Source organism: Thiothrix subterranea (genome assembly GCF_016772315.1).
GTDB classification, from domain to species: Bacteria; Pseudomonadota; Gammaproteobacteria; order Thiotrichales; family Thiotrichaceae; genus Thiothrix; species Thiothrix subterranea.
This window is the reverse complement of record NZ_CP053482.1, coordinates 287188-402016: the sequence shown is the minus strand read 5'-3', so window position 1 is coordinate 402016 and position 114829 is coordinate 287188. Positions and strand designations below refer to the sequence as shown.

Genomic DNA, 114829 nt, shown 5'->3' with positions numbered 1-114829 from the left:
GGCACTGCTGAAGCAGTCTACCCGCTACCCCTGACAACTTCCCCTGAACTTCCTAAAGGAAGCAAGGGAAGTACTTCCCCTAGCACTTCCCCGAACTTCCTAAAGGAAGCTGAGGGAAGCGCAACTTCCCCCCCTACTTCCCCTACCTCTTCCCCTGAGCTTCCTAAAGGAAGTGAATTCGATCAGTTCTATACGCTGTTCAAGGGGCATGTTCAGGCGGGTGGCAAGTTCTCAGAACCGGCGTGTTTTGATCTTCGGAAGGATAGCCAATTCTTCAGCCAATTGGGTAAAGTGAAAATGAACCCGATATGGAATGAGTGCCTTGATCGAATGGCAGAGGAGGGAATTCTAAAGCCTAACTCTGATTATATTGAAGGTAGCACTTACCCACGTTACAAGAGAGCGGCTTAATTAACCCAAACAGGGCAGGGGATTAAAACCCTCTGCCCATTTAAAACATTCATTCGAGATTTAAATCATGACCGCCATTTACAGAACCCCGCAAGTTCCACACACGAAAGTTTTTTACTGGTTATGCGGATATTGGACGTTTGACAAATCCGAAGCCGATTTGATTGATGACGGCTTAGAAAGCTCATCCCTGCATGGAACGGCATATTTCCCAAGTGGTGCGCCCCCTGAACTGATCGACGCTGAAATAAAGTTGTTGGTGCAGAACCAGCGCCCAGCGCGTGACGGTGTTATTACAAGGGCGATTAACAGGAGTTTTTGAAATGGAACACACAGACATTCCCCAAAACATGACCAGCTTTGAATACTCGGAACATCACCGGAAGATTCAAACCCGTTACGGCAACTCGAAAGCAGAACCCGCGCAACCCGCACCAACTGGCGCGATGGCTGACGCATTCGGCAAGATTCGGCGGAAAGATGAAAAATTAACGAATATAGCAAATTGTTATATTTAACGGTAAGTAATTGATTAGGATTGGCAACATGTAAATATAGCAAATTGTTATATTTTACAGTTACTTATTCAATCAATACACGTTGCAGCGAGTCGCAAATAAAGGCATATTCGATTTTTTATGACGATTCAGGAAAAAACTTGTGCAAAAAATCAATCTGGACAACTGGCAAACCAAAAAATTGAACGTGCGGGAAATGGCGGCACTGTACGGCGTGTCTATCGCGACTATCTGGCGTTGGACGGCGGCGGGGCGACTACCACAGCCGCAAAAGGTCGGGATCAATACGACCAGATGGGACGGGGCGGCAGTAGCGGCGGCTATGGAGTCGGCAGCATGAGGCGGGCAGGGCATGGGGGATTATCGCCCCCCGTAACGCGAAACCCCCACAAGCTGGCAGGCTTGCAGGGGCAAAAAGGAAAATCAAATAACTCCTCACTGGACAAGGAAAATTATAGCAGTTTGTTATATGTACGGGCAACAACAGGACACATAACATGTAAGGTGCAATCATGACCGCACGGGCAAAAAACCAATATCTAGGCTTTCCAGAGGTGCGCACGGCAGCGGCGGGGCAGTGGGAACAGATTCACCGGTCGTTAGGTATCCAGCTTGCCAGCACCTCACACCTTAAGCATACCCCTTGCCCTGCATGTGGTGGGCGTGACCGCTTCAGGATTGATGCAACCTATCAGAATACCGGGCGGTGGATTTGCAGCGGGGGCGGTGATTTGCAAAGCGGTGATGGCTTTTCATTGCTCGGTCATGCATACGGCTGGACACCATCAGAACAGCTTCAGGCGGTCGCTGAATGCCTAGGGCTTACCAATGCCAGCGACAGAGAGCGCGAAACCCTACGGCGCAAGGCTGAGGCACAAGCGGCGGCAATGCTGGCAGATGCGCGGCGCAAAGACGAACAAGCGCGGCGTGATGCAAACATACTGTCAGCACTCCAAGACCTTGAAGACCTGATTAAGCACCGGCAATACCTACAGCGGCAAGCACACCTCACAAGCAGTTTGCACCGCGTCACGATCAACCCATTAGAGGATGAACTTTCAGCGGCTTACACCCTGAACATGCTGATTCTCGAAATCTACGCATCACAAGGGAGCAACGACCAATGAGACAGTTTATTGCTATGGATGATTACCGCGCAAACCGCCAATCAGAAAGACCCGCGTATCAGTGGGCAACACCTGAGCCACTCACACAGCAAAGTCATGCAGCACCTTACCCGATGGATGCACTACCGGGCATTATCGGCGGCGCAATTCGTGAGGTAGTGGAAATCGTTAAATGCCCTGCTGCACTCGCTGCAAACTCTGCTTTGTCGGTACTGGCGACAGCTTGCCAAGGTGTTGCAAACATCAAACCAAACCCACGATTAAAGAAGCCGTCGCCCCTCAGTTTGATTATGGTCACGATTGGAGATCCCAACGAACGCAAAAGCGCGGCTGATGACTTCTTTTCTGAGGAGATCGGCGAATGGTGCGATACCAAAACGCAAGAGCTTGAACCCGACCTGAGAGCATACAAGGCTGAATTTGCAAGCTGGAACGCTCAAAAGCGCGGATTAGAGAAAGCCATTGAAAGCGCGGCATCCAAGGGCGACCCGGCAAGCCTGCAAAAGATGCAAGAGGCACAAGAAAAACTTGTATGGCTAGAGCAAAACGAACCCGCCAAGGTTTACACGCCAAAAATGACCACTAAGGACGCAACACCCGAAGGCATAGCTAAGCACTGCATGAATAAATGGCCTAGCTTGTGCAATATGGCGGCTGAAGCGGGCGCTGTGTTTGGCGGGCATGGTATGGCAAAGGATAAAGCTATGCGCAACTTTTCCCGCATTAATGAAATGTGGGAAGCTGGCAAGATCGAAGTAACCCGCAGTAACGAAGAGGATAGCTTTACCCTTACTGGTGCGCGGTTTTCAATGGGGCTTGCCATTCAACCCGATCTTATCCGGGAGTTTTTCGAGACGAACGGAAGGGGGGCGACGGGTTCGGGCTTCTTTGGACGTTGGCTATTGTCATTCCCTGAAACAACGCAAGGCACACGCATGGAAGACGTTGAAACGCTACTGACTGAATCCGAAACGCCAAACATTGAAAAATTCCGCAAGCAACTACATGAAATACTTGAACAGCAATACACTAACGGGAAAGGCGGTAAATTTGACAATTTGCCAACGCTTCAGTTATCGCGGGAAGCCCTAGAAATATGGGTAAAGTATCTTAATTCGGTGGAAAGTGCGTTAGGTGCTGGATGCGATTTTGAAGGGGAAGGGAAGATTGCGGGCAAGAACCCCAACAGCGCGGCGCGATTAGCTGGCTTGTTCCATTTGTTTAATGGTGGGCATGTTCTGGACGCAATCAGCGGCGAAACTATGAGGGCGGCTTGCAGGCTGGCAGGATGGCACTTGTACGAAGCGCGGCGCTTCTTTGGTGAAATCGCTTTACCCAAAGATGACATTGAAGCCGTAAAGCTGGATACGTGGCTAATTGCTGAATGCAAAGCGACTGGAAGCAATGCAGTAGGCAAAACCAGTGCAATGCAGCGCGTAACCCCTGCAAGTTTGCGCAAGGTCGACAAACTGAATAAGGCACTCGACACGCTGGAACGTGCAAACCGTATCCGCCAAACGAAAGAGGGCAAAATAGCTGTGATTGAAGTAAACCCGGCATTGCTGGAAGGCGGCAAATAATGGCACTGAGAGACTGGCTTAACCCCGATTACGACCCGCTCGCTACTGAAAAACCTGCTATTTGCTCAAAAAGTGAGCTAAAAATAGCAAGAATAGCAAGACTAGCACCAGAAATAGCAAACCCTGCTATTCTGCAAAGTATTGATTCTAAAGATGAATTATCTAGGAATAGCAAGAATAGCAGGAATAGCAATAGCAACGCGCCAGAACTGAAAAAGCAGGGTATGAAACGGCTGGAAGCGGCGGCGGCTGGCTTGCCTGTCACTGTCGAGGAACTGGCGGCTTTCTTTGGTGATGACCTGCAATCATTCGGCACTGGTGAGGTAAAGCAGGCAGGTATTGTGACGGCGGTTCGTTGGTTCGCTTTTCAACACCTTGGACGGGTACAGCCTCAAACTGAGGAGATACCGGCGGGAATGGTTCGCTGTACTGACTGCCTGCAAGATCGTTGCAAGCATAGGCAAGTTACCCCGTGGGGGAGGTGATTATGCAATCTTCACCCCAATGGCGATGGTGCAACGATTACACGGCACGGGTTCACCAGCTTGATGAATACCGGAAGCGATGAACCACCACCCAATGAATGAGCCGCACCTGATGCGGCTTTTTTGCGTCTGGATGGCAGGAAACCAACTGTACTAAATATTGAAACATTTAGTACAAAACAAGAATCCTTGTATCAGGGCGTGGAATGCGGGTTTATGCCGTGTCATAACTGTACTAAAACTTGTACTAAAATAGTGTTAGCTATCATCTAAGATATTTAGTACAATAGTTACAAGTTAAGTTACAGTTTTTACACACCATGCCACGGCATGACACAAACAGGGGATAACAGGATGAAAATCGGATATGCACGGGTAAGTTCGACAGGGCAGGACTACCAGACGCAACTGGACAAGCTCCAAGCGGCTGGATGTGAAAAGATATTCCATGAAAAGCAAAGCGGCAAAAGTGCAGATGATCGGGCGCAACTTCAGGCGGCGCTAGAATTTGCGCGTGATGGTGATATTTTCGTAATCACCAAGTTGGACAGGCTGGCACGTAGCATGAACGACCTGACAAGCATCACCAGCAAGCTACAGAAAAACGGTGTTGGCTTTGTTGTGACCGATCAGCAGATTGATACCACCACACCAACGGGTAAGTTACTGTTCAACATCCTAGGTTCATTGGCAGAGTTTGAGCGTGACCTTATAAACGCACGCTGTGACGAAGGACGCAAAGCAGCGAAAGCCAAGGGCGTACAGTTTGGGCGCAAACCCAAGATGACCGATGACCAGCTCGAAGGTATCCGGGCGGATGTGAAGGCCGGGATTCTTTCCATGCAGGCTATTGCCGATAAGTACCAGATAGCGCGTAACAGTGTTTACAGGCTGGCAGGGGCGAAAGAAGCCGCATAAGTACCAATAGACAAGGCCGGGCAAGTTCCCGGCTTTATCGTTTCTGCGATACTGCATAACACACGGTACTTGCCCGGTATGTCATATATTCACAATATTGCTAAGTTAATGTTTTAAATCATAAAAAAGCAATCAGTGCCTAAAATGGCGCATCCCCGTGAACACCATCGCCATCCCATGCTCATTTGCCGCCGCAATCACTTCTTCATCGCGCATGGAACCACCCGGTTGAATCACCGCTTTAATACCTGCGGCGGCAGCACTGTCGATACCATCGCGGAACGGGAAGAACGCATCCGATGCCATCACGGAACCCGGCACAACTAAACCTGCGTGTTCGGCTTTGATGGCGGCGATGCGTGCTGAATTGATACGGCTCATTTGACCCGCGCCCACACCAATCGTCATATTACCGCTGGCGTAGACAATCGCATTGGATTTAACGAATTTGGCAACCTTCCAAGCAAATTGCAGGTCGAGCAACTCGGCATCCGTTGGTTGGCGCGTAGACACGACTTTCAGCTCATCCAGCAACGCGATGTCAGCCGTTTGCACCAACAAGCCACCGTTAACCCGTTTGAAGTCGAGGCGATTGGGAACGTCACCGCTCCACATATCCACGGTCAACAAGCGCACGTTTTTCTTGGCAGCAACCACCGCAACAGCTTCAGGCGAAACCCCCGGTGCGATAATGACTTCCACAAACTGACGATCCACGATCACTTTTGCGGTTTCGCCGTCTAACGGTTGGTTGAATGCAATAATGCCGCCGAAGGCTGATTCAGGGTCAGTGCTGTAAGCGCGGTTGTAGGCTTCCAGCAAATTCGCGCCGATGGCAACGCCGCACGGGTTAGCGTGCTTGACGATAACGCAAGCCGGTGCGCCGTCGAATTGCTTGACGCATTCGAGTGCGGCATCGGTGTCGGCGATATTGTTGTAAGACAATTCCTTGCCTTGAATCTGGATGGCGGTAGCAATGCTGCCTTGTGGGGCGTTGTATTCGGCGTAAAACGCGCCCGCTTGGTGACTGTTTTCACCGTAACGGCAATCTTGCTTCTTCTCGACTTGCAGGCTGAAAGTGCGCGGGAACGTCGCGGGTGCGGCATGGCTGGCTTCGCCGACCCGTGCGCCGAAATAGTTGGCAATCATGCCGTCGTAACGTGCGGTGTGTTCAAACGCTTTAATCGCCAAATCAAAACGGGTAGCCGGGGTGATGCAGCCTGCGCTGGCTTCCATTTCCGCCTGAATACGTGCGTAATCGCCGGGTTCAGTCACGATAGTCACATGCGCGTGGTTTTTGGCACTGGCGCGAACCATCGTAGGGCCGCCGATGTCGATGTTTTCAACCGCGTCTTCAAAGCTGCAACCGGGCTTGGAAACGGTGGCTTCAAACGGGTAAAGGTTAACCACGATCAGGTCGATACGCCCGATATTGTGTTCTGCCATGACCGCATCATCTTGTCCGCGACGTGCCAAAATGCCGCCGTGAATTTTCGGGTGCAGGGTTTTCACGCGCCCATCCATCATTTCCGGGAAGCCGGTGTAGTCGGACACTTCGGTGACGGGTACGCCATTATCCGCCAGCAGCTTGGCAGTGCCGCCCGTGGACAGTAAATGTACGCCTTGGCTGTGCAGGAACTGGGCAAATTCCAGCACGCCGGATTTGTCGGAAACGCTCAGCAAAGCGCGGGTGACAGGCAAGTTAGAGGCAGTCGTCATCGTGTGTGAATCCTGAGGCGAAAAACACGGTATTCTATGCCGTGGGGTGGTTTGCTGCAATGCCGTATGTGTTGGTTAAATGATTGCCATTAAACGCAGCCCTAAGACAAACACCAGCGCGGCGGCTAAGCCGGTTATCGCACCTTTAATAAATAAGCTTTGAGAGCTTGCCGCGTATTTGACCACGCTTTTGTCCAGCTTGTCGATCTGGCGGTCACGTTGCGCAATAATCAAATCGCGTTGGTGCAGGGATTCGTCGCGGTGTTGTAGCTGTTGCTGATTTTCTGTCAGGGTATTTTCTAAATGTTGAATGCGTAAGGTGAGTTCTTGCAAGCGTTCATCGCGGCGGCGGATATGCGCTTCTTTCGCCACAATGGTTTGGTCACGGTCATGCAAGCTGGTGTCGCGTTTGTTGAGTTGCGCGTCGCGGGCTTGCAGTTGCGCATCGCGTTGTGACACGGTGACATCGCGTTCGTGCAGGCTGGTATCGCGTTTCGCAATGTCGGTATCACGCTGGTAAATTTGCTGATCACGGGCTTGCAACGCTTCCTCTTTGTGTTGCAGTTGCAGGTCACGCTGTTCGATTTGGGCATCGCGTTCGGCAACGGTAGCGTCACGCTCCGCCAGCGTTCCTTCGCGTTCGGAGAGGAATTCATCCCGATCTTGCACGGTTTGGTCGCGCAGTTGCAATTGCACATCACGTTCGGCAATGCTTTGGTCACGCAAATGCACTTCCAGTTGCAGGTTGCGAACTTGCTCATCCCGCGCGGCAATTTCGGTATCGCGAACTTGCAGGCTGCTGTCGCGCTCAGTGAGGAATTCACCCAAATTTTGAATGTGGCGGTCGCGCTCTTGCAGCGAAGTATCGCGTTGTTGAACGGTTTGATCGCGTTCCGTCAGTTGGAAATCGCGTTCGCGCACGCTGTCATCACGTTGCTGAATCGCGGCATTGCGTTCAGTTAGCAGCGAATCACGCGCATGAATGGTTTCATCGCGTTCCTGCATTTGCCCGTTGATTTGGGTAATGTGTGAATCGCGTTCCTTCAGGCTGTGATCGCGCTCGCCGATGGTGACATCGCGGCTTTGTACTTGCGAATCGCGCAATTGCAATTGCTTGTCGCGTTCGCGCAATTGCAAATCTTGCCCACTAATACGGGTGTCGCGCTCCCGCAGGGAAATATCACGTTCTTTGACGCGGCGGTCGCGTTCGGTAATTTGTACATCGCGCTCTTCGACCGTGCGATCACGGCTGGAGAGGCGCGTGTCGCGGTCGCGTAAATCTTCATCCGCTTTATTGATGCGCTCGTCACGCATCATCAGTTGGCGGTCGCGCTCATTGAGTTGGCTGTCGCGTTCCTGCAAATGGTCTTCGAGTTCGCGGATGGTTTGCAGAAAATCCAGCCCTTGCTGGTCACGGCTGCGGATGGCCTCTTCCCGCAAGCGCAATTCGTTGTCCCGTTCGGCAACGGTGCGGTCGCGTTCGCTTAGTTCGCGGTCACGTTGGCTGAGAGTGGTATCACGTTTTTCGACTTGCTGTTGCTGAATGCCAATGCGTTGATCGCGTTCTTGCAGCAGCGTGGCTTTTTCTTTGAGCAAAACTTCGCGGCTTTGGATTTGCTGATCACGGTCAGCAATGGTGCGATCCCGCGCTTGCAAATGCTGGTTCGCAAGGTCGATGTGTGAATCGCGAGCGGCTAATTGGCGATCCCGCTCTGAAATATGGTTATCGCGTTCGCTGAGGTGCTTGTCGCGTTCCTTGAGCATTTTTTCCTGCTCTAGGGTTTGGCGGGTGCGCTCTTGTAATAAGGCTTCGCGATCCAGCAATTGCTGATCTTTTTTACCTATGCTGTCATCGCGGCTTTGCAGCAGTTTGTCTTTGCTTTGAATCGCTTGGTCAATGCGCGAGAGTGAGCGGTCTTTGTCTTCCAGACTGCGGTCACGCATTTGGATTTGCAGTTCTTTTTCCTGCAACAGTTTTTCGTAATGCGCAAGGTTTTGTTCAAGGATACTCAGACGGCTGTCACGGTCACTCAGGATGGCGTCACGTTGTTGCACGGCACGGTCACGGTTGACGACACCTTCATCACGGCTACGCAGGGCTTTTTCTTTTTCTTCGAGTAATTGGTTTTGTTGGGTGAGCAGCTTTTCTTTTTCACCCAGCAAGCGTGCTAGGGTTTCCATGCGCTTATCGCGCTCATCAATCCGTGCGTCACGTACCCGAATATGCCCGTCTTTTTCCAGCAATAATCCCGCTATTTCGCGCAGGCGCTGATCCCGTTCCTGTAAACGCAGGGCTAATTCATCCACGCTGGTTTTCAAGGCTTGCTTATCATTAAGGGTCAGATAAACGTTTGAATCCAGCTTTTTAAAGATGTCGAGATCCTTTTCTTCCAATTTCATGATAATTCCTGAGCACTTCGGGGACACAACGACAGGAAATCCCTATCCTAGTTGCGAGATGAACAATGTTGAAATTGCTTAGATTCTGGCATAAATAATAATGTTTCGCTACGTTACTTTATTAGGTAACGGTGCCAGAGATGCATTTTTGCGGTGCGCCATTCGCGCCAGTGCAGGGCTGCGGGATTGGCAGGAAAATCGAGCCGCAATTCGCCGGTTTTGGCAGTGTCCAGTAATTTTATGTCACGCGCTTCGTAACGTTGGGTGACGCTGGGATGCGGGTGATTGAAACGGTTACGATAGCCACTGGTGACGATCCCAAGCGTGGGCGCAACCGCTTGTATAAACGCCGGGCTGGATGAAGTTTTGCTGCCGTGATGCGGTAACAGTAACACTTCTGCCTGTAAAGCAGTGCCCCGCTTGAGTAACCATTTTTCGGCGGGGCGTTCAATATCGGCGGTCAATAGCACGCTGTGAGCGGCATTTGCTATTTTCAATACACACGAGCGGTTGTTCTCTTTACCGTCTGGGAAATCCACAGTGGGGTGTAAAACGGTGAAGATTACGCCATCCCACTGCCATGAATGCCCCGCCGCGCATAAATTGGGGTGATGATCCGCGAGTATGTCGGTGCTACTCACCAGTAGATTCGTGACGGGCAGAGCGTTCAGCAATGCATTCGCGCCGCCGCTGTGATCGTTATCCGCATGAGACACGATTAAGGTATCGACTTGGCGAATGCCTTGCCCACGTAACCACGGCAACACCACTAATTCACCCGTATCAAAACTGTCCGACACTTTGGGGCCGGTATCGAATACCAAGGTATGGTTGGCGGTTTGCACCACACTTGCCAAGCCTTGCCCCACGTCCAGCGCGCTGAGGCGAAATGCTCCCGGCGCTATCTTGGGTGGCTGATACAAGATCAGCGGGAGCATTAGCAACCAACCCAGCCACCGCCCCGGTACACCACGCGGCAGCCACAACAGCATGAATCCTACCAGAGCTAATACTAGCCAGGGTAAGGGAATCAACGGCACGTAGACCGATGACAAGGGCAGGGCGGCGAGCCATTCCAATACCCACATCAGCCATTGCAACAATGCGGCGGCAACTGTCCAAATCCACGTGGCGGCGGTTTCCCACCAACTGGTAAAGACCATGCCCAGCAATACCAACGGCGTGACCACAAAAGTAACGATGGGAATGGCCAGCAAGTTTGCGATAGGCGAGCTGAGTGAAATCATCCCAAAAAAGCCTGCTGCCAGTGGCAGTGTTCCCAGCGACAACACCAACTGCATCCAGACGACGGATGCTTTCCCCAGCTTACGCTGCCGCATTCCCAAAAACGCCAGCAACGCCACCGTCAAAAACGATAACCAAAAGCCCACTGCCAAACTCGCCAAAGGGTCGAGCAGCAATACCAGCAAGAGCGCGATACTCATGGTGATACTGAACGGCACTTGCCGCCGCCATACCAAGCCCGCCATTACCACTAGCAACATAATCAGGGTGCGTTGTGTCGGAATATTGAACCCTGCCAGCAATGAATACGCCGTTGCTAACACTCCACCGGATAATCCCGCCGCCACCCGCAATGGCAACCACAAATATAAGCCCGGAAACAAACGCCAAATTCCCCACACCGGCAAAATACCCAAGCCTGCCACCATCGTAATGTGCAAGCCCGAAATCGCCAGTAAGTGAATCGTTCCGGTTTGGCGCAAGATTTCCCATTGTTGCTGCGGAATGCTGGCGGTATACGCAATCGCCAACCCCTGCACCAAGCCAGTCATGCCCGAATTGGGCAGTGCCGCTGCGATTTTTTCCTGCAATTGTTGGCGCAAATAATTCGGTTGCCACCACGCGGCGGCGGCTAAACGCTGGTTATTTGGCGATTCGCGCACGTAGCCGCTGCCACCGATGCGCTGTGAAAACAGCCATTGTTCGTAATCAAAGCCATTCGGATTCATGAAACCGTTGGGGCGTTTGCCACGAATCAGCAATTGCCAGCGCTCACCCGCTTGCAGTGTGGGTGCATCCTCCGCGTACCAGGCGACGCGCAAACGTCCTTGATAGGTGGCGGTATCGCTATCAAACAGAAAACTGCTGCCATCTGCCCGCCGTTCGGGTACATCGGCAATCGTGCCAGTGAGCAGAATATCTTCACCCTCCCACGCAGCGGGTAGCCAATCAGCCCTCACACCACCGGCCACCCACAATGCGTAAACACCGCCCAATAACACACCCGCCAACAGAATAGCAGTTTGTCGATGCCGATAATGCCATGCAGCACCAATCAAACCACCGCCACCCATGACACTTCCCCAAAATAGCGCATCGAACAGCGGTAGGCGCGGCAGTACCCATAACACGAGCGTGCCAATAAAAAAACTCACTGAAAAGGTGCGCATATTTCGCAAACCATGGATAATGAATGACCTTAATTGTTATTGCTGTTAAAACTTCATGCCGCGAAAATTGTTGCGTAAGCTATTTCCTAATCCTGACAAAATGAAAGATCATAAGCATCTCCAGTTTTTGGGGGATACGCTGCATTTGCCCTATTTGTGGCATTTAAATCGCCATAATGTTGCCTCAGCGTTTGCGATTGGGTTGTTTTGTATGTGGATTCCCATACCGTTTCAATCCATTATTGCCGCACTGTTAGCCGTTTTTTTCCGAGCAAATTTACCCTTAGCCGTGGTCTTGGTGTTTGTCACTAATCCCGTGACTATGCCCCCTATGTTGTATGGGGCTTATTTAGTGGGTGCTGCGATTGTGGGGCATCCGCCTGCGGGTTTCAACTTTGAACCCAGTCTTGATTGGTTAATGAATGGCTTAATTCTTATTTGGAAACCGTTCTTGTTGGGTATTTTTATCACGGCAGTATTGTCATCCATTGCCGGTTATTACGGTGTACACCTGCTCTGGCGTTTGCATTTATTGAAGCATTTGAAAGCGCGGCGCGAACGTAGAAAACGTCAAGCACCGCCACCCGATCAAGATTCAGCCGATTAAGCGTTGGCTAATACGCCATCGGTCAAGCGGTAAACCGTATCCATTTTTGCCGCCAATTGCAGGTCGTGGGTAACAACCACGAACGCCGTGCCTAACGCTTCATTCAAACTTTGCATTAAGTTAAACACATTGTCAGCGGTGTGTTGGTCGAGATTACCGGTTGGCTCATCGGCTAACACGGCTTTGGGGCGTGTCACCAAAGCGCGGGCAATGGCGGCACGTTGGCGTTCTCCGCCGGAAAGCTGGGCGGGTTTGTGGTCAAGGCGCTCTTGCAAGCCGACTTTTGCCAATATATCGCTGGCTTGAGCGCTGGCTTCCGCCACTTTCACCCCGCGAATCAGCAATGGCATGGCGACGTTTTCCAACGCGGTGAATTCGGGCAGTAAATGGTGAAATTGGTAGATAAAGCCCATCGACTCGTTACGCAACACGCCGCGTTCGGTGTCGGACAATTGATCCATGCGTTTGCCGAGGACTTCCACATGTCCGGTGGATGGCAAATCCAGACCGCCCATTAAGTGCAGCAAAGTGCTTTTGCCGCTGCCGGAACTGCCTAAAATAGCAACTTTTTCCCCTTCGTGAATCGCCAAATCCACCCCGCGCAATACCTGCACATCCAGCCGCCCTTCGGTAAAACGTTTGCCCAATTGTTGGCAAGAAATAATCACTTTACTCATAACGCAATGCCTCCGCAGGCTGGACTTTGGACGCACGCCAAGCAGGGTAAAGCGTCGCGAGAATGGACATAAACAAAGCACTCAAGGCAATCACCATCACATCGCCGGGATTGACCCGTGATTCGAGTTCGCTAATGAAATACACATCGGCGTTGATGAAATGGGTATCAAACAAACGTTCCAGAAACGGCACAATCACATCCAGATTGGTGGAGAGTAACACGCCTAACGCCACGCCAATCAAGGTGCCAAACACGCCAATTAAAGTGCCTTGCACCATGAAAATTTGCATAATCCGCCCGGATGACAGTCCCAAGGTGCGCAAAATAGCAATGTCGCCTTCCTTATCGGTAACGACCATCACCAAGGTAGACACCAAATTGAATGCCGCTACCGCAATAATCAGCAGCAAAATAATGAACATTACCGACTTTTGCGCTTGAATGGCTTTAAACTGGTTTTTATTTAAATTTGTCCAGTCATTCGCCCACATATCCGGCCATGCCTGCCCCATGCGCTGTAAAATTGTTTCGGCGGTTTTGGGGGCGAGGTACAAATCATCCAGCGTCATGCGTAAACCCGTCACCTCGGCATTCATCCCGAAGGTTTTTGCGGCGTCTTCAAGGTTTACGTAAGCCGTGGTGGTGTCAAATTGCTGCATATCCACTCGAAAGATTGCCACAATCGTGAAACGCTGCAATGCGGGCATTTCGCCGGTTTCCAGTGCATTTTCGCTAGGGCTGACGAGGGTTAGGGCATCGCCAACATCGACTTTTAGCTCTTTTGCCATGGTTGCGCCGATCGCAATGTTGAAACTGCCCGGTTGCAATTTCATCATGTCGCCTTTGTCTTTGACAACGTGCTGGAATACGGTGCTCACGTGTTGTTCCAGCTCCGGCACAATGCCTTGCAAGACAGCAGCGCGGGCTTCATCGCCCTGATTCAGCATCGCAGGCTTTTCGATAAACGGCGAAACCGCTTTCACGTGCGGGAAATCCAGCAGTTCTTTCTGCACGTTTTGCCAGTCGGATACGCCCAAATCGTGTTCGGATACCGTGACGTGCGCCAACATGCCCATAATGCGTTCGCGCATGGTTTGCTCGAAACCGTTCATCACCGAAAGGACGGTGATCAGCACCAGTACGCCAATCGCGATGCCTATCATCGACGCTAAGGAGATAAAAGAGATGAAATGCTTTTGCCGCTGCGAGCGGGTGTAACGCAAGCCGACAAACAGCTCCATGGGCTGGAACATTTTACTCATAGCGCAGTGACTCCGCCGGTTGGATTTGCGAGGCACGCCAAGCGGGATAAATCGTTGCCAACACCGAGGCAATCAGCGAGGCAACTCCGATCCAAATCACATTTTCCCAGCGCATATCGGAGGGGATTTCGCTGATGTAAAACACGTCAGATGAAAAGATTTTGAAGCCAAACGTATTTTCCAAAAACGGAATCACGGTATCAATATTGAGCGATAGCCACACGCCCAAGCCCACGCCAACCAGTGTGCCGAAGATGCCAATGATGCTGCCTTGAATCATAAAGATGCGCATAATGCGCTGACCAGACATGCCAAAAGTGCGTAGGATGGCAATATCCGATTCTTTATCATTCACCGCCATCATCAGCGAAGCGACCAGATTGAAGAGCGCCACGCATACCACCAAAAACAAAATCAAGGTCATCGCAATGCGTTCGGTTTTGACGGCACGGAAGAAACTGCCGTGTTCTTCGCTCCAATCCACGACCTCAAATTCCTTGCCTAACTGGGTTTGCAACTCATGCCCGATGGCGGGGGCGGCGAATAAATCATCCAGCTTCAGCCGTATGCCGCCGATATTGTCACCCAAGCGAAACAGCCGTGAGGCATCGCTGAGTTCCACAAAGCCGGTCATGCCGTCGTATTCGGGGTGTCCGATTTGGTAGATGCCGGTGACGGTAAAGCGTTTCAGGCGCGGTAAAATTCCCGCCGGGGTCACTTGCACTTGCGGCACAATGACCGTGACTTTATCGCCGGGCATGACGCCGAGTGCGGTCGCGACTTCGACACCTAAAACGATGCCGTAATCACGCGGGGCGAGGCTGTTGAAACTGCCTTCCAGCATTTTGAAATTGACATCACTGACTTGGCTTTGCAGTTTGGGATCAATGCCTTGCAGCACAATGCCACGCATGAGATTGCCATTGGTCAGCATGACTTGCTTTTGCACATAAGGAGCCGCACCAATGACGTGTTGCTGTGCCTTTAGTCCGTCAATTTTTGCCGTCCAATCCGCGAGTTGCCCATTTGTCCCCGAAACCGTGACATGGGAAACCACACCCAGTATCTTGTCCCTGAGTTCCTTTTCAAACCCGTTCATGATCGACAATACCGTGATCAGCACCATGACCCCCAGCAGGATGCCGAGCATCGAGGCAAACGAGATGAACGAGATGAAACGGTTACGCCGCTGTGAATGCGTGTAGCGCTGTCCGATAAATAATTCGAGTGGTGTAAACATGGGTGGCGATTGTACAGATGATGAGTGTCGTTTAATAGTGAAGTATCGGGAGATCAGACATGCGTTTGTCGAAATGGTTTAGTGCTGTGTTGCTGGCGATGGCTTTTTTCGCCAATACTGCGTTTGCGGACTATCCCAGCCGTGGCATGAGCATGAACGGTGTTAAGGCGCAATACGGCGAACCGCAGTCGGTACGTCAATCGGCTGATCCGGTCAAAAAGCGCTGGCCTCGGATTACGGTATGGCAATATGGCACGTTCTCGGTGTATTTCGAGCGGCATACGGTGTTGCATACGGTCGTCCATTGAGCGTGAAGCCTCAGGCGGGTTGAATCAGCAGTAATAACAGCCCTGCCAGCAAATAATACGCCGCAAACTGGATGGTGAGCGGCTTTTTGAATTCTTCGGGAATGTACTCATCCACAAACGGAAAAAAGTAGCGCACGCTACCGATAATCAGTGCCGTAACACCCGCCAACACTAGCATGAATCCAATCGCCGCCAGTAAACTCATCATGATCATTTTCCCTGTTAAATAGGTCTGGAATAGGTGTCTTATCGTGGATTAATGTTATCATTTTGCATAACTCATGATTGGATACGCGCTATGGAAACCGTTACAAATTCTGCCATTCGCCCGGCATTGCTGCAATCCCTGATCGACTACGCTGAGCATGGTATTACGATTGCGGAACGCGAAGGCAATGACACGATTTTGTTGTACGTTAATCGGGCGTTTGAACAAATGACAGGTTACAACGCGGAAGATTGCTTGTATCAGGATTGCCGTTTCTTGCAAAGCGACGACCGTGACCAAGCAGAGTTAAGTAGGATTCGGAGCGCTATTGAATCTGAACAGCCGGTCAGAGTGATCTTACGCAATTACCGCAAAGATGGCAGTTTGTTCTGGAACGATTTAAGCATCAGCCCATTTTTCGACGAGGAAGAGGGCGTGATGTATTACATCGGGGTGCAGAAAGATGTGACCGAGTTGGTCGCCTTGCAGACTGAGCTGGCAGACGTCAAGGCGCGTTTGGCGGCTTTGGGTGGATGATTGTGTTCATCCCAGAAAATTCAGGGGGGTGTGGTTATGCCCCGGCAACAAACTAGCCAGCGCATTATTACCCAAGTGCTTGCTGGCAACTTCCCCGAAAATATCGCGAAAATCGACCGAATGCGCCAAATAACGCCCTTTGTACAATTGGGTTTTGCTCAAGCCCGGCCATTGTCCGTATACACCGCTACGCACCCCACCACCAAGCGCGAACCAGCATCCCGCGTTGCCGTGGTCGGTACCTTGGCTACCATTTTCTTCCGCCGTCCGTCCGAATTCGGTCATGGTTAGAATCATCACATCCTGCATGGCAGTGCCTAAATCGGCATACAAGGCGGCGATGCCATCTGCGAAAATCTTTAGCATGTTGGCTTGATAGCCCGCTTGATTGCCTTGGGTTTGGTGCGTATCCCAACCACCGATATTCACGGTTGCCAATTCTAATCCGACACCCGCTTTGATCAATTGTGCGGCTTGGCGCAATTGTGTGCCGTAGCTATTGTTAGGGTAAATTGCGCCATTCGCAGGCTGATAGCCTTTCACATCAAGCTGTTGCACCAGCCCAAGGTCGGCGAACAAGGTACGCCCCGCATTTTGGATACGCACGCCATTATTGCCGCCTAGATGCGGGTTTTGCGCGTAAATCTTTTGTAAGCGGGCGGTCATGCGTGGTTCGGCGCTGGCGGTCATGTCCAAATCGAAGGCGGCGAGATCGTTGAATGACGAGACGGGTACTTTGCCACGCAAGGCTTGCGCAATCTCTGTGCCGAAGCTCACCCCGCGCATTCCGCTGCTATTGCTGGAAGCTTCTAAGTGGCGGTTCAGCCAGCCGTTGCTGGTTTTGCTGATGACACCGCTTTCGATAAATTGCTCGCTGTCGAAATGCGAGAGGCTGGCGTTGGGGTAATGGGTTGCCGGAAAGACCGCCACATTGCCTTGCTGATACAGCTTGTGTAACGCGCTCATCGCGGGGTGCAATCCAAAAAAGCCGTTTAAATCCAATGCACCACCCGTTTGTCCAGCGCGTGGAATCGCAATGGTGGGGCGCAGGCTGTAATACGCCGCATCCCCGTAAGGCACGGCGACATTCAAGCCATCACAGCCGCCGCGCTGGAAAATCACGATCAGGCTTTTCGCTGCTGCCGCTGCTTCTGCGGTGGCAATACCAGGCATTCCATTAGCGAACCACGCACTCCCCGCGACGGTGGATGAGAGCATGTACTTTAAAAAATCACGACGTTGCATAGTGTTTCCCCGCCTTATTGGTAGTTGAATTCCGGGTAACTCAAAACAGTGCCCACGGTTTCGCGAATACGCGCCTCGGCATTGCTGGCATTCGGATTGAAAGCACCTTCGGCATTCAGCACCTCCAGCGCGGTTTGCCATTCCAGTTCGGCGTAATAACCACCGATTGTCCAATTCAGCAAATCGCTGGCAATGCTTTCGGCGGTGACGGCCTGTTGCAGACTGAAAAGGGTGGCGGTATCCAGATAGGTTGCACCGCTGCGGGCATTGGCTAATAGGTTGACGAAGCGCACCCGTTCTTGCAACGCGGCTGAACTTACCCAGTCATCGCCGGTATCGGAGTAGCCCGTGGGTGAGCCGTATTGGTATAAATCCATGCCCATGCGTTTCACCGCTGCCGGTAAATCGGCGTAAGTGCCTTGGGCGTGGGTCGCGCGCACGCTGGCGGTGACAAATTCCAGCGGCGTTTTGACTTTGCTATTAATGTTCTCAGTCGCGTAAAACTCTGGCGAAGTCAGGATTACCCGCAATACCTGCGCGATTTGATCCGGTGCTGATGCTTGCGCCAAGAATGTGTCGACGCAACGTGCTTGCAGGCTATTAACGGGCTGATCGCTCACAAAATACGTGACCAGTTTGGAACACAGGTAATTAGCGGTAGCAGGGTGACGCGCCAGAATATCCAGCACCCGTTCGCCTTCATCCACACCGCCTGCGGGAATCGCATTGCTCCAGAACACTTTGGCAACGCTGTTGTGTTGCGCGGCATTGAAGAAGAAGCGGTCATTCTGCACTTGCCAGCCGGTGAACACTTCCGCCAGTGTATCGACTTCTTTCTGGGTGTAACCGCCATCCACGCCCACCGTATGCAGTTCCAGTATTTCACGCGCGTAGTTTTCGTTGGCATTGGCTTTGACGTTTTTCACGCTGTCGAGGTAATACAACATCGCTGGGCTTTTTGCGCTTGCACCGAGTAGGTTGCGGAAATTGCCCAAGGCATTGGCGCGAAACACGTCGTTTTCTGCCAATTCGTACAGCAATTTATTGCCGGTTTTGCGGAAATCGGTGTTGAAATGGTTATCCCAGAACCACGTCATGACCTCCTGTAACTGGCGGCGGCTACCGATCATGCGTTGCAGGGTGGCGGTTTGGAATTCCGCTAACGTGGCAGGGTTGGAATTTGCCATCCGTGCCGCAAACACGCTGTCATCCAGTGTGGTCGGGTTAAGTTGTTGTTCTAGGAACGCGGTCGTGCCTAATTGCGTGACTTCTTGCAACAACGCATCGGTAATACCAAACGTGGTGCGACTGATGAGTTGGCGGTTTTCTTCGTGTGCGCCTGCGACATTGAGCGCCAGCGTGTTGGTACTTTGTTTGCCGCTGGTGTCGGTAGCTATCAGGGTGATAGTAATTTTGCTGTCTTGGCTGAGAATGCCGTTGGGCAGAGCATAAGCCCAGTTACCGGCGGGTGTTGGCGTGAGATTTTTGGGTGTTACCAAGGTTTTGCCGTCATCTTGTGTAACCGAGAGTTGTACGGTGCTGACAGCGGTATCATCGGTGACATTGCCTTGCAGCAAGAAGCCGGTTTTTAATACCGTTTCATCGGCATGGTGCGAACTGATGGTAATGCTGGGGGCATTTTCATCGGCAAGCACTTGGTAGCTGCGGGTGATAGTGGTGGTATTGCCGGTCACATCAAATGCCGTAGCGGTGACGTTGAGGGGTCGTCCGATTTGCAGGGCATTGCTGTTAATCGGCAGTTTCCAGTTGCCCGTGACTTTATCCAAGGTTGCGGTTTGTGTGGAGGTGAGGCTGCCACTTGCGAGGTTAATGTCAATCTTATCCAGCGCTTTGTCATCGCTGGATTTTCCACTGAGTTCAAAGCCAAGATTGCCGACATTGTTTTTGCTGGGGGAGAGGATTTCAAGCGCGGGTGGTTTGAGATCCAATTCACCTTTGTCGGCGCGACCAACCGCAAATGTTACCGCGCCTGCGCTGGTGATAATACGGCTATACGGATACTGTTTGTTGGCAAACGGGTTGTAGGCTTTGAATACGTGGCGCGTGCCTTTGCGCAGGGTTTCTAGGTCGAAAATGGCTTGTCCGTTGGCATCGGTCGTGCCGTTTTTGAGCCATGTGAGCTTGCCGTCGGTGGAAATTTCATAAGCATCAATACGCTGATTGGGCATGATGGCATTGCCGTTATCGCGATCAACGAGGGTAACGGGGGTTGTACCCACTGGAAAGTCAACGCTATAGGTTTGGGCTGGGAACGGTGCGGTCATGATTCTGCCCGTGTTGTAAGGCGTGACACTCAGTACAAAATTCAAGCCTGCTTGTGACAGTAATTCGGAATCAATGACCGCAACGCCCTTGGCATTGGTTTTGGCAGAACTGCGCCAAATGTAAGGCCAAGTGATTGTATTGCCAGCTTGTATTTCTTGCAGCGTAACGTCTTTGTCGGCTAACGGGGCAGCGGTGATGGCATTGTAGAGTGTTACTGCCATGAGGCGTGTGCCGACCATGAAGGTATACGCGCCTGCTTTGTCGATAGTTTGGCTGCTCTTGTAACGCTTGGTCACGGGATGCGTGGCTTGCAGGAAAAACTTGCGACCTTTATCCAATCCTGGCAGGTCGATTTTAAGATTGCCTTGTGCGTCGGTAATGGCTTTGTTGAACCAAGTGGTCGTGCCGTCTGCCATGTTTTCACGGATATGCACATCCAGATTGGGTAGCAATGCGCCATCTGCTTGTGTGCCGTCTTTGACCGTGACTTGCAAACTGCCCACGCCGAATGCAAACGCGGTGCTGCTGGTGATGTCGTTGCTCCATGCGCCAAAGTTATTGAAGGCGGTTGCTTGCAGGCGGATTGTGCCGCCATTGCTTAATTCGGGTAGGTCAAAGCTGGTGCGTCCGTTGGCATCAGTGGTTTGGCGGGTGATATATTCCAGTTTGCCGTTTGCGACCACGCGGTATGCAGTGATTTGGATATTGGCTAATGTGTTGCCATTACTGAGGTCTTTGAGAGTGACGGGCAAGGGTTGGCTGCCCACGGTAAACGTATATTCGCCTGCTTGTTGCAGAGGTTGACTGGTTTTCCATGTTTGATTAAACGGGCTTTTCGCTTTGAGAACATAGGTGCGGTTGTCATTCTGTGCAAACAGGCTTAAGCGTAATAAACCTGTGGCATCGGTGGTGGCTTCGCTGCGCCATACTTCTTTGCCATCCGCCATTTTTTCGGCGATTGTTACTTTTTGATTCGCTAAGGGTTGGGCAGATGCTTGGGTGTTATCCATCACTTTGACCTGCGTTTCACCGAGCTTGAATTCCATAGCACCGGGTTGGCTTATGATGGGGCTGGCAGCACGGTAGGCGTTGTAGGGGGCGGTAAATAATTGTGCTTTGTCACCCTCCATCAGTTCGGGAAGGTCGAAACGCACTTGACCGTTGGCATCTGTGCTGGTTTCGGTGCGCCAAACACTCGTGCCGTCTGCTTTAATGCGGTAAGCCGTGACTTTTACCGATGGAATCACCGCGCCAGAAACAGCGTCTTTCAGGGTGGCTTGCAGCAAAGGCGTGCCAACTTGGAAGGTCTGTTGCTGCCCTGCTTGCAACGGTTGACTGACTTTGTAAGCGTTGTTGAAGGTGCTTTTGGCTTCGAGACGGAACTGACGGTTGGGCGGCAGATTCAGGCGTAATTGCCCTTTCGCATCCGTGGTAACACTGGCAAACCATGCCGTTTTACCGTCGCTTAATAATTCCCGAACTTGTACGCCGTAGTTGGCTAATGGGGGTAATGCGGCTTGAATGCCATCAACAAGGGTTGCAACCGTGTCACCCAGTGTAAAGTTTGTATTGCCTGCTTGGGTATACGTTTGTGTGGCGGTAAAGCCGTTGAATACTTTGGCGTTCAAAGTGACGGGGATACCTTGGCTGAGTGCTTCGAGTTCAAAGATTACCAGCCCGCTGCTGTTGGTTTTCAGATTGTCTAGCCAGATGGCTTTGCCGTTTTCTTGTTTGTAAGCCGTGACGCTGATGTCAGGTAGCGGCTGTTGGGTCAACGCATCCAATAGGGTGACGTTTAGCAGGGGGAAGCCGACCCGGAATGTCACTGCTCCGGCGGTGTCGATCACGGCACTTTGGCGGGCTTTGTTAGCACGCGAGCTTTTGGCTTGTAAAACATAGCGCTTACCTGCGCCTAAACCATCCAAGCTGAAAGCGACTTGCCCATTGGTATCGGTTTTGGCTTTGGTGCGCCAGACGTTGCTGCCGTCAGCTAACAATTCGCGCACATTGATTTCATAATTCGCTAAGGAAGCATCAGCATTGGTGCCATCGACAACTTGCACGGTGAGATTGGGGGCAACTGCTGCATGGGCAGCGGGCAGTAAACACGTCAGCAGCATCAGGAGTAGCAGTAATCCCCTGTGCAAGTAATGGCGGTTGGTCATGGCTTACCCTCGCGTTAGTAAGATGGCATGGTGTTGGGGGTTGATGCTGCTTTGGCATCGTCCGCTTGGCGCAGCGCGGTGTTTAAGCGTTCGATTTCTTGTTGTTGTTGCGCTAACTGCTCTTCTAAGTCGGTAAGGGTATTGGTGGTCGTGGCAACTTGCTTGGCATTGCTGTCTTGGGTCAGCGCATCCAATTGCTGGGTTTTTTCGGCAAGCTGTTGCTGGTTTTGCTGTAAGCGTTGTTCCGCATCGTTCAGCTTGGCTTGCAAAGCTTCTAATGCCAGTTGTTGTTGCTGGAGTTGTGCTGGTAATGGGTCAACGGCAGCGTTGTCTGCGACGGGTGGAACAGGCGGGCACTCATTCTCGCTGGTGCTGGGGGCGTTACAACCCGTTAAGCTCAGGCATAAACCCAGTGCTATCCATAGCCGATGTTTGCAAGTTTTCATTAGTTTTTTGTATGTGATTAGGATTTTCGCTATTAGAGCAAACTTGCAGCGTGATGGGAATAGCTTAAGCTGACATTCATTAATTTTTCTTATTGAATAACGTGTGCGCAAAAAAAAGCCCCGTTTCCGAGGCTTTTTTCTAAGTGTGGGTTTCTTAACCCATTGCCAACATCAGCTTATTCAAACGGTTAACAAAGCCCGCTGGGTCTTCCAACTGCCCGCCTTCTGCCAGAATCGCTTGATCGAGCAGGATGCTTGACCATTCACCAAAACGCTCGTCGTCGGTTTCGGCTTCCATGCGTTTCAGCAGCGGATGTGTTGGGTTGATTTCCAGCGCAGGCTTAGTGTCAGGCATTTCGTGACCGGCTTGTTTCATCAATTGCTGCATGTACAACGCCATATCGTGGTCGTTCAGCACGATGCACGATGGTGAAGTGGTCAAGCGGTGCGAAACGCGCACGTCGCCGACCTTTTCGCCCAATGCCGTTTTGATGTGCTCGACCATGTTCTTGGCTTCGGCTTCAACTTTTTCCTGCTCTTTCTTGTCTTCCTCGGTTTCGAGTTTGGACAGGTCGAGCTGACCTTTGGCGACGGATTGCAGTGATTTGCCTTCAAATTCCATCAAATGCTGTACCAACCATTCGTCTACGCGGTCAGACAACAGCAGCACTTCGATGCCTTTTTTGCGGAACACTTCCAGATGCGGGCTATTTTTTGCAGCAGTGTGGCTGTCAGCGGTGATGTAGTAGATTTTGTCCTGACCTTCCTTCATGCGAGCCATGTAGTCCGGCAAGGATACGGTTTGTTCAGCACTGTCATCCAGCGTGGAGGAGAAGCGCAGCAATTTGGCGATTTGTTCACGGTTGCTGAAGTCTTCGCCGGGGCCTTCTTTGAGAACTTTGCCGAACTCTTTCCAGAATTTCGTATATTTTTCTGGCTCGTTGGCAATCATGTTTTCCAGCAAACCAATGACTTTTTTCACCGAGGCATTTTTCATGTTCTCGATGATTTTATTGCCTTGCAGGATTTCACGCGACACGTTCAACGGCAGGTCGTTGGAATCCAGCACACCGCGCACGAAACGCAAATAGCGTGGCATCAGCTTGAACTCTTTGTCTTCCATGATGAAAACGCGCTGTACGTAGAGCTTCAAGCCGTGGGTGTTGTCGCGGTCGAACATGTCGAACGGGGCTTTGGAAGGCAGGTACAGCAAAGACGTGTATTCGTACTTACCTTCGACGCGGTTGTGTGACCATGCCAGCGCGTCTTCCCAGTCGTGCGAAACGTGTTTGTAGAATTCCTGGTATTCCTCATCCTTTACTTCGGATTTGGCGCGTGTCCACAACGCGTTGGCTTTGTTGACGGTTTCCCATTCATCCTTGATTTCACCCGCTTCGGTTTTACGCATGTTCACAGGCAGCGGGATGTGGTCAGAATACTGACGGATGATATTGCGCAAACGCCAGCCGTCAGCCAGCAGTTTTTCGTCTTCTTTGAGATGCAGGACGATTTCTGTACCGCGAGTGGCTTTTTCGACCTGTTCCAGTGAGTAGCCGGATTGCGCATCGGATTCCCAACGCACACCTTCAGAAGCGGCATCCCCAGCGCGGCGCGTGGTCAGCGTTACTTTGTCGGCAACGATGAAAGAGGCGTAGAAGCCTACCCCGAACTGCCCGATCATGTGCGAGTCTTTTTTCTCGTCGCCGGTCAGTTTGCTCAAGAATTCTTTCGTGCCGGATTTGGCAATCGTGCCGATATTGGTCACAACTTCATCGCGGTTCATACCGATGCCGTTGTCGCGCACAGTGATTGTGCCTGCTTGTGCGTCGAATTCGACTTCCACGCGCAATTCGCTGTCGTTCTCGTAGAGGCTGTCGTTGCCGATGGCTTCAAAACGCAGCTTGTCGCAGGCATCCGAACCGTTGGAAACCAATTCGCGCAGGAAAATTTCCTTGTTGGAATACAGCGAGTGAATCATCAGGTGTAACAGTTGATTCACTTCGGTTTGAAATTGCAGGTTTTCTTTGTTGCTTGTTGCTGTCATGGGGTATGCGTCCTCACATCTTGTACATTTCGATGTCGGCAAGATGGGGGATGGCAGGAGGATTTCAAGGGGTATTGATGATTTTTACGGTGTATCCGTCACGCCAGTACAAAAAAATCTTGCGTTTCATTTTAATAACGCTATACTTTGCACCCTTCAGCGACAGGCGTATAGCTCAGTTGGTTAGAGCACCACCTTGACATGGTGGGGGTCGTTGGTTCGAGTCCAATTACGCCTACCATTTTTGGTATACAACCACTATAACCACGTGACCCCTCGTATAGGCCACCACTGGAGCACAATATGCCTATTATTACTCTCCCCGATGCAAGTCAACGTTCTTACGATGCCCCTCTTTCTGTCCTTGCCGTTGCTGCCGATATTGGCGCAGGTCTGGCTAAAGCGACCCTCGCAGGCAAAGTAAACGATCAATTGGTTGATGCCAGCTATGTCATTGACCACGATGTTTCCCTGAGTATCATCACCGCGAAAGATGCCGAAGGCTTGGATATTATCCGCCATTCCGCCGCGCACTTGATGGCTCAAGCGGTCAAACAAGTATTCCCCGATGTACAAGTCACCATTGGCCCTACGGTCGAAAACGGCTTTTACTACGATTTTGCCTCCCCACGCCCGTTCACGCCCGAAGATTTGCAGGCGATTGATGCGCGGATGCAAGATTTAATCAAGCAAGACATCCCCGTTGAGCGCAGCACTCTGTCACGCGATGAAGCCGTGAGCTTCTTCCTGAACATGGGCGAAAAATACAAAGCGGAAATTATCGAAAGCATTCCCGCCGACCAAACGCTCTCCCTCTACCGTCAAGGCGATTTTATCGACCTTTGCCGTGGCCCCCATGTTCCTAGCACAGGCAAAATCCCCTCCGTCAAAGTGATGAAAGTGGCAGGTGCTTACTGGCGCGGCAATTCCAACAACGAAATGCTGCAACGCATTTACGGCACGGCGTGGGCAAACAAAAAAGAGCTGCAAGCCTACCTGACTATGTTGGAAGAGGCTGAAAAGCGTGATCACCGTAAACTCGGTCGCCAACTGGATTTGTTCCATTTCGACGAACAAGCCCCCGGAGCAGTCTTCTGGCATCCGAAAGGTTGGACAGTGTTCCAAGCCTTGATTGGCTACATGCGTCAGCGCCAGCAACGTGCCGGTTACGTTGAGGTGAATACCCCCGATGTCATGGATCGCAGTCTGTGGGAAACCTCCGGTCACTGGTTTAACTACCGTGACAATATGTTCACCACCACGACTGAAGATGAGCGCGTGTTTGCCCTGAAACCCATGAACTGCCCCGGTGGTATGTTGATGTTTTCACAGGGTTTGAAAAGCTACCGCGATTTACCATTGCGCATGGCGGAATTCGGTAAAGTACACCGCTACGAACCGTCCGGCGCATTACATGGCCTGATGCGTGTGCGTCACTTCACTCAGGACGATGCGCACATCTTCTGTACTGAAGACCAGATGGCGCAAGAGTGCAAAGACGTGGTGGCGTTGGTGCTCGACATTTACAAAGAATTTGGCTTTGAAAATGTTCACATCAAACTCTCGACTCGCCCAGAAAACCGCATCGGTTCGGATGAAAGCTGGGATATACTTGAACATGCCCTCGGCAATGCCCTCGATAGCATGAAATTGCCCTACACGCTGTTCCCCGGCGAAGGCGCATTTTACGGGCCGAAACTGGAATTTGTGTTGCGTGATGCCATCGGTCGTGATTGGCAGTGTGGTACATTGCAAGTGGACATGAGCTTACCAGAGCGCTTTGACCTGACTTACGTGGCGGAAGATAATACCCGCAAACGTCCGGTCATGCTGCATCGCGCATTGTTCGGTTCATTGGAACGTTTCACCGGCATTCTGATCGAGCATTATGAAGGGCGTTTCCCACTCTGGTTAGCACCAACGCAAGCTGTCGTGATGAATATCACGGACAAACAAGCCGATTTCGTGCAAGATGCCACCAAGCAATTGCTTGATGCGGGTATTCGCGCTGTATCAGACTTGAGAAATGAAAAAATTGGCTTTAAAATCCGTGAACACACGATGCAACGTGTCCCCTACCTGTTGGTAGTCGGAGACCGCGAAGTGGAAACACAATCTGTAGCCATGCGCACTCGTTCCGGTAAAGACTTAGGAACTTTCCCATTGGCGGAAGTTTTGCAACGTCTGAACGCGGAAATTGCTGCACGTCGCTTATCACTATCTGAGGATTAAACTTATCGCTCTCGAAAAAGAACACCGTATTAATGACGATATTAACGTTCCGAAAATTCGTCTGATTGATGCGGAAGGTGAAAATCAAGGTGTTGTCTCCCTGCGGGACGCGCTGGAAATGGCTTACGACGCCGAACTCGATCTGGTGGAAATCGTACCCAATGCGAAGCCGCCGGTTTGCCGCATTATGGATTACGGCAAATTCCGTTTCGATGAAAGCAAAAAAGCCGCGATAGCCCGCAAAAACCAGAAACAAGTGCAGGTCAAAGAAATCAAGATGCGTCCGGCAACGGATGAAGGCGATTACCAGATCAAACTGCGCAAACTGAAAGAGTTTCTGGAAGAGGGCGATAAGGTTAAAGTCACCCTGCGCTTTAAAGGCCGTGAAATGGCTCATAAAGAACTGGGGATGGATGTCCTCAAGCGCGTTGAGAAAGAACTGGAAGAAGTCGCCGTTGTGGAACAATTCCCACGTCTCGAAGGCCGCCAAATGGTCATGATGCTCGGCGCGAAAAAGAAACCGGCAGCTTAAACGCCGGAACACCATCCTGTTAAGGCAAGGCACTCTTGCAGGATGTTTTATCTACCTTATGAAAAGGAGACCAAGATGCCTAAGATGAAAAGTAGCCGTGCTGCGGCTAAACGTTTCAAGAAAAACGGCAGTGGCTTGTTTAAACGCAAGCAATCGCATCTGCGTCATATCTTGACCAAGAAATCCACCAAGCGTAAGCGTCATTTGCGTTCAGGCGACAACTTCGTTGTTGCAGCCGACCACGGCAATGTGCAAAAAATGCTGCCCTACGCATAATCAGGAGGATTTAAAACATGGCAAGAGTTAAACGTGGTGTAACGGCACATGCCCGTCACAAGAAAATCCTCAAGCTGGCTAAAGGTTACTACGGTGCCAGAAGCCGGGTCTACCGGGTTGCGCATCAAGCAGTTATCAAGGCTGGTCAATACGCATTCCGCGACCGCCGTCAGAAAAAACGCCAATTCCGCGCTTTGTGGATCGTGCGTATTAATGCCGGTGCACGTCTGTTCGGTCTGTCTTACAGCCGCATGATGAATGGTTTGAAGAAAGCTAACATTAGCCTTGACCGTAAGGTTCTGGCGGATTTGGCAGTCCACGACATCACGGCGTTCGGTGCAGTAGCAGAAAAGGCAAAAGCTGCCCTAGCTGCTTAAGCTGCATTAAGATGCGCTGAAAAATACCCGTATAACGGGTGAGCAAGGCGGGGGAAGGTTTTACCTCTCCCCGCCTTTTGCTTTTTACCGATAACCCCATACATTAAGGAAATCGTCGTGCAAAGTTTGCTGGAATTGATGGGCGAAGCCCACGAGCAGATTTCGCAAGCCGTCAGCCTCGCCGCGTTGGATCAGGTGCGTGTGCAGTATCTAGGCAAGACAGGTTTGTTGACCGAGCAACTCAAGCAATTGGGCAAGTTACCGCATGAAGCGCGTAAAACAGCGGGTGCGGAAATCAACACTGCCAAGCAATCCCTGACTCTGGCATTGGATGACCGCAAGCAAAGCCTGCAAGCGGAAGCCTTGAGTGCGCGTTTGCAAGCGGAAAAGGTGGATGTCACCTTGCCCGGTCGCCGCATGGATACGGGCAGTTTGCACCCTGTTACCCAGACTATTCAACGCATTAGCGAGATCTTCGCGCAGTTGGGTTTCAGTTTGGCAGAAGGCCCTGAGATTGAAGACGATTTTCACAATTTTACTGCCTTAAATATACCGGAGTCGCATCCGGCGCGTGCCATGCACGACACATTCTATATGGATAGCGGCTTGCTGCTGCGTACCCATACCTCATCCGTGCAAGTGCGTCACATGGAAAACAACCCGCCACCGTTGCGTATCATTTCGCCGGGTCGGGTATACCGTTGTGATTCGGACATGACCCACAGCCCAATGTTCCACCAAGTGGAAGGGTTGATGGTGGATGAAGATGTCACTTTCGCGGATTTGAAAGGCATTCTCGAAGCCTTCTTTAAAGCCTTTTTTGAAGTGGATGAATTGCCGACGCGCTTCCGCGCCACGTTCTTCCCGTTTACTGAGCCATCCGCCGAAACCGATATTCAGTGTGTGCATTGCGGTGGTGACGGTTGCCGCGTGTGCAAAGGCACTGGCTGGCTGGAAGTCATGGGCTGCGGCATGGTGCACCCGAACGTATTGAAAAACGTCGGGATCGACAGTGAAAAATACACCGGTTTCGCGTTTGGTTTCGGGGTCGAACGTTTGGCGATGTTACGCTATCAAATCAATGATTTGCGCGTGATGTTTGATAACGACGTGCGTTTCTTGAAACAGTTTAGCTAAGCGGAGTAACCTTATGAAAGTCAGTGAAAAATGGCTGCGTGAGTGGATTGATACCCCGCTGGCGCTGGATGCAATTGCGGACAAACTCACCATGTCGGGCTGCGAAGTGGAAGCGCGTGATGCAGTAGCCACCGCCTTCACCAGCATCGTGGTAGGGCACGTTGTCGAGCGTGAAAAACACCCTGATGCCGATAAACTCAGCGTCTGCAAAGTGGACAATGGGCGTGGTGAAATCCTGCAAATCGTTTGTGGTGCAAGCAATGTGCGTGCGGGCATCAAAGTGCCGTTGGCGTTGATCGGCGCGGTATTGCCATTACCCGATGGCGCAGATTTAAAGATCAAAAAAGGCAAGCTGCGCGGTGTGGAATCGTTCGGCATGTTGTGTTCATCGACCGAATTGGGGATGTCTGACAAATCTGACGGCTTGCTGGAGTTGCCGGAAGATGCGCCCGTGGGCATGGACATTCGCGAGTATTTGAAACTCGATGACGAAATAATTGAGCTGGCAATTACCGCAAACCGTGGCGATTGCATGAGCATGATCGGTGTGGCACGCGAAACTGCCTTGGTGATGGATGTGCCACTGAATGTGCCGGAAATCCCTGCGCAAACTGTTCAGCATACTGATACATTTCCGGTTGAATTATCAGCGACGGATGCTTGCCCGCGTTATGTCGGGCGGATCATTCGCAATATCAACCCGCAAGCCGCCACGCCGATTTGGATGCAGGAAAAATTGCGCCGTGCGGGTGTGCGCAGCATTTCTGCCACGGTTGACGTAACCAATTACGTGTTGCTGGAACTCGGTCAACCAATGCACGCCTTTGACCTCGACACGCTACACGGCGGTATTGTGGTACGTTACGCGAATGCAGGCGAAACCCTGAAGTTGTTGGATGGGCAAACCGCGACCTTGCGTAACGACACATTGGTGATTGCTGATGCAGCCCAGCCGGTAGCAATGGCGGGCATTATGGGCGGCGAACCCACGTCAGTGACGAATGCTACTCGCAATGTGTTTCTGGAAAGTGCGCATTTCCGCCCTGCCAAAATCATGGGTAAGGCGCGTAGCTACGGTTTGCAAACCGATTCTTCGGCGCGTTTCGAGCGTGGTGTTGATCCCGATATGCCGGTTAAGGCCATGGAACGTGCGACACAATTGATCGTGAGCATTTGCGGCGGCGAAGTCGGCACGTTGGTGGATACACTGGCGGATGCTGGCGTATTGCAACGCAAAACGATTTTGTTGCGTCCTGAACGTATCCGTCGTGTGTTAGGCGTGACGATGGATGCGGCGACAGTTGAAGGCGTATTGGCGCGTTTGAATTGCACTTTCACCAGCAGTGATGCGGGTTGGCAAGTGCGAGCGCCGTTGGCACGTTTCGACTTGAACATCGAAGAAGATTTGATCGAAGAGCTGGCGCGGGTGCGCGGTTATGATTCGATTCCGGCGGAATTGCGCCCGCGTGCGCCGCGTATTACCCAGCCGAGTGAAACAGCGGTTAGACGTGAAAATTTGCGTCACACACTCGTGGCGCGTGGGTATCAGGAAGCGGTCACATTCAGCTTTGTTGACCCGAAAATGGAGCACTTGCTTGCCCCTGGTGCGGATAATATTGCGCTGGCGAACCCAATTTCCGCCGATTTGGGTGTGATGCGTAGTACTTTGTGGTCGGGTTTATTGCGTGCTGTCACTTATAACGTGAATCGTCAACAAAACCGTGTACGTTTATTTGAAATTGGCCCCGCGTTTTCAAGCGGCGAAAATGGTAAGCCGCAGCAACAAACCATGTTATCGGGCGTGTTGACTGGGAATCTTTACCCAGAACAATGGGGACAAGTGAACCGTCCGGTCGATTTCTACGACCTAAAAGGGGATGTGGAGGCATTGTTGGAGCAAGTGACGGGTACGCGGTTTCATTTTGCACCGGTCGCTCACTCCGCGTTACACCCCGGTCAGTCTGCACAAATCATGACGGATACCGCAGTGGTGGGCTGGATGGGAATGTTGCACCCTAAAATTGAAGCACAGTTGGGTTTAGAACAGCCTGTTTATGTGTTTGAGTTGGATATGCAGTGGCTGATGCAGCGGGTATTACCGAAGTATCAAGCTATTTCTAAATTTCCAGCAATTCGACGTGACTTAGCGTTATTAGTCAGGGATGATGTACTAGCGGTTGCGCTGGAAAATGCCGTGGAAAAAGCAGCAATTCCGCAGTTAATATCGTATTATTTATTCGATGTCTACACAGGCAAAGGTATACCAGAAGGTCAGAAAAGTGTCGCTTTAAGCTTGATTGTACAAGACTTTTCGCGCACTCTTGAAGATGCGGAAATCAATCAGATCGTCGATACAGTGGTCACTTCACTTCGGGATGAAGTGGGTGCAGTGTTGCGTTAAACAGGGAGAAAGTGCATGACAATAACATTAACCAAAGCCGATATGGTTGAACACCTTTTTGAAGAGTTGGGCTTAAATAAGCGCGAAGCCAAGGATCTGGTGGAAATGTTTTTTGAGGAAATCCGCGATGCGTTGGAAACCGGCAAACACGTGAAATTGTCGGGCTTTGGCAATTTTATGTTGCGCGATAAAACCCAGCGTCCAGGACGTAACCCGAAAACAGGGGAAGAAATTCCGGTAACAGCACGCCGCGTGGTGACGTTCCGTCCGGGGCAAAAACTCAAGCAGCGGGTAGAGGAATATGGAAGCAGCGACGCCGCTTAGCAGTCAATTGCCGCCTATTCCCGGTAAACGCTATTTCACTATTGGTGAAGTGAGCGATTTGTGTGGTGTAAAAACGCACGTGTTGCGCTATTGGGAGGGCGAGTTCCCTTCGCTCAAACCGATGAAACGGCGCGGAAATCGCCGTTATTATCAGCGCGAAGATGTGTTGCTGATTCGCCAGATTCGCGGCTTATTGTATGAGCAAGGTTATACGATTAGCGGAGCGCGGCAGAAATTGCTGGATGATGTACATACGCCGCCGCCTGCTGCTTTGCCGTTGGAGTCGATTATGGTGAATGGTAACGACGTTGCGCCGCTGGTTGAGGAGTTGGAACGCATTTTGTTTGTCCTCAATCACTGATTTCAACTTGAGCTTACGCTGTGATTACGGTAAGCTCTGTCCCCTTCACGTCGGGGCGTAGCGCAGCCTGGTAGCGCACCACACTGGGGGTGTGGGGGTCGAAGGTTCGAATCCTTTCGTCCCGACCAATACATCATGAAAAAGCCCTTACAGATTGCCATTTGTAAGGGCTTTTTTTATGAATCAGTACCCGGTGATGGCGGCCCCAACAGGAATCGAACCTGTAGCTGCCCCTTAGGAGGGGGCCGTTTTATCCATTAAACTATGGGGCCAAACGATGAGAAGCGCATATTCTAGCTTAAATCTTGCGATTTGACAGTTTTTCCTGACCACGTATACGGCTCACTGCGAATAAAAGGCATGGGTATTTCTTGTTGGCGTAGCGCCTTATCAATCGCTAAGTTCAAATCGCTGATGACTCTGGCTTTTGTTTCAATATCCCGAATAAAGCAACGTAATTCAAAATTGAGTGCATTATCGCTAAATGATCGAAAGAATACGTTAATTTTCATATCACTACGATCTTTCAATACCAATGGGTGTGCATTGGCAGCCTCTTGTAATATTGCCATAACCTGTTCGGTGTCAACACCATAAGCCACATTGACGGGAATAATCACTCTGCCGAAATTGTCGTTCAGCATCATATTGGTGACTTGCCCAGAAATGATTTGCGAGTTCGGTACAATAATGTCAGAACGATCAAAGGTCTGGATGGTCGTGGAGCGAATGCTAATGTCGCGCACATAACCTTCCGCCGTGCCTACCGTGATCCAATCGCCGCGCCGGATCGGGCGTTCAAACAGCAAAATCAACCCAGATACGAAATTATTGACGATGTTTTGCAAGCCAAAACCGATCCCGACCGATAATGCCCCCGCAATAATCGCCAGATTTTCAAACTGAATACCCGCTACCGACAAGCCCATTAAAATCGCCAGCAAAATACCGGTATAGCCCGAAACGGTAGTAATCGCTTCACGTGCGCCCCGGCTCAAGGTGGTGCGGCGTAACCAACTTTCTGCCAGATTTTTCTTCATCACATGCGTGAGACTGACCAATAGCGCGACGATCAGCAAGCCGCCGATAATGCGCAAGGGTTCCAGCGTGAAGCCGCCAATCTTGATACCGCTGGCAAGTTGCGTCAGCAACAGGGTAAAGTTTTGCTCTGGCATCCCCCACAGCCGCAGTGACAAAATTAGCAATCCGCCAGAAACTACCAGCATATTCGCAAGGCGTAGCCACAACAAACCGGGCACGATTTGATTGCTGCGCAACCCCAGTTGTTGCCGCAAACGTTGTTGCCAAGGGGTGCGCCCGACATCCAGTCCATCAAAGATTTCTGCTGGAATTTTGAGTAGCAACCACGCCACCAGTAACAAAAATAGCGTGCCAAAGACGCCGGTAAACAAAAATACCGAAAAATTGCGGTAGCCCAGCCATAAACTGCTAACAGAAACCAGCAACGCACCCACTGCCAACCAATGCAGCCGCGTGTGTTGGATAAACAAAAAGTGATCAGACATGAGCCAAATGAGACGAGCAAGTGAAAAGCCAATCACTGTACCTAGCGCAACTCGTATTAATCCCACGAAATGGCTGGGGGCAGTGCTGGCTTGCGTAGCGGAATCTAGCAGTGGCGAATGAAAAATTGTGCCGATTAAAGTGGTAACGATCAGCAGTCGCGCCCAGAAATACAATTTGTGTCCTGTTTGCTGTGTCGCGGGGACAACGCCTTCAACCTGTCCGGCGGGGCGCAATAGCGAATGCATAATGCCGTAGCTGATGCCAAATAACAGCAACGCTTGCGTAAATTGCAAGATAAGAGGTACACCCGGCGGTGCAAAATAGAGCGACAATGCCGCTAAGCCTGCAAACAAGGTGTAAGGTAAAAAGCGTAACAGACTAATCCACACCGCTGCCAGCGTGGGGCTGGTGGCGTGAATCGGCGGTATTGTTTCACGGTATTGACGGCGTTTGTGAATACTCCAAAACAGCCCCGCAATCAACCCGGCGATACCGTAAGCGAGTGCGATCCACACATTGGTTTTGTTCAAGGGGAGGTTGGTTAATACACGCAATAAACCACTAATTTCAGTTTTCCATACGCCGGATTCCAGCAGTATCACTTCCAAGTGGTCGATTACGGAGTAACTGTAAGCAAATAGCTGATCTTTAAGTAAAATCTGTCGAGATTGGCGGGTATCCGTCAATAAGGTAGCCGCTCGCAGGCTGAGTAAGCGGCATTGGGATAAGGTTTTTTCAAGCTGCTGTTTTTGTTCTGTGAGTTCTTGGCGTTTGCGTTTGACGTCCGCGTCTTCGTCGGTATTGGCTTCACCCAAACTGTCCGTGGCTTGTTGGGTTTGGGTTTGTTGTTGTTCCTGTTGCGCGACACAGGTTTTGGCGACTTGTTCCAGACGTGCTGCCGTGGCGGTCAGGCTATCGAGCTTGTTGAGATCGAGCCGCTTTTGTTTCTCAAGTTGCTGGAATGTCGTTTCCGTGGTGTTGAGTTCAGCGCTGATTTCCTCCAACCGCTCGCTGGGGAATTCATTATCGGCGGCGTGCAGTGGCAATGCCAACCAAGTTAGCAGTATCAGGTAAAGCCAACGGCGCGGGAAAAGAATTTGAGTTGTTAGCATAATCAGTGTGGGGTAGCGGAGAGGGTAAAGTCGTCAAGATAGAGCAGCATATCACGTTTGGGTGCCCATTCTGCGCCTGTGCCGCCGAAGAATACGGCAAACAGGAAGCGTTCGATCTGGAGATTGCTGCTGTTGCGGAAGCGTAGGTCGCGTTTGTCTAGCACCTGTTTGCCATTGAGCCATGTGGTGATAATGCCATCGCGTTTGCCGGGGGTGTTGAGGCGTACCAAGGTTTTGATGTGATACCACTGACCGTTTTCCACGGGGGGCATATCCCATACGAAAAAGTCGCCGAAGTTTTTGGATTGGTCGGGGTGGTAGACGTATTGCCCCAGTTTGCCGTCTTTGTCCCACATCACGCGCACGCTCCAGCCGTCGTTGCCATTGGGTTTTACGCCGCCGACGCGGGGTTCAAAGCTGCCTATGCCGGGGAGTTTGCCGCCGCGCACGAAGTCGAAGTTTTCCGGGAATTTGACCCAGTACGAGTAATACAGGCTGTCGAGTTGTGCACCGATGTGCGGTTTCCAGTTGGCGCAGTCTTTTTCGTTGACGCAACCGGATGTGCCTTTGGGAATGTTGAGGCGTAAGGCTTGCCCTTGACCATTGCGGGCTTCTTGCTTGCCGACGATGCTGACATTGTTTAAGCCCATGCTCCAGCCGGGGCAGTTCCAGGCGCGGAAGTAGTCTTTTTCGGTGTAATGGCCGGGGGTGTTTTGGTCGAAGGTGATGCGTAGCGGTTTACCGGAGGTGAGAGGGGTGTTGCCGTCACAGAAGGCGTTGCTGTGGAAGGCTTTGTAGTAGAGGTTTTCCCCAGCTTTGGTCGCGGCGCGGGCGGGGATTTGCATACTGTTGAGGTATGCCCACACCGGGTGATTAGTGGGTGGGCTGGGGTTGCCGTTGTAGAGGACTAGCACTTTGTCCCACTGGTTGTCGTGAGGATTCCATTGCAGCTTGGCGGCAAGCTCGAAGGGTTGCGCGGCGTTGGTGGTGGGGATGGTGCGCACGTCTTGCGACGCTGCCAGCGTGGGGGGGGATAGCAGGATGGCAAGCAGCAGGGGGATGGTAATATATCTGTACATCTTATGCCGCTATGCTCAGGGTCACATGACGACCGGCTGCTTCCAGCATGTTGACCAGCCGGTCGATGGTGCAACGGTCAATTTTTCCGTGCAGTACATCGTTCAGGCGCGGGCGAGTTGTACCCAATACCTTGGCTGCTTCTGCTTGCGTCATGCTACTGGTGTTGTACCATTTCTTAATTTCGATCATTAGGGCTGAGCGCAGTTTGAGGTTAGCCCGTTGGATGGGGTCATCTTCCAAGGCATCCCAGACGCTGCTGAAACTTTGTACGATTAATTCACTCATTTTTTCTGTTCCTCTAGTGCCTGTTGGTATGCTCTACGACCTGCTTCAATATCACGCTGAGCGGTCTGCTGGGTTTTCTTCTGGAAAGCGTGCAGGATGTAAACTGCATCTTCAAACTTGGCAACGTAAAAAATTCGGTATTGTTCTTTCGGCAAGTCTGTTTTTATGCGGATTTCATAGACACCCGATCCGACTGTTGCCATCGGCTTCCAGTCGTCTGGCATTTCACCCTGTTGCACATTGTCGATGGCATGGCCTGCCAGCCGTTTGGCCTCCGGTGGAAACTGCCGGATGGTTTCCAGCGCGTTGCCGATAAATTTGGCTATTTTCAATGCAGTGTATCCAGCGTCGTTCTTATGCTTTTAAGTGTCCCAGATTTGATACAAAGAGGAAAGTGGTTTCTGGTGGGAAGCTGTCGGTGGGCATTCCTAACTTTCTTGCCTTAGCAAAACCCATCCATCTATGGTAGGATGCGCCCGCATAATTGTGACTCACACGGATGCGTATTTCCCCCTATGGCTCGATATATTTTCATCACTGGCGGCGTGGTTTCCTCTTTAGGGAAAGGCATTGCTGCCGCCTCTCTCGGTGCAATCCTTGAAGCGCGTGGCTTAAAAGTCACGATGCTCAAACTTGACCCCTACATCAACGTCGACCCCGGTACCATGAGTCCGTTCCAACACGGCGAAGTCTTCGTCACGGAAGATGGCGCAGAAACCGACCTCGATCTGGGGCATTACGAGCGTTTTGTCGGTTTCAAAGCCAGCAAGCTCAACAACTTTACCACCGGGCGCATTTACCAGACGGTCATCAGCAAGGAACGGCGCGGCGAATACCTCGGCGCAACCGTGCAAGTGATTCCGCACATTACCGACGAAATCAAACGTTGCGTGCGTGCGGGCGCGGGTGATGCCGACATTGCGATGGTCGAAATCGGCGGCACGGTTGGCGACATCGAAGCCATGCCCTTCATGGAAGCCATCCGCCAAATGGGTGTGGAAGAAGGGCGTAGCAATGCTTTGTTTATCCACTTAACCTTGTTGCCATATGTTGCCGCAGCGGGCGAATTAAAAACCAAGCCCACCCAGCACTCGGTCAAGGAATTGCGTTCCATCGGTATCCAGCCCGATATTTTGCTGTGCCGCAGCGAACGCCCGTTCCCCGAAAACGAGCGCAAAAAGATTTCTCTGTTCACCAATGTGGAAGAACGCGCTGTCATTTCGGCGGTAGATTTGGACAATATCTACAAAATCCCCCTGTGGCTGCACGCGCAAAAATTGGATCGCATCGTTGCCGAAAAATTCGGGTTAACCAATTTGCCGGAAGCTGATCTTTCCGACTGGAAAAATGTGGTCAGCTCGATGGAATTCCCCGAAGCGGAAATCACCGTGGCGATGGTCGGCAAATACGTCGATTTGACCGAATCGTACAAATCCTTGAACGAAGCGCTGACCCACGCGGGCATCCAAACACATACCAAGGTCAGGATTCACTACCTCGATTCCGAACGCCTCGAATCCGATGACGAACAAGCCTTTGAACTCTTAGGCAAAGTCGATGCGATTCTCGTCCCCGGCGGTTTCGGTAATCGCGGTGTCGAAGGCAAAATCCGTGCAGCCCAGTATGCGCGTGAAAACAACGTGCCTTACCTCGGCATTTGCTTGGGGATGCAGGTCGCGGTCATCGAATTCTCACGCCATTGCGCAGGCTTGGCAGGCGCACACAGCACCGAATTCGCGCCCGATTCGCCACATCCCGTCATCGGTTTGATTACCGAATGGCAAGCCGAAGACGGCACGATTGAAAAGCGTTCCCACGATTCCGATCTGGGCGGCACGATGCGCCTTGGTGGGCAGCCGTGCGTGTTGCAAGAAGGCTCATTGGCACGCACCACTTACGGCGCGGCGCAAATCGTCGAACGCCATCGCCACCGTTACGAATTCAACAACCATTACCGCGAAACGTTGGCAAAGCACGGGCTGATTTTGTCCGGCACGTCCATCGACGGCAATTTGATTGAAATGATCGAATTGCAAGATCACCCGTGGTTTTTGGCTTGCCAGTTCCACCCGGAATTTACCTCGCGTCCACGCCAAGGGCATCCGCTGTTTAGCGGCTTTGTCAGCGCGGCACGCCGTTATCACGAAACCAAAACGAGCAGCAAACGATCATGAAACTGTGCGGATTTGACGTAGGGCTGGATCAGCCATTTTTCCTGATTTCAGGCCCTTGTGCGATTGAAACCGAAAAGCTGGCACTGGAAACGGCGAGTAAGCTGAAGGACATGACCACCCGTTTGGGCATTCCGTTTATCTACAAATCGTCGTTCGACAAAGCTAACCGTTCGTCGCATAACAGCGCACGCGGCGTGGGCTTGGAAGCGGGTTTGCGGATTCTGGAGCGCGTCAAAACTGAGATTGGTGTGCCTGTGTTGACGGATGTGCACGAAGATACGCCGATGGATGAAGTCGCCAGCGTGGTGGATGTGTTGCAAACGCCAGCATTCTTGTGCCGCCAGACCAACTTCATCCAAATGGTGGCGCGTACTGGCAAGCCGGTGAACATTAAAAAAGGCCAGTTCCTCGCGCCGTGGGATATGGGTAACGTAGTCGAAAAAGCGCGTGCGACTGGCAATCAGCAGATTATGGTGTGCGAACGTGGTTACAGCTTCGGCTACAACAACCTTGTGTCGGATATGCGCAGTTTGGCGATTATGCGCGATACGCAATGCCCGGTGGTGTTTGATGCCACGCACTCGGTGCAATTACCGGGCGGGCAGGGCAGTTGTTCTGGCGGGCAACGCGAACACGTACCTGTGTTGGCGCGTGCGGCGGTAGCGGTCGGCATTGCTGGGCTATTCATGGAATCGCACCCCGACCCCGCCAATGCGCTGAGCGATGGCCCGAATTCATGGCCGATGGATCGCATGGAAGAATTACTGATCACGCTGGTCGAGTTGGATCGCGTCATCAAGGCACAAAAATTGCTAGAAAATACTTTGTAAGTTTAATTGGGAAATAGAGATTATGTCTGAAATTAAATCAGTAAGGGCGCGTGAAATCGTCGATTCCCGTGGCAACCCTACCGTGGAAGCCGATGTTATCCTCAGCAATGGCGTGATGGGGCGTGCGGCTGTGCCGTCCGGCGCATCCACAGGTTCGCGTGAAGCGATTGAATTGCGCGACGGTGGTGCACGTTACATGGGCAAAGGCGTGCAAACCGCCGTTGCCAACGTGAACGGCGAAATCGCCAAAGCCGTTGCGGGCATGGATGTCACCGATCAAGGCGGCATCGACCGCGCGATGATCGCGCTGGATGGCACTGAAAACAAAGCCCGTTTGGGTGCAAACGCGCTGCTGGCAGTGTCAATGGCAACCGCACACGCGGCAGCTAACGACCAAGGTTTGCCACTGTACCAATACCTCGGCAAGGCCGATTCCTACAAGCTGCCCGTGCCCATGATGAACATCATCAACGGTGGCGCACACGCGGACAATAGCGTGGACATGCAGGAATTCATGATTCTGCCCGTCGGCGCAACCAGCATGGAGGAAGCGGTACGTTACGGTGCAGAAGTGTTCCATAACCTCAAATCCGTGCTGAAAAAGCGTGGCATGAACACTGCCGTGGGCGACGAAGGCGGTTTTGCTCCTGACCTGTCCTCCAACGAACAGGCAATTGAAGTCATTCTGGAAGCGATTGATAAAGCCGGTTTCAAAGCAGGTCAAGACATCTGGCTGGGTCTGGACGTTGCCAGCTCCGAGTTCTACAAAAACGGTAAATACGATTTGGAATCCGAAGGCAAGCAGTTCAGCGCCGAAGAGTTCACCGCTTACCTCGAAAACTGGGTTAACCAATACCCGATTCTGACCATTGAAGATGCGATGGCGGAAGGCGATTGGGCTGGTTGGGCGCATTTCACCAATGTGCTGGGCAAGCGTGTGCAGATCGTTGGTGATGATTTGTTTGTGACCAATACCAAGATTCTGCAAGAAGGCATCGACAAGGGGATTGCGAACTCTATCCTGATCAAAGTTAATCAGATTGGTACGCTGACTGAAACCTTGGAAGCGATTGGTATGGCGCATAAAGCGGGTTATACGGCGGTGGTTTCACACCGTTCGGGCGAAACCGAAGACACCACGATTGCAGACATTGCCGTGGCGACTAATGCTTGCCAGATTAAGACGGGTTCATTGTCGCGTTCCGACCGAATTGCCAAGTACAACCAGTTGCTGCGTATTGCGGAGCAGTTGGGTAGCAAGGGTACTTATGCGGGAAAATCAGCGTTTAAACAGTTAGGCTAAGCTGCCACTAACTGGTCTGAACTGAAAAGCCCCCAGTCTAGCGATAGGCTGGGGGCTTTTTTATTAGGCTGGGCAATAAGAATTAATCTTTGCCTTTGCCGCTGCTTTTGTTGGAACAGCCCACCGTAGTGTCTGAATCACCTTTGCTGCCACCGTGACTGCTGCTTGAGCCGCCTTTACCACGACCGTCGGAAGAATCATCGTCCTTATCGCTTTTGCTGCCGCCGCTAATGTTGCCAGCCTCACCACTGCCCGCACAGCCTGAACTTTTACCACAGGCAGAATCGCCGCCTTTACTATCATCGCCTTTGCTGCCTTCCGTGCTACCACTGCTCAGGCTTTTGATCAGGTTTTCAAGAATGGCGAACAGACTGGAAAAATCCTTGCCTTCCAGTGCGTCTTGTCCAGAACCCTGCGCATTTTTATTAAAACTGTCGGTCGTTTTGGTATCCAATTTGCTACTGGAAAGATCTTGCGCCCCGGTATTTTTGAAGCTATTACTGTAATCGTTTGCCCCATACCCACTATTAATAGATGTCATGACTAATCTCCTTGTCACTATGCAATAGAAGTTGCTGCTAGGCAGCAACCTGTTTGGATGGTGTGTGAGCAGCGTTTCGCTTCCTGCCAGCAATGCTCCGCACCACGCATTTTTATAGTAATTAATAATTGGCAAAAGCTGGGGAGGTAAAATCTTAACGCGGCTGATTTGCTGATGAATGGTATGATTTGCGGATTCAAAGGAAAGTTTTTACGGGGGCGTTGATGTTTTTTGTCAGCGATTCGGTATCATCTGCTATCCTTTTGCGATGAATAGCTTTTACGATTGTTGACACTGCATTTATGAATATGACACGCATTTTATCTTGGATTCTCAGCTTATTGGCATTTGTTCTGTTTGTACGCTTGTGGGCAGGGCCTGCGAGTTACCCCGACATTGGACGTTTGGAACAAAAAATTGAGCAGCAAAACGCGGCGAATGATCAACAAGCTGAAATCAAGCGCAAGCTACAAATGGACGTGGTGGGTTTATCCAAAGACGACGACGCGGTGGAAGAACATGCCCGCAGCGAATTGGGCATGGTGCGTGAAGGCGAAACGTTTTATCAGGTGATTCTAAAGTCCGACCCAGAAGCCACTGCGCCGGTGCCACAAGTGAAGGTTGCGCCGCATGTCGAATAAGGTATGGGTAATTATTCCTGCTGCCGGAGTCGGGGCGCGGATGCAAGCCGATCGACCGAAACAATACCTGCCGCTGCTGGGTAAAACGGTGATTGAACACACCTTGGATTGTTTTCTAACCCATCCGGCGGTTACGGGGATTGTGGTGGCGGTGAGTAGGGGCGATCCGTTTTGGGCAGAACTCATGGCAACCACGCTTAACCAGTACCAGCAGTTGCACACCGCTCCCGGTGGGCGTGAACGCTCAGATTCGGTACGCAATGCCTTGAATTATTTGGTAGATACTTTGCAGATTGCGCCAGAAACAGGGGTGCTGGTACACGATGCGGCTCGCCCCTGCTTAAGCCGCGCTGATTTGGATAAGCTGTTAGCCATCGGCGGCAAGGAAGTGGCTGGCGCAATTCTCGCCACGCCGGTGCGTGATACCATGAAACGCGCTCAAGTCGATGCAACGCGAATTTCACACACCGAAGACCGTAATGGTTTATGGCACGCGCTTACCCCGCAAATGGCAAGCGTGGGGCTATTGCGCAGTGCGCTGGCTGATGCTTGGGCAAAGGGTGTGGCGGTAACGGATGAAGCCTCGGTGCTTGAACACGCTGGGCTGCATCCTGTACTAGTGGAAGGCGATGCCCGCAATCTGAAAATCACCCGCCCTGCTGATTTGGCCTTAGCGACTTTCTTTTTGAGTGACACGCCTTAGCCGGATTTATCCAGCAAATGAATCCAGTGCATCACCGGCAAATCACTGCCTTCCTGCAAATGCGTCTGGCAGCCAATATTGGCGGTCACAATCGCTTCGGGCGCGTTTGCGGTCAAGTTGGCTAATTTATTGCGGCGCAATTGCTGGGAAAGTTCCGGCTGCAAAATCGAGTACGTACCCGCTGAACCGCAACACAAGTGTTCGTCCGCCACGGGGACGAGTACATAGCCGCAGTCTGTGAGGATATTTTCCACCACACCGCGAATCTTTTGCCCGTGTTGCAAAGTGCAAGGCGGATGCCATGCAACTTTTGTGGCTTGAGTGGGTGCGAGTTGCTGGTAATTTTCTTTGGCAATGATTTCGGCAATGTCTTTGCACAAGTTGGAAATGCGTTCGGCTTTAATCCCGTATTCCGGGTCGTGACGCAGGTGGTGAGCGTATTCTTTCACCATCACGCCGCAACCGCTGGCGGTGGTAACAATCGCTTCGACACCGCCACCTTGCTTGGATAGGTAAGGCCACCATGCGTCGATATTGCGTTTCATGTATTCCAATGCATCGTCTGGCGCACCCAAGTGCTGGCTGACCGCGCCACAGCACCCGGCTTTGGGGGCAACCACTAAACTGATGCCGAGTTTGTCTAATACCCGTGCGGTTGCCGCATTGATGTCGGGGGAAAGCGCGGGTTGCACGCAGCCTTCCAGCACCAAAATCCAGCGATTATGGCGGGCTTTAGGCCAATCACCCGCCGGGCGTGGCGCGGTAATTTTGCTGGCGAGTTTTTCAGGCAACAGGGGTTTAAAAGTGCGCCCCAACGTTAAGCCCAAACTAAATAAGTTGGTTTTAGGCAAAAACGTGCGTAAACGTTTGCGCAAGGTGCTATCAGCGCGGTCACGCCCGACATGCTCTTCGGCGAGATGTCGCCCAATATCCAATAATTTGCCGTATTCGACTCCAGAAGGGCAGGTGGTTTCGCAACTGCGGCACAGCAAGCAACGGTCAAGGTGTTGCAGCGTTTTGCGCCCGCTGTCTGGGGTGTTTTCCAGATTGCCTTCCATCAGTTGTTTGATGAGGTAAATACGCCCGCGTGGGCCGTCGTTTTCATCGCCAAGCAATTGATACGTGGGGCAGGTGGCATTGCAAAAGCCGCAGTGTACGCAGCGGCGCAAAATGTCTTCGGCAACTTTGCCTGCCGAGGTGTGCCGCAGTGCGGAGAGTATCTGGGTTTGCATTACCAGTCCTTGTACATTCGACCAGGGTTGAAAATACCGTGCGGATCCATCGCCTGTTTCAAGCGTTGTTGCACATTGCGTAAATTATCAGGCAGTGGATGGAAGGGGTTAACCCCCGGCAAACTGCCGCGATACACCGTGGCGTGACCGCTGCCTTTGTGCGCAATATTGCGGATCAAATTGACCGGAATATTGGTGTAGACCCAACGCTGCGAGCCGCCCCATTCCACCAAGGAATTGCCTTCCAAGCGGCTGATAACGCTGGTGGCTGGCGGGAACGATAAGCGCCACAGTGGGCGGTCGTATTGCTGGAAAAATTCGTGGGTTTGGTTGCGCAAGGCTAACCAGAATTCGTCGGCATTATTGATGGCTTCGCCGCCAATTTTGCGGTGCGAGGCAAACACATGGCTGGGTACGCCACTCAGCCGCAAATACAGGCAACCGTCAAAATAACAGGTAGCGCTCAAGGGAAAAGTGGAACGGCGCATGGTGGTGGTTAACTCAAACGCTTCTTCGCTGGGCATTTCCAGCGCCAGTGTCAGTTCGGTAACGGGACGCGGCATGACTTTCAGCGAGACTTCCAGAATGACGCCAAGCGTCCCCATGGAGCCGGTAATCAGCCGCGAAATGTCGTAACCCGCGACGTTTTTCATGACTTGCCCGCCAAAGCTTGCCACTTTGCCGTAGCCGGTGATTAGCTTTACGCCGAGTACATGGTCACGCACCGAACCTGCCCAAGGGCGAGCGGGACCGGATAAACCGGCTGCAACCACACCACCGATGGTAGATTCGGGGCTGAAGCAGGGTGGTTCAAATGCCAGTTTCTGCCCATTAGCGGCAAGCAATGTTTCAATGTCTTGCAAGCGTGTCCCTGCACGGGCGGTGATGCACAACTCTGAGGGTTCGTAAGCAATCACGCCGGTGTGCGGAGAAACTTGCAAGGCGGTGCCTTGGGTTTCGTTGCCGTAGAAGGCTTTGCTGCCGCCACCGATGATGGTTAACGGTTGATTGGCAGCAATCCCTGCTACGACCTGTTCTTGCAATGTTGAGGTTATATCGTTATCAGCAGTCATATCAGGCCCGAATCAAAATCTTGGCAGTTCAGGGTGAGAAAGCTGTCCGTGATGGACGTGCATGGCACCCAGTTCTGCGCAACGGTGCAAGGTAGGGACAGCTTTTCCGGGGTTTAGTAGTTCGTCAGGGTCGAATGCACGTTTGACGGCATGGAAGACTTCGAGTTCGGCTTCGCCAAATTGCACACACATCGAGTCCAGCTTTTCATGCCCAACGCCATGTTCGCCCGTGATAGAACCACCGACTTTAACACATAATTCCAGAATATCGGCACCGAAACGTTCGGCTTTTTCTAATTCACCGGCGCGATTGGCATCGTACAGAATCAAAGGATGTAAATTACCGTCACCAGCGTGGAACACATTCGCAACCCCTAAGCCGTATTGCTGCGAATAGTCATTAATTTTGTTCAATACGTGCGCCAGATGTTTGCGGGGAATCGTGCCATCCATGCAGTAATAATCCGGGGAGATGCGCCCCACGGCGGGGAATGCGGCTTTGCGCCCTGCCCATAAACGCGCACGTTCGGCAGCGGTTTTGGCAATGTGAATCGTGCCAGCGCGGTGATTTTTGAGAATGGCACTGACGCGGGCGACTTGTTCGCTGACTTCATCTTCGGTGCCATCGAGTTCACACAGCAAAATGGCGTTCGCATCAATCGGGTAGCCTGCGTGGATGAAATCTTCGGCGGCACGCAGCGCGGGGTTATCCATCATCTCCAGCCCGGCGGGGATAATGCCTTTGCTGATAATCGCGGCGACTGCATCACCGGCATCGTTCACTGCCGCGAAATCTGCCATTAACACTTGCACCGTATCGGGTTTGACGGTGAGTTTCACCAATACTTCGACCACCACGCCCAACATGCCTTCCGAGCCGGTCAGCAATGCCAGTAAATCGTAGCCGGGGGTGTCTTGGCGGTCATTGCCGATGGTCATGAGTTCGCCGTCAATGGTGACGAGTTGAATTTCGAGAATATTGTGTACCGTCAAGCCGTATTTCAGGCAATGCACCCCGCCGGAATTTTCCGCCACATTTCCGCCAATCGAGCAGGCAATTTGTGACGAGGGGTCGGGGGCGTAAAACAGCCCTAAATGATCCACGGCTTGGCTGATCGCGAGGTTGCGTACCCCCGGTTGGACACGGGCGTGTAGATTGGCGGTGTCGATGTTCAGAATTTGTTTGAAACGCGCCAGACTCAACACAATGCCCTGTGCGTGAGGCAACGCCCCGCCGGAAAGCCCCGTACCTGCGCCACGTGCCACCACCGGCACTTTCAAGCGCGAACACGTTTTGAGGATCAATTGCACTTGTTCGGTGGTGGTAGGCAAGACCACAGCGAGGGGCAAACGCCGATAAGCGCTCATGCCGTCACACTCATAGGGGTGCAAATCCTCCTTCGCGGTGAGAATCGCATCCTCCGGCAAAATGTCTTTGAGTTGCTGGAGCAACGCTGAATAAGGGGCTGTAGCAGTGTTCACTGAAATAATCTGACCTTGGATAAGCTTATTGTGTGGATACTACTGTAGCGTATTTCCAACAGAAAATTAATATCCGCTGCTAGGAGTAGGAAACTTGCGCAAATAACCCACCGACATCCACCTGCGCCCGCAGTTTCGCCGCTAACAAATACAACCCACCCAGCTTGCGGTGCAAAAACAACGCATCCGCAGGCGGTGTATGCCAGTAATCCTGTTCCATGCTCAACGCCATGCCCGCATCGCGAATTCGGCTGGGCAGATTTGAGGTGCCAAAATCATACGCGCCTTGCCAACGTAACGGTTCGCAAGCTTGCACAAATAAATCCAGCACAGCCTCGCGTTGTTCGGGCTTGATGTATTCCTGAAAGAAACCGATTTGTGCCGCGCCCGCGTCCATCATGGCGCGATCTTGTTGCCCGGCACCTTGCATCACCTGCTGATAACCTTCCGCAATGTAAGCGGGGTATTCGCGGGTTGCGCCAAAATCCAGCAAAATCAATTGCTGGGTATCACGGTCGTAACGGTAATTGGCAAAGTTCGGGTCGGTTTGCACCAGCCGAAAATTGAAAATTTCGCGGAACAACAAACCCATGAGCAAACTCACCACGCGGTCACGTTCTTCCTGTGGCGCATTTACCAGCGATTCAATCGGCACGCCGCCAATGTGCGTCATTGCCAGAATATTCACAGTGGTGAAATCGTCATGCACGGCAGCAAGCGTGAATTCGGGGCTATCCGCCAACAGGGTTTGGTAACGCCGCATGTGCGCGGCTTCTTGCAAATAATCAGCTTCCTGATGCAATTGCTGCTTGGCTTCTTCCAACAGGTGTTTGTAGTCCACGCCTTTCGGAATCAAACCGGAGAGGCGCAATAAAGTCGCCACATTATCCACGTCACTGCTAATGCTTTCGCGCACGCCGGGGTATTGAATTTTTAGCGCCAAATGCCGCCCGTCTTTGGTGTGTGCCGAGTGCACTTGCCCGATGGACGCCGCCGCCAACGGTTGGAAGGAAAACTGTTGGAAGCGTGCATTCCAGCCTTTGCCCCAATTCTCATCCAGCACTTTTGCCAATTGGCTCAGGGGCATGGGTTTGGCCTCGGAACGCAGGCGCGAAAGGATTTCAGTAAGTTCGGCAGGCAATATATCGCCAGCATCCATCGACAACAATTGCCCGACTTTCATGGCAGCACCGCGCAACCGTGCCAGCTCGTCGGCAACGCGCTTGGCATTGGCGGGGGTTAGCAGCAAATCGCTGACTTTGGGGCGATTGCCTTGGGCGAGTTGCCGCGCTCCTTCGGCGATCATGCCGCCTGCAACTCCTGTGGCGAGTGAGCCGAGGCGTGCCATGCGTGCAAAGCGACCGGCGGGAACGCTGGCATTGTGTTTTTCGTCAATCGTGGTCATGGCAGTTTCATCAGTTCGAGGTGTTCGGGGTTGATGCACAAGCGATTACCGCAGGTTTGGCGCACCAGTGTTTTGGGCGGAATTTCGCCGAAAAAAGCAATGTAGCTGGCATCGTCAGCCCCGACGGTGCGCGGCATTCCATCGTCCTGAATCATAATGCGCCCGCGTCCGCTGTTGGAAATTTGCCCCTGCCATTCCCAGCATTGCGTGGCAGGGTCGACTTTGCTCAGGGATTTGAGTTGGGCTTGGAGTTTGGCTCGGTACATGCGAATTCCTTCAGGTTGAATGCTGTTGATGAAAGTGGTGGGCTTGCGCTCGAATCGCGTCACGCTCAGTGGCGGATAATTTACGCAAGTTGCTTACCATAAACCCCATGCGCGGGTGTGCGGCAAACCGCGCTTCGTACCGATCCAGAAAATCCCAAAACAGCGTAGTGAATGGGCAGGCATCTTGCCCTACCGATTTGGCAGGGTTGAAACGGCAATGCTGGCAGTAATTGCTCATTTTTTGGATGTATTTGCCGCTGGCAATGTACGGTTTGGACGCCATGCGCCCACCATCCGCGTATTGGCTCATGCCCAGCGTGTTGGGCAATTCCACCCATTCGACCGCATCGACGTAAACGGCGAGATACCATTCGTGTACTTTGATGGGTTTCACGCCGTAAAGCTGCGCAAATAGCCCCGTCACCATCAGGCGTTGGATGTGGTGCGCGTAACCGTGTTGCAAGGTTTGCCCAATACTCTCCCGCAGGCAATTCATCTCGGTATCGCCCGTCCAGTAAAACGCGGGCAAATTGCGTTGCGCATCGAGCGCGTTCCATTCGTACCAGTCGGGCATGTGCAGCCAATACAAACCGCGCACGTATTCGCGCCAGCCGAGAATTTGGCGGATGAAACCTTCAACGGCGGCTAAGGAGGCGCGGTGTTGCCAGTAACGTGCTTCGGCTTGGCGGATAACCTCCAGCGGATTCAGCAACTTGAGGTTGAGACTGCTGGCAAGCAAAGAATGGTTGAGGAAGGGCTGATTTTGCCACATGGCATCTTGAAAATCGCCGAATTGGGGCAGGGCTTGATCAAGAAAACGGGTAAGCGCTTGTTGCGCTTGTACGGGAGTGACCGGCCATTGCAGGCTATCCAGTGTGCCGGGGTGATCGGGAAAACGCGCATTCACTAGCCGAATGACTGCTTGCGTAATCGTGTCGGCGGCGAAGTTCGGGGGCGTAGGCACGGCAGTCGGGCCGGATTTGGGAAAGGATTTGCGGTTGTCGCTGTCGTAATTCCAGTTGCCACCGATGGGCTGCTTGCCGTCTTCGAGCAGAATATTGTAGCGTTTGCGCAATTCCCGATACCAATATTCCATGCGTAATTGCTTGCGTTCGCCTGCCCAGCGGCGGAATTCGCCGGGAGTGGAGAGGAAATGGGTGTCGCTGAGCAGTTTCAGCGGGGTGTTGTAGTGCTTGCAGGTGGCGACAATTTCCAGCAAGACGCGGTAATCGCCGGGGCGTACCAGCCACACTTCGGCGGGCGAAGTGGTTTGCAGGGTCAGTGCCAGTGCTTCGCCTAAACTGGTGGCGTGGTGCTGATCGAGTTGCTGGTAGTGCAAGGGGTATTGCTTGACGGTGAGTTCGGCCGCGAAATGGCGCATGGCAGCAAAAAACAGCGCAATGCGTTGCTTGTGTGACCAGACGTGCGTGGCTTCTTGGGCGACTTCCGCCATCCACAGGTAATCTTGTTGCGGGTCGAAGTCTTTGAACAGCGGTGAGGCGCGATCGAGTTGGTCGCCGAAAATCAGGCACAATTTACGCATGGGGTGCGCCCGTGTCGCGGCTGCGGCGGCAACGTTCGGAACAGTATTTCACCTCATCCCAGCATTTTTCCCATTTTTTGCGCCACGCGAAGGGGCGTTGGCAGACGGGGCAGGTTTTGTGGGGGAGGGTGGGTTTGTGGTGTGCCATGTACTGTGTTGAATCCTTAAACCGCAGTGTTACTGCTGATTATCAGTAATGTATAAGTCTGGTGCTATTATCGGGAGAGTTTACAAGGTATTTTTCAGATGAAGTTATACAAAACTGCTTTCAATGAGGCCGACTTGAGCCGCATCGTGGAAATGGCGTGGGAAGACCGCACGCCGTTTGAGGCGATTCATACGCTCTACGGTTTGAACGAAACGGCGGTGATTGATTTGATGCGCCAGCAGATGCAGCCATCCAGCTTTAGGATGTGGCGCAAACGCATGGCGGGGCGCACCACCAAACATTTGGGCAAGCGTGGTTTTCTGGTCGGGCGATTTGTCTGCCCATCGCAACGCACCCGTTAGGAATGAAATCGTGAAACAGAAAAATCCGAACCCGCAAGGCAAAGGGCTAGTGCCAGTATTAGCGGCGTTGGGCAATGCCAGCAGCGGTGTGCGCATTGTGCCGAAACACCTTGAACAAATGACGGCGGATTTGTTTACCTCGATGTTTGTGTTGGAAAGTCGCTTTAGCTTCAAGCCTGTGCGCGGGCGTAAGTATTGGTTGTATCGCTACGGTGAACGTTTTCAGCTTTCGCCGGTGTTCCCGCAGCAATGGAGTGTGCCAACATTTGATCAGGTGATTGGCTGCTGTGAATTGCATGATGATTTGGCGTGGACGTTGGAATTGAGTGCAGAAACCGCGCAAGACGCAGCATTTCTTGCCTACATTCGCACGCGGCGAGCAACGTTGGAGCAGGCGTTGCAGGCGAGTCCAACGCTGGAAGCGGCATTGCCGGTGTATGTGGCATCCCTGCCGTTTTATCAGCGCGTGTTTGCGTCGGCGTTGGCGAGTTCGTTGGGTAAGTCGATGCAATTGTCGGGCATTGCGCAGTTGAATTATCAGCAGGCGTTTAAAGCGTTGCCTGCGAGTTTTTGAGCATTTATTGCAGGCGTCTTTTGCCAGTGAGCGGCAACCGCCAGTACGCAAATACGCGATAACCACCTTCCATCAACGGAATCAAGAACGGCAAACGCTCGACCAAGCCAGCGATGCGTCGGTAGTAAGGGAGCTGTTTCCACACTTGAATGAAACCGCGTACACCTGTTTGCATTTGCTGATCTGCGCCGATGACGTGAATACGCTCCATTGCTTGCTTGTAGGTGATGCCTGCCGCTGCCAAGGCTTCGGGTTCTTGGGTGATGTCAACCCACTGAATATTGCCCGCTGTATCCAGCTTTTTCATGCCGTTGATTTCGAGGTTGCAGATGGGGCATTCACCGTCGTGGAAGCAGGTTACTTTTGATATTGTCATGTGCGGATTAACCTTTTGAATTACTAACGTTAAATATAAGTTTTTTCTAATATATTTCAAGAGACCTTAGTGTGATTCCGCTTTTTGCACTATGACTGCTGACAAGCTATGAATACACGGTTTGCACTGATAATGAGGAATTACGCATGATTACCCCTGATGACATTCTCGATTTTTGGTACAGCCCGCCGATGTCAGAACATTGGTTTACGTCCACGCCTGTCATTGATGCCGACATCCGCGAGCGTTTCGCCGCACTCTGGGAGCAGGCGGCGGCAGGTGAGTTAGATGCTTGGCAAGTAACGCCGGAAGGTTGCTTGGCTTTGTGTATCGTGTTGGATCAGTTCCCGCTGAATATGTTTCGGGGGGAAGTCCGCAGTTTTTCTACCGAACAGCAAGCGGTTGCCGTCAGCAAACAGGCGGTGCAACGTGGGTTTGATACAGTGTTGCCACTGGAACGCCGCAGTTTCCTCTACATGCCCTTGATGCACAGCGAACATTTAGCCGATCAAGATGAGTCGGTGCGCTTATTTGATGCTGCTGGTTTAGAAGCGAATGCGAAGTTTGCCCGCCATCACCGTGACATTGTGCGGCGGTTTGGGCGTTTTCCACACCGTAATGCGGTGTTAGGGCGAGAGAGTACGGCGGATGAATGGGCGTATTTGGCTTCCAAAGAAGCGTTTACGGGGTAGGGGAGTGGATCGTGATATGGCTGAGCATCTGCCAAAAATGCCGGTGGTTTTTATCGGTCACGGTGCGCCGACATTGGTGTTGAGTGACAACCGTTATACCCGTGCTTGGCGACAATTGGCGCAAAACTTGCCGCGTCCCAAAGCAATCGTGGTGGTTTCCGCGCATTGGCTGACGCACGCTAAAACGCTGGTAACGGCGATGTTGCAACCGCGCACTATTCACGACTTCGGGCGTATGGATGCTCGCTTGTTTCAGATGCAATACCCCGCGCCCGGTGCGCCAGCGCTGGCGGAACGGATTGTTCAGCAGGTTAACCATGCGCATATTGGGTTGGATGAGCGCTGGGGGCTGGATCATGGCGCATGGTGTCCGCTGTCCGTGATGTATCCACAGGCGGATATTCCGGTGATTCAGTTGAGCATGGATGCGACTCAGCCACCCGCCGCCCATTATGCTTTGGCGCAGCAACTGGCTTTTTTGCGTACTGAAGGGGTGTTGGTGCTATGTAGTGGTAATATTGTACATAATTTGCGGCGTATGGCTTTGCCGGAAGATCATGCTTTTGATTGGGCGCAACGCTTTGATCAGGCGGTGTGTGCTTGCATCAATAATGATAGGCATCAGCCGTTGCTGAATTATGCTGGGTTCGGGGAGGATGCGCAGCTTGCTGTTCCGACCATTGAGCATTATTTGCCGTTACTGTATGCGTTGGCGTTCAAAGATGCAGGGGAGCGCGTCAGTTATCCGGTCGAAGGCTTTGCTTACGGCTCGATTTCGATGCGTTCGGTGTTGATTGGGTGAAGCGTGCTGTTGTGATGGTCTTAAACCGCAAGATTCTTGATGCTTATCAGTACTGTACAACTTCGATGCTATTATCATTACACTTTATAAGGAGTTTTTCATGAAGTGTTATAAAAAATTATCTTTCGCGTGGTTGTTGGGTTTGATGCTGTGGTTATCCGGTTGCGTTGGAATTCCAGATGGCATAACGCCGGTGACAGGTTTTCAAGCTGACCGTTATTTGGGCAAATGGTATGAAGTGGCACGATTGGATCATTCTTTTGAGCGTGGCTTGGAACATGTAACGGCGGAATACAGCTTGCGTGAGGATGGTGATATTCGCGTCATTAATCGTGGTTACAACACGGCTAAGCAGAAACAGGAAGAGGCGGAAGGCCGTGCTAAATTTGTCGGTGCACAAGATGTTGGGCAATTGAAAGTATCGTTCTTTGGCCCGTTTTACGGCGGCTATAATATCGTGGAACTCGACCCAAATTACCAATACGCGCTGATTGCGGGCAATGATCGCGAGTATTTGTGGATTTTGTCGCGCACGCCGCAATTGGATGTAGCGGTGCAACAGCGCTTGGTGGATAAGGCGAAAAGCCTTGGTTTCGCCACCGACAAGCTGATTTTTGTGAAACAGTGATGCCAGCTAAATAGGAGAATCTCATGCAGCCCAAACGTGCTTTGCCGACAGTAATGTGGCGGTTAGGTTATGGCGGCTTAGTGCCGTTTTTTGCTTTGACCGTGGCGTTATTGCTAGGAATGGATGTGCCGCTGTTGGAAAGTGTGCGATTGGATTGGTGGCTGGCGGCGTATGCGGCGCTTATTTTGAGTTTCCTTGGTGCGGTGCATTGGGGCGTGGCGTTGGGAATGCAGGATACGCTGAATGAGAGCGAACTCGGTAAGTTGTTGCTGTTTAGCGTGGTGCCGAGTGTGTTGGCGTGGTTTGCGTTGTTGCTGCCGATTCAATGGGCGCTATTTGTATTGGCGGGTTTGGTGGTGTTTGCTTATGTGGTCGATGCATTGCTGTTATTCGATAAGTTATCATCGAGTTATGGCAAAATGCGTTTGCATTTGACGGTGATTGTCGCCTTGTTATTGGTGGCAGCGGGTGTGGCGGTGCAATAATTTCAAAATTCGTTGACAACACCCGTGAGGATCGCTATTATCGCGGCCTCTTGGCTACATAGCTCAGTTGGTTAGAGCACATCACTCATAATGATGGGGTCCCTAGTTCGAATCTAGGTGTAGCCACCAAGAAATTCAAAAGCCACGTCACGCAACGTGGCTTTTTTATGCCCGCCGCTTTTAGCCTGAAAAAATCAATACTCGCACACTTTTTGGGGTGTAATCCCCCATGCATTCGTATTATGATGCGAGTCTTTTCCTTCGCCCATGCGATTTACGGAGTGAACTGTGGAACTGACCGGTGCCGAGATATTCGTCGAGTGTCTTAAGGAAGAAGGGGTTGATACCATCTTTGGTTATCCTGGTGGAGCGGTGTTGTTTTTGTACGATGAATTGTACAAGCAACACGACAAAATCAACCACATTCTGGTAAGACACGAGCAAGGGGCTGTCCATGCAGCCGAAGGCTATGCCAAAGCAACTAACAGACCCGGAGTGGCGCTGGTAACATCCGGCCCCGGGGCAACCAATGCTGTGACCGGCATTGCGGATGCGTACATGGATTCTGTGCCGATGGTGGTGTTCACCGGGCAAGTGCCGCGCCATTTGATTGGCAACGATGCGTTTCAGGAAGTTGACATCGTGGGCATTACCCGCCCATGCGTCAAACACAACTTCTTGGTGACGGACGTTAAAGAATTGGCAACGACCATTAAGAAAGCCTTTTATATTGCCAGCACGGGTCGCCCCGGCCCGGTATTGGTGGATATTCCTAAGGACATTACCACGGCACGTTGTGAGTTCCATTACCCGAAAGAAATCACCATGCGTTCCTACAACCCCACGGTGAAAGGCAATAAGCGTCAAGTACGCCGTGCCATTGACCTGATGTTGGAAGCGAAAAAGCCAGTACTGTATACCGGCGGTGGCGTGGTGTTGTCGGGTGCGGCGCATCAATTGACCGAGTTGACCCGTGAGTTGGGCTTTCCGATTACCAATACCCTGATGGGTTTGGGCGGCTTTCCGTCAATGGATAAGCAATTCATCGGTATGCTGGGGATGCACGGTACGTATGAAGCCAATAACACTATGCACCATGCTGACTTGGTGATTGCGATTGGCGCACGTTTTGATGACCGTGTGACCGGCAATATCGAAAAATTCTGCCCTTATGCCAAAATTATCCACGTTGACATTGACCCCGCGTCGATTTCCAAAAATGTCAAAGTGGATGTGCCTATTGTTGGCGACGTTAAAAGCGTCATCATTGATATGCTGGAAGAATACCGTAGCCGTGCTGAGCGCCCCGATGCGGCGGCACTGGCTGATTGGTGGAAGCAAATTGCGGAATGGCGCGGTGCGGATTGCCTGAAATATAATCAGGATATGAATGCCGCGATCAAGGCACAGTTTGTAGTGCAAAAGTTCTGGGAAGCGACCAATGGCGATGCTTACGTGTGTTCTGACGTGGGTCAGCACCAAATGTGGGCAGCGCAATACTACCGCTTCAGCCAGCCGAACCGTTGGATCAACTCCGGTGGTTTAGGCACGATGGGCTTTGGGTTGCCCGCCGCAATGGGCGTGCAAATGGCGTTCCCTGAGGAAACCGTTGGCTGTATTACCGGCGATGGCAGTATCCAGATGTGCATTCAGGAACTGGCGACTTGCTTGCAATATCACTTGCCAATCAAGATCATTTCGTTGAACAACGGCTACCTCGGCATGGTGCGTCAGTGGCAGGAATTCTTCTACCAGAAGCGTTACGCGATGTCTTATATGGAGGCATTGCCCGATTTCGTGAAACTCGCGGAAGCTTATGGTCACGTCGGGATGCGTATTGAACAGGCAAGCGACGTGGAAGGTGCATTGAAAGAAGCGCTGGCGATGAAAGACCGTTTGGTCTTCATGGATTTCATCACCGAGCGTGAAAATAATGTATTCCCGATGGTGCCTGCCGGTGCAGGCCAAAACGAAATGATTCTGGTATAGGTGACAAAATGCGGCATGTAATTTCCATTTTGATGGAGAATGAAGCGGGCGCGTTGTCGCGTGTTGCCGGGTTATTCTCTGCGCGTGGCTACAATATTGAATCCCTGACGGTCGCACCGACCGATGACGCCACCTTGTCGCGCTTGACCGTGGTGACGCGCGGTAGCGAAGAAATCGTGGAACAAATCATTAAGCAACTCAACAAGTTGATTGATGTGGTTAAGGTCATGGATCTGGCGCAGTATGCGCACATTGAACGCGAGATAATGTTCGTCAAAGTCGCCGTGGATAAACACGTGGCGTGTGAAGCGGTCAAGCGCTTGTCGGATATTTTCCGGGGCAACATCATTGATGTCAGCGAAAAAACCTACACGATTGAGTTGACGGGCGACCGCAGTAAATTGGATGCGTTTGTGAATGCGTTGAAAGATTACCGCATTATTGAAGTGGTGCGCTCCGGCGGCATGGGCATTGCTCGTGGCGAAGCGTCCCTACACGTTTAATTGACTTATGATATTTTGGATTTAAGGTAAAAGGCTTTATGGCACTGAACATTTATTACGATAAAGACGCTGATCTTTCTATCATTCGCGGCAAGAAAGTCGCCATCATCGGTTACGGTTCACAGGGTCACGCCCATGCTTGCAACCTGAAAGATTCTGGCGTGGATGTCACCGTGGGTCTGCGTAGCAATTCCCCAACCGTGGCCAAAGCGCAAAACGCTGGTTTGAAAGTAGCGCCGGTTGCAGAAGCGGTTGCCGCTGCTGATATTATTATGATTCTGACCCCGGACGAGTTCCAAAGCCAGTTGTACCGCGACGAAATCCAGCCAAACCTGAAACAAGGTGCAACGCTGGCATTCGCGCACGGTTTTGCGATTCACTACAACCAAATCGTGCCGCGTGAAGATTTGGACGTCATAATGATTGCGCCAAAAGCACCGGGTCACACGGTTCGTAACGAATTCGTCAAAGGCGGCGGCATCCCTGACCTGATTGCTATCCAGCAAGATGCTTCCGGTCAAGCGAAAGCGGTTGCGCTGTCTTACGCTTCTGCTATCGGCGGCGGTCGCACGGGTATTATCGAAACCACGTTCAAAGACGAAACCGAAACTGACCTGTTCGGTGAACAAGCGGTATTGTGCGGTGGCGCGGTTGAACTGGTCAAAATGGGCTTTGAAACCCTGACTGAAGCGGGTTACGCGCCAGAAATGGCGTACTTCGAGTGCTTGCACGAACTGAAACTGATTGTTGACCTGATGTATGAAGGCGGCATTGCCAACATGAACTACTCCATCTCCAACAATGCGGAGTATGGCGAGTACGTGACCGGCCCGAAAGTTATCAATGAGCAATCGCGTGCAGCTATGCGCCAAGCGCTGAAAGACATCCAAAATGGCGAATACGCGAAAAACTTCATTCTGGAAGGCGCGTCTAACTACCCATCCATGACGGCTTACCGCCGCAACAACGCAGCGCACCCGATTGAACAAACCGGTGGCAAATTGCGTGCGATGATGCCGTGGATTCAGAAGATCGTGGACAAGTCGAAGAACTAAGGTTCAAGGCTATCGTTCCGCCAATCACTAGGGGTGAAAGTTCTTTCGCCCCTACAATTTCCCGCCTTGAGCTGCCCGATGCGTTACGGGGTTTAGCTGTCTTATTGATGTTGGTCTTCCACAGTGCGTATGACCTGAATCATTTCAATTTTCTCTCACTGGATTTATTACACAGCACCTTCTGGCCTGCTTTTCAGAAAGTTATTGTGACGCTGTTTGTGGGCGTTGCGGGTATCAGCTTGGCATTAGCGGCGCGACGAGGCTTGAATAAGCCGCGTTTTTGGCGACGTGAAGCGTTGTTGCTGGTAAGTGCTGGCTTGGTCAGTGCGGGCAGTTATTGGTTATTTCCCACGAGTTGGATATTTTTTGGGGTGTTGCACTTTATGGCGCTTGCCAGTGTGCTGGCATTGCCGTTTTTACGCTTGGGTGGTTGGAATATCGTGCTGGGTAGTGTGGCAGTGTTGCTGCCTTGGTGGATTCACGAGCCATTGTTCAATGCCGCCGGTTTGCAATGGGTGGGGCTAGGGACAGCCATTGCGAATACCAAAGATTACACGCCGTTTTTACCTTGGTTTGGCGTGATGCTATTTGGGGTTTATATCGGCAATAAGTTTGAGCGGTGTTCTTGGTGTGTACACCCGTTACCCCGCTGGCGCGGTTTAGCGGAAATCATGTGGTTGGGTAAGCACAGTTTGGTGGTTTACTTAGCACATCAGCCGTTATTGATGGCGTTTTTCTGGCTAGTTGCAACGTTTACTGGCGTAGCTGAAAAATGAACTCGCCACTTGGGGTCAATAATCCATGTTGCACCAGCCATTCAAAAGCATCCTCGGCATCTTCCTGAAACCAGCATTGTGCAGAGCCAAGACGGAACGTGTAACCCCAAGCATCCATGTCTTGCCACATGCGCTCCCGCCCGAAATCGGGAATGCAATCGGCTAACAGGATTTGCAGGTAGCAAACCGCGTCCTCTTCTGCATACTCGCCTCCGGCATCCGTGTGTAACACGGCGCGGCGGGCTTCATCCATGCAGATAATGTGACAACTTTCATGCAGGATGGAGTGCAGCGGGGTATCTTGCCGCACCAACACATCCAAGCCAATAATGCCCGCTTCGTCTTCGTGCCAATAGCTGCCGGGAATGGTGTCGTTATCCGCCACCTGTTTCAGGCGCAAGCCATAACGCGCTAGTAGGGCGGTGACAGTTTTCTTCCCGACATCGCCTAGCCGCAATACCGCATTCACAGCAGGTATTTTCCGCCTGATGCAATCAGAATCGTGAGTATCCCGATCAGTGTGTTAATGCCGACCAATACGCGAATTTGCGCTAACGCTTTGCCGCCATCCGCCCAGTTTTGGGCGGCAACTGCTTTGCGTAACTTTTGATAAGGCGCGAAATACACATGAAAGAAGATCAGCATCATTACCAGCCCTAGTCCATTCATGATGTGAACGAATACCGGCGCATTCGCAAAACCACCGAATGGTCCGAGGAGCATCCAGTAACCTGACCCTAGAATAACGATAATCGCTGCCCAAACCCACGGGAAAAAGCGCCCGAATACGCCATTCCATAAGGTGAGGCGTTGCGGTGGTTCCAGCACGATTGCGGCTACTGGACGCAATGCCATGTACGCGAAAAACATGCCACCTACCCAGATGACGACGGCGAGAACGTGTAAAGCGAGTGCAATGAACATGGTGTGTTTCCTGATTAGAGTTTTTTCAAAGCGCTTAGCCATTTACTCACGGCGGTGGGTTTGGCGCGTTGTACGTCTGCTTGGTAAACGTAACCGCCGTAATCTTCGCCATAACCGTTATTCAAATCAACACGATTCAACAATATGCCCGCCAGCGGTGCTTGGGCGCGGCGTAAACGGGTTAGCGCATTTTGCAGGATCGCCATGCGAGTATGCTCGGCACAAACGGTGAGTAACGTGGCAGAAGATTGCGAGGCGAGAATCAATGCATCAGCCAGCCCTAATACCGGTGGGCTATCCACAATGATTTGATCGAAATCTTGTTTGGCACTGTCGAGTAACACGCGCATGTGGGGTGAAGACAGCAATTCGGCAGGATCATCGGGCAAGCTTCCTGCCGTTAATAAATATAAGTTCGGGATGTCCGTGATTTGAATCAGGTCACGGCTGTTCAATGCCCCGGATAAATAGTTTGACAACCCATGCTTGGCGTGAATCCCTAGCGTTTTGTGCAGTGAAGGGTTGCGCATATCGGCATCTATCAGCAAGACGCGATTCCCCGCTGAAGCATAAGCGCAGGCTAAATTACTGGCAGTGGTGGTTTTGCCTTCATCGGGGCTGGCGCTGGTGATGACAATGACCGGAGTTTCAGCGCCTTGGTGCGTGAGACGTAAACTGGTGCGCAGCGAACGGAACGCTTCAGCAATCGCGGAACGTGGTTTGCTAATGGTGGCGGTTGCCAATTGGCGGCTGTTAATATCAGTGGTTTCTGCCATGACCGCGAGCACGGGGAGTTGGGTCGTGCGTTCCAGTTCATTAATATCTTTGACCGTATCATCCAAAAATTCGCGCATGAAGGCCGCTGACATGCCTAACAATAATCCCAATAGGCTACCAAACAGCAGATTGGTTGATAAATTCGGTTTGAATTTTCTCGACGGAACTTCTGCTTTATCAATGACTGCAATATTGTCGGTGAATAAACTTCCGGCAATACTGACTTCTCCTAAGCGCTTCTTCAGGGGTTTATAGCGTTCTTTTTGGTCGAAGAATTCTTGCTGGAGGGTACGATACGTGTTGATAATTTCATCTTGTGTTTGTTTGGTTGTATCTATTTCTGTAACCAAATCGGATTCTTCGCGTTTAAGCACATCTAATGCTTCGAGATTCAACTGACGTTTATCGTCCGTGAGAGTGGCATTTTGGCTTTCTTGATCCGTGCGTTGCTGGCGTATCCGGCTTAATTCATCATTACGCTGTTCCAGCGCCTTCAGTGTGGGAGTGGAAACGATGCCGTCTTGCTCGGATATATTGTGTTTACGCATGTGCGTCTGTAAGGCTTCTTCTGCCGTGTCCATCTGCGCTTTGAGAGCATCAACCGTTGCCTTTAGCTTTGAGGAAATAGCCGTCATACTATCCAAACGCCGTGTGCCATTGATTGTTTTGAATGTATCCACCACTGTATTAGCAATTTCAGCGGCTTGAACAGGGTCAGGCGAGACATAGCTAACCGCTACCAAGCGCGAGTTTTTGACAGGTTCGATGCTTAAATTGTCTAAGAATAAATCTTCAAGTGCCGCGTTTGGGTTATCCGTACTCGGCTGACTAAACTGTGCTTTGATTTGTCCAATGAGCGACGTGCTGGACAGTTTTTCTGCTAAGTTAAGATCTTTAATGACTTGCGTGGCTAAACCACGGCTGCGAATCAGTTCAAACTGTGTTTGGTAAAAGTCGCGGGTATCACGAATATCGTCAGAACCCAGCGTCGTGTCGAAGTCGACCACTTTGCTGGATTCACGTTCAATGTGTAAAGTGGCGGTAGCTCGGTATAACGGTTTGCTGAACAGAGTAAACAATAATGTTAATAGCAGGGTGATTGCTATAATTAATAGAATCATGCGCTTGCGCCGCACTAAGGTGCGCCCGAATTCACGTAAATTCAGTGTATCCGATTTCTTGAATACGTCAGGGGCATAAGCACGCTGAGTTTGGCTGGTTTGGTTATTGTACTGTTCGTTTCGCATGGTATGAATGGTCTGTCGGCCAAGTTGAAATATAGCGCCCGATTGTAGCAACTCTTAGGGGGTACGGTTAACAAAGTTGTTGAGCCAGCGCCGTGCGGGTGCTTCAAAAAACCAATAGGAGCATAAGGCACTAATGGTTAATAGCACGACAAATACGTAGAAGTGCAGTGCTCCGTGCGGATTTATTGCAGCAGGCATGAGTTTTTCATAGATGCCATGCAGCGGCTTTTGCAGAATATACAGTGAAAAACTGGCTTCACCGAGCAATACCAACCATTTATGCTGTAAACATTGGCTGATTTTGCCAGTATTGAGTGCCAGCAGCACAATGAATAGCAAAAATAACGGCGCAATCAGTCCATTAGTGTAGTCAAACGTAATCCCACTGGCATCAATCAGCGTTTGGCGGCTAATCAGCAAGCCGATAATCAGCACGGAAACCAATAGTAAGCCACTGATATTGATAAGCGGCGCACTGAAACGGTTGAGGCGACCTGTTCGCAGCCATGCACCAGCGCTAAAGCCAATCATGAATGTATTCAAGTGCATTAGCGGGTTATAAAAAATGAAATCATGTAACAGTCCACGTGGCGCATAGGCTTCTGTGTTGAGCAAGAGGCCATGCCCAAGCTGCGTTACTAGCCATAATATTCCGGCTGCTAGGGTGAGATTACTCAAAGGGTAGCGTTTCACCAACAGAATCAATAGCGGGAAACACAAGTAGAAAAAAGCTTCTACGGATAATGACCAGCCGGGCGTATTCAGGGTGATGGGGTAGCCCGGTATCCATGCCTGCAACATGCTGACACTCAGCGCGACCGTTAACGGTTCACTGCCCACCGTTTGGTATTTCGCCGCTATCATCAGCAATAGCGCTAATAAGTAAACGGGGTAAATTCGAGCGATTCGCGCCCACCAATAACGCCGCGTAGCAAAGGCTTGTTGCGGCTGCTCAGGTCGATAATACGCAATCGCCATAATGAAGCCGGAAAGCACGTAAAAGTAACTGACTGCAATCGGCCCCGCCGCCAATACCGGATTTACCCACGGCACATTTGCAGGAAACACCGTCATGCCATAGTGAAAGAACACCACCGTTAGTGCCGCGACATAACGGGTGAAGGTCAGTTGTTCGATTCTCACGAATGTGTGCGGGCGCTAATAAGCATTTTTATCGTGCAAGGTTTTGAAGGCAGTGACGAAAATGATTCTGAGATCCAGCGTCAAGCTCCAGCTACGAATGTATTCCATATCGAGTTCTACCCGCTTCTCCATTTTGAAAAGGGTATCGGTTTCGCCGCGCCAGCCGTTCACCTGCGCCCAGCCAGTGATGCCGGGTTTCATTAAATGGCGACGCATATAGCCGGGGATCAGTTGGCGGTACTCTTCATTGTGTGCAACCGCGTGAGGGCGTGGGCCAACAATTGACATGTGTCCTTGCAGTACATTGAAAAACTGTGGCAGTTCATCCAGTGAAGTTTTGCGCAGGAATGCACCAACGCGGGTAATGCGGCAATCGTTACGGGTGGCTTGTTTGATATGTTTGCCATTCTCGCAAACCGTCATGGTGCGAAATTTGAGTACCTGAAACGTTTCCCCGCGTAAACCGTGGCGGCTCTGCTTAAACAAAATCGGCCCCCGTGAAGACAGTTTGATTGCCAGCGCGATTCCCAGCATCAACGGAGAAACCAATAGTAAAATCAACATGCCTAAAAATAAATCTTCGAGACGCTTAACGAAGGCACGTTGCGCAGACAGCGGCGCGTCGTAAATGCGTAGAATGGGGGTTTCAGCAATTTCCATGTAACGGCTGTGTAGTAGGGTGTTGGTGAAGTCGTCGGGAATCAAACGGATTGGCGTGATGGTATCTGCCAGTTCATTGATTAACCGTTTCGATAATAAGGATTGTTCTGAGGAGGGCGCGAGGTAAATTTGATCCCATTCGCCTGTGCGAGCAGCTTCTTTCATGGCGTTTGCATCACCCAGTCGGGCATAGTGCCGAGGAAGTTCCAGCTCAGAGCCATCGTCTTCCAGATGGTAAAATCCCGCAATTTGAAATCCAGAGTGAGGTTGGCTTTCAATCATTTCGGCAAAGTGCAAACCTTGTTTGGTAATACCTGCAATCGCGATGCTATGATTGTTAAGACCGATACGTTTGAGTGAAGCTTGCAAGATGCGCAAGGCATAGCGGCTGCTGATTAATAGAACCGGAGTGACGAATAACCAGCTTATCAACACAAAGCGTGAATAGTCTTCAGAAGTTTTTACGACAAAAATAATAAAAATGAGGAACAAAAAGGTGACTAACCAGGTCACAATAAGGCGGATGACTTCATCGCGGAAGAAGGGTCGTCCGCTCCATGAGGTATAAATGTCGGTGAATCGACCAATGAGACCAAACAGCAGAGAAGCAGCCAAGCCGATAATCAGATAGCCTTGGATGTTGTAAGTACTGGAATGCAAAGAAGCTAGGAGCAAAATACCCAAAATAATCAGCGTATCTGTACTGCGATAGATCAGTTCAGCACTGATTTTGTTGTTTACCTTCAAATGTTCCATTCAACCGTTATCCTCTGACAATGGCTGCGCCAACAAGCCATTATGGAGTTTATTGTCAATAAGCAAACTTGTTCTAACCTCGCTGAAATGTGATGCAAAAAAACAACACGTCAACTTGTTGTGACAAGTATCATAATGTAATGACGATAAAGCATTATCTGTTTGTTATACAAATAAATAGTCCGCCAACGGGCAACTTTTTAAGACACTCGGTAGTTGCCAAAACTGTTTCCTAATATAGCCTATGTTTGGATTTTTGTCGTAAAAAAAATACAAACGGCACATTTTTTAGCGTGAAGATTGATCTTTTTCCCACGTATAGGTTTGCAAGTGGTGGTATTGCCGCGCAGCCCGCCAGCGAATGAAACTTGCAATTAACAGGTAGACCACAGTGGCTACGGCATCCCGACTCATCAGTTTGTCGAGTAAGATGCTGGAGTACGCTTTTTTATCGGTTTTCGTGCAAAGCTGAGCCGCCGCTAATTGCATGTTTCCCAGACGAGCGCGAGTTTTAATCTTGATCAAAGAACTCAGGTTTCGCGGGGCGTTAATAAATATTTGTGTGCCAGCAATATTGTGGCGTTCCTGCGCGTCAAATTGACAGCGTACAAAACCATCATCGTTAATAATGTCAGGAAATTGTTGAAAACGCTCACGCCCTGCCTGACTAATGACGTAACTACAGGTGGCCACCACCCCTTCACGAATATAGGGAAGTTGCAACCACAGCCGGTAATACTGCTGTACTACCCAAGAAGATTGCGAGGTATCAATCACTGGTTCGGGTGCTGCCAACAAAGGGCTACCGCTTGCCATTGCAGTAATAATTGTCTGAATCGCGTGGGGTGATAAGCGCGTATCGGCATCAATATAAAACACCGGCCAGCTCGTGACGTGTTTTTCGGCTTCATTTAATGCATTGACTTTGGACGGTTTAGCGATGTCGAGGCAGATGGCGTGCGGGTATTCATTGCGAACAATCTCAGCAGTATTATCCGTACAGCCATTGCAAGCCACAATCAGGGTATCCAAACCTGCTTGAGCGCTGAGACTATCCAAACAGTGGCGAATCACGCTGGCTTCATTGTGTGCGGGCACAATCACACTCGCCATCAACGATACCCCTGCAACCAGTCGGCACGGTTGGCAAATACGGTTTGCCATTCGCGTCGTTGTGCCGATTTCGGTTTGAAGAGGGTGTGTAGCAGGTATTTATTCAGCACATACCAATACAGTAGCGCTTTATAAACGGGGCGCTGCCAAGCCACGACATGGCGGTTAAACAATTCCACTTTGCCTTTGAGTAACTTGATTTGTTTGCCTGAAAAATGGCTGTGGCTGACACCACCGTGGTGAATAATTCGAGCATCCGGGGTCACAATGGGCTGATGGCCTAAGGCTTTAGCACGCAAACAATAATCGGCTTCTTCGGCATACATAAAGAAACTGGCATCCAAGCCGCCGAGTTTGTCCCACAATTCCCGTGTGGTGAGGAAGAAGCAACCGGACACAATATCCACATCCTTAATCGTATCGCGTTCCCAGCAACCGTAATTCGCATTATTGAATAAACAAGTTTTGCTAAACAGCTTGCTCAAGCCCACGGCGCTGTAAAACAGGTCGCGTGGATTCGGTTTGCTCCAGGCGTGTTGCGTGTTCAAACTCATGTCATTGTTGAGGGTAACGCCACTCCATATGCCGCTGTCAGGGTATTGTTTGGCGAAACGTAACAAGCGATCTACCGCCGCATTCACGATTACGGTATCCGGGTTCAGCAATAACAAATAGTTGCCGTGCGCCTGTGCCGCACCCAATTGCACACCACCGGCGAATCCCAGATTAGCACCCGATTCAATCAATAGGACTTGCGGGAAAAATTGCCGAATCATGCTCACCGAGTCGTCACTGGAGGCATTGTCAACCACAATGACTTCAATCCTGCTCAGTTGGGTTTCGCGAAACAGTGATTCCAATGCGCGGCGAATGTAACCGGACGTATTGTAAGAAACCAGAATAACGCTGATTTCTGCATTTGCCGTCATGCCAATCTCCCGTAAGCAATGGTTTGAATTCCCGAACGCACGACTTTTGCGGGATTACCCGCCACAATCGAATGCGCTGGCACGTCTTTGGTGACAACACTTCCTGCACCGACAATCACTTGATCACCGATGGTCACGCCGGGCAAAATTATAGCACCACAACCGATGAAACAGTTAGCCCCAATGCGCGTTTTCTGATCGAATTGTCCACCATGCCGTCGGGTTGCGTAATCGTGTGCCAAAATGATACTGTCAAACGCGATGTAAGTTTTTTCACCGATTTCAATGCAGCGTGGATTGGTCTTATCCAAGCGGGCTTTAAACGAAATTCGCACATCCGGCGCAATATTCATGCCGTAAAGCTTGCGGAAATAACCCGTGCGCAGCCACAGCAGGCTGTCACGAAACCACACCAGCCACATAAACATTCTTTGATTGATAAAACGCAGTCTCATGTCTTGTCGTTGCTTCTCAGTTTATTGGTAGAGGAATTATTGGTGGAATCGCTTGCTGATACCAATTCTTCTGCCTGACGGTTCCAGAAAGGATAATATTGCGCCCAGCCAATTGCGCCCAACATAAAAAAGAACAGCGGTTGTAATTTGCCGAAATAGTCCACGGTAAACCCAATCAAAATCAGCGACATGAATGACACTATCCATGCGGAGACCATCCAGCGGGATTGATCGTGATGGTGATGAACGAGATTCAAGGCATGGAATACCGCGTAAAAACAGGCGAGTAATAATAGGATTAAGGCAAACAAGCCGTGTTGCAGAATCAGCAATAACCAGAAACTGTCAATGCTATTCCCCATCCATTCCATCCAATAGGGGCGTGTCCAATCATGGTGCGCAATCCCCCAGATCAAATTCTCGCGGATGTCATCGGCGGTGTATTCCCATTGCAGGATACGGAAATAGCCGGTATTCGGGTTGAAGGTCAAATACGAAATTAAAATTCCAAAAAATCCCCGATTGGAAAACGCTTCGATTAACAATGCTGTCGCTAAACCGCCAAAAAACAGCGAAATCCAGAATTGCCGCGCGTTATACCAAAACTTAACTAAGACGGCGGTAAATCCCTGAAAAATCAATGCCAGTAATGGTGCTGACGATAAGGTCAGTAGCATTGAAACCGTGATTCCCACCAATTTGCTCATATAATTCAGCGTACCGAAGCGCACCACTAACAACAGCACAAACGGGAAAAACAATGCCAGTAATGTTCCATACAAAATAGGGTGAGCGAACAAATTTGTTGCCCGCATAATGCCAGAACGAATGTAATGATAGGTATAAAGACGCGGGTCTAAAGCATGATTGCCCGTCAGTTTTTCAGCGATTTCATGCAGAATGCGGTGTTGACTGAAGGCTTCGTAGAGCGTGAATACCGTGAGCAAGGCGAGTAGTGCAATAAAGGTTTGGTTGATCCAATAAAACCGCTGCGGCGTTGTAATAAATAATCGCGCCAGATAAAACGCACCGGCGGTTTCAATTGCAAAAATGCCGGTTGATTCAACTGCTTTTTGCATACCATGATTTTGCCAGAAGCTGGCGAATACGATGCCGATTAGACAAAACAGCAAAATATCGACGAGATCCGCTTGTTGCAGCACGTCGCGCAAATTAAACAGCGCATACAATAACGCTAAACCCAGTACCACGCGGTAAGCCTCGACCCGCACCGAACCCACCATGATATAAAATTCCAGCGGGATAAAAATCGAGATAATCAATAGGATAGCGATAACTCTTAACATGGTGCTTCCTATCTTCGCTTATCGGGTACGTTTAGCAAACGCTTGGTAAAAAACAGCACTGTCACGCCGATGGTTAGCACCAAATTAGCGATAAGTGTCGCGCCAGCCGCTCCTTCAATTCCATGCCTTGGAATCAAAATCAGATTGGCGACCACATTAATGACCAACGCGAGTGCCAGCAAGCTGTTCAGATAACGCACTTGTGCCTGCACAATAAACATAAACGAAAACGTCAGGCTCAATGCCCGCACCCATTGCGCCACCAGTAAAATAGCCAGCGCCGCACCTGCTTGCACATATTCGGGTTTAAAGACATGGAGCAAGTGATCGCCCAGCAACAATAATAACAGTGTGACAGCTCCCAATGTGCCTGCGACTAAGCCGGTAGCTTGCCAGAAAAACCGCTTCAATTGTTCCGGCTGGTGCTGATGAATGCGCAGTAAACGCGGGTAAATCGTAGCATCCAACGCCCCAAGGAAAAACAGGCTAACAAACGATAAACGCGCCGCAACTGTGAACAGTGCCACATCCTCATTCGATAGCAACAAGCCGGTGAGTAGCGTATCTGCCCACAACATCAAAAAGGAAAAAAACGATACCGGTGCTAACGGCAGCGACTGTTGCAACACCGCTTTGACACTAAACTGCGTCGGATTAGCCGGATGCAAACTTCGCCACCAAGGACGTAACCAGTAAAACGATGCCAACCCTGCCAAGACCAATGACGCAATATACAACAATAGATAATGCTGATTGTCCGCAAAATTCCACCAAAATAGCCCAATCAGTAGCATATACGCCACCGCAGGCAAGGAATTTTGCACCAGAATCGACTCGGAGGTGTGCCGGATAGCTTTCAAAAATGATGAATTCAACATCACTAAATTGAAAAACAGAATGCCGCTGCCCGCCAGCAATAACGGCAGCATCTGAATCGCATCATCAAACAACCAGTGCTGCGATAGTGGTGCAAATACCAACCAGCCCAGCATGAAAATACCGCTGCTGATTAACACCATGCGGTAAGCATCGCGTAAATGCACGCCTTGTTGCTGCGTATCGGTTTCCTGAATCCGTGCTACATCGCGCACCAACCACTGTTCCACTCCCAAGCGGCTGAACAGCGAAACGCCCGTCACCAGTGTCATCAGCATGAATACCATGCCCGCTTCTGCCATCGGTAACGTGCGCGTCAACACGATTGCTACCGCAAAATTCAACCCAACCCCAGCAAAGCGGGCAATTGTCGAAAGTAAGCTGGTCAGTAGCAGGGAAGGATTTTGCAGGTTCATGTGCGGTTGCTGAGCGTAGTCGAAGCACGAATCGCTTGATCAATGAAATCAACCAGCGTTTGCCGCCGGGAATCGTTGTCCAGTGGTGCGGCTTGCAAGGTGTGTTGCCGTGCCAACAGTGCATACAATTCGTCTTGGGTGGTGGCGGTATACACCCCCGGCAATTGCCCCATCCAGGCTAAACCGTCCAGTTGGTGATCGTTGCGGTGTTCGCCGAGAGCGTGTTGGCGGTTCATCACGATAATGGGTTTGCGGTGTTCCAGCGCAGTAATGATATTGCCCATGCCTGCGTGTGAAATGATCAAGTCGGCATTTTGCACGTGTTGGTTAAACACTGCCGTCGTCATAAAGCGTTCCCATTGCAAGGTTTGCGGCAAATACTCCCCGCCTGCAATTTGTGCCATTCCCGTGAGAGCGTGTTGTGCCGCCCATTCATCCACGGCGCGGATCAGGCGATCAAACGGAAATTGCGTGCCAACCGCCACGAAAATCACAATACAGCTCCCTTGTATTGAATCGCTTGTCCATCGCTTAACTGTTCCCATTGCGTCAGGAACACATCGGCGCGTTTTTGAGCCAATTTACCCGCCCGTGAAATCTGTTTAACATTGGCGATACTGTCGACCCAAATGGTACGAATGCCGAGAAAACTACCCAGCCAAATCGCCACTGCACCGGGTGCTGCACCCGTCGATAAAATCGCTTTCGGGCGTTCTTTCAATAAGATATACAACACTTGCAAAGCACAGGGTATCAAACGCCACTTATCATCCGCACTGACATCCACCACCGAATACACCTTGCGTGTTGGTTCGCGTTCACCGAGCGAAGTCGACGTGAACAACCCCGCAGGCATCGCATACACCACCCGATAACGCTCTTCCAGCCCGACGCTCAGCCGATTAAGCTGAATCCAATGCCCGCCGGGTGAAGAAATTGCCAGCAATGTCGGCTTAACACTCATGCCGGTTTTCTCAAGTAAAACGCCGCTTGATCACCTTGATTCAACGCATTCAACTCGCGTGAACGGGTTTCAAACTCACGCACTTGTTCGGCGCTAAACAGTGAATTTTCCGGCGATTCCGACCACGAACGCGGGTCGCGCAGCGGAATATCCTGCTCGTATTGTTTGCTGCCCCAGAATTGCAAGGCGTTAGAATCGTACACCACTTGTTCGCACAAAAAGCCCGCCTGTTCCGCCAATGCCTGCATACTCTTGATCGAATGCAGGTACAAATGGCGTGGCGCATCCAATTGCACCCAATGCACGCCGTACTCTTGCCACACATACGACGACACGGTAGGCACACGCACCAAGGCGACTCCGCCCGGTTTCAGGATATTGAACGCTTGCCCTAAATTTGTGCGCTGATTCGGCAAATGCTCAAACGAATGGTGGAACATCACCACATCCCATTCGCCGGTTTCACTGAAAATATCGCGCTTCTCGATGCGCAAACCGTTTGGGTAAGCAATATCGGCTTGGTTAAACGGGTCGATACCCAACAGATTTTGGAAACCCATTTCGCGCAATGAATGCAATAAATGTCCTGCCCCGCAGCCCACATCCAGAATCCGCGTGTCTTGGTTCAGCTTGAGCGGGCGTAACGTGGCGAGTTTCGCATTCGGCATCCACAAGTGCATTACCCGCCCAATCAAACAGTTACCCGTGACTTCGTAACGATCCCGTAACTTCGTCAGGGCTTGTTTGAGCGGATTGCCTGCCTTGGTCGCATCGCTGTATGAATAATAATTGTCGGGATAATAGTCGGCAATATTGGCAGGAATCTGTTCGATTTGCAGGCAGTCACAATCCGCACACTGAAAATAACGGTGCTCATCGCGCAATCCCAGCATCATTTCCTTGGCGACATAGTGGCGATGTTCACCGTTACTGCCACAAATACGGCACTGCATTAAGCCTTGCCCTCGTGTGTACCAAACAGCTTGACATCGCCTTGCCAGAAATCGGGGTGGCTCAAATACCAATCCAGCGTTTTCGCCAAGCCACTTTGGAAAGTTTCAGCAGGAACATAACCTAATTCGCTGCAAATTTTGCTGTTATCAATCGCGTAACGGCGGTCATGCCCCGGACGATCGGTCACGTACACAATGTGCTGGTTGTGCGGCACATGCGGCGAATCCGGGAAACGCGCATCCAACAACGCACACAATTCGTGGATCAAACTCAGGTTTGCTTGTTCGTTATTGCCACCGATATTGTAGGTCTCGCCAATGCGTCCGGTGCGGATAATCAGGTCAATGCCACGGTTATGATCATCTACATACAACCAATCGCGGATTTGTTGCCCATCGCCATAAATCGGCACGGGTTTGCCTTGCAACAAGTTGGAAATCGCCAGCGGAATCAGCTTTTCAGGGTACTGATACGGCCCGTAATTGTTGGAGCAATTGCTGGTCGTGGTTTGCAAGCCGTAGGTGTGTTGGTAAGCGCGGACTACGTGATCAGACGCCGCTTTGCTGGCGGCATACGGCGAATTCGGCGCATACGGCGTGATTTCGGTGAAGGCAGGATCGGTGGCAGATAACGTACCGTACACTTCATCCGTAGAAACGTGGTGGAAGCGGTGTACAAAACCCGGTTTCTCATCCAACCACACGGTTTTTGCCGCTTTCAACAAGCTGTGTGTGCCGTCGATATTGGTTTTCAGGAATGCATCCGGCCCGTAAATCGAGCGATCAACGTGCGATTCCGCAGCGAAATGCACAATCGTGTCGATGGTTTCTTCGCGTAGCAATTGCTCTACCAGCGGCTGATCCAGAATGTCGCCATGCACGAAGCGGAAATTGCTTTGCCCTTCCAGCGGCTGCAAATTTTCGTAGCGTCCGGCGTAGGTCAGCGCATCCAAAATCACCAAACGGGTGTCTGGGTATTGTTGCAACCAAAAATGCACGAAATTTGTGCCGATAAAGCCCGCGCCGCCAGTGACGAGCACGTTGTGAGGTGTGTATGTCGTTGTCATGCTGTTACGTGTTGTTGTTTCAATTGAGTAAGCATCTGCCGCAAGCTCGTGCGCCAATGCGGTAGAGTGTAGCCCAGTAATGCCTCAGTTGCGCGTCTATCCATCACGCTGAAGGCGGGACGACGTGCGGGCGTTGGGTATTCGTCGGTGCGCAGCGGCTTGATGGGGATGGCTTTATCGAGCAAGCCCAGCGCCAGTGCTTCTTCCTGAATCGCCACAGCGAAATCGTACCAGCTCGCCACGCCATTATCGGCACAGTGGAAGATGCCCTGTGGTTTTTGCGCGATGAATGACCACAGCGTTGCCGCGAGTGTGCCAGTCCACGTCGGTGTGCCGATTTGATCCGCGACTACGCCAAGGGAATCGCGTTCGCGCATCAGACGCAACATGGTTTTGACGAAATTATTGCCGTAAGCCGAATACAGCCACGACGTGCGTACAATAGCCGCACTGGGGCTGGCAGCTTGCACGGCTTGTTCGCCCGCTAATTTGCTTGCGCCGTAAACACCAAGTGGTTTCGCCACGGCATTCGGCAAGTAAGGGGTGGATTGCAGCCCATCAAACACAAAGTCGGTTGAGATTTGCAGCAGGTAATAATCAAACAACGCGGCTTGTGCTGCAAAAGTTTGTGCGGCAGCGTGGTTGATCAGGTAGGCGTTTGCTGTGTCTGTTTCCGCTTTATCGACGGCAGTGTAGGCAGCTCCGTTGATGACAACATCTGGGCGATGTTGTTCCAGCGCATTGATGACTTGTTGCGGATCGGTAATATCAAGCGTATCCCGATCGGTTGAAATCAGGGTGATACCCGCAGGGCAGGTGGCTTGCAATTCCGAGCCAAGTTGCCCGTGTGCGCCAGTGAGTAATATTTTCATGCGAATTTGTCCGCCTCTTGCCAGTTTTTGCCCGCTTCATCTTTGGCAGAAATCGTGGGCTGTGTGCCATTAATTAGCGGCCATTCTATGCCCACAGTTGGATCATCCCAGCGCAGACTGCGGTCGTAAGCAGGGGCGTAAAAGTCGGTGCATTTGTACAAAAAGTCTGCCGATTCGCTCATCACATAGAAACCGTGCGCAAAACCGGGCGGAATCCACAACATGTGATGGTTTTCAGCGGAAAGTTCTGCCCCAGCCCATTGCCCGAAGGTCGGTGAGGATTGGCGTAAATCCACCGCGACATCAAACACCTTACCGCTGGTAACACGCACCAGCTTGCCTTGTGGGTTTTGAATTTGGTAGTGCATTCCGCGCAAAATGCCTTGACCCGAACGGCTGTGATTGTCTTGCACGAAGTTCAGGTTTAAACCTGCATCCGCAAACTTCTGTGCATTCCACGTTTCCAGAAAAAAGCCGCGTGCGTCGCCGAACACCTGCGGTTCGAGGATCAGAATTTCGGGGATGTTGGTGGGTATAATCTTCATTTCAGCAATTCCGCGAGGTATACGCCGTAACCGCTCTTTTTCAAGGGTTCAGCGAGTTTTAGCAATTGTTCATCGCCGATATAGCCCATGCGCCATGCAACTTCTTCGGGGCAGGCAATTTTTAGCCCTTGGCGTTCTTCAATGACGCGGATGTAGTTGGACGCATCCAGCAAAGAAGCGTGTGTGCCAGTATCCAACCACGCAGTGCCGCGTTTGAGCATTTCCACCTGCAACTGCCCGCGTTCCAGATACATTTGGTTGACGGTGGTGATTTCGAGTTCACCGCGATGGGAAGGGCGGACTTCACGTGCCACATCCACAATCTGATTGTCGTAGAAATACAAGCCCGTTACCGCGTAATTAGAGCGGGGTTTGGTGGGCTTTTCTTCAATACTGAGCGCTTTGCCGTTAGCATCGAATTCGGCGACACCGTAACGTTCGGGGTCTTTGACGTAGTAAGCGAACACGGTTGCGCCGGAAGTTTGTTGCGCAACGGTTTGCAAGCGGCTGGATAGCCCTTCGCCGTAGTAAATATTGTCACCCAGAATCAGCGTCGCAGGCGAATTGCCGAGGAAATCAGCGCCAATGATGAAGGCTTGCGCCAAACCATCCGGCGAGGGTTGCACGGCGTATTCAATGTTCAGTCCCCATTGCTCCCCATCGCTCAGCAAGTGTTGGAATTGTGCCGAATCTTCCGGGGTGGTGATGATGAGAATATCGCGGATACCGGCGAGCATTAGCACGGTCAGTGGGTAATAAATCATCGGTTTGTCGTAGATCGGCATCAGTTGTTTGCTGACGGCGCGGGTCAGGGGGTAGAGGCGTGTGCCGCTGCCACCAGCGAGGATAATGCCCTTGCGATGACTCTTGTTGTGTTGCATGTATAAAGCCTACCAGCGTGCTGACTCGAAAGCCGCCTATTGTAGACAAACCCACAGAAATTTCAGCTAATTCCGTAATCGGATACACTCTAGGCTCTCAGAAAATTTAATTAGGAGGAAATTAATCTATGAAACACCCCATGTTATTGTGGCTGGCAGGCATTACCTTGACAGCGTTCAGTTTAAGCGCTGCCGCAGCGGAGAAAGCCATTCATCAAGGTATTGTCGATAACTACAAAGCCGAAAAGGTATCCGAGCATGTCTATGTGATTCATGGCCCTGCCGGTCAGCCAGACAAAGAGAATCAGGGTTTTATTAATAATCCCGGTTTCATTGTTGGCGATAGCGAGGTCGCAGTGGTTGACCCCGGTTCAAGTGCCGCGATTGGACGTGCGGTATTGGCGCATATCCGCAAAGTCACGGATAAGCCAGTGACGAAGGTATTCATTACGCATATTCATGGCGATCATTGGCTCGGCAATCAAGCATTTAAGGAAGACAACGCCGACGCCAAGTTTTATGCCAGTGCGGGCATGATTGAAGATGCTAAACAAGGAGCTGGCGATTCGTGGATTGAAACCATGGATACCATGACCGAAAAAGCCACGGCAGGTACTGAGCTGGTGATTCCTACCGAGGCATTGACGCAAGATCAGGAAATCAAAGTGGGCAATGTCACGGTTAAAGCACACTTAGTGGAAGGTAAGGCGCATACTTCCAACGAAGTCATGTTTGAGGTGGTCGAAGACAAACTTCTGTTTACGGGGGACACCATCAGCAACGCCCGCTTAATCTTAATGGATGAAGGCAGTTTTCCCGGCAGCGCTAAAAACGCCGAACGCATTGTAGCGATGGATTTAAGCACGATTGTGCCGGGGCATGGTGCAAGCGGCGATAAAGCCATTGTTACCGCGTATGGCGACTACATGAACAAGTTGTATACCAGTGTCAAAGAACTTCGCGAGGAAATGGAGGCACACGAAATGAAGCCGAAAATTGCGGAACAAATCGTGGCTTACAAGGATTGGCATAGCATGGAGGATACCCTTGGCAAGCACATTAGTTTAGCGATTCTGGAAGCAGAACAGGAAGATTTCTAAGTTGCCTTACTCTTTCAGCATTTCTTGAATATCCACACTGAAGTTTTCCAGAACCGCAGCACTGTCTTCGGGGCTACGTTTCTGGATTTCTTCATAAAAAAAACGAATCGACATTTCCATGCTAATGCCATCTTGTAATAGCGCGAGCGTTTCTCGGCCGATGCGCAGTAGGGTGACGTTGGCTTCCAATAACGGCACGGTTTGAAAATAAAAATCGTGTACCTGCTTGCAAATCATTTCATCATGAATTTCCAGAAAGACATCACCTTGTTGCTGTTGCATGATGGGCGCAAGCATTAGCAACGTGGCTTTTTCGGGCAGCAACACCAGATTCGGAAACAGGCTGTGCGGCGTGAAACTGGCGCGTGAAAAGAAGTACAAGCGCTTGTGGTGGCGTTGCCGAAAATGCTCCACATAGCGCTCCAAAATGCTGTCGCGTTGCGCGTAACCGTAGCGACTAATCGGCGAGAAAATAAAGCTCAACAGGGAATCCAGCGTATGCAGGTGTGTTTCGCAATAATCGGATTGTGCGATTTGCTTGAAGCGTCGGTTAGTCGCCTGATTTACCATGAAAAATGAGGAAGGGAACTGGCTGTAAGCGAGAATGCGCCCGGCTGCTTCCATGCGTGTAAAGTAATCATCAGCGTCGCTATCCGTCGAAAATTGTTGCAAGCAAAAGGCATTTTTGTGCAGGGAACGGAAATGCGGTTTCAGCAAATCGTCAATATCCGTACCAAAGAATTGCGAATAACCGAGCAATTCAGGTACGTCTAGGGTGGATTTTTCCAGCTCAATCCGCGCAATGTCGGGTTGTTGAATGACGAAGCCATGTTTCATGTAAGGCTTGATCAAACTTTGCAGTGCTTGTGCCAATCCAGCTTGACTTAGCCCTTTTATTTTTCGTAACGCCTTGAGGCGTTTGCCATCCTGCGGGATGTGCCGATTCTGTGTATCTGCTTGCATTTGTTTAGTTATTGTTCGATTCATTTAAAGATAACAATATGCAATAAGTTTACACAATATGCAAATTTTGTATAAGTTATAACCTGAATCTGCTGGTAACGCTCAGGTTAACTGGCTGAAATGTTGCGGTGTGGTAAACTGCACTGCAACATTTAACGGATTCTGGGAGATAAGCCGCATGAGTACCAAACCTGAGTCGCGCGTGACCGTCACGACCTTGCGTAAGATGAAACGTGAAGGCGAAAAAATTGTCATGCTGACGGCTTACGATGCCAGTTTTGCCAAAGTACTCGACGCGCAAGGAGTCGATGTGATTCTGGTCGGTGACTCATTAGGCATGGTGATTCAAGGACACGCAACCACCGTCCCCGTAACGATGGATGACATGGTTTACCACACCCGCGCTGTGACCAAAACCAGTCAACGCGCCTTGGTCATTGGCGATTTACCCTTCATGAGTTACACCTCGCCCGAACTTGCCTTGCGCAATAGTGCGCGTTTGATGCAGGAAAGCGGCGCACACATGGTCAAATTAGAAGGCGGGGCGCCGCAAGTCGCTACCGTCAGACAACTGGCGCACCATGGCGTGCCGGTGTGTGCACATTTGGGTTTGCAACCACAATCGGTTCACAAGCTCGGCGGCTATCGGGTGCAAGGGCGTGATGAAGCGGTTGCCAAACAAATGCTCGACGATGCCATTGCCCTGCAAGAAGCGGGGGCGGATATGTTGGTGTTGGAATGCGTCCCCGTGGCGTTGGCAGCACAAATCACGCAAGCCTTAGAGATTCCAACCATTGGGATTGGGGCGGGGCGCGACTGTGACGGGCAAGTGCTGGTCTTACACGATATGCTGGGTATTTCACCGCGTGCACCGAAATTTTCCCAAGATTTTATCGGCACGGGCGCAACCATTCCGCAAGCTGTTGCCGCGTATGTGCAAGCCGTCAAAGCGGGTACATTCCCTGCCGATCAACACTGTTTTTTCTAAAGAGCACCCCATGATTATTGTTCAAGCGATTGACGCACTGCGTGAAGAACTCAAAAGTTGGCGCAGGGCGGGTGAAACCATTGCGTTTGTGCCGACGATGGGCAACTTACACGCGGGGCATATTGCCTTAGTGAAACGGGCGCAGGAACTCGGCAGCAAAGTGGTGGTATCCATTTTTGTGAACCCGACCCAATTTGATCGCAAGGAAGATTTGGCAGCGTATCCGCGTACTCTGGCGGACGATTGCGGCAAGTTGCAAGCGGGCGGGGCGGATTTGGTGTTTACGCCAACGCCTGCGCTGATGTATCCCACCGGTGGGCTGGCGACGAAGGTTGAGGTGCCGGGTCTCAGTGAACTATTAGAAGGTGCATCGCGCCCCGGTCATTTTACCGGCGTTTCTACCGTGGTTTGCAAGCTGTTTCATCTGGTGCAGCCGGATGTGGCGGTGTTTGGCGAGAAGGATTTTCAGCAGTTGATGGTGATCCGCCAGATGGTGCGCGATCTGGATATGGACATTCATATCGAAGGTTTGCCCACTGTGCGAGAGGCTGACGGATTGGCCATGAGTTCGCGCAATGGCTACCTCACCACCGCTGAGCGGAAACTTGCCGCCGGATTGCAGTTGACCTTACGGGAAGTGGTTGACGCGCTGCACAAATCTAGGCAGGATTACGCTGCTTTACAGGCCGAGGCAATGCAGGCACTGGTATCACGCGGTTTCCAACCGGACTATGTGGAAATTCGGCGCACAGTGGATTTGTTACCCGCGCAAGTGGGGGATGAAAATTTGGTGGTGCTAGGTTCGGCATGGCTGGGCAAAGCTCGCTTGATAGATAATATCCCCTTAACATTGAAAAAATTAACAGAAACATCATAATAGTATTGCGCAGAATACTACTGCTTGATTGTTACCGGAGGAATCGCTAATGGAGCTGTCGCTTCTCAAATCCAAACTGCACCGTGTTACCGTCACTCATGCTGAGTTGGACTATGAAGGTTCCTGTGCGATTGACGATAATTTGTTACGTATCGGCAATATTCGTGAATACGAGCAACTGCATATTTACAACATTACCAATGGTGAACGTTTTTCCACGTATGCCATTCGTGCGGAAGCGGGTAGTGGAATTATTTCAATCAATGGTGCGGCGGCACACAAAGCTAGCACTGGGGATCTGATTATCATTTGCACGTATGCCAGTTTTGCCGAGGCAGAAGCGGGTCTGCACAAGCCACAATTGGTGTATGTGGATGCTCAAAATCGGGTAACGCATACGGCGGGGCAAATTGCAGTGCAAGCCGCTTGAGACTTGTATTAAAATAATACACTTCGTCGGGAAAAAAGAAAAACCGAGCGTTTGTTGTTATTCTTGTTGCTCGGTACACATTGCATGAACGTATTATTGTTATGATTCTCATCTGTTAAGGGTCTGCTCACCCACGCTCAGATGGTTAAGTTAATGGTCGGTCTGACGTTCTTAACGTGCAGGCCGACTGGCTTTTTCATAACCGTTCCATCGTCAGCCAAGGCTTATTGTTGTTATTGTGCGCCCGTCATCCATGCCGTGCATCTTACGGGTTTGGGCTGAATCAGTACTTAATTCATTAATTTTATTAATGCGCCTATTTTATTGATTTTTAGGGATTATAGTGCTTAATCCCCCGTTCAGTTTGTCCCAGTTTTCACCCTAGGTCATCGAAGCCCGCGAGTTTGTAGAGGCGCTTGGCTTCTGCCTCATCTTGCGGAACACCGTTGCCTTGCTGGTACATGAGGGCGAGTGTGGTGAGAGAGCCTTGTAGCCCTTGCGCACCGGCTAGGCGAAACCATTTGGCAGCTTCTGCACCGTTTTTCTCTGCGCATTCGCCTTCTAGGTGCATAAACCCCATGCCGTGTTGGGCTAAGCCGTAACCTTGTTCCGCCGAAGCTTTCATCAGGGCAAACGCTTTGGCATCATTGCGCACCGTGCCGAGACCGTTTTGATGCATAATGGCGCACAGGTGTTGTGCGACCTTATCGCCCTGATCCGCGAACGGCGACAGCATTTGCATGGCTCGCGAGAAATGCTTGGCTTCAAATGCGGCCATGCCGCTGGCGAAATCCATAGACTCATTATCGATTTGTGACACGGGAATCTCCTTGAACGTAAAATTGGGTTTTAATCTTAGCGCATTCTGGTCTGTGTTCTGAAATAGCCCGCCGGGGTGTCAGTGTTACCCCTAGAGGGATATTCAGAAACAGGGACGCGCTTCTTAAACTTCCGCGATATGGAAAATGCCACGATGACTGATACAAATACCGAACGCAATTTAAAATTGCACATGCGCCAATGCATTCAAAAAGTAGCCACAGGCCCTGAATACAGCAAGGACTTGAGCTATGAGGATGCGTATTATGCAATGCGCCACATTTTAAGTGGCGACGCTGATCCGGTGCAGGTGGCGGTTTACTTTATTGCGTTGCGCATGAAGCGGGAAACCGACGAAGAAAATCGGGGAACCTTACAAGCGTTGATTGATACTTCGGTGATTCAGACGGCGGCCGTGGATGAAATCCTCGATGTGTCTGACCCGTATGACGGTTATACACGCGGTGTACCGGCGTCCACGTTCGTGCCAGTGGTATTGGCCAGTATGGGCGTGCACGCGGTCTTGCACGGCTTGGAACAAGTCGGCCCGAAATTCGGTGCAACGCACCACAAAGTGTTGCAAGCGGCGGGTATCAATGTGAATTTGACCCCGGCAGAAGCCTTGGCGCAATTGGAACGGATCGGTTGGACTTACCTCGATCAACGCCAATTTGCAGCGGGTTTGCACGATTTGATTCCTATCCGCCAGCGCATGATTAAGCGTCAAGTGCTGACCACGGTAGAAACCATGTTGGGGCCGATTCGCGGGCGGGTAAAAACCCATTGCATGGGCGGGTATGTGCACAAAGCTTACCCACCAATTTATGCGTCATTGGCGCGGCAGGCGGGGTTTGATAGTGCTATGTTTGTGCGCGGTGTTGAGGGCGGGGTGATTCCTTCGTTGCAACAAGCGGGCAAACTGTTCTATTACTACGACAAGGGTGAGGTGCAACAGCGTGACCTTGACCCTAAAGCGTTTAGCTTGCAAGCCGACGTGCGTGCCGTGCCTTTGCCGGATGATTTGCCCGCAGCCCCGATGATAGGGGATGAGATTGCGACCACGGTTGATAGCGATGCGTTGGCAGCTAGAGCCGCTGCAATGGGTATCGCGGCACTGGGTGGCGAAACAGGTTTGATGTACGACAGTCTGGTATACTCCGCCTCGATCTGTCTGGCGCATTTGGGCCGTTACGGTTCGATACAGGAGGCCGCTGCTGCGGTACGTGCGACGCTGAATAGCGGTAAAGCACTGGAAACACTGCGTGCTGCGGCGTAAGCGGCAGCGCGTTTATTTTCATTTTATTTAGAGAGGACACGACAATGAATATGCAGTATTACAACGCTGTAGTAGAAATGGAAAAAGCAGGCGTTGACCCTGAGTTCCTGCAAGGCTGGCAAGGTGGCTACCTGCTTAACCCGATGCGTGAAGAACAGCGTCTGACTGAAGCCTATGAAGCGGGTTATGCTGCTGGTCAGGAAAAAGACATGGAAGCTTACAAAGAGTGGCTTGCTGCTTAAGCAATACGCTGTATTGTCAGAACACAAAAAGCGAGCCACGGCTCGCTTTTTTATTGTCGCCCATTTGGGTACGTTTGTCGGGTATTTGCTTAAGCTTACGGGTTCATTAGGAACACAATATTGCTTATACAGTGATTCAATAACGATAAACGGGTATCCATTTTGATTACGCAACTAGTAACCGCCATACGTGAATTGCGTGATATTGTCCCGGCTTGGGACTTGCTCACACGCCAAGCGCTCGAACCCAATGTTTTTTACGAAAGTTGGGCGTTATTGCCTGCTTTAGACGCGCTCGTGTCACCGGAGCTTCCGGTTGCTGTGCTATTGGTATGGGCGGATACCGCGCATTCACACCTCACGGGTTTATTGCCGTTGGTCAGAAGCCAAACCTATCAGAAATTTCCCGCCTGTCATTGGATGAATTGGTTGCACCCGCATTGCCCGCTTGGTACGCCCCTCGTGCATCAGGATTATGCGGAAGAAACCCTGCAAGCGGTATTTGCGTGGTTGCGTGAGCATTCGGGGGCACTGGCGTTTTCGTTGAATAAAGTACCCGCTGAGGGTGAATTTGCGCGGCAATTACGCTTGTTGACGCAGCAGCAGGGCGGCTGGGTCAATGAACACGATACGTGGGAACGTGCAGTGTTGACTTCCGGGCTTTCTGGTGAGGCGTATGTCAGCACTCATCAGCGTAAAAAGAAGCTGAAAGAATACAATCGCTTACGGCGACGTTTGGAGGCATTGGGAACGTTAGAATGTCGGGCATTGTTGCCGGGGCAAAGTCACGGTTTGAGTGATTGGATCAAGGATTTTCTCGATCTGGAGCAACAAGGCTGGAAAGGGCGGGCGCTGACGGCCATGAGCTGTCAGTCGGGTGAACGTCAATTTGCTGAAAACTTAATCCGCAATGCGGCGGCACAGGGGCAGTTGATGATGCTGAAACTGTTGCTGGATGGTGAAGTAATTGCCATCAAATTGAATTTGACCAGCGCGACGCAAGGCGGCTATGCGCTCAAAATTGCCTATAACGAAGCTTACGCGGCGTATTCGCCCGGTGTGTTGTTAGAGTTGGAAAATATTTATTGTACGCTGGATAACACGCGGCTGTCGTGGGTGGACTCGTGCGCCATACCCAATCACCCGATGATTAACCATTTGTGGGTGGAGCGCCGTAAAATGGCTAATTTCCACATGAGTACGCATCGGGTGTTGAGTAAGCCGTTGTTACACAGTATGCAACTGGTAAAAATTGCTTACCAGTATTGTAAAGGTATAAAGGCTTGAGACAGCGTTAACCAACGCTGGCTGAACCTTTTTGCCCCAGCATTTCCGGCGTAACCAAAGTAATGCCTTTGGGGGTGACGCGGAAACGTTGGGCATCCGCTACCGGGTCTTCGCCAATGATCGTGCCTTCGGGCAGGTCGCAGCCACGGTCAATGACCGCACGGGTGATTCGGCAATGCCGCCCGACACGCACTTCGGGGAGTAACACCGAATCCTGCACGGTGCTGTAGGAATGCACTTTGACATTCGAGAACAGCAGCGAATTGATCACAGCCGCACCGGAAATCACGCAGCCTGCGGAGACCACCGAATCCAACGCTTTGCCTTCACGACCCGGATCGCGAAACACGAATTTCGCTGAGGGCAGTTGGCGGTGATAAGTGAGGATGGGCCAAGTCTCGTCGTATAAATTCAGTTCTGGGTCGACGGATACCAGCTCCATATTGGCTTCCCAAAACGCATCAATCGTACCCACATCGCGCCAATAAGGTTGTTTGCCGGTGATGGGGTCGCGGAAGGGGTAGGCATATACCGCGTGTTCCGCAATCAGTGAAGGAATAATGTCTTTGCCGAAATCGCGACTGGAAGCAGGATTTGCCGCATCTTTGTGCAATTGCTCAAACAAAAAGTCGGTGTTGAAAATGTAATTGCCCATCGACGCCAAGGCGGTATCGCTTGAAGCGGGCATTGGGCGTGGCTCAGCCGGTTTTTCATCAAACCCTATCACGCGGTGATTGTCATCGACCGTCATTACCCCGAAACCTTTGGCATCTTCTAACGGCACACCCACGCACGCCACGGTCATGTCAGCGCCTTTTTCGACGTGGTAGGCCAGCATTTCACCGTAGTCCATTTTGTAAATGTGATCACCGGCGAGCACCAAGACGTATTTGGGGCGTAAAGTTTCGACAATATCGAGATTTTGGTAAATCGCATCCGCAGTACCCGCGTACCAGTTGCCCGTCGTGCGCTGCGAGGCCGGTAACACTTCCACAAACTCGCCTAATTCCGTGCGGAAGTTTGACCAACCGTGTACCAAATGCCGGATGAGGGAGTGCGCTTTGTATTGGGTAAGTACGCCGATTTTGCGAATCCCAGAATTCACGCAGTTAGACAGCGGGAAGTCGATAATGCGGAATTTTCCACCGAAGTAAACCGCTGGTTTGGCGCGGCGATCGGTCAGCTCATACAAACGTGAGCCGCGTCCACCCGCGAGAACTAAGGCTAGGGTTTCACGTGTCAGCAGGCTGACGAAGCGCGGGTTATTGGTTGTCATATTATGGTGCTCCCAGAGTCAGTTACTTGTACCTGATGGCAAGTGTACCCTAAGTGAAGAGGCTGCCGCTGACCAGTCTGTTAAATTTTTGATAAATAGCAATGCATATTCATCAGCTCTCTCTAATATTGGAAACTGGTAAAGGGAGAATAATGATGATGATGGAATCTCAGGTGAGCAGTGGGCAATTAAAGCAATGTCGCGTGCATGAGTTTGCTTTTTTTAACGAATTAGCAGAAGACATTCATCATGTGCTAAAAAGCGTCGAGAGTGAAGCGCTCGACTACACGGCTACTGAAACCATTTACCACGCAGGCGTCAGTGCTCAGCACATTTACTTATTGCGTGATGGCTACGTCAAGTTGTTTAAAACCACTGCGAATGGTAAAGACCAAATTATCCGCATTGTGAAAGCGGGTGAGGTTTTTGGTTTTGATGGTTTGGTTGATGTGCGTTACAACCACAGCGCAGTGCCATTAAAACAGGCGAGTGTGTGCCGCATTGCTGTTGCGAAATTCAATACCTTAGGTGTTTACCGTCCCGAAGTTGAACGTTTAATCATGGTGCGTTGTATTCAAGAATTGCAGCACGCGGATGAGCGTTTACTGGAATTGGGGGCAAAACGTTCTCAGGAACGCCTCGCCAGTTTTCTATTATCATGGTGCACGGTCTCACCGATGAATAAATGGACACCACTGGTATTGTCCCGCCTTGAAATCGCGCAACTGCTGGGGCTGACTATCGAAACAGTTAGCCGCTTGTTCGCACAGTGGAAACGTGACGGTTTGGTGGCGGAAAAGCATCAAGCGATTCAAATTCTCGATCGTAATAAAATAGTGTTGTTGGCTAATAATTAAAATTGTTGATTGGGTGACAGTTGGTTCGCTACTGTTTGGAAGCAGTGCTGGGGCATTATTGACGTGTTTCGTAACCCCGTAAACCAAACTGATCCGTCAAATTACCTGCGCATTTGACCAGCATTTCAAGAGTAGGGGGATGCTCATGCACGGTCTTCCAGCAGCAAATCACTCAACGATACGCCTTCGATTAGGCGGATACGTTGCGCGGCAGGCAATCCCAGTTTTTTGCCAGCTTGCCCGCGCCGTATCCACGCTAATTTATCCAGCGGTTGTGAAGCGCGAAGTTGCAAGTTGGGGGCTAGGCGCATCAAGCCTGCTACCGAATTGCCGTGAGTGGTGACGATGATTTCTTCACCTGCTTGTGCATATTTCAGGTATTCGGAAAAGCGGTTTTTGAGTTCGCGGACAGCGACGTGCATAACAGTTATCTCATTTGTGGCTATATTTTAAAATTGTAGCCACAAGTAGGGGGGGGGGTACAAGTGCGGAGAATCGCTGTAGTTCAGACTGATTTGAGGTAAGGTCTTCGACGATTATGGGAGCAAATTGCAGTTTGTGGCGAATTTACTGCCTCCGGTGTTTGCCAAGGATACGGGCATAGCCGCTTTCCATGTTCCCGTTGGTAGGGTTTATCACAGCGGACGTTCTGATGTATCCACTAAAGCCGATTCGCTATTGTTTGAAAGCAGTGTTGAGACATTATTGAAAAGGCGCAAAGTATAAACCCATTCCCCCATTGATTCCCTTAAAGCTCGGCAATGTAGGATAAGGTTTCAGGATGCCGTTGCACCAAACGCAATAGTGTTACTGCCTGACCATTCGGGGCAGTGCGTCCTTGTTCCCAGCTTTCAAGCGTTCGAGCGGAGGTATGCAGATGACGGGCAAACACGCCCCGTGACATATTGAACATTTCCCGAATCGTCAAAATTTCCTGTGGTTTAATTTCAGGTACACCCGCACGTTGCACAACATGAGTGCGCAAGGTGAGTTTACCTTCTGAATGTTGCTTGGCTTCCACCAAGGCAGTGCTTAATTCTTCAAACAAGTTACGCTTGCTCATTACGCCATACCTCCACGAATGTTTTGAGTTGATGTTTCTGGTCAGCCGTCAGGTCAGACATCTCATTTTTGGCATAGATGGTCAGCAGATAGAAACTCTGGAAACTGTCGTAGTAGTAATAAATGACCCGCGCCCCGCCGCGTTTTCCCCTGCCTTGGATGCCGACCCGACTTTTCTCAATCCACTTGTACCTTGGATAACGTCACCCACCAGGGGGTTTTTCAGCAAATCGTTCTGGAATTGCCGGAACTCATCATCTGGCAGGTACGCCGAACGATGCTTCTCAAAAATGGTTGACTCGACGAAGACAGCTTTCATGCGAAAAGTGTACGTGGATCACGTATATCTGGCAATCTATTTTTCGTTTGCGGTCATCGGGTGCATACCATCATTTTGTTTTTGTGTGGGCGGTGGGGTAAGCTGTGAAATATCATAACGATTGACGGACAACAAGCCATGACCACTCTTGCAGTTGATTTGCCAGCAGAAGTTTTTTCCGCGTTGAAGCGTTCGCCACCGGAGTTTCTCAAACAAATGCGTCTTGCTGCGGCTATTCATTGGTATGCGGCGGGTAAGGTGTCGCAGGAAAAAGCCGCCTTGATCGCAGGGCTTGACCGCGTGGATTTTCTGGCGGCATTGGCGGTGGAACAGGTGGAAGTGTTCGCCGTTGATATGGATAGCCTCAAGCGGGAACTGGAGCATGGTTAAACAGGCGATAGTTAACAGTTCGCCGATCATTTTTCTGTCCAAAGCGGGTTTGATGGATTTGCTGAAACTGGCGGGCGATGAGGTTTTCGTGCCGGATGCGGTGGTGCAGGAAATCAATCAGCGTGGGGCAAACGATGTTTCCGTGCGGGCGATTGCTGCTGCTGAATGGCTGCAAGTGGTGGATGTGCCGACACCTGACCCGCTGATACAGGCATGGGATTTGGGCAAAGGCGAAACGGCGGTTTTGACTCATGCGCTGCATCATGCCGGAATGTTTGCGGTGATTGATGATGGTTTGGGCAGGAAATGTGCCGAAACCTTCGAGATTCCGTTGTATGGTACATTGGGCTTGGTGTTGAAGGCGAAGCGGTTGGGAATGATTGCAGAAGCCCGTCCGGTACTGCATCAGCTACGCAAATACGGTACCGTCTGTCCAATGCGTGTGGGTGGGAGGGCTTCGAGGGTGACAGCTTTGCCGCGCCCGACCGTGCCGGGGGATGGGGTGTTCTTTGCCTTGAGTGCTACCGATGCGGACATAAATCCGTGCAGCCTTACGCGGCTTGTGGCTGGATGCGTGGTTTACGCGGCATACGGGTGACGGCTTTGCGGCCTGCCTGTGCTTGACGCTGGCGCATTTCTTCACAGATTTTGTGCAGGTCGTAGCCTAGCCGTTTGGCGTATTCTTCACGGATGCGGTGGATTTCTTCCACAATTGGGTCTTGTAACATGGTTAGTCCCTCATCAGTTCAAGTGGGGTGCAGATAACGGGCGGTTCGTAGCCTGCTGCCCGGCAAATCCATTCGATTTTCGGGCGAGTAATGGCATTGGCAATGTGTTTGCAGTTCCACGTCAACAGGTAGTCAATCCCGTGTATGGTGGCAACCGCAATGTGCAATGCATCCAGTTTTGCCTTTTCGGGTAACGCCGCACCCGCCAATAGTCGTTGTGCCAAGGGTTCAACTTCGGTAGAAATGTCCAGTTCTGGCAGGTTCTGGATGGCGGCAAGCCTGCGTTCGGCAGCATTCGCGTTACCACTGGCGCATTCTGCCATGACGAATTCCGAAATGAACAGATCATAGTCAAATCGTGCCGTATCCCACCAGTTGCGGGTTGCCTCTTGGTGGGCAGCCATCAGCAGGCTTGGATTGCGCCATGCTGTCAGGTAGCTGGGTATGGTTGTTTCGATGTAAACGCTTGGTTTCATGAGGAACAGTATACACCAGACGGGATTTGTCGGAATTATTTCAGTGCTTTATTTTTGGCTATAAATTGGGTTAAGCTGTCAATCATGTTGCGTAAGTTGTACAAGGGGCGATCACTGGCGTAAGCGTAAGGGCTTTGCCGAAATCCGCTTGCCGAAATCCGCTTGCCGGACGGCTCATTGCATCAGGCTGAAATCCATTGGTACGAAGCCAGCGGAATTGGCAAGAAAGAATTCAAAATCAAATACTTCATCGAGTAATTGTTATGTCTGGACACACATTCGTCATTTGCATCAAGAACGAAGATTACGAAGCGTCACTGGAACTGCGCAAGTTGTACGAAGTGCTGCCTGACCCGAAGAGTGAGCAGTTGGGGATGGTTCGGGTAGTGGATGAGTCGGGCGAGGATTATTTGTACCCTCAAGAGTTTTTTGTGCGGATTAGCTTGCCTGAAATGGTGGAAGAACAAGTACTGTCGGCAGCGTGATTAAAATCAATCGATTTTGCCCATCTTTAATATTGAGCATTATGATCGAATGGTTGAATGGCGTAGGTCATATATTTTATGGTTTTTATCTCTCGTCTGTAATTTATAAGTTGATAGTAGGGTTTTAAATATGAGTTTGACTGAATCTTTCATTAAGGAATTAATTTTAAAAAAAGAGGGAGATAAATTAGACTTCAAGCAAACTTGGTATGACGAGCATAACAAAGGAGAGCTTGTTAAAGATATTATATCCCTGGCAAATGGTAGTATTCATTCGATTGGTCAAGATGGATATTTATTGGTGGGTATTAATGAAGTAACGAAAGATACTATCAATGTTCAAGTAACAGATAAGTCAGGAAAAATAAAAAGTGAAAGTAAATTGCATGATGAATTAACGCAGCTAGTCAAGAATCATACTAATAAACCTCTTAAGTTGGATTTGAAGTATTTTAAGGTAAATGAAAACAATCTGATTATTGTGAAAGTCTATGCGAACAATTATATTGTTTATTTAGAGAAGGAATTGCAGGGAAAAGGAAAGAGATTCAGTAAAGGTTATTTAATTTATCGAGTTGATTCTTTAGTCGAGGAGGCAACTGAAGAGGTTAGGCAGGAGTTTGAATGTAAAATTAAAGCCATTTCTAATAATAGTCTTGATGAAAAAGATGATGATTACTTGCGAGATGATATTAAAATAGAGGCTAGTGATATTCTAGAATTATTGGTATCTCCTCGTGATAGAGTGATGTTGTCTGAAAATCAAGGAGTTAATCGGGATAAGATTCACTATGAATATTACTGTTTAGGTAAAAAGCAAAAAGAAGTATATATTTTTTTAGGCGAACCAAGCGAACAATCCAGAAACATAAGAGCTTTTGAAGATTTTTCTGGAAAAATAAAAGAGGATAATCCCAGTATTGTAGAGTTTTTTATCGTTAAGCGTTATAAGGATGGAAAAGCAATAAATGGAAAAATAGATGTATATACTAAAATAAATGATTTCAGTCTAAAAAACGGTCGTGTATCTGAAGTCAATGTACATTATCTTGATGAATTCATATGGGAAAATACCATACCGAAAAGTAAAAATAGTGAAGTTTATAAAAAAGATGAATTTGTTGATCAAGAGGTTTACAAAACTGATGGCGGCTCTTCGTTAGGGAAAAGTATAGATTTCTTTGAGAAGGAAGTTTTAAATAGTACAGGGAAACCTATTTCTATAGTTTATGGTTTGGGTGGAGTTGGTAAAACAACATTTTGCGATACGCTGAATTACAAAATAGCTAAAAACAGAGAGGATAATGACAAAGAAGATAGCAAAGGAAACTATGTTGAATTCAAAAACAAAAAAATTTTTTACTTAAAGAGTGATAGGCTTATTAAATTTTATTTGAATAAAAATAGTGAGATTAAGTCATTGTATGATTTATACTCTATATACAAGGATGATCCTTCTGTAAAAGAGTTTTCTGAGACTTCACTGGATTACTTCAAATTGAATTTTTTATCTGGAAATATCATTGTTGCCATTGATGCAATTGAAGAAATTGATTCGGCATTAGATAGTAGGTTTCATATAAATGAGTTTTTTAGTTCTTTAGCCTCTTTATATGAAAGGCTAAAAAGTATTAAGATCATAATAACAACACGTGGTGGATATTTTCTTGATAAGATAAGAGATTTGTCCATTGTAAAGAATGGACTCGTCGAATTTTATGGATTAAATGGATTTGAAGAAAAAGATATTGATGATTTTTTGAAGAAAAAATATCGTGGATCACCGGGTAAAATAAGAGATGCCAAACAATTCATTGAAAGTTACAATTTGTCATCTAATGGTCATATTATCCCTCTTCTTTTAGATTTAGTCTGTGAGATAACGGATAGACCCGATAAAGGATCTAACGCTGAATCTATTTACTTTATAAAAGAAGAGCCTATCGATAAGATATTGATGATATTGTTGGGCAGGGAAATTGAAAATCAGTCTCTTAATATTGATATAGATGGATTTTTCGGGGTATTTGAAGAGATTACAATTGGTGGAAATGGTTTTTTAAATAAAAAGGAATTTGAAGATATTATTAAGGGGATTACCGATCAAAATCACTCTAATTATATTAAAAATCCATTGTTTGTAGAAACGGAAATTAACGTTGTGTTACGATTTGATTTCTTAAATAATCTCATAAAAGCACGGTATGCTAGTTATTCTATCATAAGTGGAAAGTTTTCTCCTGACAGACTTGTGAAGGTGTTGAAAGACTGCTATCTTGGTCAGGGGGAAATATATGCTGAAATCTCAAAAGTTTTAATATTAAAAAATGAAAATATTATTTTAAAATTAAGTAAAACGTTGCAAGGTTTGTTGCCATTGCTGTCTGCTTATGAAGAAAATAAACTAATGAGAGAAAATGTTCAAAAAAGTATTTCTGCTATATTGCATATAGCTAACAAAGTGGTTATGCCTCAAACAAAAGAAAGTCGAACATCCCTTATTCGAGATATATATGATAGCAGTGGGCTTAACTATATTAAAAATGTATTTATTTATGGTGATTTTTATCCAATAGATTTTACATTATTTACCTGGATGGATAGCTCTTTTGTAAGATATGCTGGGTTTGCTAAAAGCAAATTTCCTGAAGATGATACTGTGGTATTTATTGCTACAAAATTTTCCGATATTAATATATTGGAATCAACTGTATTGAGAAAATCTTTTTTTGATGGTACATGTCAAATTAATAATTGTAACTTTGATGAAGTATTTGTATCTTTAGGCTCGAAGAAAAATCAGAAAATTGATTTGGTGAGAAAAGATGTTGTTTCGATATTTAGCTACATGGAGAGTTATTCGCGATCTTATAATAAAATTAATCAACACTGCAAGGTTAGTTACTCGAAGGGTCTGAAAAAGTTTCTAGACTTGTTATGCCGGTATGATGTTTTGGATTTTATTAAAGAAAATGGTGATGAACTTTATAAGGTCAATAGGAGGTTTTTTAGTTCTATTTCATCCATAAAGATTTCAGTCTTTCCTGACGAGTTAGAGAGTGTTCTTACTGAGATAGCAGATTAAGTTAGATAGATAAATACATCGGCCTAAGTTTTCACGCATTCGTGTTGTTTTAAATCAATAGATTACATTCCATGAATGCGCGAAAACTTCAGTCTAGTTATTTAATATTTGGAAAATGTTACCCCCCAATCTCCCCCATCAACTTAACCACCCACTCCTCCCGCTCCTCCACGGTCAGGAGTTCGATTTCAAACCGCAATTTATCCTGTCCATCCAGCTTAAACACCCACGGGCGTTTCTGGATCAGGGTAATCACCTTCATCGGGTCAATATTCGGCTTGTCGTCAAAGATAATCCGCCCGCCCTTGACGTGCATATCCAGCTTGCGGATGCCCAGTTCCTGCGCCAGCAGCTTGACCCGCGTGACGCTGAACAGCGTTTTGGTCGGCTCTGGCAGCAGCCCGAAGCGGTCGATCATTTCCACCCGCAATTCGTCGAGTGCCGCCTGCGATTCCGCGCTGGCAATGCGTTTGTAGAGGATCAGCCGCGCATGGACATCCGGCAAATAATCGTCGGTGATCAGCGCAGGCGCACCCAATTCCACCGTGGTGCGGCGGCTGGTGGCGGTTAGTTCCGGCACTTTGCCCGATTTCAACGCCTTCACCGCCCGTTCCAGCAGGTCGTTGTAGAGGTTGAAACCGATTTCCTGAATCTGCCCGCTTTGCCCTTCGCCGAGCAGTTCGCCCGCGCCGCGAATCTCCAGATCGTGCGTCGCCAACGTGAAACCGACCCCCAATTCTTCCAGCGATTCAATTGCTTCCAGCCGCTTGACCGCATCCGGCGTGAGCGCGGATTTCGGCGGCGCAATCAGATAGGCGTAAGCGCGGTGGTGCGAACGCCCGACCCGCCCGCGTAACTGGTGCAACTGCGCCAGCCCCAGCTTGTCGGCACGGTTGATCAAAATCGTGTTGGCGGTCGGCACGTCGATGCCGCTTTCAATGATGGTGGTGGCAATCAGAATCTGGAAACGCTGGTGGTAAAAGTCGCTCATGATGTTTTCCAGATCGTGCGCCCGCATCTGTCCGTGGGCATGGCGCACCGTCACACTGGGCAACATCGCGCTCAATTCCTGCTCCACCTTGTCGATGGTTTTGACCTCATTGTGCAGCACATACACCTGCCCGCCGCGTGACAATTCCCGCGCACACGCCTCCTGAATGATGGTCTTGTTCCACTCGCACACGAAGGTTTTGATCGCGTGGCGTTGCGTCGGCGGAGTGGCAATGATCGACAAATCGCGCAAGCCCGACAGCGACATGTTCAGCGTGCGCGGAATCGGCGTGGCGGTCATGGTTAACATATCGACATTGGCACGCAGCTTTTTCATCTGCTCCTTGTCGCGTACCCCGAAGCGGTGTTCCTCGTCGATGATCACCAGCCCCAGTTGCTTGAAATGTAGATCACTAATGATGATGGCGTAACGTCAGTACTTCTGTGGGGACGCGGGAAAAAGTCGGTTTAGCAAAAAAACTACCATCAGCCTGTTGTGCCAATGTTTTATCTTGCGGCAACACTGCCAGCATTTTGCCTTCCAGCCCTTGTTCCTCGCGGGTTTCCCAGATTTCCTTGAACTGCCCACGGGTCAAAATGCGGTTGCCCAAAGACGGGTCGGAGAGCTTTACCTTGTCATCGCTGATACCGCTGAGGACGCTGAAATGGTCTTCCTTACGTTGGCGGACATAGACAATCACCGGAATTTTGAGGGCAAGGAGTTGTTCCCATGACGTTGCCAGCCCCATGCCTTTGAAGCCGAGCTTGGGCAGAATTGCTTCCATGTCGGCGAAAGAGGCAGCATCATCATTGCCTGTCACATCAATGAATAACTTCAACACTTCTTGCTCAGTGGTAGGACGTTGATAATATTCCGTCAATAAGGTTGCAATAGATGCTGCACCGCAGGAATAATCCTTATCCTGTTTTACTACCCGTGCATCACGCAAGGCTTTCCAGCTTTGCACAGGAATATTGCCCATCAGGGTTTGAGTATGCAATGAAGCGGAATCAGCTTGTAACAGCGGACTTGCCAATAGTAAGCCAAGTACAAAAACCACTCGTTTCATATATTCTCCTGCAATGCGGGCATCGCTGCTTTTCGTGGAAACCATCTAAATATAATCCAGTAAAATAATAGACATTATTCCAAAATCTCGCACTTGTCCCTAGTCAACAAATCATGTGAAAAATCAACGGGAATGCGCTACAACCTATGATCATCATTTTCACCAAGGGAACGGAACACTCATGACAGAGTACAGCTACCATGCGCTCAAAGGCAAGAGCAAAACCTTCCGCGCCATGACAGGCATAGATCTGGGTGAATTCACCAAACTGTTGCCCCATTTTCAACGGGCATACACGGCGCAGTTGATTGTGGATGGTCATGAGAGTGAAACGAAGCGAGGTCGCCCCGGCAACCTGACAACGATCGAAGATAAGTTGTTCTTTATTCTGTATTATTTGAAGACTTACCCACTGCAAGAAGTGTTGGGCTACTCCTTCAATATGTCCCAAGGGTTAGCCAATCGGTGGATACATCGCCTGTGTCCCGTTTTGCAGTCGAGCTTAAAAAGCATGGGACATTCCCCGGCCAGACTCCCCGAAGAGGTATTGGAACGCCTTTCGCATGAAATGCCACAAGCGCTTGGCTTGGATGCGACAGAACGCCGTATTCAACGTCCGACTGACATTGGGGTTCAGGAGGAATACTACAGCGGCAAAAAAAATTCCATTCGGTGAAGAACAACATAATAGCAGGCTTAGAAGATCGTGAAATCAAATACTTGGGAGAAACACGACGCGGCAAAGACCATGACAAACGTATCGCGGATGAGGAAGGCGTGAAAGTGCCAGAAGGGTATGAGATTTACCGGGATTTGGGCTATCTGGGGCATAATTCGGGTGACGGGGCAGTTGTCCACCAACCCAAGAAAAAGCCACGAGGTAAACCCTTGAGTGATAAGGATAAAGCGCATAATCGTGCCATTTCTAGCATTCGGGTGGTCATTGAACATGTGAACAGCGGTATCAAACGGTGTCGGTGCGTCAAAGATATTTTCCGCAACTACGTGGAAGATTTTGATGATTTAGTGATGGAAATCGCTTGTGGTTTGCACAATTTGCGCACTGCCATGCGAATCAAAAACTACTGAATTCATTTAACCATCAATAAGTTGAGATTTTGGAATAATGTCTAATATAAAAATGGCTACCTCAGAAATCATGCCAATAAGTGGGTCTGGCGTTGATGTTGTAAATAATGATGGGGTTTTTACTACCGAATTATCATAATTAGCGAACAAACCAAAAAATAAATTATTGGCTGAATGTATTCCAATAGCCAACTCTAATGATTCATCTTTGATTACAAGAAGAGCAGGAAATAATCCAGCCAAAAAATAGGTCAATGGACTTAATATAGGATCAGCATTCATTTCTGGGTTCTCAAAATGAGCGAACATAAACAATAAAGATGACACTAATACCGCCACCCATGCATTTCCTCTCAGTAACTGACCAATACCCTGCATTACATAGCCTCTAAAAAACAATTCTTCTGTAGCTGCTGCTATAGGAATTCCCAATAAAGCGAAGGGCATAAATAAAAACAGCTTTTCAGGCTGAAAGGTAAGTCTGAACTCATCAATAGCGAAAACCATGTTAATAACTGCCCACAGCATCATAAGCACAAAGTACAACCCAAAGCCTTGAAATATTCGTTTCCAGCTTACATTTTGTACGGAAGTGATCAGTGTGATGAAGTTACGTTTTTGAATAAAGCGCACTACAAGGTATATCCCGCCCAGCATCCCTATAAAAACAAAAGTTTCTACCAAGAACTCAATAATGAAATTGACACCTTCAAATTCCATAGTATCGAAATTGTAAGTAGTGGCTTCATTTTGGTCAGATTCAACCATTCTTATTAAAAAGAAAAATGGCAACATGCCAAAGCCCAGTGTCATTACGGCAATAATTACTAAGCCTAGCACGTAACGCCACCAAGCATTTTTTCCTTGTTTCGCCAAATCAACGTAAGACATAAATAATACAAACCCAACAACTAAACAAAAAACCTATCATTATAACCAAGTTATTCATAAGCTAATTAATAATGAAATCATTCAACTGACTCATACATATTTAAGAAGTAAATCAACTAAAGGAAATCCATCAAGCAACACAATCCAAGCTATAAAAACATATAATAATGCAAGAAAAAATATTCTTTTTTTATTATTTTCTCGAAATCCAATCTTAATGCCATCTGCAATAAATAAAGATGCAATTAAGAATAATGCCTTTAATAAAAACTGAAACACTTCTATCATTTTAAAAAACATCCAAGGATTTCCCCAATATTTAAAAATACGAGGAAATTCATAGTTTAAAACTAAAGGTCAATTACCTTTAATTCTTCGGCTTCTGACTATCAGTCATTGGCTGACTAACTCCTGTGTCAGCCATGTTAACTAAAATTGTTGTCTTGATTTTTTTACCATTCTTTACAATCCATTTAATCACCGTAGCCCAAATTTTCCCTTCAGTTGCCTGCATTTCCTGATTAGACAGTAATTCAGCTTGCATCGTTTGGTTATTACCTTGTGATGCAAAAACCTGACCAAAATTATTCTGGGAAGCCGTACCTGCAACAGCAGCGCCGGAAAGACTAACAGCCAAAATGGAAGCGATCAATAGTTTCTTCATGGATTTCTCCTTGGTTAATTGAAAAGTTTTGCGAGATTTCGCTATTTTTCCAGACGATGAAGCCAAGCCACTCCGACTTGAACATCACCATCACCGGAAACTTGTGGGCGGACACTGACATCAAGCGTGTCGTGTTTGCTAATGGCATACCCCAAACCGAGGTCAAGGCTGGTACTGGTACGGCGGATACCTTGGGTTTCTCCATCACGGGTATCTGCTTGCTGCATTCTCCAGTTCAAGCCGGAGGAGAGCGTCACCTTATCATTGGCTGCAAATCCCACAGAGGGTGAAAGGCTTAGGCTATTGCCGGGGTGGTAATTGGTATCGCCATCTTTGCGGTTGGTATTGAGTTGGACAGCCCCCGTGAGGGCAAGCACTACAGGGTCATAGGTTTGATAGGTGGTCATGCCCGCCAGCAGGGACTTGCCGTAGGCAGTATTACCGCTAGTTTGCCGTTCAGCCACTTGCAGTTCTGCGAACCCAAAAATGGCAGGCTTATCGGTATCATCGCGGATACGGTGGTTTACCCCCACCCATGCGTCAGAGAAGTGGCTACTGTTGCGCTTGGAGACAACACCCTCCCCATTTTCTGAACGGCTATCCACGCCAAAGGCACTGGCAGAGGTGTAAATTTCGGTGTTTTTGCCCAGACCATAGCGGATGCCCGCCGTTGTCACCAAAGCATCGGTATTGCTCAGGCGCTCCCCTACTTGGGATGGTACATTAACAAAATTGGCTGTACCTGTTTGGACAGCAATCGTGTCAGAAACATCGACACCACGACGTTCAGAATTGGCATAATTGGCAGAAAATTCAAAGCGAGCTTTGCCCTTGTCACTGAGCAGGTTTTCAACGGTTAGCGGAAGGTCGGCGTAGGTGGGGAAGGATAAAAACAGGAAAATGGCTGGCAACAGCAGCCATGAGGCTAGAGAATTAGCTGCTTGCTTGCTTGCTTGCTTGCTTGCTTGCTTGCTTGCTTGCTTAGGTCAATTATCACTTCAAATTCCTGTCTGTAAATTTCACGAAATGATTTATATAATCTGACCAATTATTTGTCAATGTATTTTTTGTGATCAATGAATGTCATTATTTAATGATGAATAATCTCTCCCATCAGCTTTACAACCCACGCCTCCCGCTCCTCCACCGTCGGCAATTCCACCTCAAACCGCAACTTATCCTGCCCATCCAGCTTAAACACCCATGGGCGTTTCTGGATCAGGGTAATCACCTTCATCGGGTCAATATTCGGCTTGTCGTCAAAGATAATCCGCCCGCCCTTGACGTGCATATCCAGCTTGCGGATGCCCAGTTCCTGCGCCAGCAGCTTGACCCGCGTGACGCTGAACAGCGTCTTGGTCGGTTCTGGCAGCAGCCCGAAGCGGTCGATCATTTCCACCCGCAATTCGTCCAGTGCTGCCTGCGATTCCGCGCTGGCAATGCGTTTGTAGAGGATCAGCCGCGCATGGACATCCGGCAAATAATCGTCCGGGATCAGTGCAGGCGCACCCAATTCCACCGTGGTGCGGCGGCTGGTGGCGCTCAATTCCGGCACTTTGCCCGATTTCAACGCCTTCACCGCGCGTTCCAGCAAGTCGTTGTAGAGGTTGAAACCGATTTCCTGAATCTGCCCGCTTTGCCCTTCGCCGAGCAATTCGCCCGCGCCGCGAATCTCCAGATCGTGCGTCGCCAGCGTGAAGCCGACCCCCAGTTCTTCCAGCGATTCAATCGCTTCCAGCCGTTTGACCGCATCCGGCGTGAGCGCGGATTTCGGCGGCGCAATCAAATAGGCGTAAGCGCGGTGGTGCGAACGCCCGACCCGCCCGCGCAACTGGTGCAACTGCGCCAGCCCCAGCTTGTCGGCACGGTTGATCAAAATCGTGTTGGCGGTCGGCACGTCAATGCCACTTTCAATGATGGTGGTGGCAATCAGAATCTGGAAACGCTGGTGGTAAAAATCGCTCATGATGCTTTCCAGATCATGCGCCCGCATCTGCCCGTGGGCATGGCGCACCGTCACACCGGGCAACATCGCGCTGAGTTCCTGCTCCACCTTGTCGATGGTTTTGACCTCATTGTGCAGCACGTACACCTGCCCGCCGCGTGACAATTCCCGCGCACCAAATCGCGCAAGCCCGACAGCGACATATTCAGCGTGCGCGGAATCGGCGTGGCGGTCATGGTCAATCTATCGACATTGGCACGCAGCTTTTTCATCTGCTCCTTGTCGCGCACCCCGAAGCGGTGTTCCTCGTCGATGATCACCAGCCCCAGTTGCTTGAAATGTAGGTCACTAATGATGATGGCGTAACATCAGTACTTCTGTCGGTACGCGGGAAAAGGTGGGTTTAACAAAAAATCTGCTGTCGGGTTGTTGTGCCAAGGATTTATCCAGCGGTAGCACTGCCAACATTTTGCCTTCTAGCCCTTGTTCCTCGCGGGTTTGCCAGATTTCTTTGAACTGCCCACGGGTCAAAACGCGGTTGCCCAAAGACGGATCGGAGAGCTTTACCTTGTCATCGCTGATGCCGCTGAGGACGCTGAAATGGTCTTCCTTGCGCTGGCGGACGTAGATGATCACGGGAATCTTGAGGGCAAGGAGTTGTTCCCATGACGTTGCCAGCCCTATGCCTTTGAAGCCGAGCTTGGGCAGAATCGCTTCCATGTCGGCGAAAGAGGCAGCATCATCATTGCCTGTCACATCAATGAATAACTTCAGCACCTCTTGCTCAGAGGTAGGACGTTGATAATACTCCGTCAATAAGGTTGCAATAGATGCTGCACCGCAGGAATAATCCTTATCCTGTTTTACTACCCGTGCATCACGCAAAGCTTTCCAGCTTTGCACGGGAATATTGCCCATTAGGGTTTGAGTATGCAATGAAGCAGAATCAGCTTGTAACAGCGGACTTGTCAATAATAAGCCAAGTACGAAAATGATTTGCCTCACCATAAACCCTTATTATCGACCCAGCGAACAGTGATTGCATACATATATGCTGCACCAAGCATTATCGTGCCAAAAATGAAATCATGAAATACAAAGCTGGCAATAAAAGATGCCACGCCTACGATAGCCGAACCTTTCTCATAAAGTAAAGCTGCGTTTCTTGTTGGCACTGCCCATAAACCAACTTTCACCCAAAGGGGTGCATTTGACCATTCAGAACGTTCTTTGATCAACACTACACATCTCCTGTTTATACATTAGAAATTTCCTGACGACGAGGAAACCATTTAAATACAATCAGCCAAAACAATACCAATGCGAGAATAACCATTAAAATCGGCTTCCAGCCAAACATATCAACAGTGCTAGAAAACACTGCCGGAACAGGTATTCCCGCGAACGTATCAGATGGAGCAATTAGCAAGAATGATGCTATATTGTTGGCAACATGCACACCAATTGCCAACTCCAGCGTACCCTCTCGTACAGTAATCAGAGCAAGGAACAGCCCCATAATAAATAATGCAGATAGTGCCATGAAGGGGGATGCTTGCGTTTCAGGGTTAAACAAATGAGGCAGTGCAAATAGCAAGGAAGATAGCATTACTGCCAACCATTTATTCATCACAAGCCCTAGTCCTTGCATGATATACCCTCGAAACAATAACTCCTCTGCTGCTGCTTGTATTGGAATTAACAGCAAAACCAACGGCAGAAAAAGCAAGAATCGTTCCATTTGAAATGTGAATTTATAATTATTGGGAAATAACACTATGTCCACGAGGTTGATAGCAAGAAAAATTGCCAAATATATCCCCATGCTTTGGAGTATTCTTTTCCAATCAATCTGTAATGCACCTGTAATCAAACTACGAAACAATCTCTTATGAAAAAACTTAATAACAAGGGATAATCCTAGTAACATGGGCAAAAACGCAAAAATGAAGACAACAAAAGCAATGGCAGGATTTACACCCTCAAGCTCCAATGTTTCAGCATTAAAAAAAGTAGCTTCGTTTCCATCACTTTCAATCATTTGTAGCAATGCAACAAGTGGGATTGCACCAATACCTTGCCACATAATAAGAATGGTTATAATACCCAGCAGATAACGCCACCAAGTATTTTCTCCTTGCTTTGCCAAGTTAAGATAAAGCATTCAATTGTACCTATACCCTTTGGATTTTCTCTATGAGTCATGGTGTATCATGGCATTAGTTCTGCCATGATACACTCTTCTAAATAAGCTAATTGTAGTTAACTTGCCTAATTAGCAGCGACGACCTCCGCAACCTCTTGTAGATCCTTTAACCCCAAGAGCAACTGCTGCAAGAGCCCAAAAAACAGGCCAGAATTCACCTTCAGTCGCTTGCATTTCTTTATCTGATAATGCTGTTGCCTGTACGGATTCAATAGCAGTTTGACCATTAAAAACCTGATTAAGGTCATTATTCTGCACCGCAGGGTTAGCAATAGCAACACCGGCGAGACTAACAGTTAGCACGGAAGCGATCAATACTTGTTTCAATTGGTTCATGGATTTTCTCCTTAGTTAATAAAGTTTTGCGAGATTTCGCTATTTTTCCAGACGATGAAGCCAAGCCACTCCGACTTGAACATCACCATCACCGGAAACTTGTGGGCGGACACTGACATCAAGCGTGTCGTGTTTGCTAAAGGCATAACCCAAACCGAGGTCAAGGCTGGTACTGGTACGGCGGATACCTTGAGTTTCTCCATCACGGGTATCTGCTTGCTGCATTCTCCAGTTCAAACCAGAGGAAAGAGTCACCTTATCGTTGACTGCAAACCCTACGGTCGGGGAAATGCTTAAGCTGTTACCGGGGCGGTAATCGGTATCGCCATCTTTGCGGTTGGTATTGAGTTGGACAGCCCCCGTGAGGGCAAGCACTACAGGGTCATAGGTTTGATAGGTGGTCATGCCAACCAGCAGGGACTTGCCGTAGGCAGTGTTACCGCCCGTTTGACGTTCTGCCACTTGCAATTCTGTGAATCCAAAAATGGCAGGTTTATCAGTATCATCGCGGATACGGTGGTTTACTCCCACCCATGCATCAGAGAAATGGCTATCGTTGCGCTTAGAGACAACACCCTCCCCACTTTCTGAACGACTATCCACTCCAAAGGCGGTAGCAGAAGTGTAAATTTCGGTATTTTTGCTCAGACCATAGCGAATGCCCGCCGTTGTCACTAACGCATCGGTATTGCTCAGACGTTCCCCGATTTGGGAGGGTACATTAACAAAACTGGCTGTACCTGTTTGGACAGCAATCGTGTCAGAAACATCGACACCACGCCGCTCAGAATTGGCATAATTGGCAGAAAATTCAAAGCGAGCTTTGCCCTTGTCACTGAGCAGGTTTTCAACGGTTAGCGGAAGGTCGGCGTAGGTGGGGAAGGATAAAAACAGGAAAATGGCTGGCAACAGCAGCCATGAGGCTAGAGAATTAGCTGCTTGCTTGCTTGCTTGCTTGCTTGCTTGCTTGCTTGCTTGCTTGCTTGCTTAGGTCAATTATCACTTCAAATTCCTGTCTGTAAATTTCACGAAATGATTTATATAATCTGACCAATTGTTTGTCAATGTATTTTTTGTGATCAATGAATGTCATTATTTAATGGTGAATAATCTCTCCCATCAGCTTTACAACCCACTCCTCCCGCTCCTCCACCGTCGGGAGTTCCACCTCAAACCGCAACTTATCCTGCCCATCCAGCTTAAACACCCACGGGCGTTTCTGGATCAGCGTAATCACCTTCATCGGGTCAATATTCGGCTTGTCGTCAAAGATAATCCGCCCGCCTTTGACGTGCATATCCAGCTTGCGGATGCCCATTTCTTGCGCCAGCAGCTTGACCCGCGTGACGCTGAACAGGGTCTTGGTCGGCTCTGGCAGCAGCCCGAAGCGGTCGATCATTTCCACCCGCAATTCGTCCAGTGCCGCCTGCGATTCCGCGCTGGCAATGCGTTTGTAGAGGATCAGCCGCGCATGGACATCCGGCAAATAATCGTCCGGGATCAGCGCAGGCGCACCCAATTCCACCGTGGTGCGGTTGTTGTACCACCGTAGGGGCGATTCATGAATCGCCCCTACATCACCCGATTTCAACGCCTTCACCGCCCGTTCCAGCAAGTCGTTGTAAAGGTTGAAACCGATTTCCTGAATCTGTCCGCTTTGCCCTTCGCCGAGCAATTCGCCCGCGCCGCGAATCTCCAGATCGTGCGTCGCCAGCGTGAAGCCAACCCCCAGTTCTTCCAGCGATTCAATCGCTTCCAGCCGTTTGACCGCATCCGGCGTGAGCGCGGATTTCGGCGGCGCAATCAAATAGGCATAAGCGCGGTGGTGCGAACGCCCGACCCGCCCGCGCAACTGGTGCAACTGCGCCAGCCCCAGCTTGTCGGCACGGTTGATCAAAATCGTGTTGGCGGTCGGCACGTCGATGCCGCTTTCAATGATGGTGGTCGCAATCAGAATCTGGAAACGCTGGTGGTAAAAATCGCTCATGATGCTTTCCAGATCGTGCGCCCGCATCTGCCCGTGGGCATGGCGCACCGTTACACCGGGCAACATCGCGCTGAGTTCCTGCTCCACCTTGTCGATGGTTTTGACCTCATTGTGCAGCACGTACACCTGCCCGCCGCGTGACAATTCCCGCGCACACGCCTCTTGAATGATGGTCTTGTTCCACTCGCACACGAAGGTTTTGATCGCGTGGCGTTGCGTCGGCGGGGTGGCAATGATCGACAAATCGCGCAAGCCTGACAGCGACATGTTCAGCGTGCGCGGAATCGGCGTGGCGGTCATGGTCAACATATCGACATTGGCACGCAGCTTTTTCATCTGCTCCTTGTCGCGCACCCCGAAGCGGTGTTCCTCGTCGATAATCACCAGCCCCAGTTGCTTGAAATGCACATCGTCCTGCAACAGTTTGTGCGTACCGATCACAATGTCGATCTTGCCGGAGGCGAGTGCCTCCAGTGCCTTGCTGGTTTCCTTGCCAGTCTTGAAGCGTGACAGCGATTTAATCACAAACAGTTAGTTGACAAAACTGCGCTTAAAATGGTCGTCATTTGCTTGATTTCTGTCTCTGTCACATTCAATGCAGGCATAAAGCGCAAAGTATGTGGCTGTGGTGTGTTGATCAATAAGCCTTGTTCAAAACAGGCTTGCACAATGGCAACAGCATCTAATGTTCCTGTATCCAATGCTAACAACAAACCTCTGCCCCGTATTTTGCCTAAGCCAAATTGGAGGGAAAGCGAGGAGAGAGCATCGCGCAATAGCTGGCTACGTTCGCGGACTGTTGATAAAAAATCAGGTTGGGTGATGGCTTGAATAATACTATAAGCAACGGCTGTCATGAGCGGATTACCGTTGTATGTGCCGCCTTGTTCGCCTGCTGTGAATACACAGGCGTGGTGTTTTGCCAGTAACGCGGAAATCGGTACACCACCGCCCAACCCTTTGCCCAGTGTCATGATGTCAGGTTCAATGCCGTAGCCTTGGTAGGCAAACAAATCGCCTGTCCTGCCCATGCCTGTTTGGACTTCATCGCAAATCAGCAGCAGGTTATGTTCATCTGCAAGCTGACGTAAGGTGTGCAGGAATTCGGGTGTAGCGGGGATAACACCTGCTTCACCTTGAATCGGTTCAATCATGATGGCGACGGTTTCGGTATCAATGGCTTGCCGTACTGCTTCGGCTTCATTAAACGAGACTTTGGTAAACCCCGGCGTTTTGGGTTCAAACATCGGTGCGAATGCTGGTTTGCCGCTGGCTGCCATTGTGGTTAATGTTCTGCCGTGAAAACTGTTATCGAAAGTTATTATTTTCCATGCTCCATTTTTATGTACCTTTCCCCATTTACGCGCCAGTTTGATTGCACCTTCGTTGGCTTCTGCACCACTATTAGCAAAAAATACCTGATCGAAAACAGAGTGGTGTGTCAACGCTTCAGCACATTCTAGCATTGGGCGATTATAAAATGCGGGGCTGGCATTAATTAGACGGCTGCTTTGTTGGTTAAGTGTATTAGTAATTACAGCGGGGCAGTGCCCTAGTGTGTTCACAGCCCAACCCTGAACAAAATCAAGGTATTTTTTGCCATTATGATCGGTCAGCCAACTGCCACTACCTTGTTCAAAAATAAGCTCAGGTCGTGAAGCGGTTTGCATAATATTGCGAAAAATAGTTTGCATATTAATTCTTGTTTCCCGTAAAATTTATTGCATATGAAATGATTAGTATTGCTAGGGGATATAGCAGAAAAACACCTCCAAAAATAATGATTATTGATATGATTAAGACAACGGTGATTGATATTATTTTAAATAATAGTTTTTTGGATAAGAAAAAAAGAGCACAACTTGCTACTCCATATAAAATAAGAAAGTTTTGTCCTGCTATGGATAGCATACTTTCAATGCTAAGGAGATTATAATAGTCTAATGCCAAAACAAATAATAATGCTGTGTTCGTGAGAATAATGGCATAAATAGGTGTGCCTTGTTTATTCGTAAGACTAAAATACTTTGGTATAATCTTGTCCCGACTGAGAGAGTATACTAATCTTGAAACTCCCCATATAGCACCAAATAAATTGGCAAACACAATAAGTGTTGCCAACAGTGATACAAGCAATACAGCCTTATCACCCAGTGCCTTCTTCAATATTCCAATGAATGGAGTAAGAGGATCTGTTATGTTTTCTTCTTGTTGAACAAGAAAAGCTACAGTAAGATAAAGTATAGTTGTAATCAAAAAAGAAAATAACATAGCTATTGGAAAATCACGTTTTGGGTTTTTGAACTCTTCAGCAGAATGAGCACCAATTTCCCATCCGGTGAATGCAAAAAATATAATCATAAAAGGAGAGAATAAATCAAATATATTATTATTGATATGTGGTAGCTTTATGGTTTCTATTCCTTGAGTATCTCTTATTGCAAAAAAAAGTAGAATTATAATAAAAACTATAACCGTAGAGCCAATAGTCGTGGTGATGGTGGAAATATGCTTTCCAGAAAACAGATGTAATAGCGTTGGTAACAATATTAATAGTGCAGCGTAAAAATGATATTGAAAAGGGAGTATTGCTGACAAGTAATAAGCACCTGTTAGTGCAATTGACGGTAAACCGAATGCCACAGCTCCTAGAAGTAACAATGTTGCAAAGTTTCTCCCGATATTTCCAAATGCCTTTTCTGCATAATAAGCAACTCCCCCAGAATTGGGAAAGTATACTCCTAGGATGGTAAAAATAATTAGAATTGGAACTGATATGAGTGAAACCAATGCCCATGAAATAATCGCATTTTGACCAACTTGCTGATAAACAATTCCTGGTAATATCAATAATCCAGCGCCGATTACAATGTTGAGAAATAAAGCAGTTCCACTAAAAAAACCTAATGTCTTTTTCAGTTCATACATAATAATATCCTTGTTATTGATGTTTTACTAAATTAAAGTTTAGTGGACACTTGGTGGATGGAGAGTCATTATCATCTGGTATCATATACTGAGGCCATTCAAGATCGCCATCTTGATAATGTCCCAGATAAGGACTCCGAGAAATCAGATCATATTTGTCAATATTATTTCTAATTCTTTCCCTTATTTTATGGCCTTTTTTATTATTTCCCGCAAACTTATCAAATCGTTCTCGTGGGTTAATTACAAATACTAGTGTGTCGCATAAGTTCCTACTATTTCTATTTTTATGATTTGGGTGACTTACATTGATGAATATTTGAACTCCTGAAAAGCACATCGTCCAGAATTCTTGATTTGGATTTTTAGGTAAACAACCATTCCATGCTATTTTGTCATGGTCTATAAGATATTGAAGCGAATCAAAAAATATTTTTTCGTAATGATGTGTGCTAAATATAAACTTAACAGGCTCAAATAAGACAATTAATGGTTCGATATTATTTATATTTTCATCTGATTGTTGAGTCTCTTCCAGAAAGGAAGATAGCTCATTTGCAAAACTTTTGAAGTCATAAGTGTGCTGATCTTTACACCAATTTACAGTGAGAAATCTAAAGTTTAGTAGGGAAAATACTCTTCTTGCGAAAATGCAAGGGAAATTATTTTCATGATTTAATGACGGATTAAATTTTTTTGATATTTGATCAATTAATGGATATGTCCATTGAAGAGTTTTAGGTAACTTTATACTTGGGAAATCTTGCTGACTAATTAACATTGGAAATCCTCTTGGTGAATATTTGAACTTTGAGCATTAGGTGTTATTGTTTTTGCGGTACACTTGTAAAAGCCAATTGGTTTGTTTTTGATGAAATAGTTTATGTGATAATAATCATTGTTATGAGATAGAATCTCTTTCTTATAATCATGGTTGTTTATTCCTTTTGTTTTCATTTCTAAGGAACATGTTTTAGCTTTCATTGTTATCACGGAGTCTGGGTTTTTGTATTTTTTATCAAATCTTCCACAAATTGTATTAGCTGCAATCTCTACTTGATGCATAATATTATCAATAAAGAAGGCTGTTTCTCCAGAATGTTCAATGCAATCGCCAATCGCCCATATGTTTGGGTCAGATGTCATCATGTAGTCATCTACTTTTATACCAGAACCAGTAGCAATTTCGGTGTTAAGAGCTAAATGTATGTTAGGTTTTAAACCTACGACAGAAATTATTATGTCGTAGGTTATTTTCTTTCCTGAACTAAAGTTAACAAGAAAATTATTTTTATTTTTTTCTATAGATAAAATGCTGCAATTAAGAATAAACTTAACTCCAGCTTTACTAAACTTATTTTGAATGAAACTGGATACTTCTTCTGAAGCAATTTTAGATAAGATTCTAGGTGATATATCATGCAGCCATATTTTATGTCCAGCACGTGATAAATCATCTGATATTTCACAGCCGACTAATCCTGCGCCTACCACCAAGATACTTTTGTAGTTATTTAATAAATTACTAGCAAGTGCTTCATATTGATCAAGATTATTCAAAAAGAAAATATATGGCTGAATATTTTTTGGAAATATTTTGATAGGGGATGCTCCTACAGAAAGAACAAGTTTTTCATAACTGTATTTTCCTGATGATGTTATTAGTTGTTTTGAAGTTCTATTTATCCCTAAAACTTCTGTTTTTGAGTATAAGTTAACATTAAGAAGACTAGCTCTATCATGTCCATGAGCGAGAACTAAATCGGTTTTAGTTTTTCTTTGGGATATGGACTCAGATATAGATGGCTTGTAATAATAATCACCATCATCTAACGTTATAATAGTGATTGTCATATTTAGATCATGAGACCTTAATCTTTCTGCAAGAGACCAGCCTGCTATACCTGCCCCGACAATAACAGTATGCGTTGTACTGTGATGTATTGAATCGTCTACTATATCTTCAACTTGGCTGCATTCGTATTCATCAAATAAGTCACGAGAATCACCACATGTTGAACAAAACCAATTATTGGGTAAATCAGAAAATTTTGTTCTTGGAGGAATATTAAATATAGGGTCACCAATGAACTCATTATAAATGTGACCGCATGTTTTGCACTTGTAACATTTGTATTCCATAAAATATACTCCTTAGATTACTTTAATGAGGCAGCTATAGTTAATAGCATACAGCAACTTTGGATCAGTTGTTTGCTTGAGGGTCATGCCTGATTAAAAATTAAAGATCTTGCAGATCTTTAGAGATGCCCGTGGTAGAGTATCAAAGCATATGGTTTATAAAATAATAGAAAGAATTTTAAGCTATTGATGGTTTAACTGTTATCAATAGCATTTTTTAAATGCATTGCTACCACGAATATCTCAAAGAACCACTTTATGTACTAGCATGAAAATTTAAGATAATAACCCTTGGCGCTCAAAAGACTCTTTACCTTCTATCATGTCAAATACTCCTACTTCTGATGCGAGTTGGATTAATTCGGAATAGTCGATTCTATTTAAGTTTATTTCTGACTCTGCACGGCAATCACCAATCACTTCATTCGTATATTTAAAGTTTAATTGGTTAAGTATTGTCTCCCATACAATAAATTCTTGACTTGCAAACCAATGAACAGGCAATGGTAATACTTGGCAAAAGAAAGTTTTTTCTTTGTAACTTAGGTGATGAAATATTTCTTTTGTGAGATTGCGAAAAATACTGCTATGAGCCAACTCATCTTTTCGATGATAATCTGTTGTAATTCTATTAACTGGTTGAACTTCATCAGCATTTGCTAATAAACTTAAGTAGTCACTAATGAAAACTTCTGACACAACACAGGCTGCTAGTCTCACTAGTTTTTTCTGCCAATCATGAGAGTATCTGCTAACTTCTTTCTCAATATTATTTACCAAGTCAAAACTTGGAAGTTTTAATTCAAGAAGTCCTCTCTGTTTTCTGCAAGTATAACAAGTATTCAATATAGTCTCCTGGTGAATGATAGCTACAATCGAGAGCCACATTATTTCTTTAATATCAATGTATTGTAAAATACAAGATTGTAGCCATCACTCCAAAAAAGACTATACCATCAATATATGATATGCTTCATCAACTAATGTTTCTGCTGCTAACCATCTTATTATATGGTTACTTGTTCCGGGTAATTCAGAATAGATGAGTTGATTGCAAACGGGAGATATTATTTTTGCTTCTATATCAATGGTTTTTTCATTATATGCAATCCACCCAGATGAGAGAATAAGCGTTCTTGTCTCGTCATCAATTTCTAGGTAACGTGGGTGTTCGTGAAAGGGTAAAAGTGAATCAATAAAGTCATCGTGATCAGGATTGTAAATTAAATCAACTTCAATTTCATCATTCTTGACTTGGGCGCGACTTGACCATGATTTCCCCAGTTTGTCAAGAATTAAGATGCAATTATTATCCGATTGTTCAGTGTGGTTTTCTGGCAATTCCATGCTTTGACTAATCATTTAATTAACTCCATATCATGTTTTAGAAAATCATTTCTGCTCTATCAAATATTAGGTTCTCTTAAAAAATAAATTTAAATTTATCTGAAATGGGTTTTTAACAAAAAATAGGCTCGCTCATCAATAAACGCGAACCTTGAGAAGTATACTCAACAATACGGTGTTCATCAGTTGCGACTAGAACCTCAATATGATAACCAGCATCAGAGGGGAAACGATTTTGTATATCCTCTAATGCCTCATCTGTCCACGGCACATTAATATCAATATGACACCATGCCCGTGCGTTATACGAAACTATCAGTCGATAGTGTTTTACCATTGTTTAGCTTTCCTACCTTATTGTTTTGGGCCATCTATACGGGAGTCCCAATTTTCAATTTCACCACATTGCAAACGGTTTTCTATTGTCCGCTTCCAAGACTTTACTAATGGCAAATGTAGCATTTGTTCAAGAGAGGGGTAATGCAACGGATTCTTGTAGAAAAACTCCATCAAACGGGCTAATGTCCACTCTGGATAGGGACGATTTACCAGATCAATAGTATCACTTGCTTTGAGTATCCCTGCCTGTAACACGCGGCAATACCAACCCGTGCGTAAACTCGACTGTAGTCGTCGTGCCATATCAGGTACGCCGAATCTGTCATTGAGCTTCCAGCAAGGTTGGCGTGCTTGCGAAACTTCCATTAATACACTGCCTACACAAAGCTGATCACCTAAACAAATAGTGGATTCAGTTATGCCCTTTGTCCTAATGTTTTCACCGAAAGCACCCGCCTTAATGAGTGCAGGAAGCATACCTAATTCTTCAATCCACTTAGGGTAATGTTCAAGTGCGTAAAAGTGTACGGCCTTATCTGCACCTCCATGTACTCGCAAGTCACCTTGTTCATCACCTTCAAGTCCATTAGCATTTACTGAAACGGTTGAATAAACAGCTTGCTTATCAATCGCACTGTAAGTACCCGGTCGTGTGTAAGGTTTTGCTTTTCCCGTTAGCACTGACTCAACAATACCCAATGAGTTTTGTTTCACAACAACTCCAATCTATCCAGCCAACGCCCAAACACAGTTTCAGCGGCGTGTTGTAATGTGACTTTAAACTGATTGGATTGTGTACGGATAGTGTTGGGATCAATACCAGCAAGGCTTAATTCAAGTGCATGGCCTATCAGCCATTGTTCGAGGCGTTTGGTATCAACCTCAAGGTGGAATTGTAAGCCAAGTGCATAATCGCCCAAAGCAAATGCTTGATGGGGACAAAGGTTAGTTGTTGCCAAACTTTCAGTACCTGCTGGCATATCAAATTGATCACCATGCCAATGCAAAACGTGTACATCGGGTGTGAGTTCAGCAAGGACTGACGCTTTGCCCGCTTCGGTTAGTTGCAAAGGAGCAAAGCCGATTTCTTTGTGACCCATACTAGCCACTGTAGCTCCTAATGCCCGTGCCATCAGTTGCGCCCCTAGACAAATACCGAGTATCGGTTTCTGTGCAGCTAGACGGTGCTGGATGAGTTCCAGCTCCTGCTGCAAAAAGGGGTATGCCTTTTCATCATAAGCACCAATGGGCGCACCCAGCACCACCAGCAAATCAATGTTATCGGGATCAAGTGTCCATAATTCATGCACACCCATGTCGTAGTAGTAGATTTTGTAACCTTTACGAATCAATAGAGGCTCAAGTACACCCAAATCTTCAAAAGGTACGTGACGTAATGCAATAAGGGTTTTCATTTTTGTACCAATACAATATAATTAATGAATGAATACATATTACATCAAGGCATCCAACGCTGTCGAGATTATTGTCAGTTTGGAAGAACAAATTCGTTTAGGGGTGCTAAAGCCCGGTGAATCGCTGCCTGCCATCCGTGAGCTTGCGCAGCAGATTGGTGTTAGCCCGAATACAGTCGCTACAGCGTATGCCAAGTTACGGGATGCAGGTTTGGTTGTTTCTGACGGGCGACGGGGTACGACGGTAGCTTTACCACCGAGCCACGGCGATATGCTGACGGAACTACCCGCAGGGTTGATTGATTTAGCCAGTGGTAATGTCGATGGTAATCTTCTGCCGCCACTCAATGCAGCGTGGTTGGCAAGGCAAGGGTCACTGACAGGTTATGATGCCAGCGGTGATGCTTCCTGTTTGCTGGATGTTGCTCGTCATTGGTTGACAAAAGAACATCTTCCCTCTGCGGAGATGGGGGTATTTTCTGGAACATTGGAAGCTATTGCCATTGCACTACGATTGCGCGTAACACCAGGGGCGCGTGTATGGGTGGAAGACCCATGCTGGCCACCATTGTTAGCATTATTGGCAAGTTTGCGTATCAAGCCTGTACCGTTACCAATGGATGCACACGGCTGTCTTGTACCTAAACCTGACAAGCAGGTGATGGCAATGATTTTGACGCTTCGCGCCCATAATCCGACAGGGGCAACCTTGAGCGAGGAACGGTTGAATGCAATGGCAGCTCTGATGCAACAACAACCTCATACTTTATTTATTTTGGATGGCTATTGGGGACCGATTGCAGATCAGTCTTTACCAAAGCTGAATTTGCCAGCCAACTGGCTTTATATTCTTTCCGTGAGCAAATTTTTAGGGCCTGATTTGCGGGTTGCTGTCGTGAGTGGTTCGGCGGCTATTGTAGCGGATATGAGGCGGCAACAATCGTTGGGGCCACGGTGGGTTAGCCTGCTGTTACAAAAGTTGGCGGCTCATTTATGGTTGGAAAGCGAGCAAAATAAAGTCCTAAGTTATGCCCAACAAAGCTATGCTGCGCGTCGGGCGGCACTGGTTCATGGCTTGGCTGATTTGGGGTTAGATATTCCCATTACAGGGGAAGGATTGCATGTCTGGCTACCTGTAGTCGATGAAGCATCGACGTTGCAGGCATTAGCAGCGAAGGGCTGGGGAGTGCAGGCCGGTCATCCATTTCGGCTTCAATCGCCGCCTGCTATCCGTATTAGCCTTGGTAATTTGACGGTGGAAGAGGCTAGTGTGTTAGCTAGGGATATTGTCTCCAGTTTGCATCGCCCCAAACGTTCATGGATATAAATCATCCCCCAATCTCCCCCATCAACTTAACCACCCACTCCTCCCGCTCCTCCACCGTCGGCAATTCCACCTCAAACCGCAACTTATCCTGCCCATCCAGCTTAAACACCCACGGGCGTTTCTGGATCAGCGTAATCACCTTCATCGGGTCAATATTCGGTTTGTCGTCAAAGATAATCCGCCCGCCTTTGACGTGCATATCCAGCTTGCGGATGCCCAGTTCCTGCGCCAGCAGTTTGACCCGTGTGACGCTGAACAGCGTCTTGGTCGGCTCTGGCAACAGCCCGAAGCGGTCGATCATTTCCACGCGCAATTCGTCCAGTGCTGCCTGCGATTCCGCGCTGGCAATGCGTTTGTAGAGGATCAGCCGCGCATGGACATCCGGCAAATAATCGTCGGGGATCAGCGCAGGCGCACCCAATTCCACCGTGGTGCGGCGGCTGGTGGCGCTCAGTTCCGGCACTTTGCCCGACTTCAACGCCTTCACCGCCCGTTCTAGCAGGTCGTTGTAGAGGTTGAAACCGATCTCCTGAATCTGCCCGCTTTGCCCTTCGCCGAGCAATTCGCCCGCGCCGCGAATCTCCAGATCGTGCGTCGCCAGCGTGAAACCGACCCCCAGTTCTTCCAGCGATTCAATCGCTTCCAGCCGCTTGACCGCATCCGGCGTGAGCGCGGATTTCGGTGGCGCAATCAGGTAGGCATAAGCGCGGTGGTGCGAACGCCCGACCCGCCCACGCAACTGGTGTAACTGCGCCAGCCCCAGCTTGTCGGCACGGTTGATCAAAATCGTGTTGGCGGTCGGCACGTCAATGCCGCTTTCAATGATGGTGGTGGCAATCAGAATCTGGAAACGCTGGTGGTAAAAATCGCTCATGATGTTTTCCAGCTCATTCGCCCGCATCTGCCCGTGGGCATGGCGCACCGTCACACCGGGCAACATCGCGCTGAGTTCCTGCTCCACTTTGTCGATGGTTTTGACCTCATTGTGCAGCACGTACACCTGCCCGCCGCGTGACAATTCCCGCGCACACGCCTCCTGAATGATGGTCTTGTTCCACTCGCACACAAAGGTTTTGATCGCGTGGCGTTGCGTCGGCGGGGTGGCAATGATCGACAAATCGCGCAAGCCCGACAGCGACATATTCAGGGTGCGCGGAATCGGCGTGGCGGTCATGGTCAACATATCGACATTGGCACGCAGCTTTTTCATCTGCTCCTTGTCGCGCACCCCGAAGCGGTGTTCCTCGTCGATAATCACCAGCCCCAGTTGCTTGAAATGCACATCGTCCTGCAACAGCTTGTGCGTACCGATCACAATGTCGATCTTGCCGGACGCGAGTGCCTCCAGTGCCTTGCTGGTTTCCTTGCCGGTCTTGAAGCGTGACAGCGATTCGATATTGAACGGCCAGTCCGCAAAACGGTCACGGAAATTGTTCAAATGCTGCTGCGCCAGCAAGGTCGTCGGCGCAATCATTGCCACCTGCTTGCCCGCATTCGCCGCCACGAACGCCGCCCGCATTGCCACTTCGGTCTTGCCGAAACCCACGTCGCCGCACACCACCCGATCCATTGGCTGCGCGGAACGCATGTCCTTGATCACGTTTTCAATCGCCAGTGCCTGATCTGGCGTTTCCTCAAACGGGAACGCGCCCGCAAACAGGCGGTAATCGTTGTCGTCAAACGGGAAGCTATGCCCCTGCTGCGCGGCGCGACGGGCGTGGATGTCGAGCAATTCCGCCGCCACATCCCGCGCTTTTTCCGCCGCTTTTTGTCGCGCCTTGTCCCACTGCTCGTTGCCGAGGCGGTGCAAGGGCGCGTGTTCCGGGTCTGCCCCGGTGTAACGGCTGACCAGATGCAGCGCGGCAACGGGGACGTACAGCTTGTCGTGGTTGGCGTATTCGATCAGCAAATATTCCGCCGTCACCCCGCCCGCAGTGACCGTTTCCAGCCCCAGATAGCGCCCGACCCCGTGTTCCTCGTGGACTACGGGTGCGCCTTCGTTGAGGTCGGTCAGGTTGCGGATGATGGCATCGGCATCGCGGGTGGCTTTGCGGCGACGGCGTTGCTGCTGGATTTGCACCCCGTGCAACAGGTTTTCGGGAATGACCGCAATCTTCGCATCGGGCAGCCAGAAACCGTTTTCCAGCGGTGCGACCGTGACTGCCATTTCCGCTTTGCTACCGAGGAAATCCTGCCATGTTTCCAGCGTTTTGACCACAATGCCATTGTCTTTCAGCAGGGTGAGGAAGGCCTCGCGCCGCCCGGCAGATTCGGCGGTGAACAGTACACGTCCTTGCAGGTCTTTAAGGAAGTTGAACAGCAGGAATAGGGGCTGTTCTTGGCGAGCGTGGATGAGCAGCGAGGGCAGGGCGGCGATGGGGTAATTAATGGTGTTGTCGGAAGAAGGGCGACCACCGGTCGCCCCTACGGGGTGTAGGGGCGACCGGTGGTCGCCCTCTTTTCCCTTCTCAATTTCTTTAAACCGCTGCACCTCAATCCGTGGATAATCCCCCACCCAGCTTTGCAGCATCGCCGCCGTCAAAAACAACTTCTCCGGCGCAAGCAACGGTCTTTCCACATCATGCCGCCGCTGCTCATACCGATACTCCACCGTCTCCCAAAACTGCTTAACCGCCGCATCCACGCCCTCAGCGAGTACCAGCAGCGTCTTTTTCGGCAAGTAATCAAACAGCGTCGCAGTATGCTCAAAAAACAGTGGCAAGTAATACTCAATCCCCGCTGGCGGCTTGCCCTGACTCACGCCCTCGTAAATGCGGCTACGGGTCAAATCCCCCTCAACTTGCGCCCGATAATTTTGGCGAAAAGTACGAATCCCCGCTTCATCCAGCGGAAATTCCCGTGCAGGCAGCAACTCGATGCTATCCACCACCACATCTGTCCGCTGCGTTTCCGGGTTGAAGGTGCGGATCGAATCAATTTCTTCATCAAACAAATCAATCCGGTAAGGCGTATGGCTGCCCATTGGGAACAAATCGACCAGCGAACCCCGCGTCGCGTATTCGCCATGCGCCATCACTTGGCTAACATTGCGGTAGCCTGCTTCTTCGAGTTGCTTGCGCAATTTGTCGATATTGAGCGGCGAACCTTTGCGCACTACGAAGGTATGCCCGTGTACGTAACTGGTGGGGGCAAGCCGATGCAGCAGCGTGGTGGCGGGCACGAGCAGGATGCCGCGCTTCAGGTTTTGCAGCGTCGCCAGCGTTTTCAATCGTTCGGAAATAATGTCTTCGTGCGGCGAAAACACGTCGTAGGGCAGGGTTTCCCAATCGGGAAAAATGTGACGCGGGATTTCCGGGGAGAAAAATTGCAGCGCGGATTCCATCTGATAGGCGGTATGCACATCCGGCACTGCCAGCAGCAGTAAACCGTCAAACCCTTGCGCAGATTGGGCGATCAGCCAGTCGAGGGATGCGCCATACAATTGCCCCCAGCGGACGTGACCGTTGGGAGCGGCGGGGAATTGGGGCTTGAGCAATGCAGGCATGAATTCGGGCTTTTATTCTGGAAAGCCCCGGATTCTAGCGGATGGCGGCGTGTTTGTCCTGAACCTGTATAGCTTCTGTGGCAGTTTTGAGGCGATGGGCTAATTCGTCACGTTCCTGCTGAGTGAGGCGTTGCAAGACATAATCGCGGTTAGCCATTGCACCGGCATGATCTTGGGCGGCGGCACGTGATAGCCAAAAAGCTGCCGTGGGAAGGTCTTTGGCAGTGCCAATGCCGTGCGCTGTGTACGTGCCTAAATTGAACTGGGCGCTGGCATT

119 protein-coding genes, 4 tRNA genes and 3 pseudogenes (2 of these 126 running past the window's edge) are annotated in these 114829 nt (G+C 49.6%); 52 read left to right on the top strand and 74 right to left on the bottom strand.

The genetic code is table 11. The features are described 5' to 3' along the window. The 8 genes from HMY34_RS01960 to HMY34_RS01925 form a co-directional block, all read left to right on the top strand. A protein-coding gene (locus HMY34_RS01960) for a hypothetical protein (RefSeq protein ID WP_202717512.1) crosses the window boundary here: on the top strand, nt 1–411 show its 3' portion. It extends 1719 nt beyond the left edge of the window; only the last 411 of its 2130 coding nucleotides appear in the window; its start codon lies off the left edge, out of view; it ends in the stop codon at nt 409–411. 67 nt (nt 412–478) lie between these two features. Next, a complete protein-coding gene (locus HMY34_RS01955) occupies nt 479–733 on the top strand; it encodes a hypothetical protein (RefSeq protein ID WP_202717510.1) in 255 nt (84 codons plus the stop codon). Nucleotide 734: 1 nt separating this feature from the next. Further along, complete coding sequence (locus HMY34_RS01950; protein WP_202717509.1) at nt 735–929, top strand: hypothetical protein; 195 nt, start codon at nt 735–737, stop codon at nt 927–929. Between the two features lie 142 nt (nt 930–1071). Beyond that, a complete protein-coding gene (locus HMY34_RS01945; protein WP_202717507.1) occupies nt 1072–1269 on the top strand; it encodes a helix-turn-helix transcriptional regulator in 198 nt (65 codons plus the stop codon). A gap of 172 nt (nt 1270–1441) precedes the next feature. Then, nucleotides 1442–2056 (top strand): primase-helicase zinc-binding domain-containing protein, encoded by a 615-nt coding sequence (locus tag HMY34_RS01940; RefSeq protein ID WP_202717505.1) that lies wholly within the window; start codon nt 1442–1444, stop codon nt 2054–2056. Continuing rightward, entirely contained in the window at nt 2053–3636 is a 1584-nt protein-coding gene (locus tag HMY34_RS01935) for a YfjI family protein (RefSeq protein ID WP_202717503.1), read from the top strand. Before HMY34_RS01940 ends, HMY34_RS01935 begins: the two co-directional genes overlap by 4 nt. After that, nucleotides 3636–4121, top strand: coding sequence for a hypothetical protein (locus HMY34_RS01930; RefSeq protein ID WP_202717501.1), 486 nt, complete (start codon nt 3636–3638; stop codon nt 4119–4121). Before HMY34_RS01935 ends, HMY34_RS01930 begins: the two co-directional genes overlap by 1 nt. A 354-nt stretch (nt 4122–4475) precedes the next feature. Then, nucleotides 4476–5039 carry a recombinase family protein gene (locus HMY34_RS01925; RefSeq protein ID WP_202717499.1) on the top strand — a complete coding sequence of 188 codons (564 nt, stop codon included), beginning with the start codon at nt 4476–4478 and terminating at the stop codon, nt 5037–5039. A gap of 132 nt (nt 5040–5171) precedes the next feature. On the opposite strand, the gene purH is transcribed toward HMY34_RS01925, so the two are convergent. The 3 genes from purH to HMY34_RS01910 all read right to left on the bottom strand — a co-directional run bounded on the left by purH (nt 5172) and on the right by HMY34_RS01910 (nt 11572). Then, entirely contained in the window at nt 5172–6758 is a 1587-nt protein-coding gene (purH, locus tag HMY34_RS01920) for a bifunctional phosphoribosylaminoimidazolecarboxamide formyltransferase/IMP cyclohydrolase (RefSeq protein ID WP_202717498.1), read from the bottom strand. 75 nt (nt 6759–6833) lie between these two features. After that, nucleotides 6834–9158: a coiled-coil domain-containing protein gene (locus tag HMY34_RS01915; RefSeq protein ID WP_202717496.1), complete on the bottom strand. Its 2325-nt coding sequence runs from the start codon at nt 9156–9158 to the stop codon at nt 6834–6836. Nucleotides 9159–9271: 113 nt separating this feature from the next. Further along, a complete protein-coding gene (locus HMY34_RS01910; RefSeq protein WP_202717494.1) occupies nt 9272–11572 on the bottom strand; it encodes a DNA internalization-related competence protein ComEC/Rec2 in 2301 nt (766 codons plus the stop codon). 55 nt (nt 11573–11627) lie between these two features. On the opposite strand from HMY34_RS01910, the gene HMY34_RS01905 reads away from it, so the two are divergent. Further along, nucleotides 11628–12179 carry a DUF2062 domain-containing protein gene (locus HMY34_RS01905; protein WP_202717492.1) on the top strand — a complete coding sequence of 184 codons (552 nt, stop codon included), beginning with the start codon at nt 11628–11630 and terminating at the stop codon, nt 12177–12179. Here the strand turns inward: HMY34_RS01905 and lolD are convergent. From lolD to HMY34_RS01890, 3 genes are read right to left on the bottom strand one after another with little or no spacing between them, the layout of a single operon-like run. Then, complete coding sequence (gene lolD, locus HMY34_RS01900; protein WP_202717490.1) at nt 12176–12856, bottom strand: lipoprotein-releasing ABC transporter ATP-binding protein LolD; 681 nt, start codon at nt 12854–12856, stop codon at nt 12176–12178. The genes HMY34_RS01905 and lolD overlap by 4 nt on opposite strands. Continuing rightward, nucleotides 12849–14120 carry a lipoprotein-releasing ABC transporter permease subunit gene (locus HMY34_RS01895; RefSeq protein ID WP_202717488.1) on the bottom strand — a complete coding sequence of 424 codons (1272 nt, stop codon included), beginning with the start codon at nt 14118–14120 and terminating at the stop codon, nt 12849–12851. The genes lolD and HMY34_RS01895 overlap by 8 nt, the downstream gene beginning before the upstream one ends. Then, the gene (locus HMY34_RS01890; RefSeq protein ID WP_202717486.1) at nt 14113–15360 is read right to left on the bottom strand and encodes a lipoprotein-releasing ABC transporter permease subunit; all 1248 of its coding nucleotides are present in this window, start codon (nt 15358–15360) and stop codon (nt 14113–14115) included. Before HMY34_RS01890 ends, HMY34_RS01895 begins: the two co-directional genes overlap by 8 nt. 59 nt (nt 15361–15419) lie before the next feature. On the opposite strand from HMY34_RS01890, the gene HMY34_RS01885 reads away from it, so the two are divergent. Next, nucleotides 15420–15668: a hypothetical protein gene (locus HMY34_RS01885; protein WP_202717484.1), complete on the top strand. Its 249-nt coding sequence runs from the start codon at nt 15420–15422 to the stop codon at nt 15666–15668. Nucleotides 15669–15678: 10 nt separating this feature from the next. Here HMY34_RS01885 and HMY34_RS01880 read toward each other — a convergent pair whose 3' ends face one another. Then, nucleotides 15679–15876 (bottom strand): hypothetical protein, encoded by a 198-nt coding sequence (locus tag HMY34_RS01880; protein WP_228287953.1) that lies wholly within the window; start codon nt 15874–15876, stop codon nt 15679–15681. A 90-nt stretch (nt 15877–15966) separates the two neighbouring features. On the opposite strand from HMY34_RS01880, the gene HMY34_RS01875 reads away from it, so the two are divergent. Then, nucleotides 15967–16413, top strand: a complete 447-nt coding sequence (locus tag HMY34_RS01875; protein WP_202717482.1) for a PAS domain-containing protein — start codon at nt 15967–15969, stop codon at nt 16411–16413. Between the two features lie 6 nt (nt 16414–16419). On the opposite strand, the gene HMY34_RS01870 is transcribed toward HMY34_RS01875, so the two are convergent. The 4 genes from HMY34_RS01870 to htpG all read right to left on the bottom strand — a co-directional run bounded on the left by HMY34_RS01870 (nt 16420) and on the right by htpG (nt 24599). Continuing rightward, nucleotides 16420–17658 carry a DUF1501 domain-containing protein gene (locus HMY34_RS01870; RefSeq protein WP_202717480.1) on the bottom strand — a complete coding sequence of 413 codons (1239 nt, stop codon included), beginning with the start codon at nt 17656–17658 and terminating at the stop codon, nt 16420–16422. Nucleotides 17659–17672: 14 nt separating this feature from the next. Continuing rightward, nucleotides 17673–22109 carry a DUF1800 family protein gene (locus HMY34_RS01865; protein ID WP_202717478.1) on the bottom strand — a complete coding sequence of 1479 codons (4437 nt, stop codon included), beginning with the start codon at nt 22107–22109 and terminating at the stop codon, nt 17673–17675. A 14-nt stretch (nt 22110–22123) separates the two neighbouring features. Continuing rightward, a complete protein-coding gene (locus HMY34_RS01860) occupies nt 22124–22555 on the bottom strand; it encodes a hypothetical protein (protein WP_202717476.1) in 432 nt (143 codons plus the stop codon). A 154-nt stretch (nt 22556–22709) separates the two neighbouring features. Continuing rightward, nucleotides 22710–24599: a molecular chaperone HtpG gene (gene htpG, locus HMY34_RS01855; RefSeq protein ID WP_202717474.1), complete on the bottom strand. Its 1890-nt coding sequence runs from the start codon at nt 24597–24599 to the stop codon at nt 22710–22712. Between the two features lie 164 nt (nt 24600–24763). Between htpG and HMY34_RS01850 the strand changes: the two genes are divergently transcribed. From HMY34_RS01850 to HMY34_RS01805, 10 genes are all read left to right on the top strand, one after another. After that, nucleotides 24764–24840, top strand: a tRNA-Val gene (locus HMY34_RS01850). A 62-nt stretch (nt 24841–24902) separates the two neighbouring features. After that, nucleotides 24903–26831, top strand: a complete 1929-nt coding sequence (gene thrS, locus HMY34_RS01845) for a threonine--tRNA ligase (protein ID WP_202717472.1) — start codon at nt 24903–24905, stop codon at nt 26829–26831. Continuing rightward, the gene (gene infC / locus HMY34_RS01840) at nt 26797–27363 is read left to right on the top strand and encodes a translation initiation factor IF-3 (RefSeq protein ID WP_266096943.1); all 567 of its coding nucleotides are present in this window, start codon (nt 26797–26799) and stop codon (nt 27361–27363) included. The genes thrS and infC overlap by 35 nt, the downstream gene beginning before the upstream one ends. 75 nt (nt 27364–27438) lie before the next feature. Then, nucleotides 27439–27639: a 50S ribosomal protein L35 gene (gene rpmI / locus HMY34_RS01835; protein ID WP_202717470.1), complete on the top strand. Its 201-nt coding sequence runs from the start codon at nt 27439–27441 to the stop codon at nt 27637–27639. Nucleotides 27640–27656: 17 nt separating this feature from the next. Further along, nucleotides 27657–28016: a 50S ribosomal protein L20 gene (gene rplT / locus HMY34_RS01830; RefSeq protein ID WP_202717469.1), complete on the top strand. Its 360-nt coding sequence runs from the start codon at nt 27657–27659 to the stop codon at nt 28014–28016. Nucleotides 28017–28133: 117 nt separating this feature from the next. Further along, nucleotides 28134–29153, top strand: coding sequence for a phenylalanine--tRNA ligase subunit alpha (pheS, locus tag HMY34_RS01825; RefSeq protein ID WP_202717467.1), 1020 nt, complete (start codon nt 28134–28136; stop codon nt 29151–29153). Nucleotides 29154–29166: 13 nt separating this feature from the next. Continuing rightward, a complete protein-coding gene (gene pheT, locus HMY34_RS01820; RefSeq protein WP_202717466.1) occupies nt 29167–31554 on the top strand; it encodes a phenylalanine--tRNA ligase subunit beta in 2388 nt (795 codons plus the stop codon). 21 nt (nt 31555–31575) lie between these two features. Beyond that, complete coding sequence (locus HMY34_RS01815; RefSeq protein WP_443080469.1) at nt 31576–31878, top strand: integration host factor subunit alpha; 303 nt, start codon at nt 31576–31578, stop codon at nt 31876–31878. Further along, nucleotides 31856–32239: a MerR family transcriptional regulator gene (locus HMY34_RS01810; RefSeq protein WP_202717463.1), complete on the top strand. Its 384-nt coding sequence runs from the start codon at nt 31856–31858 to the stop codon at nt 32237–32239. The genes HMY34_RS01815 and HMY34_RS01810 overlap by 23 nt, the downstream gene beginning before the upstream one ends. A gap of 51 nt (nt 32240–32290) precedes the next feature. Next, nucleotides 32291–32367, top strand: a tRNA-Pro gene (locus tag HMY34_RS01805). 69 nt (nt 32368–32436) lie between these two features. Here the strand turns inward: HMY34_RS01805 and HMY34_RS01800 are convergent. The 5 genes from HMY34_RS01800 to HMY34_RS01780 all read right to left on the bottom strand — a co-directional run bounded on the left by HMY34_RS01800 (nt 32437) and on the right by HMY34_RS01780 (nt 36575). Continuing rightward, nucleotides 32437–32511: transfer RNA gene (locus HMY34_RS01800), tRNA-Arg, on the bottom strand. A 21-nt stretch (nt 32512–32532) separates the two neighbouring features. Then, nucleotides 32533–34878: a mechanosensitive ion channel domain-containing protein gene (locus HMY34_RS01795; protein WP_202717462.1), complete on the bottom strand. Its 2346-nt coding sequence runs from the start codon at nt 34876–34878 to the stop codon at nt 32533–32535. 2 nt (nt 34879–34880) lie between these two features. Next, nucleotides 34881–35957 (bottom strand): polysaccharide lyase, encoded by a 1077-nt coding sequence (locus tag HMY34_RS01790; RefSeq protein WP_228287952.1) that lies wholly within the window; start codon nt 35955–35957, stop codon nt 34881–34883. A gap of 1 nt (nt 35958) precedes the next feature. Next, on the bottom strand, nt 35959–36243 hold the full coding sequence (locus tag HMY34_RS01785; RefSeq protein WP_202717460.1) for a helix-turn-helix domain-containing protein: 285 nt from the start codon (nt 36241–36243) through the stop codon (nt 35959–35961). Beyond that, complete coding sequence (locus tag HMY34_RS01780; protein ID WP_202717459.1) at nt 36240–36575, bottom strand: type II toxin-antitoxin system RelE/ParE family toxin; 336 nt, start codon at nt 36573–36575, stop codon at nt 36240–36242. Before HMY34_RS01780 ends, HMY34_RS01785 begins: the two co-directional genes overlap by 4 nt. Before the next feature lie 183 nt (nt 36576–36758). On the opposite strand from HMY34_RS01780, the gene pyrG reads away from it, so the two are divergent. The 3 genes from pyrG to eno are packed head-to-tail and all read left to right on the top strand — an operon-like array spanning nt 36759 to nt 40550. Further along, nucleotides 36759–38417 (top strand): CTP synthase, encoded by a 1659-nt coding sequence (pyrG, locus tag HMY34_RS01775; protein ID WP_202717458.1) that lies wholly within the window; start codon nt 36759–36761, stop codon nt 38415–38417. Beyond that, nucleotides 38414–39247: a 3-deoxy-8-phosphooctulonate synthase gene (gene kdsA / locus HMY34_RS01770; protein ID WP_202717456.1), complete on the top strand. Its 834-nt coding sequence runs from the start codon at nt 38414–38416 to the stop codon at nt 39245–39247. The genes pyrG and kdsA overlap by 4 nt, the downstream gene beginning before the upstream one ends. A gap of 22 nt (nt 39248–39269) precedes the next feature. Then, nucleotides 39270–40550 carry a phosphopyruvate hydratase gene (gene eno, locus HMY34_RS01765; RefSeq protein WP_202717455.1) on the top strand — a complete coding sequence of 427 codons (1281 nt, stop codon included), beginning with the start codon at nt 39270–39272 and terminating at the stop codon, nt 40548–40550. Nucleotides 40551–40632: 82 nt separating this feature from the next. Here the strand turns inward: eno and HMY34_RS01760 are convergent, their stop codons facing one another. Next, nucleotides 40633–41091, bottom strand: a complete 459-nt coding sequence (locus tag HMY34_RS01760; RefSeq protein ID WP_202717453.1) for a hypothetical protein — start codon at nt 41089–41091, stop codon at nt 40633–40635. 308 nt (nt 41092–41399) lie between these two features. Here HMY34_RS01760 and HMY34_RS01755 point away from each other — a divergent pair, with 308 nt between their 5' ends. Together HMY34_RS01755 and ispD are read left to right on the top strand one after the other, a co-directional pair. Beyond that, nucleotides 41400–41732, top strand: coding sequence for an FtsB family cell division protein (locus tag HMY34_RS01755; RefSeq protein WP_202717452.1), 333 nt, complete (start codon nt 41400–41402; stop codon nt 41730–41732). Next, nucleotides 41722–42435: a 2-C-methyl-D-erythritol 4-phosphate cytidylyltransferase gene (gene ispD, locus HMY34_RS01750; protein WP_202717451.1), complete on the top strand. Its 714-nt coding sequence runs from the start codon at nt 41722–41724 to the stop codon at nt 42433–42435. The genes HMY34_RS01755 and ispD overlap by 11 nt, the downstream gene beginning before the upstream one ends. On the opposite strand, the gene glcF is transcribed toward ispD, so the two are convergent. The 7 genes and pseudogenes from glcF to HMY34_RS01715 form a co-directional block, all read right to left on the bottom strand. Further along, the gene (gene glcF / locus HMY34_RS01745; RefSeq protein WP_202717449.1) at nt 42432–43667 is read right to left on the bottom strand and encodes a glycolate oxidase subunit GlcF; all 1236 of its coding nucleotides are present in this window, start codon (nt 43665–43667) and stop codon (nt 42432–42434) included. The genes ispD and glcF overlap by 4 nt on opposite strands. Before the next feature lie 65 nt (nt 43668–43732). After that, nucleotides 43733–44740, bottom strand: a pseudogene (glcE, locus tag HMY34_RS01740) (glycolate oxidase subunit GlcE); the annotation flags it as partial. 12 nt (nt 44741–44752) lie between these two features. Beyond that, nucleotides 44753–46222, bottom strand: coding sequence for an FAD-linked oxidase C-terminal domain-containing protein (locus tag HMY34_RS01735; protein ID WP_202717447.1), 1470 nt, complete (start codon nt 46220–46222; stop codon nt 44753–44755). Between the two features lie 79 nt (nt 46223–46301). After that, the gene (locus tag HMY34_RS01730; RefSeq protein WP_202717445.1) at nt 46302–47627 is read right to left on the bottom strand and encodes an ABC1 kinase family protein; all 1326 of its coding nucleotides are present in this window, start codon (nt 47625–47627) and stop codon (nt 46302–46304) included. After that, nucleotides 47624–47893 (bottom strand): HNH endonuclease family protein, encoded by a 270-nt coding sequence (locus HMY34_RS01725; RefSeq protein ID WP_202717444.1) that lies wholly within the window; start codon nt 47891–47893, stop codon nt 47624–47626. The genes HMY34_RS01730 and HMY34_RS01725 overlap by 4 nt, the downstream gene beginning before the upstream one ends. 10 nt (nt 47894–47903) lie before the next feature. Continuing rightward, nucleotides 47904–49436, bottom strand: a complete 1533-nt coding sequence (locus HMY34_RS01720; protein WP_202717443.1) for a cryptochrome/photolyase family protein — start codon at nt 49434–49436, stop codon at nt 47904–47906. Beyond that, the gene (locus HMY34_RS01715) at nt 49429–49584 is read right to left on the bottom strand and encodes a DUF2256 domain-containing protein (protein WP_202717442.1); all 156 of its coding nucleotides are present in this window, start codon (nt 49582–49584) and stop codon (nt 49429–49431) included. The genes HMY34_RS01720 and HMY34_RS01715 overlap by 8 nt, the downstream gene beginning before the upstream one ends. Before the next feature lie 98 nt (nt 49585–49682). On the opposite strand from HMY34_RS01715, the gene HMY34_RS01710 reads away from it, so the two are divergent. Both HMY34_RS01710 and HMY34_RS01705 read left to right on the top strand, forming a co-directional pair. Continuing rightward, nucleotides 49683–49946 carry a TIGR03643 family protein gene (locus HMY34_RS01710; protein WP_202717441.1) on the top strand — a complete coding sequence of 88 codons (264 nt, stop codon included), beginning with the start codon at nt 49683–49685 and terminating at the stop codon, nt 49944–49946. A gap of 10 nt (nt 49947–49956) precedes the next feature. Further along, a complete protein-coding gene (locus tag HMY34_RS01705; protein WP_202717440.1) occupies nt 49957–50520 on the top strand; it encodes a hypothetical protein in 564 nt (187 codons plus the stop codon). 4 nt (nt 50521–50524) lie between these two features. Here the strand turns inward: HMY34_RS01705 and HMY34_RS01700 are convergent, their stop codons facing one another. Next, nucleotides 50525–50896, bottom strand: coding sequence for a thiol-disulfide oxidoreductase DCC family protein (locus HMY34_RS01700; protein ID WP_202717439.1), 372 nt, complete (start codon nt 50894–50896; stop codon nt 50525–50527). A gap of 146 nt (nt 50897–51042) precedes the next feature. Here HMY34_RS01700 and HMY34_RS01695 point away from each other — a divergent pair, with 146 nt between their 5' ends. The 9 genes from HMY34_RS01695 to HMY34_RS01655 all read left to right on the top strand — a co-directional run bounded on the left by HMY34_RS01695 (nt 51043) and on the right by HMY34_RS01655 (nt 57826). Next, nucleotides 51043–51588 (top strand): DUF924 family protein, encoded by a 546-nt coding sequence (locus HMY34_RS01695; protein ID WP_228287951.1) that lies wholly within the window; start codon nt 51043–51045, stop codon nt 51586–51588. 16 nt (nt 51589–51604) lie between these two features. Then, on the top strand, nt 51605–52390 hold the full coding sequence (gene ygiD, locus HMY34_RS01690; protein WP_202717438.1) for a 4,5-DOPA-extradiol-dioxygenase: 786 nt from the start codon (nt 51605–51607) through the stop codon (nt 52388–52390). A gap of 100 nt (nt 52391–52490) precedes the next feature. Beyond that, nucleotides 52491–53018, top strand: coding sequence for a lipocalin family protein (locus HMY34_RS01685; RefSeq protein ID WP_202717437.1), 528 nt, complete (start codon nt 52491–52493; stop codon nt 53016–53018). A 23-nt stretch (nt 53019–53041) separates the two neighbouring features. Then, entirely contained in the window at nt 53042–53503 is a 462-nt protein-coding gene (locus tag HMY34_RS01680; protein ID WP_202717436.1) for a DUF3429 domain-containing protein, read from the top strand. Nucleotides 53504–53555: 52 nt separating this feature from the next. Continuing rightward, nucleotides 53556–53632, top strand: a tRNA-Met gene (locus HMY34_RS01675). Between the two features lie 159 nt (nt 53633–53791). Beyond that, complete coding sequence (gene ilvB / locus HMY34_RS01670; RefSeq protein ID WP_202717435.1) at nt 53792–55492, top strand: biosynthetic-type acetolactate synthase large subunit; 1701 nt, start codon at nt 53792–53794, stop codon at nt 55490–55492. A gap of 8 nt (nt 55493–55500) precedes the next feature. Further along, nucleotides 55501–55995, top strand: coding sequence for an acetolactate synthase small subunit (gene ilvN / locus HMY34_RS01665; RefSeq protein WP_202717434.1), 495 nt, complete (start codon nt 55501–55503; stop codon nt 55993–55995). A gap of 44 nt (nt 55996–56039) precedes the next feature. Next, nucleotides 56040–57050, top strand: coding sequence for a ketol-acid reductoisomerase (gene ilvC / locus HMY34_RS01660; protein WP_202719097.1), 1011 nt, complete (start codon nt 56040–56042; stop codon nt 57048–57050). Beyond that, nucleotides 57014–57826: a heparan-alpha-glucosaminide N-acetyltransferase gene (locus tag HMY34_RS01655; protein ID WP_202717433.1), complete on the top strand. Its 813-nt coding sequence runs from the start codon at nt 57014–57016 to the stop codon at nt 57824–57826. Before ilvC ends, HMY34_RS01655 begins: the two co-directional genes overlap by 37 nt. Here the strand turns inward: HMY34_RS01655 and HMY34_RS01650 are convergent. The 17 genes from HMY34_RS01650 to rfbA all read right to left on the bottom strand — a co-directional run bounded on the left by HMY34_RS01650 (nt 57804) and on the right by rfbA (nt 73711). After that, nucleotides 57804–58295: a hypothetical protein gene (locus HMY34_RS01650; protein WP_323127452.1), complete on the bottom strand. Its 492-nt coding sequence runs from the start codon at nt 58293–58295 to the stop codon at nt 57804–57806. The two genes, HMY34_RS01655 and HMY34_RS01650, sit on opposite strands and share 23 nt — an antisense overlap. After that, a complete protein-coding gene (locus HMY34_RS01645; protein WP_202717432.1) occupies nt 58292–58750 on the bottom strand; it encodes a CopD family protein in 459 nt (152 codons plus the stop codon). The genes HMY34_RS01650 and HMY34_RS01645 overlap by 4 nt, the downstream gene beginning before the upstream one ends. Before the next feature lie 14 nt (nt 58751–58764). Continuing rightward, the gene (locus HMY34_RS01640) at nt 58765–60774 is read right to left on the bottom strand and encodes a polysaccharide biosynthesis tyrosine autokinase (protein ID WP_202717431.1); all 2010 of its coding nucleotides are present in this window, start codon (nt 60772–60774) and stop codon (nt 58765–58767) included. A gap of 54 nt (nt 60775–60828) precedes the next feature. Continuing rightward, the gene (locus HMY34_RS01635) at nt 60829–61917 is read right to left on the bottom strand and encodes an acyltransferase family protein (RefSeq protein WP_202717430.1); all 1089 of its coding nucleotides are present in this window, start codon (nt 61915–61917) and stop codon (nt 60829–60831) included. A gap of 15 nt (nt 61918–61932) precedes the next feature. Further along, nucleotides 61933–63333 carry an undecaprenyl-phosphate glucose phosphotransferase gene (locus HMY34_RS01630; protein ID WP_202717429.1) on the bottom strand — a complete coding sequence of 467 codons (1401 nt, stop codon included), beginning with the start codon at nt 63331–63333 and terminating at the stop codon, nt 61933–61935. Nucleotides 63334–63621: 288 nt separating this feature from the next. Then, a complete protein-coding gene (locus HMY34_RS01625; protein ID WP_202717428.1) occupies nt 63622–64446 on the bottom strand; it encodes a glycosyltransferase in 825 nt (274 codons plus the stop codon). Then, complete coding sequence (locus HMY34_RS01620) at nt 64446–65375, bottom strand: glycosyltransferase family 2 protein (RefSeq protein WP_202717427.1); 930 nt, start codon at nt 65373–65375, stop codon at nt 64446–64448. The genes HMY34_RS01625 and HMY34_RS01620 overlap by 1 nt, the downstream gene beginning before the upstream one ends. Further along, entirely contained in the window at nt 65372–65830 is a 459-nt protein-coding gene (locus tag HMY34_RS01615) for an acyltransferase (RefSeq protein ID WP_202717426.1), read from the bottom strand. Before HMY34_RS01615 ends, HMY34_RS01620 begins: the two co-directional genes overlap by 4 nt. After that, a complete protein-coding gene (locus HMY34_RS01610; RefSeq protein WP_202717425.1) occupies nt 65827–67137 on the bottom strand; it encodes an O-antigen ligase family protein in 1311 nt (436 codons plus the stop codon). Before HMY34_RS01610 ends, HMY34_RS01615 begins: the two co-directional genes overlap by 4 nt. An 8-nt stretch (nt 67138–67145) precedes the next feature. Next, entirely contained in the window at nt 67146–68429 is a 1284-nt protein-coding gene (locus tag HMY34_RS01605) for an oligosaccharide flippase family protein (protein ID WP_202717424.1), read from the bottom strand. After that, nucleotides 68426–68923 carry a glycosyltransferase gene (locus HMY34_RS01600; protein ID WP_202717423.1) on the bottom strand — a complete coding sequence of 166 codons (498 nt, stop codon included), beginning with the start codon at nt 68921–68923 and terminating at the stop codon, nt 68426–68428. Before HMY34_RS01600 ends, HMY34_RS01605 begins: the two co-directional genes overlap by 4 nt. After that, nucleotides 68920–69393, bottom strand: coding sequence for a glycosyltransferase family protein (locus HMY34_RS01595; RefSeq protein ID WP_202717422.1), 474 nt, complete (start codon nt 69391–69393; stop codon nt 68920–68922). Before HMY34_RS01595 ends, HMY34_RS01600 begins: the two co-directional genes overlap by 4 nt. After that, entirely contained in the window at nt 69390–70346 is a 957-nt protein-coding gene (locus tag HMY34_RS01590) for a class I SAM-dependent methyltransferase (protein ID WP_202717421.1), read from the bottom strand. The genes HMY34_RS01595 and HMY34_RS01590 overlap by 4 nt, the downstream gene beginning before the upstream one ends. Next, nucleotides 70346–71413: a dTDP-glucose 4,6-dehydratase gene (gene rfbB / locus HMY34_RS01585; RefSeq protein WP_202717420.1), complete on the bottom strand. Its 1068-nt coding sequence runs from the start codon at nt 71411–71413 to the stop codon at nt 70346–70348. The genes HMY34_RS01590 and rfbB overlap by 1 nt, the downstream gene beginning before the upstream one ends. Next, complete coding sequence (gene rfbD / locus HMY34_RS01580; RefSeq protein ID WP_202717419.1) at nt 71410–72285, bottom strand: dTDP-4-dehydrorhamnose reductase; 876 nt, start codon at nt 72283–72285, stop codon at nt 71410–71412. The genes rfbB and rfbD overlap by 4 nt, the downstream gene beginning before the upstream one ends. Then, a complete protein-coding gene (gene rfbC / locus HMY34_RS01575; RefSeq protein WP_202717418.1) occupies nt 72282–72830 on the bottom strand; it encodes a dTDP-4-dehydrorhamnose 3,5-epimerase in 549 nt (182 codons plus the stop codon). The genes rfbD and rfbC overlap by 4 nt, the downstream gene beginning before the upstream one ends. After that, nucleotides 72827–73711 carry a glucose-1-phosphate thymidylyltransferase RfbA gene (rfbA, locus tag HMY34_RS01570; RefSeq protein ID WP_202717417.1) on the bottom strand — a complete coding sequence of 295 codons (885 nt, stop codon included), beginning with the start codon at nt 73709–73711 and terminating at the stop codon, nt 72827–72829. Before rfbA ends, rfbC begins: the two co-directional genes overlap by 4 nt. A 128-nt stretch (nt 73712–73839) precedes the next feature. Here rfbA and HMY34_RS01565 point away from each other — a divergent pair, with 128 nt between their 5' ends. Further along, nucleotides 73840–74811: an MBL fold metallo-hydrolase gene (locus tag HMY34_RS01565; protein WP_202717416.1), complete on the top strand. Its 972-nt coding sequence runs from the start codon at nt 73840–73842 to the stop codon at nt 74809–74811. Between the two features lie 6 nt (nt 74812–74817). On the opposite strand, the gene HMY34_RS01560 is transcribed toward HMY34_RS01565, so the two are convergent. Next, nucleotides 74818–75774, bottom strand: a complete 957-nt coding sequence (locus HMY34_RS01560) for a helix-turn-helix domain-containing protein (RefSeq protein WP_202717415.1) — start codon at nt 75772–75774, stop codon at nt 74818–74820. Nucleotides 75775–75952: 178 nt separating this feature from the next. On the opposite strand from HMY34_RS01560, the gene panB reads away from it, so the two are divergent. Genes panB through panD form a run of 3 tightly spaced genes read left to right on the top strand, consistent with a single transcriptional unit; the run spans nt 75953 to nt 78069 of the window. After that, nucleotides 75953–76762, top strand: a complete 810-nt coding sequence (gene panB / locus HMY34_RS01555; protein ID WP_202717414.1) for a 3-methyl-2-oxobutanoate hydroxymethyltransferase — start codon at nt 75953–75955, stop codon at nt 76760–76762. Between the two features lie 10 nt (nt 76763–76772). Continuing rightward, complete coding sequence (gene panC / locus HMY34_RS01550) at nt 76773–77639, top strand: pantoate--beta-alanine ligase (RefSeq protein WP_202717413.1); 867 nt, start codon at nt 76773–76775, stop codon at nt 77637–77639. Between the two features lie 49 nt (nt 77640–77688). Beyond that, entirely contained in the window at nt 77689–78069 is a 381-nt protein-coding gene (panD, locus tag HMY34_RS01545) for an aspartate 1-decarboxylase (protein ID WP_202717412.1), read from the top strand. 376 nt (nt 78070–78445) lie between these two features. On the opposite strand, the gene HMY34_RS01540 is transcribed toward panD, so the two are convergent. Next, the gene (locus HMY34_RS01540) at nt 78446–78889 is read right to left on the bottom strand and encodes a tetratricopeptide repeat protein (RefSeq protein ID WP_202717411.1); all 444 of its coding nucleotides are present in this window, start codon (nt 78887–78889) and stop codon (nt 78446–78448) included. A 153-nt stretch (nt 78890–79042) separates the two neighbouring features. Here HMY34_RS01540 and HMY34_RS01535 point away from each other — a divergent pair, with 153 nt between their 5' ends. The 3 genes from HMY34_RS01535 (at nt 79043) to HMY34_RS01525 (ending at nt 81693) form a co-directional block, all read left to right on the top strand. Next, a complete protein-coding gene (locus HMY34_RS01535; RefSeq protein ID WP_202717410.1) occupies nt 79043–80164 on the top strand; it encodes an anthranilate phosphoribosyltransferase in 1122 nt (373 codons plus the stop codon). 44 nt (nt 80165–80208) lie between these two features. Beyond that, nucleotides 80209–80406, top strand: a complete 198-nt coding sequence (locus tag HMY34_RS01530) for an Alvin_2107 family globule sulfur oxidation protein (protein ID WP_202717409.1) — start codon at nt 80209–80211, stop codon at nt 80404–80406. Between the two features lie 162 nt (nt 80407–80568). Then, on the top strand, nt 80569–81693 hold the full coding sequence (locus HMY34_RS01525) for a GNAT family N-acetyltransferase (protein WP_202717408.1): 1125 nt from the start codon (nt 80569–80571) through the stop codon (nt 81691–81693). Nucleotides 81694–81700: 7 nt separating this feature from the next. On the opposite strand, the gene glgC is transcribed toward HMY34_RS01525, so the two are convergent. Then, complete coding sequence (glgC, locus tag HMY34_RS01520; RefSeq protein WP_202717407.1) at nt 81701–82969, bottom strand: glucose-1-phosphate adenylyltransferase; 1269 nt, start codon at nt 82967–82969, stop codon at nt 81701–81703. A 155-nt stretch (nt 82970–83124) separates the two neighbouring features. On the opposite strand from glgC, the gene HMY34_RS01515 reads away from it, so the two are divergent. Further along, nucleotides 83125–83826 carry a Crp/Fnr family transcriptional regulator gene (locus HMY34_RS01515; RefSeq protein ID WP_202717406.1) on the top strand — a complete coding sequence of 234 codons (702 nt, stop codon included), beginning with the start codon at nt 83125–83127 and terminating at the stop codon, nt 83824–83826. Between the two features lie 143 nt (nt 83827–83969). Here HMY34_RS01515 and HMY34_RS01510 read toward each other — a convergent pair whose 3' ends face one another. The 3 genes from HMY34_RS01510 to HMY34_RS01500 form a co-directional block, all read right to left on the bottom strand. Beyond that, nucleotides 83970–84248: a type II toxin-antitoxin system Phd/YefM family antitoxin gene (locus HMY34_RS01510; RefSeq protein ID WP_202717405.1), complete on the bottom strand. Its 279-nt coding sequence runs from the start codon at nt 84246–84248 to the stop codon at nt 83970–83972. Between the two features lie 326 nt (nt 84249–84574). Next, a complete protein-coding gene (locus HMY34_RS01505; protein WP_202717404.1) occupies nt 84575–84889 on the bottom strand; it encodes a helix-turn-helix domain-containing protein in 315 nt (104 codons plus the stop codon). Next, nucleotides 84876–85070, bottom strand: coding sequence for a type II toxin-antitoxin system RelE/ParE family toxin (locus HMY34_RS01500; RefSeq protein WP_202719095.1), 195 nt, complete (start codon nt 85068–85070; stop codon nt 84876–84878). Before HMY34_RS01500 ends, HMY34_RS01505 begins: the two co-directional genes overlap by 14 nt. A 275-nt stretch (nt 85071–85345) precedes the next feature. Between HMY34_RS01500 and HMY34_RS01495 the strand changes: the two genes are divergently transcribed. Together HMY34_RS01495 and HMY34_RS01490 are read left to right on the top strand one after the other, a co-directional pair. Next, nucleotides 85346–85597: a UPF0175 family protein gene (locus HMY34_RS01495; RefSeq protein WP_202717403.1), complete on the top strand. Its 252-nt coding sequence runs from the start codon at nt 85346–85348 to the stop codon at nt 85595–85597. Next, the gene (locus HMY34_RS01490; protein ID WP_202717402.1) at nt 85590–86195 is read left to right on the top strand and encodes a PIN domain-containing protein; all 606 of its coding nucleotides are present in this window, start codon (nt 85590–85592) and stop codon (nt 86193–86195) included. The genes HMY34_RS01495 and HMY34_RS01490 overlap by 8 nt, the downstream gene beginning before the upstream one ends. Here the strand turns inward: HMY34_RS01490 and HMY34_RS01485 are convergent. Beyond that, on the bottom strand, nt 86149–86325 hold the full coding sequence (locus HMY34_RS01485) for a hypothetical protein (RefSeq protein WP_202717401.1): 177 nt from the start codon (nt 86323–86325) through the stop codon (nt 86149–86151). The genes HMY34_RS01490 and HMY34_RS01485 overlap by 47 nt on opposite strands. A gap of 2 nt (nt 86326–86327) precedes the next feature. Next, nucleotides 86328–86801, bottom strand: a complete 474-nt coding sequence (locus tag HMY34_RS01480; RefSeq protein ID WP_202717400.1) for a type II toxin-antitoxin system VapC family toxin — start codon at nt 86799–86801, stop codon at nt 86328–86330. A 263-nt stretch (nt 86802–87064) separates the two neighbouring features. Between HMY34_RS01480 and HMY34_RS01475 the strand changes: the two genes are divergently transcribed. Both HMY34_RS01475 and HMY34_RS01470 read left to right on the top strand, forming a co-directional pair. After that, entirely contained in the window at nt 87065–87286 is a 222-nt protein-coding gene (locus HMY34_RS01475; protein ID WP_202717399.1) for a hypothetical protein, read from the top strand. Nucleotides 87287–87416: 130 nt separating this feature from the next. Beyond that, entirely contained in the window at nt 87417–90371 is a 2955-nt protein-coding gene (locus HMY34_RS01470; RefSeq protein ID WP_202717398.1) for an ATP-binding protein, read from the top strand. 118 nt (nt 90372–90489) lie between these two features. Here the strand turns inward: HMY34_RS01470 and HMY34_RS01465 are convergent. Together HMY34_RS01465 and HMY34_RS01460 are read right to left on the bottom strand one after the other, a co-directional pair. Further along, nucleotides 90490–91773, bottom strand: a pseudogene (locus HMY34_RS01465) (TRCF domain-containing protein); the annotation flags it as partial. A gap of 1 nt (nt 91774) precedes the next feature. Then, on the bottom strand, nt 91775–92431 hold the full coding sequence (locus tag HMY34_RS01460; RefSeq protein WP_202717397.1) for a C39 family peptidase: 657 nt from the start codon (nt 92429–92431) through the stop codon (nt 91775–91777). Nucleotides 92432–92612: 181 nt separating this feature from the next. On the opposite strand from HMY34_RS01460, the gene HMY34_RS01455 reads away from it, so the two are divergent. Together HMY34_RS01455 and HMY34_RS01450 are read left to right on the top strand one after the other, a co-directional pair. Continuing rightward, a complete protein-coding gene (locus HMY34_RS01455) occupies nt 92613–93107 on the top strand; it encodes a helix-turn-helix domain-containing protein (RefSeq protein WP_202715895.1) in 495 nt (164 codons plus the stop codon). Further along, nucleotides 93104–93520 carry a transposase family protein gene (locus HMY34_RS01450; RefSeq protein ID WP_202715894.1) on the top strand — a complete coding sequence of 139 codons (417 nt, stop codon included), beginning with the start codon at nt 93104–93106 and terminating at the stop codon, nt 93518–93520. The genes HMY34_RS01455 and HMY34_RS01450 overlap by 4 nt, the downstream gene beginning before the upstream one ends. 6 nt (nt 93521–93526) lie before the next feature. Here the strand turns inward: HMY34_RS01450 and HMY34_RS01445 are convergent, their stop codons facing one another. The 20 genes and pseudogenes from HMY34_RS01445 to HMY34_RS01350 all read right to left on the bottom strand — a co-directional run bounded on the left by HMY34_RS01445 (nt 93527) and on the right by HMY34_RS01350 (nt 109720). After that, nucleotides 93527–94411, bottom strand: a complete 885-nt coding sequence (locus tag HMY34_RS01445) for a CPBP family intramembrane glutamic endopeptidase (RefSeq protein ID WP_202717396.1) — start codon at nt 94409–94411, stop codon at nt 93527–93529. A gap of 90 nt (nt 94412–94501) precedes the next feature. Continuing rightward, nucleotides 94502–94711 carry a hypothetical protein gene (locus HMY34_RS01440; RefSeq protein ID WP_202717395.1) on the bottom strand — a complete coding sequence of 70 codons (210 nt, stop codon included), beginning with the start codon at nt 94709–94711 and terminating at the stop codon, nt 94502–94504. Nucleotides 94712–94778: 67 nt separating this feature from the next. Further along, the gene (locus tag HMY34_RS01435) at nt 94779–95075 is read right to left on the bottom strand and encodes a hypothetical protein (protein WP_202717394.1); all 297 of its coding nucleotides are present in this window, start codon (nt 95073–95075) and stop codon (nt 94779–94781) included. A gap of 41 nt (nt 95076–95116) precedes the next feature. Beyond that, nucleotides 95117–95986 carry a transporter gene (locus HMY34_RS01430; protein WP_202717393.1) on the bottom strand — a complete coding sequence of 290 codons (870 nt, stop codon included), beginning with the start codon at nt 95984–95986 and terminating at the stop codon, nt 95117–95119. Between the two features lie 179 nt (nt 95987–96165). Continuing rightward, nucleotides 96166–97385, bottom strand: a pseudogene (locus HMY34_RS01425) (TRCF domain-containing protein); the annotation flags it as partial. After that, nucleotides 97369–97992 (bottom strand): C39 family peptidase, encoded by a 624-nt coding sequence (locus tag HMY34_RS01420; protein ID WP_228287950.1) that lies wholly within the window; start codon nt 97990–97992, stop codon nt 97369–97371. The pseudogene HMY34_RS01425 and the gene HMY34_RS01420, both read right to left, overlap by 17 nt. 29 nt (nt 97993–98021) lie before the next feature. Continuing rightward, entirely contained in the window at nt 98022–98261 is a 240-nt protein-coding gene (locus tag HMY34_RS01415) for a hypothetical protein (RefSeq protein ID WP_202717391.1), read from the bottom strand. A 14-nt stretch (nt 98262–98275) separates the two neighbouring features. Next, nucleotides 98276–99184, bottom strand: a complete 909-nt coding sequence (locus tag HMY34_RS01410; protein WP_202717390.1) for a CPBP family intramembrane glutamic endopeptidase — start codon at nt 99182–99184, stop codon at nt 98276–98278. Between the two features lie 111 nt (nt 99185–99295). Next, a complete protein-coding gene (locus HMY34_RS01405; protein ID WP_202717389.1) occupies nt 99296–99562 on the bottom strand; it encodes a hypothetical protein in 267 nt (88 codons plus the stop codon). Nucleotides 99563–99601: 39 nt separating this feature from the next. After that, the gene (locus HMY34_RS01400) at nt 99602–100471 is read right to left on the bottom strand and encodes a transporter (protein ID WP_202717388.1); all 870 of its coding nucleotides are present in this window, start codon (nt 100469–100471) and stop codon (nt 99602–99604) included. Between the two features lie 187 nt (nt 100472–100658). Continuing rightward, the gene (locus HMY34_RS01395) at nt 100659–102074 is read right to left on the bottom strand and encodes a TRCF domain-containing protein (protein ID WP_202717387.1); all 1416 of its coding nucleotides are present in this window, start codon (nt 102072–102074) and stop codon (nt 100659–100661) included. Continuing rightward, the gene (locus HMY34_RS01390; RefSeq protein WP_202717386.1) at nt 102071–103243 is read right to left on the bottom strand and encodes an acetylornithine transaminase; all 1173 of its coding nucleotides are present in this window, start codon (nt 103241–103243) and stop codon (nt 102071–102073) included. The genes HMY34_RS01395 and HMY34_RS01390 overlap by 4 nt, the downstream gene beginning before the upstream one ends. Before the next feature lies 1 nt (nt 103244). Then, on the bottom strand, nt 103245–104477 hold the full coding sequence (locus tag HMY34_RS01385) for an APC family permease (protein ID WP_202717385.1): 1233 nt from the start codon (nt 104475–104477) through the stop codon (nt 103245–103247). A 13-nt stretch (nt 104478–104490) separates the two neighbouring features. Continuing rightward, on the bottom strand, nt 104491–105258 hold the full coding sequence (locus HMY34_RS01380) for a YqcI/YcgG family protein (protein ID WP_202717384.1): 768 nt from the start codon (nt 105256–105258) through the stop codon (nt 104491–104493). Continuing rightward, nucleotides 105252–106619 (bottom strand): FAD-dependent oxidoreductase, encoded by a 1368-nt coding sequence (locus tag HMY34_RS01375; RefSeq protein WP_202717383.1) that lies wholly within the window; start codon nt 106617–106619, stop codon nt 105252–105254. The genes HMY34_RS01380 and HMY34_RS01375 overlap by 7 nt, the downstream gene beginning before the upstream one ends. 276 nt (nt 106620–106895) lie before the next feature. Continuing rightward, complete coding sequence (locus HMY34_RS20450) at nt 106896–107465, bottom strand: diiron oxygenase (RefSeq protein WP_202717382.1); 570 nt, start codon at nt 107463–107465, stop codon at nt 106896–106898. Between the two features lie 102 nt (nt 107466–107567). After that, nucleotides 107568–107981 carry a diiron oxygenase gene (locus HMY34_RS20445; RefSeq protein ID WP_202717381.1) on the bottom strand — a complete coding sequence of 138 codons (414 nt, stop codon included), beginning with the start codon at nt 107979–107981 and terminating at the stop codon, nt 107568–107570. Nucleotides 107982–108078: 97 nt separating this feature from the next. Further along, nucleotides 108079–108303, bottom strand: coding sequence for a hypothetical protein (locus HMY34_RS01360; protein ID WP_202717380.1), 225 nt, complete (start codon nt 108301–108303; stop codon nt 108079–108081). Nucleotides 108304–108320: 17 nt separating this feature from the next. Then, on the bottom strand, nt 108321–109019 hold the full coding sequence (locus tag HMY34_RS01355) for an MOSC domain-containing protein (protein WP_202717379.1): 699 nt from the start codon (nt 109017–109019) through the stop codon (nt 108321–108323). After that, complete coding sequence (locus tag HMY34_RS01350) at nt 109016–109720, bottom strand: glutamine amidotransferase (RefSeq protein WP_202717378.1); 705 nt, start codon at nt 109718–109720, stop codon at nt 109016–109018. Before HMY34_RS01350 ends, HMY34_RS01355 begins: the two co-directional genes overlap by 4 nt. Before the next feature lie 28 nt (nt 109721–109748). On the opposite strand from HMY34_RS01350, the gene HMY34_RS01345 reads away from it, so the two are divergent. Continuing rightward, complete coding sequence (locus HMY34_RS01345) at nt 109749–111047, top strand: aminotransferase class I/II-fold pyridoxal phosphate-dependent enzyme (RefSeq protein ID WP_202717377.1); 1299 nt, start codon at nt 109749–109751, stop codon at nt 111045–111047. 1 nt (nt 111048) lies between these two features. Here HMY34_RS01345 and mfd read toward each other — a convergent pair whose 3' ends face one another. Then, on the bottom strand, nt 111049–114552 hold the full coding sequence (mfd, locus tag HMY34_RS01340) for a transcription-repair coupling factor (RefSeq protein WP_202717376.1): 3504 nt from the start codon (nt 114550–114552) through the stop codon (nt 111049–111051). Nucleotides 114553–114586: 34 nt separating this feature from the next. After that, a protein-coding gene (locus tag HMY34_RS01335; RefSeq protein WP_202717375.1) for an SEL1-like repeat protein crosses the window boundary here: on the bottom strand, nt 114587–114829 show its final stretch. It continues 1014 nt past the right edge of the window; only the last 243 of its 1257 coding nucleotides appear in the window; its start codon lies off the right edge, out of view — the gene reads right to left on this strand; its stop codon occupies nt 114587–114589.

Coding starts and splice junctions, on each gene's coding strand:
- HMY34_RS01955 (WP_202717510.1), top strand. CDS start 479: ATGACCGCCATTTACAGAACCCCGCAAGTTCCACACACGAAAGTTTTT.
- HMY34_RS01950 (WP_202717509.1), top strand. CDS start 735: ATGGAACACACAGACATTCCCCAAAACATGACCAGCTTTGAATACTCG.
- HMY34_RS01940 (WP_202717505.1), top strand. CDS start 1,442: ATGACCGCACGGGCAAAAAACCAATATCTAGGCTTTCCAGAGGTGCGC.
- HMY34_RS01935 (WP_202717503.1), top strand. CDS start 2,053: ATGAGACAGTTTATTGCTATGGATGATTACCGCGCAAACCGCCAATCA.
- HMY34_RS01930 (WP_202717501.1), top strand. CDS start 3,636: ATGGCACTGAGAGACTGGCTTAACCCCGATTACGACCCGCTCGCTACT.
- HMY34_RS01925 (WP_202717499.1), top strand. CDS start 4,476: ATGAAAATCGGATATGCACGGGTAAGTTCGACAGGGCAGGACTACCAG.
- purH (WP_202717498.1), bottom strand. CDS start 6,758: ATGACGACTGCCTCTAACTTGCCTGTCACCCGCGCTTTGCTGAGCGTT.
- HMY34_RS01915 (WP_202717496.1), bottom strand. CDS start 9,158: ATGAAATTGGAAGAAAAGGATCTCGACATCTTTAAAAAGCTGGATTCA.
- HMY34_RS01910 (WP_202717494.1), bottom strand. CDS start 11,572: ATGCGCACCTTTTCAGTGAGTTTTTTTATTGGCACGCTCGTGTTATGG.
- HMY34_RS01905 (WP_202717492.1), top strand. CDS start 11,628: ATGCCGCGAAAATTGTTGCGTAAGCTATTTCCTAATCCTGACAAAATG.
- lolD (WP_202717490.1), bottom strand. CDS start 12,856: ATGAGTAAAGTGATTATTTCTTGCCAACAATTGGGCAAACGTTTTACC.
- HMY34_RS01895 (WP_202717488.1), bottom strand. CDS start 14,120: ATGAGTAAAATGTTCCAGCCCATGGAGCTGTTTGTCGGCTTGCGTTAC.
- HMY34_RS01890 (WP_202717486.1), bottom strand. CDS start 15,360: ATGTTTACACCACTCGAATTATTTATCGGACAGCGCTACACGCATTCA.
- HMY34_RS01885 (WP_202717484.1), top strand. CDS start 15,420: ATGCGTTTGTCGAAATGGTTTAGTGCTGTGTTGCTGGCGATGGCTTTT.
- HMY34_RS01880 (WP_228287953.1), bottom strand. CDS start 15,876: ATGATGAGTTTACTGGCGGCGATTGGATTCATGCTAGTGTTGGCGGGT.
- HMY34_RS01875 (WP_202717482.1), top strand. CDS start 15,967: ATGGAAACCGTTACAAATTCTGCCATTCGCCCGGCATTGCTGCAATCC.
- HMY34_RS01870 (WP_202717480.1), bottom strand. CDS start 17,658: ATGCAACGTCGTGATTTTTTAAAGTACATGCTCTCATCCACCGTCGCG.
- HMY34_RS01865 (WP_202717478.1), bottom strand. CDS start 22,109: ATGACCAACCGCCATTACTTGCACAGGGGATTACTGCTACTCCTGATG.
- HMY34_RS01860 (WP_202717476.1), bottom strand. CDS start 22,555: ATGAAAACTTGCAAACATCGGCTATGGATAGCACTGGGTTTATGCCTG.
- htpG (WP_202717474.1), bottom strand. CDS start 24,599: ATGACAGCAACAAGCAACAAAGAAAACCTGCAATTTCAAACCGAAGTG.
- thrS (WP_202717472.1), top strand. CDS start 24,903: ATGCCTATTATTACTCTCCCCGATGCAAGTCAACGTTCTTACGATGCC.
- rpmI (WP_202717470.1), top strand. CDS start 27,439: ATGCCTAAGATGAAAAGTAGCCGTGCTGCGGCTAAACGTTTCAAGAAA.
- rplT (WP_202717469.1), top strand. CDS start 27,657: ATGGCAAGAGTTAAACGTGGTGTAACGGCACATGCCCGTCACAAGAAA.
- pheT (WP_202717466.1), top strand. CDS start 29,167: ATGAAAGTCAGTGAAAAATGGCTGCGTGAGTGGATTGATACCCCGCTG.
- HMY34_RS01810 (WP_202717463.1), top strand. CDS start 31,856: ATGGAAGCAGCGACGCCGCTTAGCAGTCAATTGCCGCCTATTCCCGGT.
- HMY34_RS01795 (WP_202717462.1), bottom strand. CDS start 34,878: ATGCTAACAACTCAAATTCTTTTCCCGCGCCGTTGGCTTTACCTGATA.
- HMY34_RS01790 (WP_228287952.1), bottom strand. CDS start 35,957: ATGTACAGATATATTACCATCCCCCTGCTGCTTGCCATCCTGCTATCC.
- HMY34_RS01785 (WP_202717460.1), bottom strand. CDS start 36,243: ATGAGTGAATTAATCGTACAAAGTTTCAGCAGCGTCTGGGATGCCTTG.
- pyrG (WP_202717458.1), top strand. CDS start 36,759: ATGGCTCGATATATTTTCATCACTGGCGGCGTGGTTTCCTCTTTAGGG.
- kdsA (WP_202717456.1), top strand. CDS start 38,414: ATGAAACTGTGCGGATTTGACGTAGGGCTGGATCAGCCATTTTTCCTG.
- eno (WP_202717455.1), top strand. CDS start 39,270: ATGTCTGAAATTAAATCAGTAAGGGCGCGTGAAATCGTCGATTCCCGT.
- HMY34_RS01760 (WP_202717453.1), bottom strand. CDS start 41,091: ATGACATCTATTAATAGTGGGTATGGGGCAAACGATTACAGTAATAGC.
- HMY34_RS01755 (WP_202717452.1), top strand. CDS start 41,400: ATGACACGCATTTTATCTTGGATTCTCAGCTTATTGGCATTTGTTCTG.
- ispD (WP_202717451.1), top strand. CDS start 41,722: ATGTCGAATAAGGTATGGGTAATTATTCCTGCTGCCGGAGTCGGGGCG.
- glcF (WP_202717449.1), bottom strand. CDS start 43,667: ATGCAAACCCAGATACTCTCCGCACTGCGGCACACCTCGGCAGGCAAA.
- HMY34_RS01730 (WP_202717445.1), bottom strand. CDS start 47,627: ATGACCACGATTGACGAAAAACACAATGCCAGCGTTCCCGCCGGTCGC.
- HMY34_RS01725 (WP_202717444.1), bottom strand. CDS start 47,893: ATGTACCGAGCCAAACTCCAAGCCCAACTCAAATCCCTGAGCAAAGTC.
- HMY34_RS01720 (WP_202717443.1), bottom strand. CDS start 49,436: ATGCGTAAATTGTGCCTGATTTTCGGCGACCAACTCGATCGCGCCTCA.
- HMY34_RS01715 (WP_202717442.1), bottom strand. CDS start 49,584: ATGGCACACCACAAACCCACCCTCCCCCACAAAACCTGCCCCGTCTGC.
- HMY34_RS01710 (WP_202717441.1), top strand. CDS start 49,683: ATGAAGTTATACAAAACTGCTTTCAATGAGGCCGACTTGAGCCGCATC.
- HMY34_RS01700 (WP_202717439.1), bottom strand. CDS start 50,896: ATGACAATATCAAAAGTAACCTGCTTCCACGACGGTGAATGCCCCATC.
- HMY34_RS01695 (WP_228287951.1), top strand. CDS start 51,043: ATGATTACCCCTGATGACATTCTCGATTTTTGGTACAGCCCGCCGATG.
- ygiD (WP_202717438.1), top strand. CDS start 51,605: ATGGCTGAGCATCTGCCAAAAATGCCGGTGGTTTTTATCGGTCACGGT.
- HMY34_RS01685 (WP_202717437.1), top strand. CDS start 52,491: ATGAAGTGTTATAAAAAATTATCTTTCGCGTGGTTGTTGGGTTTGATG.
- HMY34_RS01680 (WP_202717436.1), top strand. CDS start 53,042: ATGCAGCCCAAACGTGCTTTGCCGACAGTAATGTGGCGGTTAGGTTAT.
- ilvN (WP_202717434.1), top strand. CDS start 55,501: ATGCGGCATGTAATTTCCATTTTGATGGAGAATGAAGCGGGCGCGTTG.
- HMY34_RS01645 (WP_202717432.1), bottom strand. CDS start 58,750: ATGTTCATTGCACTCGCTTTACACGTTCTCGCCGTCGTCATCTGGGTA.
- HMY34_RS01640 (WP_202717431.1), bottom strand. CDS start 60,774: ATGCGAAACGAACAGTACAATAACCAAACCAGCCAAACTCAGCGTGCT.
- HMY34_RS01630 (WP_202717429.1), bottom strand. CDS start 63,333: ATGGAACATTTGAAGGTAAACAACAAAATCAGTGCTGAACTGATCTAT.
- HMY34_RS01625 (WP_202717428.1), bottom strand. CDS start 64,446: ATGGCGAGTGTGATTGTGCCCGCACACAATGAAGCCAGCGTGATTCGC.
- HMY34_RS01620 (WP_202717427.1), bottom strand. CDS start 65,375: ATGACGGCAAATGCAGAAATCAGCGTTATTCTGGTTTCTTACAATACG.
- HMY34_RS01615 (WP_202717426.1), bottom strand. CDS start 65,830: ATGAGACTGCGTTTTATCAATCAAAGAATGTTTATGTGGCTGGTGTGG.
- HMY34_RS01610 (WP_202717425.1), bottom strand. CDS start 67,137: ATGTTAAGAGTTATCGCTATCCTATTGATTATCTCGATTTTTATCCCG.
- HMY34_RS01605 (WP_202717424.1), bottom strand. CDS start 68,429: ATGAACCTGCAAAATCCTTCCCTGCTACTGACCAGCTTACTTTCGACA.
- HMY34_RS01595 (WP_202717422.1), bottom strand. CDS start 69,393: ATGAGTGTTAAGCCGACATTGCTGGCAATTTCTTCACCCGGCGGGCAT.
- HMY34_RS01590 (WP_202717421.1), bottom strand. CDS start 70,346: ATGCAGTGCCGTATTTGTGGCAGTAACGGTGAACATCGCCACTATGTC.
- rfbB (WP_202717420.1), bottom strand. CDS start 71,413: ATGACAACGACATACACACCTCACAACGTGCTCGTCACTGGCGGCGCG.
- rfbD (WP_202717419.1), bottom strand. CDS start 72,285: ATGAAAATATTACTCACTGGCGCACACGGGCAACTTGGCTCGGAATTG.
- rfbC (WP_202717418.1), bottom strand. CDS start 72,830: ATGAAGATTATACCCACCAACATCCCCGAAATTCTGATCCTCGAACCG.
- rfbA (WP_202717417.1), bottom strand. CDS start 73,711: ATGCAACACAACAAGAGTCATCGCAAGGGCATTATCCTCGCTGGTGGC.
- HMY34_RS01565 (WP_202717416.1), top strand. CDS start 73,840: ATGAAACACCCCATGTTATTGTGGCTGGCAGGCATTACCTTGACAGCG.
- HMY34_RS01560 (WP_202717415.1), bottom strand. CDS start 75,774: ATGCAAGCAGATACACAGAATCGGCACATCCCGCAGGATGGCAAACGC.
- panB (WP_202717414.1), top strand. CDS start 75,953: ATGAGTACCAAACCTGAGTCGCGCGTGACCGTCACGACCTTGCGTAAG.
- panC (WP_202717413.1), top strand. CDS start 76,773: ATGATTATTGTTCAAGCGATTGACGCACTGCGTGAAGAACTCAAAAGT.
- panD (WP_202717412.1), top strand. CDS start 77,689: ATGGAGCTGTCGCTTCTCAAATCCAAACTGCACCGTGTTACCGTCACT.
- HMY34_RS01535 (WP_202717410.1), top strand. CDS start 79,043: ATGACTGATACAAATACCGAACGCAATTTAAAATTGCACATGCGCCAA.
- HMY34_RS01530 (WP_202717409.1), top strand. CDS start 80,209: ATGAATATGCAGTATTACAACGCTGTAGTAGAAATGGAAAAAGCAGGC.
- glgC (WP_202717407.1), bottom strand. CDS start 82,969: ATGACAACCAATAACCCGCGCTTCGTCAGCCTGCTGACACGTGAAACC.
- HMY34_RS01515 (WP_202717406.1), top strand. CDS start 83,125: ATGATGATGGAATCTCAGGTGAGCAGTGGGCAATTAAAGCAATGTCGC.
- HMY34_RS01510 (WP_202717405.1), bottom strand. CDS start 84,248: ATGCACGTCGCTGTCCGCGAACTCAAAAACCGCTTTTCCGAATACCTG.
- HMY34_RS01505 (WP_202717404.1), bottom strand. CDS start 84,889: ATGAGCAAGCGTAACTTGTTTGAAGAATTAAGCACTGCCTTGGTGGAA.
- HMY34_RS01495 (WP_202717403.1), top strand. CDS start 85,346: ATGACCACTCTTGCAGTTGATTTGCCAGCAGAAGTTTTTTCCGCGTTG.
- HMY34_RS01490 (WP_202717402.1), top strand. CDS start 85,590: ATGGTTAAACAGGCGATAGTTAACAGTTCGCCGATCATTTTTCTGTCC.
- HMY34_RS01485 (WP_202717401.1), bottom strand. CDS start 86,325: ATGTTACAAGACCCAATTGTGGAAGAAATCCACCGCATCCGTGAAGAA.
- HMY34_RS01480 (WP_202717400.1), bottom strand. CDS start 86,801: ATGAAACCAAGCGTTTACATCGAAACAACCATACCCAGCTACCTGACA.
- HMY34_RS01475 (WP_202717399.1), top strand. CDS start 87,065: ATGTCTGGACACACATTCGTCATTTGCATCAAGAACGAAGATTACGAA.
- HMY34_RS01470 (WP_202717398.1), top strand. CDS start 87,417: ATGAGTTTGACTGAATCTTTCATTAAGGAATTAATTTTAAAAAAAGAG.
- HMY34_RS01460 (WP_202717397.1), bottom strand. CDS start 92,431: ATGAAACGAGTGGTTTTTGTACTTGGCTTACTATTGGCAAGTCCGCTG.
- HMY34_RS01455 (WP_202715895.1), top strand. CDS start 92,613: ATGACAGAGTACAGCTACCATGCGCTCAAAGGCAAGAGCAAAACCTTC.
- HMY34_RS01445 (WP_202717396.1), bottom strand. CDS start 94,411: ATGTCTTACGTTGATTTGGCGAAACAAGGAAAAAATGCTTGGTGGCGT.
- HMY34_RS01440 (WP_202717395.1), bottom strand. CDS start 94,711: ATGTTTTTTAAAATGATAGAAGTGTTTCAGTTTTTATTAAAGGCATTA.
- HMY34_RS01435 (WP_202717394.1), bottom strand. CDS start 95,075: ATGAAGAAACTATTGATCGCTTCCATTTTGGCTGTTAGTCTTTCCGGC.
- HMY34_RS01410 (WP_202717390.1), bottom strand. CDS start 99,184: ATGCTTTATCTTAACTTGGCAAAGCAAGGAGAAAATACTTGGTGGCGT.
- HMY34_RS01405 (WP_202717389.1), bottom strand. CDS start 99,562: ATGAACCAATTGAAACAAGTATTGATCGCTTCCGTGCTAACTGTTAGT.
- HMY34_RS01390 (WP_202717386.1), bottom strand. CDS start 103,243: ATGCAAACTATTTTTCGCAATATTATGCAAACCGCTTCACGACCTGAG.
- HMY34_RS01385 (WP_202717385.1), bottom strand. CDS start 104,477: ATGTATGAACTGAAAAAGACATTAGGTTTTTTTAGTGGAACTGCTTTA.
- HMY34_RS01380 (WP_202717384.1), bottom strand. CDS start 105,258: ATGTTAATTAGTCAGCAAGATTTCCCAAGTATAAAGTTACCTAAAACT.
- HMY34_RS01375 (WP_202717383.1), bottom strand. CDS start 106,619: ATGGAATACAAATGTTACAAGTGCAAAACATGCGGTCACATTTATAAT.
- HMY34_RS20445 (WP_202717381.1), bottom strand. CDS start 107,981: ATGATTAGTCAAAGCATGGAATTGCCAGAAAACCACACTGAACAATCG.
- HMY34_RS01360 (WP_202717380.1), bottom strand. CDS start 108,303: ATGGTAAAACACTATCGACTGATAGTTTCGTATAACGCACGGGCATGG.
- HMY34_RS01350 (WP_202717378.1), bottom strand. CDS start 109,720: ATGAAAACCCTTATTGCATTACGTCACGTACCTTTTGAAGATTTGGGT.
- HMY34_RS01345 (WP_202717377.1), top strand. CDS start 109,749: ATGAATACATATTACATCAAGGCATCCAACGCTGTCGAGATTATTGTC.
- mfd (WP_202717376.1), bottom strand. CDS start 114,552: ATGCCTGCATTGCTCAAGCCCCAATTCCCCGCCGCTCCCAACGGTCAC.